Annotated in this window: 115 protein-coding genes (1 of these 115 cut by a window edge); 51 read left to right on the top strand and 64 right to left on the bottom strand. The window is 59.0% G+C overall.

Features of this window, described 5'->3' with window-relative positions; translation table 11 throughout:
* Both GPL81_RS06720 and GPL81_RS06715 read right to left on the bottom strand, forming a co-directional pair.
* Positions 1 to 203: the beginning of a hypothetical protein gene (locus tag GPL81_RS06720; RefSeq protein ID WP_160106023.1), read on the bottom strand. It extends 367 nt beyond the left edge of the window; only the first 203 of its 570 coding nucleotides appear in the window; its start codon is at positions 201 to 203; the stop codon falls past the left edge of the window.
* 66 nt (positions 204 to 269) lie between these two features.
* A complete protein-coding gene (locus tag GPL81_RS06715) occupies positions 270 to 692 on the bottom strand; it encodes a hypothetical protein (protein ID WP_160106021.1) in 423 nt (140 codons plus the stop codon).
* Positions 693 to 933: 241 nt separating this feature from the next.
* Between GPL81_RS06715 and GPL81_RS31355 the strand changes: the two genes are divergently transcribed.
* Positions 934 to 2070: a hypothetical protein gene (locus GPL81_RS31355; RefSeq protein WP_246218903.1), complete on the top strand. Its 1137-nt coding sequence runs from the start codon at positions 934 to 936 to the stop codon at positions 2068 to 2070.
* Between the two features lie 343 nt (positions 2071 to 2413).
* On the opposite strand, the gene GPL81_RS06705 is transcribed toward GPL81_RS31355, so the two are convergent.
* From GPL81_RS06705 to GPL81_RS06695, 3 genes are read right to left on the bottom strand one after another with little or no spacing between them, the layout of a single operon-like run.
* On the bottom strand, positions 2414 to 3319 hold the full coding sequence (locus GPL81_RS06705) for a ParB/RepB/Spo0J family partition protein (RefSeq protein WP_160106019.1): 906 nt from the start codon (positions 3317 to 3319) through the stop codon (positions 2414 to 2416).
* Entirely contained in the window at positions 3319 to 4239 is a 921-nt protein-coding gene (locus tag GPL81_RS06700; protein WP_160106017.1) for a plasmid partitioning protein RepB C-terminal domain-containing protein, read from the bottom strand. Before GPL81_RS06700 ends, GPL81_RS06705 begins: the two co-directional genes overlap by 1 nt.
* A complete protein-coding gene (locus GPL81_RS06695) occupies positions 4236 to 5801 on the bottom strand; it encodes a recombinase family protein (protein ID WP_160106076.1) in 1566 nt (521 codons plus the stop codon). Before GPL81_RS06695 ends, GPL81_RS06700 begins: the two co-directional genes overlap by 4 nt.
* A gap of 106 nt (positions 5802 to 5907) precedes the next feature.
* Here GPL81_RS06695 and GPL81_RS06690 point away from each other — a divergent pair, with 106 nt between their 5' ends.
* The 3 genes from GPL81_RS06690 (at position 5908) to GPL81_RS06680 (ending at position 8072) form a co-directional block, all read left to right on the top strand.
* Positions 5908 to 6258 carry a hypothetical protein gene (locus GPL81_RS06690; RefSeq protein WP_160106015.1) on the top strand — a complete coding sequence of 117 codons (351 nt, stop codon included), beginning with the start codon at positions 5908 to 5910 and terminating at the stop codon, positions 6256 to 6258.
* 342 nt (positions 6259 to 6600) lie between these two features.
* Entirely contained in the window at positions 6601 to 7455 is an 855-nt protein-coding gene (locus GPL81_RS06685; RefSeq protein ID WP_160106013.1) for a hypothetical protein, read from the top strand.
* A gap of 8 nt (positions 7456 to 7463) precedes the next feature.
* A complete protein-coding gene (locus tag GPL81_RS06680) occupies positions 7464 to 8072 on the top strand; it encodes a hypothetical protein (protein WP_160106011.1) in 609 nt (202 codons plus the stop codon).
* Positions 8073 to 8529: 457 nt separating this feature from the next.
* Here GPL81_RS06680 and GPL81_RS06675 read toward each other — a convergent pair whose 3' ends face one another.
* The 4 genes from GPL81_RS06675 to glyQ all read right to left on the bottom strand — a co-directional run bounded on the left by GPL81_RS06675 (position 8530) and on the right by glyQ (position 12920).
* Positions 8530 to 9309 carry a lysophospholipid acyltransferase family protein gene (locus GPL81_RS06675; RefSeq protein ID WP_160106009.1) on the bottom strand — a complete coding sequence of 260 codons (780 nt, stop codon included), beginning with the start codon at positions 9307 to 9309 and terminating at the stop codon, positions 8530 to 8532.
* A 66-nt stretch (positions 9310 to 9375) separates the two neighbouring features.
* Entirely contained in the window at positions 9376 to 9909 is a 534-nt protein-coding gene (gene gmhB, locus GPL81_RS06670; RefSeq protein WP_160106007.1) for a D-glycero-beta-D-manno-heptose 1,7-bisphosphate 7-phosphatase, read from the bottom strand.
* A 6-nt stretch (positions 9910 to 9915) separates the two neighbouring features.
* Positions 9916 to 11970 (bottom strand): glycine--tRNA ligase subunit beta, encoded by a 2055-nt coding sequence (gene glyS / locus GPL81_RS06665; RefSeq protein ID WP_160106005.1) that lies wholly within the window; start codon positions 11968 to 11970, stop codon positions 9916 to 9918.
* The gene (gene glyQ / locus GPL81_RS06660) at positions 11967 to 12920 is read right to left on the bottom strand and encodes a glycine--tRNA ligase subunit alpha (protein ID WP_003213601.1); all 954 of its coding nucleotides are present in this window, start codon (positions 12918 to 12920) and stop codon (positions 11967 to 11969) included. Before glyQ ends, glyS begins: the two co-directional genes overlap by 4 nt.
* 81 nt (positions 12921 to 13001) lie before the next feature.
* Here glyQ and tag point away from each other — a divergent pair, with 81 nt between their 5' ends.
* The 3 genes from tag (at position 13002) to GPL81_RS06645 (ending at position 14806) form a co-directional block, all read left to right on the top strand.
* Complete coding sequence (gene tag, locus GPL81_RS06655; RefSeq protein WP_096514120.1) at positions 13002 to 13559, top strand: DNA-3-methyladenine glycosylase I; 558 nt, start codon at positions 13002 to 13004, stop codon at positions 13557 to 13559.
* Positions 13560 to 13599: 40 nt separating this feature from the next.
* Positions 13600 to 14487: a lysophospholipid acyltransferase gene (locus GPL81_RS06650; protein ID WP_096514119.1), complete on the top strand. Its 888-nt coding sequence runs from the start codon at positions 13600 to 13602 to the stop codon at positions 14485 to 14487.
* Positions 14488 to 14566: 79 nt separating this feature from the next.
* Positions 14567 to 14806, top strand: coding sequence for a PilZ domain-containing protein (locus GPL81_RS06645; protein ID WP_160106003.1), 240 nt, complete (start codon positions 14567 to 14569; stop codon positions 14804 to 14806).
* Here the strand turns inward: GPL81_RS06645 and GPL81_RS06640 are convergent, their stop codons facing one another.
* From GPL81_RS06640 to def, 5 genes are all read right to left on the bottom strand, one after another.
* Complete coding sequence (locus GPL81_RS06640; RefSeq protein ID WP_160106001.1) at positions 14807 to 15121, bottom strand: tetratricopeptide repeat protein; 315 nt, start codon at positions 15119 to 15121, stop codon at positions 14807 to 14809. It abuts the gene before it with no gap.
* A 157-nt stretch (positions 15122 to 15278) separates the two neighbouring features.
* Entirely contained in the window at positions 15279 to 16655 is a 1377-nt protein-coding gene (gene trkA, locus GPL81_RS06635; protein ID WP_121106023.1) for a Trk system potassium transporter TrkA, read from the bottom strand.
* A gap of 22 nt (positions 16656 to 16677) precedes the next feature.
* Positions 16678 to 17988 (bottom strand): 16S rRNA (cytosine(967)-C(5))-methyltransferase RsmB, encoded by a 1311-nt coding sequence (gene rsmB / locus GPL81_RS06630; protein ID WP_160105999.1) that lies wholly within the window; start codon positions 17986 to 17988, stop codon positions 16678 to 16680.
* On the bottom strand, positions 17985 to 18944 hold the full coding sequence (gene fmt, locus GPL81_RS06625) for a methionyl-tRNA formyltransferase (protein WP_160105998.1): 960 nt from the start codon (positions 18942 to 18944) through the stop codon (positions 17985 to 17987). The genes rsmB and fmt overlap by 4 nt, the downstream gene beginning before the upstream one ends.
* A 70-nt stretch (positions 18945 to 19014) precedes the next feature.
* Positions 19015 to 19521: a peptide deformylase gene (def, locus tag GPL81_RS06620; RefSeq protein ID WP_096514113.1), complete on the bottom strand. Its 507-nt coding sequence runs from the start codon at positions 19519 to 19521 to the stop codon at positions 19015 to 19017.
* A gap of 171 nt (positions 19522 to 19692) precedes the next feature.
* On the opposite strand from def, the gene GPL81_RS06615 reads away from it, so the two are divergent.
* The 3 genes from GPL81_RS06615 to tsaC all read left to right on the top strand — a co-directional run bounded on the left by GPL81_RS06615 (position 19693) and on the right by tsaC (position 22518).
* Entirely contained in the window at positions 19693 to 20718 is a 1026-nt protein-coding gene (locus GPL81_RS06615) for a LysM peptidoglycan-binding domain-containing protein (RefSeq protein ID WP_160105996.1), read from the top strand.
* Between the two features lie 81 nt (positions 20719 to 20799).
* Positions 20800 to 21906, top strand: coding sequence for a DNA-processing protein DprA (gene dprA / locus GPL81_RS06610; RefSeq protein ID WP_160105994.1), 1107 nt, complete (start codon positions 20800 to 20802; stop codon positions 21904 to 21906).
* 54 nt (positions 21907 to 21960) lie between these two features.
* Positions 21961 to 22518, top strand: coding sequence for an L-threonylcarbamoyladenylate synthase type 1 TsaC (gene tsaC, locus GPL81_RS06605; protein ID WP_096514110.1), 558 nt, complete (start codon positions 21961 to 21963; stop codon positions 22516 to 22518).
* 112 nt (positions 22519 to 22630) lie between these two features.
* On the opposite strand, the gene GPL81_RS06600 is transcribed toward tsaC, so the two are convergent.
* Positions 22631 to 23608, bottom strand: coding sequence for an NADPH:quinone reductase (locus tag GPL81_RS06600; RefSeq protein ID WP_160105992.1), 978 nt, complete (start codon positions 23606 to 23608; stop codon positions 22631 to 22633).
* Positions 23609 to 23771: 163 nt separating this feature from the next.
* Here GPL81_RS06600 and hemF point away from each other — a divergent pair, with 163 nt between their 5' ends.
* Together hemF and aroE are read left to right on the top strand one after the other, a co-directional pair.
* Complete coding sequence (gene hemF, locus GPL81_RS06595) at positions 23772 to 24686, top strand: oxygen-dependent coproporphyrinogen oxidase (protein WP_160105990.1); 915 nt, start codon at positions 23772 to 23774, stop codon at positions 24684 to 24686.
* Positions 24687 to 24699: 13 nt separating this feature from the next.
* Complete coding sequence (gene aroE / locus GPL81_RS06590; RefSeq protein WP_160105988.1) at positions 24700 to 25521, top strand: shikimate dehydrogenase; 822 nt, start codon at positions 24700 to 24702, stop codon at positions 25519 to 25521.
* 89 nt (positions 25522 to 25610) lie between these two features.
* Here aroE and GPL81_RS06585 read toward each other — a convergent pair whose 3' ends face one another.
* The 3 genes from GPL81_RS06585 to betC form a co-directional block, all read right to left on the bottom strand.
* On the bottom strand, positions 25611 to 27179 hold the full coding sequence (locus GPL81_RS06585; protein ID WP_160105986.1) for a SulP family inorganic anion transporter: 1569 nt from the start codon (positions 27177 to 27179) through the stop codon (positions 25611 to 25613).
* Positions 27180 to 27341: 162 nt separating this feature from the next.
* The gene (gene choX / locus GPL81_RS06580; RefSeq protein ID WP_096514106.1) at positions 27342 to 28262 is read right to left on the bottom strand and encodes a choline ABC transporter substrate-binding protein; all 921 of its coding nucleotides are present in this window, start codon (positions 28260 to 28262) and stop codon (positions 27342 to 27344) included.
* 16 nt (positions 28263 to 28278) lie between these two features.
* Entirely contained in the window at positions 28279 to 29793 is a 1515-nt protein-coding gene (gene betC / locus GPL81_RS06575) for a choline-sulfatase (RefSeq protein WP_160105985.1), read from the bottom strand.
* Between the two features lie 114 nt (positions 29794 to 29907).
* On the opposite strand from betC, the gene GPL81_RS06570 reads away from it, so the two are divergent.
* Positions 29908 to 30858 (top strand): choline sulfate utilization transcriptional regulator, encoded by a 951-nt coding sequence (locus tag GPL81_RS06570; RefSeq protein ID WP_160105983.1) that lies wholly within the window; start codon positions 29908 to 29910, stop codon positions 30856 to 30858.
* On the opposite strand, the gene GPL81_RS06565 is transcribed toward GPL81_RS06570, so the two are convergent.
* Positions 30855 to 31517, bottom strand: a complete 663-nt coding sequence (locus tag GPL81_RS06565) for an NAD(P)-dependent oxidoreductase (protein ID WP_160105981.1) — start codon at positions 31515 to 31517, stop codon at positions 30855 to 30857. The genes GPL81_RS06570 and GPL81_RS06565 overlap by 4 nt on opposite strands.
* A gap of 82 nt (positions 31518 to 31599) precedes the next feature.
* On the opposite strand from GPL81_RS06565, the gene GPL81_RS06560 reads away from it, so the two are divergent.
* The gene (locus tag GPL81_RS06560; RefSeq protein ID WP_160105979.1) at positions 31600 to 31926 is read left to right on the top strand and encodes a DOPA 4,5-dioxygenase family protein; all 327 of its coding nucleotides are present in this window, start codon (positions 31600 to 31602) and stop codon (positions 31924 to 31926) included.
* A 17-nt stretch (positions 31927 to 31943) separates the two neighbouring features.
* Here the strand turns inward: GPL81_RS06560 and GPL81_RS06555 are convergent, their stop codons facing one another.
* Positions 31944 to 32345, bottom strand: a complete 402-nt coding sequence (locus GPL81_RS06555) for a GFA family protein (protein WP_160105977.1) — start codon at positions 32343 to 32345, stop codon at positions 31944 to 31946.
* Between the two features lie 418 nt (positions 32346 to 32763).
* Here GPL81_RS06555 and GPL81_RS06550 point away from each other — a divergent pair, with 418 nt between their 5' ends.
* From GPL81_RS06550 to GPL81_RS06510, 9 genes are all read left to right on the top strand, one after another.
* Entirely contained in the window at positions 32764 to 34071 is a 1308-nt protein-coding gene (locus GPL81_RS06550) for a CitMHS family transporter (RefSeq protein WP_096514100.1), read from the top strand.
* Between the two features lie 85 nt (positions 34072 to 34156).
* Positions 34157 to 34924 (top strand): TerC family protein, encoded by a 768-nt coding sequence (locus GPL81_RS06545; protein WP_160105975.1) that lies wholly within the window; start codon positions 34157 to 34159, stop codon positions 34922 to 34924.
* A 204-nt stretch (positions 34925 to 35128) separates the two neighbouring features.
* Positions 35129 to 36787, top strand: coding sequence for a Na/Pi cotransporter family protein (locus tag GPL81_RS06540; RefSeq protein ID WP_160105973.1), 1659 nt, complete (start codon positions 35129 to 35131; stop codon positions 36785 to 36787).
* A 174-nt stretch (positions 36788 to 36961) separates the two neighbouring features.
* Positions 36962 to 38338 carry a M16 family metallopeptidase gene (locus GPL81_RS06535; RefSeq protein ID WP_160105971.1) on the top strand — a complete coding sequence of 459 codons (1377 nt, stop codon included), beginning with the start codon at positions 36962 to 36964 and terminating at the stop codon, positions 38336 to 38338.
* A gap of 78 nt (positions 38339 to 38416) precedes the next feature.
* Entirely contained in the window at positions 38417 to 39445 is a 1029-nt protein-coding gene (locus GPL81_RS06530; RefSeq protein ID WP_160105969.1) for a DUF5924 family protein, read from the top strand.
* 55 nt (positions 39446 to 39500) lie between these two features.
* Entirely contained in the window at positions 39501 to 40649 is a 1149-nt protein-coding gene (locus GPL81_RS06525; protein ID WP_160105967.1) for an ABC transporter permease, read from the top strand.
* Positions 40646 to 41449, top strand: a complete 804-nt coding sequence (locus GPL81_RS06520; protein WP_160105965.1) for an ABC transporter ATP-binding protein — start codon at positions 40646 to 40648, stop codon at positions 41447 to 41449. The genes GPL81_RS06525 and GPL81_RS06520 overlap by 4 nt, the downstream gene beginning before the upstream one ends.
* A 1-nt stretch (position 41450) precedes the next feature.
* Entirely contained in the window at positions 41451 to 42389 is a 939-nt protein-coding gene (locus GPL81_RS06515) for an MlaD family protein (protein WP_160105963.1), read from the top strand.
* Positions 42386 to 43012: an ABC-type transport auxiliary lipoprotein family protein gene (locus tag GPL81_RS06510; protein ID WP_160105961.1), complete on the top strand. Its 627-nt coding sequence runs from the start codon at positions 42386 to 42388 to the stop codon at positions 43010 to 43012. Before GPL81_RS06515 ends, GPL81_RS06510 begins: the two co-directional genes overlap by 4 nt.
* Positions 43013 to 43143: 131 nt before the next feature.
* Here GPL81_RS06510 and GPL81_RS06505 read toward each other — a convergent pair whose 3' ends face one another.
* From GPL81_RS06505 to GPL81_RS06490, 4 genes are all read right to left on the bottom strand, one after another.
* Entirely contained in the window at positions 43144 to 44373 is a 1230-nt protein-coding gene (locus GPL81_RS06505) for a nucleoside recognition domain-containing protein (RefSeq protein WP_096514091.1), read from the bottom strand.
* Between the two features lie 247 nt (positions 44374 to 44620).
* On the bottom strand, positions 44621 to 45952 hold the full coding sequence (gene gltP, locus GPL81_RS06500; protein ID WP_096514089.1) for a glutamate/aspartate:proton symporter GltP: 1332 nt from the start codon (positions 45950 to 45952) through the stop codon (positions 44621 to 44623).
* An 899-nt stretch (positions 45953 to 46851) separates the two neighbouring features.
* Entirely contained in the window at positions 46852 to 47016 is a 165-nt protein-coding gene (locus tag GPL81_RS06495; RefSeq protein WP_096514087.1) for a DUF1328 domain-containing protein, read from the bottom strand.
* A 69-nt stretch (positions 47017 to 47085) separates the two neighbouring features.
* Positions 47086 to 47370 (bottom strand): hypothetical protein, encoded by a 285-nt coding sequence (locus tag GPL81_RS06490; RefSeq protein ID WP_121106004.1) that lies wholly within the window; start codon positions 47368 to 47370, stop codon positions 47086 to 47088.
* 429 nt (positions 47371 to 47799) lie between these two features.
* On the opposite strand from GPL81_RS06490, the gene algB reads away from it, so the two are divergent.
* Complete coding sequence (gene algB, locus GPL81_RS06485) at positions 47800 to 49146, top strand: sigma-54-dependent response regulator transcription factor AlgB (protein WP_160105959.1); 1347 nt, start codon at positions 47800 to 47802, stop codon at positions 49144 to 49146.
* Positions 49147 to 49156: 10 nt separating this feature from the next.
* Positions 49157 to 50947 carry a KinB sensor domain-containing domain gene (locus GPL81_RS06480; RefSeq protein ID WP_160105957.1) on the top strand — a complete coding sequence of 597 codons (1791 nt, stop codon included), beginning with the start codon at positions 49157 to 49159 and terminating at the stop codon, positions 50945 to 50947.
* 6 nt (positions 50948 to 50953) lie between these two features.
* On the opposite strand, the gene GPL81_RS06475 is transcribed toward GPL81_RS06480, so the two are convergent.
* The 7 genes from GPL81_RS06475 to GPL81_RS06445 all read right to left on the bottom strand — a co-directional run bounded on the left by GPL81_RS06475 (position 50954) and on the right by GPL81_RS06445 (position 58247).
* Positions 50954 to 52567, bottom strand: coding sequence for an EAL domain-containing protein (locus tag GPL81_RS06475; protein ID WP_160105956.1), 1614 nt, complete (start codon positions 52565 to 52567; stop codon positions 50954 to 50956).
* A gap of 77 nt (positions 52568 to 52644) precedes the next feature.
* A complete protein-coding gene (locus GPL81_RS06470; RefSeq protein ID WP_160105954.1) occupies positions 52645 to 53424 on the bottom strand; it encodes an N-acetylmuramoyl-L-alanine amidase in 780 nt (259 codons plus the stop codon).
* 101 nt (positions 53425 to 53525) lie between these two features.
* Entirely contained in the window at positions 53526 to 55550 is a 2025-nt protein-coding gene (locus GPL81_RS06465) for a GGDEF domain-containing protein (protein ID WP_160105952.1), read from the bottom strand.
* Complete coding sequence (locus GPL81_RS06460; protein ID WP_096514080.1) at positions 55547 to 56425, bottom strand: endonuclease/exonuclease/phosphatase family protein; 879 nt, start codon at positions 56423 to 56425, stop codon at positions 55547 to 55549. Before GPL81_RS06460 ends, GPL81_RS06465 begins: the two co-directional genes overlap by 4 nt.
* 14 nt (positions 56426 to 56439) lie before the next feature.
* Positions 56440 to 57081: a thiol:disulfide interchange protein DsbA gene (gene dsbA, locus GPL81_RS06455; RefSeq protein WP_096514079.1), complete on the bottom strand. Its 642-nt coding sequence runs from the start codon at positions 57079 to 57081 to the stop codon at positions 56440 to 56442.
* Positions 57082 to 57281: 200 nt separating this feature from the next.
* The gene (locus GPL81_RS06450; RefSeq protein ID WP_160105950.1) at positions 57282 to 57911 is read right to left on the bottom strand and encodes a c-type cytochrome; all 630 of its coding nucleotides are present in this window, start codon (positions 57909 to 57911) and stop codon (positions 57282 to 57284) included.
* A 45-nt stretch (positions 57912 to 57956) separates the two neighbouring features.
* Complete coding sequence (locus GPL81_RS06445; RefSeq protein WP_110965590.1) at positions 57957 to 58247, bottom strand: c-type cytochrome; 291 nt, start codon at positions 58245 to 58247, stop codon at positions 57957 to 57959.
* 191 nt (positions 58248 to 58438) lie between these two features.
* On the opposite strand from GPL81_RS06445, the gene yihA reads away from it, so the two are divergent.
* Positions 58439 to 59080 (top strand): ribosome biogenesis GTP-binding protein YihA/YsxC, encoded by a 642-nt coding sequence (yihA, locus tag GPL81_RS06440; RefSeq protein WP_160105948.1) that lies wholly within the window; start codon positions 58439 to 58441, stop codon positions 59078 to 59080.
* Positions 59081 to 59477: 397 nt separating this feature from the next.
* Here yihA and polA read toward each other — a convergent pair whose 3' ends face one another.
* Positions 59478 to 62294, bottom strand: a complete 2817-nt coding sequence (gene polA / locus GPL81_RS06435) for a DNA polymerase I (protein ID WP_160105946.1) — start codon at positions 62292 to 62294, stop codon at positions 59478 to 59480.
* A gap of 74 nt (positions 62295 to 62368) precedes the next feature.
* On the opposite strand from polA, the gene GPL81_RS06430 reads away from it, so the two are divergent.
* The gene (locus GPL81_RS06430; RefSeq protein ID WP_096514073.1) at positions 62369 to 62659 is read left to right on the top strand and encodes a DUF2782 domain-containing protein; all 291 of its coding nucleotides are present in this window, start codon (positions 62369 to 62371) and stop codon (positions 62657 to 62659) included.
* Positions 62660 to 62716: 57 nt separating this feature from the next.
* Entirely contained in the window at positions 62717 to 63667 is a 951-nt protein-coding gene (locus GPL81_RS06425) for a homoserine kinase (RefSeq protein ID WP_160105944.1), read from the top strand.
* 92 nt (positions 63668 to 63759) lie between these two features.
* On the opposite strand, the gene znuA is transcribed toward GPL81_RS06425, so the two are convergent.
* Positions 63760 to 64680, bottom strand: a complete 921-nt coding sequence (gene znuA, locus GPL81_RS06420; protein WP_178122574.1) for a zinc ABC transporter substrate-binding protein ZnuA — start codon at positions 64678 to 64680, stop codon at positions 63760 to 63762.
* 66 nt (positions 64681 to 64746) lie between these two features.
* On the opposite strand from znuA, the gene zur reads away from it, so the two are divergent.
* Genes zur through GPL81_RS06400 form a run of 4 tightly spaced genes read left to right on the top strand, consistent with a single transcriptional unit; the run spans position 64747 to position 67552 of the window.
* Positions 64747 to 65229 carry a zinc uptake transcriptional repressor Zur gene (zur, locus tag GPL81_RS06415; protein ID WP_047535811.1) on the top strand — a complete coding sequence of 161 codons (483 nt, stop codon included), beginning with the start codon at positions 64747 to 64749 and terminating at the stop codon, positions 65227 to 65229.
* Positions 65229 to 66014, top strand: coding sequence for a zinc ABC transporter ATP-binding protein ZnuC (gene znuC / locus GPL81_RS06410; RefSeq protein ID WP_160105940.1), 786 nt, complete (start codon positions 65229 to 65231; stop codon positions 66012 to 66014). Before zur ends, znuC begins: the two co-directional genes overlap by 1 nt.
* Complete coding sequence (znuB, locus tag GPL81_RS06405) at positions 66007 to 66795, top strand: zinc ABC transporter permease subunit ZnuB (RefSeq protein WP_160105938.1); 789 nt, start codon at positions 66007 to 66009, stop codon at positions 66793 to 66795. The genes znuC and znuB overlap by 8 nt, the downstream gene beginning before the upstream one ends.
* Positions 66796 to 66832: 37 nt before the next feature.
* Positions 66833 to 67552 (top strand): PA5502 family lipoprotein, encoded by a 720-nt coding sequence (locus tag GPL81_RS06400; protein WP_160105936.1) that lies wholly within the window; start codon positions 66833 to 66835, stop codon positions 67550 to 67552.
* A gap of 121 nt (positions 67553 to 67673) precedes the next feature.
* Here GPL81_RS06400 and katE read toward each other — a convergent pair whose 3' ends face one another.
* Entirely contained in the window at positions 67674 to 69836 is a 2163-nt protein-coding gene (katE, locus tag GPL81_RS06395; RefSeq protein ID WP_281354991.1) for a catalase HPII, read from the bottom strand.
* A gap of 185 nt (positions 69837 to 70021) precedes the next feature.
* On the opposite strand from katE, the gene GPL81_RS06390 reads away from it, so the two are divergent.
* The 3 genes from GPL81_RS06390 to GPL81_RS06380 are packed head-to-tail and all read left to right on the top strand — an operon-like array spanning position 70022 to position 72537.
* The gene (locus GPL81_RS06390) at positions 70022 to 71029 is read left to right on the top strand and encodes a methionine ABC transporter ATP-binding protein (protein ID WP_160105932.1); all 1008 of its coding nucleotides are present in this window, start codon (positions 70022 to 70024) and stop codon (positions 71027 to 71029) included.
* Positions 71029 to 71703: a methionine ABC transporter permease gene (locus GPL81_RS06385; protein WP_095194468.1), complete on the top strand. Its 675-nt coding sequence runs from the start codon at positions 71029 to 71031 to the stop codon at positions 71701 to 71703. The genes GPL81_RS06390 and GPL81_RS06385 overlap by 1 nt, the downstream gene beginning before the upstream one ends.
* A gap of 60 nt (positions 71704 to 71763) precedes the next feature.
* The gene (locus GPL81_RS06380; RefSeq protein ID WP_160105929.1) at positions 71764 to 72537 is read left to right on the top strand and encodes a MetQ/NlpA family ABC transporter substrate-binding protein; all 774 of its coding nucleotides are present in this window, start codon (positions 71764 to 71766) and stop codon (positions 72535 to 72537) included.
* A 178-nt stretch (positions 72538 to 72715) separates the two neighbouring features.
* On the opposite strand, the gene GPL81_RS06375 is transcribed toward GPL81_RS06380, so the two are convergent.
* Genes GPL81_RS06375 through GPL81_RS06355 form a run of 5 tightly spaced genes read right to left on the bottom strand, consistent with a single transcriptional unit; the run spans position 72716 to position 76618 of the window.
* Positions 72716 to 73351, bottom strand: coding sequence for an SCO family protein (locus GPL81_RS06375; protein ID WP_160105926.1), 636 nt, complete (start codon positions 73349 to 73351; stop codon positions 72716 to 72718).
* Positions 73348 to 74247, bottom strand: coding sequence for a heme o synthase (cyoE, locus tag GPL81_RS06370; RefSeq protein WP_121105993.1), 900 nt, complete (start codon positions 74245 to 74247; stop codon positions 73348 to 73350). The genes GPL81_RS06375 and cyoE overlap by 4 nt, the downstream gene beginning before the upstream one ends.
* On the bottom strand, positions 74235 to 75308 hold the full coding sequence (locus tag GPL81_RS06365; protein ID WP_160105925.1) for a COX15/CtaA family protein: 1074 nt from the start codon (positions 75306 to 75308) through the stop codon (positions 74235 to 74237). The genes cyoE and GPL81_RS06365 overlap by 13 nt, the downstream gene beginning before the upstream one ends.
* A gap of 10 nt (positions 75309 to 75318) precedes the next feature.
* Positions 75319 to 75912 carry a hypothetical protein gene (locus tag GPL81_RS06360; RefSeq protein ID WP_160105923.1) on the bottom strand — a complete coding sequence of 198 codons (594 nt, stop codon included), beginning with the start codon at positions 75910 to 75912 and terminating at the stop codon, positions 75319 to 75321.
* Positions 75878 to 76618, bottom strand: a complete 741-nt coding sequence (locus GPL81_RS06355; RefSeq protein WP_160105921.1) for an SURF1 family protein — start codon at positions 76616 to 76618, stop codon at positions 75878 to 75880. The genes GPL81_RS06360 and GPL81_RS06355 overlap by 35 nt, the downstream gene beginning before the upstream one ends.
* A 71-nt stretch (positions 76619 to 76689) precedes the next feature.
* Here GPL81_RS06355 and GPL81_RS06350 point away from each other — a divergent pair, with 71 nt between their 5' ends.
* Entirely contained in the window at positions 76690 to 76893 is a 204-nt protein-coding gene (locus GPL81_RS06350; protein ID WP_096514058.1) for a twin transmembrane helix small protein, read from the top strand.
* A 79-nt stretch (positions 76894 to 76972) separates the two neighbouring features.
* On the opposite strand, the gene GPL81_RS06345 is transcribed toward GPL81_RS06350, so the two are convergent.
* From GPL81_RS06345 to coxB, 4 genes are all read right to left on the bottom strand, one after another.
* Entirely contained in the window at positions 76973 to 77860 is an 888-nt protein-coding gene (locus GPL81_RS06345; RefSeq protein ID WP_160105919.1) for a cytochrome c oxidase subunit 3, read from the bottom strand.
* Between the two features lie 25 nt (positions 77861 to 77885).
* On the bottom strand, positions 77886 to 78437 hold the full coding sequence (locus GPL81_RS06340) for a cytochrome c oxidase assembly protein (protein WP_096514056.1): 552 nt from the start codon (positions 78435 to 78437) through the stop codon (positions 77886 to 77888).
* Positions 78438 to 78566: 129 nt separating this feature from the next.
* The gene (ctaD, locus tag GPL81_RS06335) at positions 78567 to 80159 is read right to left on the bottom strand and encodes a cytochrome c oxidase subunit I (protein ID WP_096514055.1); all 1593 of its coding nucleotides are present in this window, start codon (positions 80157 to 80159) and stop codon (positions 78567 to 78569) included.
* An 82-nt stretch (positions 80160 to 80241) separates the two neighbouring features.
* Entirely contained in the window at positions 80242 to 81369 is a 1128-nt protein-coding gene (coxB, locus tag GPL81_RS06330) for a cytochrome c oxidase subunit II (RefSeq protein WP_096514054.1), read from the bottom strand.
* A 371-nt stretch (positions 81370 to 81740) separates the two neighbouring features.
* On the opposite strand from coxB, the gene GPL81_RS06325 reads away from it, so the two are divergent.
* On the top strand, positions 81741 to 82391 hold the full coding sequence (locus GPL81_RS06325; protein WP_160105917.1) for a hypothetical protein: 651 nt from the start codon (positions 81741 to 81743) through the stop codon (positions 82389 to 82391).
* A gap of 128 nt (positions 82392 to 82519) precedes the next feature.
* Here GPL81_RS06325 and GPL81_RS06320 read toward each other — a convergent pair whose 3' ends face one another.
* The 3 genes from GPL81_RS06320 to GPL81_RS06310 form a co-directional block, all read right to left on the bottom strand.
* The gene (locus GPL81_RS06320) at positions 82520 to 84046 is read right to left on the bottom strand and encodes a SulP family inorganic anion transporter (RefSeq protein WP_160105914.1); all 1527 of its coding nucleotides are present in this window, start codon (positions 84044 to 84046) and stop codon (positions 82520 to 82522) included.
* 90 nt (positions 84047 to 84136) lie between these two features.
* Positions 84137 to 84868, bottom strand: a complete 732-nt coding sequence (locus GPL81_RS06315; protein WP_160105912.1) for a carbonic anhydrase — start codon at positions 84866 to 84868, stop codon at positions 84137 to 84139.
* Between the two features lie 243 nt (positions 84869 to 85111).
* A complete protein-coding gene (locus GPL81_RS06310) occupies positions 85112 to 86170 on the bottom strand; it encodes a PA0069 family radical SAM protein (protein WP_160105909.1) in 1059 nt (352 codons plus the stop codon).
* Positions 86171 to 86400: 230 nt separating this feature from the next.
* On the opposite strand from GPL81_RS06310, the gene GPL81_RS06305 reads away from it, so the two are divergent.
* Both GPL81_RS06305 and GPL81_RS06300 read left to right on the top strand, forming a co-directional pair.
* Positions 86401 to 86706 (top strand): hypothetical protein, encoded by a 306-nt coding sequence (locus GPL81_RS06305; protein ID WP_160105907.1) that lies wholly within the window; start codon positions 86401 to 86403, stop codon positions 86704 to 86706.
* A 223-nt stretch (positions 86707 to 86929) separates the two neighbouring features.
* Entirely contained in the window at positions 86930 to 87574 is a 645-nt protein-coding gene (locus GPL81_RS06300) for a phosphatase domain-containing protein (RefSeq protein ID WP_160105905.1), read from the top strand.
* A 46-nt stretch (positions 87575 to 87620) separates the two neighbouring features.
* On the opposite strand, the gene GPL81_RS06295 is transcribed toward GPL81_RS06300, so the two are convergent.
* Both GPL81_RS06295 and prlC read right to left on the bottom strand, forming a co-directional pair.
* Complete coding sequence (locus GPL81_RS06295; protein WP_096514047.1) at positions 87621 to 87908, bottom strand: YheV family putative zinc ribbon protein; 288 nt, start codon at positions 87906 to 87908, stop codon at positions 87621 to 87623.
* Positions 87905 to 89983, bottom strand: a complete 2079-nt coding sequence (prlC, locus tag GPL81_RS06290) for an oligopeptidase A (protein ID WP_178122573.1) — start codon at positions 89981 to 89983, stop codon at positions 87905 to 87907. The genes GPL81_RS06295 and prlC overlap by 4 nt, the downstream gene beginning before the upstream one ends.
* 62 nt (positions 89984 to 90045) lie before the next feature.
* Here prlC and GPL81_RS06285 point away from each other — a divergent pair, with 62 nt between their 5' ends.
* The 3 genes from GPL81_RS06285 (at position 90046) to GPL81_RS06275 (ending at position 91924) form a co-directional block, all read left to right on the top strand.
* Complete coding sequence (locus GPL81_RS06285; protein WP_160105902.1) at positions 90046 to 90591, top strand: gamma carbonic anhydrase family protein; 546 nt, start codon at positions 90046 to 90048, stop codon at positions 90589 to 90591.
* Between the two features lie 27 nt (positions 90592 to 90618).
* Positions 90619 to 91269, top strand: a complete 651-nt coding sequence (locus GPL81_RS06280; protein WP_160105901.1) for an HAD family hydrolase — start codon at positions 90619 to 90621, stop codon at positions 91267 to 91269.
* Between the two features lie 196 nt (positions 91270 to 91465).
* Complete coding sequence (locus GPL81_RS06275) at positions 91466 to 91924, top strand: REP-associated tyrosine transposase (RefSeq protein ID WP_096514044.1); 459 nt, start codon at positions 91466 to 91468, stop codon at positions 91922 to 91924.
* A 127-nt stretch (positions 91925 to 92051) separates the two neighbouring features.
* Here the strand turns inward: GPL81_RS06275 and GPL81_RS06270 are convergent, their stop codons facing one another.
* Entirely contained in the window at positions 92052 to 93143 is a 1092-nt protein-coding gene (locus tag GPL81_RS06270; protein ID WP_160105900.1) for an aminopeptidase, read from the bottom strand.
* A gap of 60 nt (positions 93144 to 93203) precedes the next feature.
* On the opposite strand from GPL81_RS06270, the gene GPL81_RS06265 reads away from it, so the two are divergent.
* The gene (locus GPL81_RS06265; RefSeq protein WP_160105898.1) at positions 93204 to 93626 is read left to right on the top strand and encodes a PA0061/PA0062 family lipoprotein; all 423 of its coding nucleotides are present in this window, start codon (positions 93204 to 93206) and stop codon (positions 93624 to 93626) included.
* A gap of 40 nt (positions 93627 to 93666) precedes the next feature.
* Positions 93667 to 94092, top strand: coding sequence for a PA0061/PA0062 family lipoprotein (locus GPL81_RS06260; RefSeq protein ID WP_160105896.1), 426 nt, complete (start codon positions 93667 to 93669; stop codon positions 94090 to 94092).
* 6 nt (positions 94093 to 94098) lie between these two features.
* Here the strand turns inward: GPL81_RS06260 and GPL81_RS06255 are convergent, their stop codons facing one another.
* Together GPL81_RS06255 and GPL81_RS06250 are read right to left on the bottom strand one after the other, a co-directional pair.
* Positions 94099 to 94332: a DUF1161 domain-containing protein gene (locus tag GPL81_RS06255; RefSeq protein WP_095194445.1), complete on the bottom strand. Its 234-nt coding sequence runs from the start codon at positions 94330 to 94332 to the stop codon at positions 94099 to 94101.
* A 185-nt stretch (positions 94333 to 94517) separates the two neighbouring features.
* On the bottom strand, positions 94518 to 94949 hold the full coding sequence (locus GPL81_RS06250; protein ID WP_160105894.1) for an OsmC family protein: 432 nt from the start codon (positions 94947 to 94949) through the stop codon (positions 94518 to 94520).
* A 254-nt stretch (positions 94950 to 95203) separates the two neighbouring features.
* Between GPL81_RS06250 and GPL81_RS06245 the strand changes: the two genes are divergently transcribed.
* Positions 95204 to 96205, top strand: coding sequence for an LLM class flavin-dependent oxidoreductase (locus GPL81_RS06245; RefSeq protein ID WP_160105892.1), 1002 nt, complete (start codon positions 95204 to 95206; stop codon positions 96203 to 96205).
* A 109-nt stretch (positions 96206 to 96314) separates the two neighbouring features.
* On the opposite strand, the gene GPL81_RS06240 is transcribed toward GPL81_RS06245, so the two are convergent.
* On the bottom strand, positions 96315 to 96536 hold the full coding sequence (locus GPL81_RS06240) for a DUF1161 domain-containing protein (RefSeq protein WP_160105889.1): 222 nt from the start codon (positions 96534 to 96536) through the stop codon (positions 96315 to 96317).
* A 123-nt stretch (positions 96537 to 96659) separates the two neighbouring features.
* Entirely contained in the window at positions 96660 to 96875 is a 216-nt protein-coding gene (locus tag GPL81_RS06235; RefSeq protein WP_008027736.1) for a dodecin, read from the bottom strand.
* 156 nt (positions 96876 to 97031) lie between these two features.
* Between GPL81_RS06235 and GPL81_RS06230 the strand changes: the two genes are divergently transcribed.
* Positions 97032 to 97358 (top strand): ElaB/YgaM/YqjD family protein, encoded by a 327-nt coding sequence (locus tag GPL81_RS06230; RefSeq protein ID WP_096514037.1) that lies wholly within the window; start codon positions 97032 to 97034, stop codon positions 97356 to 97358.
* Here GPL81_RS06230 and GPL81_RS06225 read toward each other — a convergent pair.
* On the bottom strand, positions 97331 to 98248 hold the full coding sequence (locus GPL81_RS06225; RefSeq protein WP_160105887.1) for a LysR family transcriptional regulator: 918 nt from the start codon (positions 98246 to 98248) through the stop codon (positions 97331 to 97333). The two genes, GPL81_RS06230 and GPL81_RS06225, sit on opposite strands and share 28 nt — an antisense overlap.
* 112 nt (positions 98249 to 98360) lie before the next feature.
* Between GPL81_RS06225 and trpB the strand changes: the two genes are divergently transcribed.
* From trpB to GPL81_RS06210, 3 genes are all read left to right on the top strand, one after another.
* Entirely contained in the window at positions 98361 to 99596 is a 1236-nt protein-coding gene (trpB, locus tag GPL81_RS06220) for a tryptophan synthase subunit beta (RefSeq protein ID WP_160105885.1), read from the top strand.
* Positions 99596 to 100408 (top strand): tryptophan synthase subunit alpha, encoded by an 813-nt coding sequence (gene trpA, locus GPL81_RS06215; RefSeq protein WP_160105883.1) that lies wholly within the window; start codon positions 99596 to 99598, stop codon positions 100406 to 100408. Before trpB ends, trpA begins: the two co-directional genes overlap by 1 nt.
* A 121-nt stretch (positions 100409 to 100529) precedes the next feature.
* Positions 100530 to 100964, top strand: coding sequence for an anti-virulence regulator CigR family protein (locus GPL81_RS06210; protein WP_160105881.1), 435 nt, complete (start codon positions 100530 to 100532; stop codon positions 100962 to 100964).
* A gap of 130 nt (positions 100965 to 101094) precedes the next feature.
* On the opposite strand, the gene GPL81_RS06205 is transcribed toward GPL81_RS06210, so the two are convergent.
* The 10 genes from GPL81_RS06205 to GPL81_RS06160 form a co-directional block, all read right to left on the bottom strand.
* Complete coding sequence (locus GPL81_RS06205; protein WP_160105879.1) at positions 101095 to 103056, bottom strand: DUF7844 domain-containing protein; 1962 nt, start codon at positions 103054 to 103056, stop codon at positions 101095 to 101097.
* Positions 103053 to 103373, bottom strand: a complete 321-nt coding sequence (locus GPL81_RS06200; protein WP_160105877.1) for a DUF2388 domain-containing protein — start codon at positions 103371 to 103373, stop codon at positions 103053 to 103055. Before GPL81_RS06200 ends, GPL81_RS06205 begins: the two co-directional genes overlap by 4 nt.
* A gap of 27 nt (positions 103374 to 103400) precedes the next feature.
* Entirely contained in the window at positions 103401 to 103718 is a 318-nt protein-coding gene (locus GPL81_RS06195; protein ID WP_096514031.1) for a DUF2388 domain-containing protein, read from the bottom strand.
* A 107-nt stretch (positions 103719 to 103825) separates the two neighbouring features.
* Positions 103826 to 104146, bottom strand: a complete 321-nt coding sequence (locus tag GPL81_RS06190) for a DUF2388 domain-containing protein (protein WP_160105875.1) — start codon at positions 104144 to 104146, stop codon at positions 103826 to 103828.
* 339 nt (positions 104147 to 104485) lie between these two features.
* The gene (locus tag GPL81_RS06185) at positions 104486 to 104701 is read right to left on the bottom strand and encodes a DUF1127 domain-containing protein (RefSeq protein ID WP_007947887.1); all 216 of its coding nucleotides are present in this window, start codon (positions 104699 to 104701) and stop codon (positions 104486 to 104488) included.
* Between the two features lie 319 nt (positions 104702 to 105020).
* Positions 105021 to 106514: a succinyl-CoA:acetate CoA-transferase ScpC gene (gene scpC / locus GPL81_RS06180; RefSeq protein ID WP_160105873.1), complete on the bottom strand. Its 1494-nt coding sequence runs from the start codon at positions 106512 to 106514 to the stop codon at positions 105021 to 105023.
* 213 nt (positions 106515 to 106727) lie between these two features.
* On the bottom strand, positions 106728 to 108164 hold the full coding sequence (locus GPL81_RS06175; protein WP_160105872.1) for an NAD(P)(+) transhydrogenase (Re/Si-specific) subunit beta: 1437 nt from the start codon (positions 108162 to 108164) through the stop codon (positions 106728 to 106730).
* Entirely contained in the window at positions 108161 to 108517 is a 357-nt protein-coding gene (locus tag GPL81_RS06170) for an NAD(P) transhydrogenase subunit alpha part 2 (protein ID WP_007992881.1), read from the bottom strand. Before GPL81_RS06170 ends, GPL81_RS06175 begins: the two co-directional genes overlap by 4 nt.
* Positions 108518 to 108528: 11 nt before the next feature.
* Positions 108529 to 109650: a Re/Si-specific NAD(P)(+) transhydrogenase subunit alpha gene (locus GPL81_RS06165; protein ID WP_160105870.1), complete on the bottom strand. Its 1122-nt coding sequence runs from the start codon at positions 109648 to 109650 to the stop codon at positions 108529 to 108531.
* Positions 109651 to 110085: 435 nt separating this feature from the next.
* Positions 110086 to 110985 (bottom strand): LysR family transcriptional regulator, encoded by a 900-nt coding sequence (locus GPL81_RS06160; RefSeq protein ID WP_160106072.1) that lies wholly within the window; start codon positions 110983 to 110985, stop codon positions 110086 to 110088.
* 157 nt (positions 110986 to 111142) lie between these two features.
* Between GPL81_RS06160 and GPL81_RS06155 the strand changes: the two genes are divergently transcribed.
* The gene (locus GPL81_RS06155; RefSeq protein ID WP_077047085.1) at positions 111143 to 112324 is read left to right on the top strand and encodes an acyl-CoA dehydrogenase; all 1182 of its coding nucleotides are present in this window, start codon (positions 111143 to 111145) and stop codon (positions 112322 to 112324) included.
* Between the two features lie 13 nt (positions 112325 to 112337).
* Positions 112338 to 112837, top strand: a 500-nt coding sequence (locus GPL81_RS06150) for a CaiB/BaiF CoA transferase family protein (protein WP_178122572.1), incomplete at its 3' end; no start/stop codon positions are given.

Raw genomic sequence — 112837 nt, 5'->3', positions numbered from 1 at the left:
TCTGCCACGAAGTCGTAGATCACCCACAGGATGCGCCCCATGCGCACTGGAATCAGGTTGGCCACCCGTTGATCATCCGGGTAGCGCGCCTGGGCGCGCTCAATCAGTTGCTTGTAGGTCAGGGTTTGGCGAGCGGTGGCGAGTTCGATGAGCAGTGGGTACAGCAGACGGGCGAGTTGGACATCCAGCAAAGTGCGAGCCATGGAGCATTCCTTTAAGGGCATAACGTGAGGCGCTGCGGTACGGTATGACGTAATCGGGGCCGAGGGTTATTCTAGCGCCAGCTCTATTGTGACTTTACCGTTGTTAGTCTCAAGCTTTACGATAGTGCAGGCGCTGAGGCCGATGCCCAACAGTGCTTCCAGTCCTTCTTTGACGCAGGTCTGGACTGCCAGCGGAGTGACCGCACGCAAGGCATCGGCGGCGTTGCCAGCAGGCCGCACGGCCGCCCCTGCCGGTGCAGTGAGTAGGGTCTGGGCAAAGTTCACCAGGGCTTGGACCCGTGAGGCTTGGCCCGAGTTGTTTTCGCGCCAGCGGCGCACGCCCTGTTCGGTCACGTCGGCCGCTTCACCAATTTTTTTATAGGACAGGTGGGTGTGGGCTTTGATGCTCTCGACCAAGGCGGCGGTGCCGTGGATCAGATCGCCCTCGGTGGTGAGTTGGCTCAGTGCGGCTTGGATGGTGTCGACCATGGTTATGTCCTGTTTGGTAAACGATTGGTATAGTCTGCACGGTACGTCAGCTGTCGGGAGCTGTCAATAGCTGTTTGCCAACACTTTGGTTTACACCTGTACGGTGTTCACCTTCTGCTGCACGAGGTCGCATGGGGTGCTGGCGCGGGATCCGGGGGACTCGATCGTTGGACTCGATGCGCTTTAGGACGCGGAACAGGGGGGAGTCGAACCGCACTGCGCATAATCGAGGATCGGTTAAATGGTGGAACGCTATGATCGGGCAACGCTGCTGGAGGAGGTTTGGTCTGAGCCTGTTCAGGTGGTGGCGCCGCGCTACGGGCTGTCCGACGTGGGGCTGAAAAAGCTCTGCACGCGCCTACAAATCCCCACCCCGCCGCGCGGTCATTGGGCCAAGGTCAAGGCGAGTAAGCGCGTATCCCTGCGCCCCAAGCTGCGCGAATACACCGGCTATCCCGGTTATTTATATCGCCCCGCCGCACCACCTTCTGGTCAGGATCCGGCCGCCGAAGTCGTCGACAGCCGACTTCAGCGCGTGCTGAGCTTTGAGCAGCAGCCGGAAAACCAGATAGTGGTACCCGAGCGTATCAAGGTATGGCATCCGGTGGTGACTGCTGCTCGCGAGGCATTAGGGCGACCATTCATCGATCAGCGCGGCATGCCGCAGACGCGCGGCAACGGGCTGAATATTTCAGTTTCTCCCGCGCAACAGAGTCGCGCACTGAAAGTGGCGGACACGCTGCTCAAAGCCTTGGAGAAGCGAGGCTATACCGTTCAACAAGGGCAGCACCGCGTTGAGATTCTGATGTTTGGCCATGTCCTGCATTTGCGGTTGTTTGAAGCGTCACTGCGCTCCGCATATGAACCCACCGCCAAGGAGCGAGCGGCCCAGGCCAAGGGGGAATGGAGCTACTGGGCGAAATGGCAGTTCACCCCCTCCGGTAGGCTGCAAGTTTTGGTCAATGAAGGTTACGGAGGGAAAATTGTGGACTCAGACAGCCGGCCTGTGGAATTGCAGCTCAATACACTGGTTGGGCTAATGGCCACCCGAGCGGTGGAGTTTTTAGTCCGCAGTGAACGTCAAGCAATTGAAGACGCCGAGCGCCAGCGAGTTCGCGACATCGCGCTGGAACGAAAACGTCGGCAAGACGCGGAAAAACAGCGGCTGGCGAAACTTGAAGTTGATGCGCAGAACTGGCGGCGGGCGCAGGCCATTCGTGAGTACCTCAATGCTTTGGAAGCGAGCGCCGAACGCCATGAGCATTCTATAGAGCAACTCGAACTGCTCCGTTGGGGACGCGCCAAAGCAGACTGGATCGATCCCCTCAAACCAGGCGTGGTGGACGAGTTAGATGAAGAGATTGTGATTCCTCGATAGCTTAGGTGCCGTTCAGTGAAATGAGCCGTGGGCGGTTGAAACCTATGCGGAGGTGAATTGCGTTGTGGTGGGATAAATACATAGCCATACACCTCACAACAAAACTGTAGGTTTGAGGGTGCGACGACCGTTCAACCAGCGCAGCGCTTCATGGGAATCGACAACTGTGCGACAGCCTTCCTTGCGTGTGATCAACCGATCTGGAGTGGTAGACCACTTGGCATTACGAACGGACTTCTCGTTCATCTGCGCCAGAACTGCGATTTCAAAAAGACTGAGGTAGACACATTCGATGGAGGCATAGGACTGTGGGGAGGGGGGCTTAACCAGATGTAGCGCTAAACTACTCACGCTCCAAGTGGCGAGCGTCCGAGCTGACCGCTTCCATGATCGATACCAGTTCTTCGAGCAGCTCAGGGTAAGAGCGGACCATGAATCCAGCAATGGCCTCGTTGCTCAACACGCGAGACATATAGCCTTTCGCAACGACAAGCACCAGCATCGTTTCGCCTAATGTGTCCTCAACTACCTTGTAGTCTTGGTAGAGCTTTTCCATTTCTCGTTCCATCCGAGCGATATCTTCGGCATTGGCATCGCTGGTCACTTTGCTTTTCTTGGCGTTCAGCATTTCGGGGCGTGTTGCTGCGAGCACCATCTGCGCGTAGTTCTGTGTAAAACAGTTCGCCGAAATCATCATTTCGACTGTTTCGATTTGTCGTAATGGCTTCATTTTTCTGAGCACACGGAACACGGATTTGCTCACCATCCGCACCTTGAGCAACTCGATGGCCTCCGGCGCTATGCCATCGAGCAGGTGCTGACGTTCATGGATGCGATCAACATTCACGCCCAGTACGCGCGCGATGCGCGCAGGCTCTAGCCCTTTCTTGACCGCAGTGAGGATCATCTTGTGCTCCTGAACCGGCGTCAGGCGCCCGATCTGGCGGTTGAACGTGAACCCTTCGTCGTCGGTTGAGATCAGGCACAGTGCCTCTTTAGCTCCCAGGGATCGGAGTGCCTCTAGGCGGAAGTGACCATCCAGCAGGATGTACAGCTGCACATTGTTTTCCATCATCTTTTCAGGATGGACCGCTAACGGCTCCACGACCCCCAGCTCGCGGATTGACGATAGAATTGTCAGGTACTTTTTGCTCGTCTGGATTTCCCGGTCGAGTTTGCGTGTTGGAAGGATGTGTTCCAGCGGTACCGACACGATATTCTGCTCAAATGCATGCTTAACATGTGTCATCAGGATGCCTCCCACTGGATGCGGTCCGCGAGCGCTTTCGGCATGTCTTGGATCGTCTCCGTGCGAAGCAGCGTGCAAAAATAATCATCCGCGAGCAGCTTTTTCATGGCAGTGACAAGGATTAGTAATCGCTGCTCACTGATGTCGGCTTTTTTGACCATGACTTTCTGCCGACGAACTTCCTGTTTATAGAGGCCGAGCAGCTTTTGGGGCGTGACAGAGCGGTCGTTCGACTTGTGCATCTGGCCGTACTGGGTACCCATGAATTTTCTGCGATCAATCAGGCGGCGAATCTTGATCAATTGATCGCCTTTTAGGACGCCGCTTTCATAAGCTTCCATCATGGCTAACTGGATCTGGCTGTCGTCTGACCGTGCGATTTCAACGGCCAGTTTGATGGAAAGCCACCCTTTTTCGACCGCCGCAATCAATCGCTCCTCCCCTTGACCCAGGAGCACGAGAATGCCGTTTACATACGCCGGATCAAGGCTGGTTTTGTTAGCTATCTCCTTGATGGAGTAGCCTCGGTCCGCGAGCAGCTGAATCGAGTTCAACAGGTCTCGATTCGAATGCTTACGACGCGCCAAATTTTCAACCAGACCGATAAGAAATCGATCCACCTCATTAGCGTTCACTACGATGCAGGGGATTTGCTGTTCCCCGAGCACTTGAAACGCTTCTAGCCTTCCCTGCCCGCACACTAAGCCATAGCGTGGACCGTCATCGTCCGCTCCATTGGGAATTACGGTAACTGGACGTTTGAGCCCTATGGACGCAATGTTCTCTACCAGTTTCGCAAACACCTGCCTGTTACGCATGCGAGGGTTCAGTACGCGAATACGGTCTATATTCAGCAATTGAATCGGGGATGCGTCGGCGACGTGCAGCGAGGATCGGTCCTCAAAGTCGGAAGTATTCATGCCGCCCTCCTGTAGGGTGACCGGCGGGACAACTCGGCTAGGACATCCAATGTGTCGAAGCGGTAGATGTCGATATTGGATGGGTTCTGCTCTGCCAGGCGTAGGTCGGGCAGGCTCATGTCGATGGAAGGCAAAATGTAATAGTCCAGAGCGTTCTCGCCGCTCGGCTCCATACGTACGGCAATCGTGATGTCGGGATGCAGGCCTAAGTCCAAGCGTACCTTCCAGCGCCTGGAACCGTTGTCGGTAACGTGGCAGCGGCAGAGGACGAGTGAGACCAATAGTTCCTCGTTTACCTCCATAAGGTCTGTGCGAGGATCCACCGTGACTCTTCCCCCTACCGCTTGGATGTTGGCGATGGTTGTTTGGAGCAAAATCGGGTGCATTTGTCTAAGCTGGCGATTCGCCTCGATGTACTGGTAATCCCGTGAGGGTGTATAGCCAATCAGCGAATACGTCCGCAGTAGGCTCCCAAAGCGGTATTGATACGCGCTGCTGGAAGGGCAATCTTCGGTCTCATCGATGATGAGCCCTGATAGAAATCCTTTTCGAGTACAAAGGTTCTTTAGGGCATCCAGCATCTCGGTATCACGCATCCGATAAGAGCGTTTTTGGATGATCTCTTGGGCCGCTTTGAACTGCGACTGAGGAACAATCGGTTCGAATGCCCCATCCGACCGCACCCATTGCTCCGGTAGATTCTTGACCCGTTGCTGTTTGAGCTTGTTGGAATAATGATTCCAGACGTTATTGCCGATGTACTTTTCGTTGATCAACAACTGGTGCACGGTGCCGCGTGTCCAAGGTCTCGCCAGATCAGTTGTCTCGCCTCGCGCGTTTAGTTCGTCCGCGATTTCACGCTCAGTTTTTCGATAATCCACGAACGCACGATAGACCCATTGCACCGTCTGAATTTCATCAGTGGGGCCTGGTACTAGGATCACTCGGTCAGTTTGGATGCTCTTATGCTCTCCCCGCGATAACGTGCCTTTCGGGGTGCCAGCCGCATCGATCAGAGTGCGCCGCAGTCCAAACCCAGCGGGCCCGCCTTGCCGGTAACCCATTTCGATAAGTCGGGATTGGCCCGCGAAAACCTTTACTGACAACTCGCGGCTGTACTCGCCCGCCATCATCCGTTTGACGCTTTTGATGATGTTGGATACGGGGGAGCCGTCATTCTGGAACTGCTCGGCGCAGTATTGGACGGAGACACCAGCTTCGCGACAACGCACTTCGTAGCTGGCGCTCACATCAGGATCTTGAAAACGTCCCCATCGGCTGACGTCATAAACCAAAATGGTGGAAAAGGTAGCGGTGCCTCTTTCGACATCGTCAAAAAGCTGCTTGAGCGCGTCCCTCCCTTCCAGACGAAGTCCGCTTTTGCCGGAATCGGTATATACCTGGGTGATCTCAAGTGAATGCTCAACGGCGTAGAGCTTGATGGTGTCGAGCTGGTTTTCGGTCGAGTATTGTTGGTGCTCAGTCGACATCCGCACGTAAGCAGCGGCAAGCGTCGCGTCTCGAAGTGGATAGCCCCGACTACCGCAGGCCCGGTACGGCATCTTCATCATCCTTTTCATTAGCTTTTCCGGCAAAAAGATTGGTGACATTGATCACCTGGCAGGCACCGGAAGGTCTTAATGACGATAGAAGAGAGGGGGCGGAAAAATGTTGCCGAAAAAGGGTAGTTTTTTTCTCGGTCAGGACCAGTACGCCAAAGGTATCTCTTTGGCGCTACGGGCTGAGCTGGGATCTACTCACCAAGCGGTCAAGGTCTTGATGAGGTGGACGCATGTCAGCGAGAAGACCGCAAAGAATTGGCTGGCAGGCAAAACCGGTCCGAGAGGTGAGCATCTAGCAGCGCTGATCAGCCACTCGGAATTGATGCTGAACGCGTATCTGGTCATGGCAGGACGGCGTCCAGCAACAGTGCTTTTGGCGTTACCGTTATTGAGGAACCACCTTCTGGAGCTTGCAGGAGAAATAGATGCTTGCCTCGCTGACACCCCAAATGCTTAAGTCGTCGTAAAGGCCTACGCTTGATGGCGACTTCGAAGTTTTTTGTTCTTACCTTTAGTTTCATGACTCCGTTATCAGGGGAAATAGCCCTATAGGTTCGGTGCAGGAAATGTGAGGTGTACTTTCGTATGCAATCTGAGTTTTGGTATCAAAAGCGCCTTGTAGGCTATAGTGGCCCGGTGCCTCTGATCGACGTGCTCTCATTATCTGGCAGAAAGGAACTCATCATTGCCTGCCCATATCTCTCGTACCCTGGTTGCCAAAGCTATTAGATACAAAACGACCCGTTCCACTCCGGAAGGTTGGCTTCGCCCGCTAATACAAGACGAGATGCGAAACGTCATGGCCAAGACCAACAATATAGGAATGAGACACTTTCCGGATCCAGGTAACAGAATCGAGAAGGGGCAGTCGTGTTATTTCATCAACTCGATGAAAGATTTGGGACCGGATGGCGTCCTTTTCACTGTTTGTTCCTACCAGCACGGCCACATCCCAGAGTCCATCACACCTGATCTGACGTCCGCTGAGGCGGAAATCAAAATTATTGAGCTTAAAGATGAGGATGGGAAGGCTGGTGAGCTAGTCCACAGCTATCGATGCATCGCGCTCGGAGAGATAATTATCATTGAGTCAGTTATGGGTAGCGGTGGGGCTGCGGGTCTAGAAAAACTTCTTGGCCAGCTCTTCCGGCGCTATCGTGATCAGGCCCATCCTCTGGTCGACTTTTCGGATATTGCATCGACCGATCTGCGAGAATTAATAGATCTACACGGCGGTGTTGAGCGGATCACCGCTCGTTTGGCGGTAGACAGCAAGCATCAAGGAACTCAGTTCGGCGGCCTGCTTGCCAGCTTGTTGCAAAAAATTCCCGGTGCTGCGCAATGCAACGTCAGCTGGGAGAACAAGGATGGAACCTTGGACGAAAATCAGGCGATAGCACTACTGGAGGAAGCTGATGGCCAAGCGTTAGCAGGCGCCACGCTTCACTTTAAGAATGGTGGTAGCGTCAACAACCTGAGCGAATATCGGGAGCGCAAGCCTGTTCAAATCCAATTAACACCTGAAGGCCGTCCTGCCATTACAGAAATCGAAATTGCTTTGAAGACCTATCTCGGTGAGTTACGAGATCCTGGGCATAACGGGCCAGTTAAAACTGATGGTGTTTTGAAGTCTGTGAAATCGTTGGGAGAATGAGGATGAGGGTGCGTGACTGGCTGCTGCCAGACGAGGTCCAGAGTGCCGCGACGGCTGGTGCTGAAATGCTTCGTGTGGTCACCCAAACGTCACATTTTTGGATCAAACAGACGGTAGCGGCTGTCGTCCCGATTTCTGTAGGCGCGGCTTTAGGCTATTGGTTATCTGATGGTGCTGCTACAGGAAACCAGGCAGTTGCAATGAAAGACATCATGACAGGTATCATGACGTTCATTTCTGTGCTCGCTGGTTTCATGGTCACCTTGATGCTGTTCACTGGGAGAAGCGGTGGCTCCAAGTTACTAACAGTCGATCAAGCCCCCTTCTATGTTGAAAAAATTACCTACCTCCTTTTTTCCCAAGCAGTGACCTTGGCGGTCCACATCGCCTGCATCCTTGCTTGCCTAATCTGGCTGATCGTTCAAAGTCACGGTGAGGCGGTAGCTGTTGGGCAATGGCTATTCGTCCTGAGCATTGGATTGCTGATTCTTTCAATGTTTAGAACCCTTCTTCTGCCATTCCAGATTTATGAGGTCCACCATTTCGAATTGACCGCGATGGTGGAGGAGAAAAATGAGGAGTTCCGGAAGGCATTACGCGAGCGACAGGGGCTGTAATCAGTCTCTCGATTGGTTTGCGATTGATGAACCGAAGCGACATTTAATAGTGTCAAAAAACTTGGGTACGACAGTAATTGCTGCTCATTCGCGACATTTGTAATGCCCATGTTTCACGTGGAACCCTGATTCCACGTAGGGTAAGCATGACACTTAATATGCCCATCGACAGTCCGGACCCCCGTCAAACGAAAAGGCCAACGCATCCGCGTTGGCCTTTTTTATTGTGTGCGAAGAATGTCTGGGCACAGTTTCACTTCGCTTTCCAGGGCGATGAAACAGCACAATCGCAGGCATAAAAAAACCGGCTATATCAGCCGGTTTTTTTGCGTCCGAAAAAAACTTATGCACGTTTTTCGGCGTTTTATCTGTTTATGAAATATGTATATAAATCATAGAGTTGCAGTAAAAATACGACGTCTTTACGGAAAACGGTACACAGGTTATCCACAGAAACTCAGACAACCGCCTGATCGTTGGAAACCGGTGCTTGCGGCGCCGGTGGCAGCGAGCCCATTTCCCGTTGCATCTGCTCGTTCCAGGCCTGGACCCGATCGTTCAAATCGGCGATGGCGCGCGGTCCGCTGCCTTCGGCATACATCGGTGCACCGATGATGACGGTAATCACGCCCTGCTTTTTGGCCCAACCCAGCTTTGGCCAGAACTTGCCGGCGTTATGCGCAATCGGCAGTACCGGAAGCTCGGCATTGACAGCCAGCGCAGCACCGCTGCGGGAGAATTTGCCAACGGTGCCGTAAGGAACGCGGGTACCTTCAGGGAAAATCAGCACCCAGACGTTGTCCTTGAGCAGTTCGTCGCCCTTCGACGCGACTTGCTTGAGTGCGGCTTTCGGGTTGTCACGGTCGATGGCGATCGGTCGCAGCATCGCCATGGCCCAACCGAAGAAAGGCACATATAGCAGTTCGCGCTTGAGCACCTGGCTCAGTGGTGAGAAGTAGGCCGACAGGAAGAACGTCTCCCAGGTGCTCTGGTGATTCGAGACAATCACGCAAGGCCGGTCAGGCACGTTCTCCGCGCCCTTCACTTCGTAACGAATACCGAGAAACACCTTGCACAGCCATAAGGCGCAGCGACACCAGTACACATTGATGAAGCGATAGCGCGCCTTGAACGGCAGAAAGGGCGCGATGAAAAAGCTCAGGCTGCACCACAGCAAGGAGCTGGTGCCCAGCAGCAGGTAAAAGAGGAAGGTTCTGATGGCCTGCAGTATCGACATGGCGACGTTTACCGTTACGGGCACTGCCCGACTGTTCAAGCGCACTCCCGAACTGTCGAAAGCGCTCTAATGGTGGATAAGTTCTGCGGCAATCGCCGCCAGATCGTCGAAAATCAAAGTGCCTGCCGGGAGGGTCTTGCCCAAAGTCTTTTCGCCTTTCCCGGTCTTAACTAAAACTGGCTGAGAATCGACGGCTTTGGCGGCTTCCAGGTCACCGAGACTATCGCCGACGAACCATAGATTAGTCAGCGATACGTTGTAATGTGCGGCGATGCTTTTCAACATCCCGGGTTTTGGCTTGCGGCAATCGCAGCCATCGTCCGGCCCGTGCGGGCAATAGACGATCAAGCCGACTTCACCACCCTGCTGCGCCACCAGCCAACGCAAGCGCTCGTGCATGGCATCCAGTGTAGCGATGTCGTAATAGCCGCGAGCGATGCCCGACTGGTTGGTAGCGACCGCTACCGTCCAGCCGGCCTTGCTCAACTGCGCGATGGCTTCGATCGAACCGGGCAGTGGAATCCACTCCTCCACCGACTTGATGTAAGCGTCGGAGTCGTAATTGATCACTCCGTCCCGATCGAGAATCAGCAGTTTCAAACAGTCTTACCCCAGCAACGAAATGTCGGCGACGCCAAGGAACAAGCCACGCAGACGCGCCAGCAGTGCATAGCGGTTGGCGCGGACCTTGGCATCTTCAGCGTTCACCATGACCGCTTCGAAGAACGCATCGACCGGCTCTCGCAAGGCAGCCAGGCGTGCCAGGGATTCGCTGTACTGACGCGCCGCAGCCATAGGCTGAACTGCCTGGTCTGCCTGCTGGATTGCCGAGTACAGGGAGAACTCGTTGGCATTGTCGAAGTACTTGGCTTCCACGACCGTCGGCACGGAGCCTTCGACCTTGCTCAGCAGGTTCGACACACGCTTGTTCACTGCAGCCAGTGCGGCGGCTTCCGGCAATTGGCGGAACGCTTGCACCGCTTGCACGCGCTGGTCGAAGTCCAGGGCGGAGCCCGGCTTCAGCGCGCGAACCGACAGGTAGGTCGCGACATCAACGCCTTCGTCTTCGTAGCGCGCACGCAGACGATCGAAGATGAACTCCAGCACCGCGTCGTTCAGACCGGCCGCCTTGACCTTGGCGCCGAACGCATTCACGGCGAAAGCCACGGCGTCGTTCAGGTCCAGGTCCAGTTGCTTCTCGATCAGGATGCGCAGCACGCCCAGTGCGGCACGGCGCAGGGCGTACGGATCTTTACTGCCGGTAGGCAGCATGCCGATGCCGAAAATGCCGACCAGGGTGTCGAGCTTGTCGGCGATGGCCACCGCGGCGCCGGTCAGGGTGGACGGCAGTTCAGCGCCAGCACCGCGCGGCATGTACTGCTCGTTCAGCGCCAGCGCGACATCTTCCGGCTCGCCGTCATTGAGGGCGTAGTAGTAACCGGCGACACCTTGCATCTCCGGGAACTCGCCGACCATTTCAGTCGCCAGGTCGCACTTGGACAGCAAGCCTGCACGAGCGGCCCAGGAAGCGTTGCCACCAATGCGCGCGGCAATGTAGGCGGCGAGTTTGGAAACGCGCTCGGCCTTGTCATAGACGCTGCCGAGTTTTTCCTGGAACACCACGTTTTGCAGGCGCTGGTTGAAGTCTTCGAGTTTCTGCTTCTTGTCTTGCTTGAAGAAGAATTCGGCGTCGGTCAGACGTGGGCGAACCACTTTCTCGTTACCGGCGATGATCTGTTGCGGGTCTTTGCTCTCGATGTTGGCCACGGTAATGAAGCGTGGTAGCAACTTGCCGTCGACATCCAGCAGGCAGAAATACTTCTGGTTGTCCTGCATGGTGGTGATCAGCGCTTCTTGCGGCACATCGAGGAAGCGCTCTTCGAACGAGCACACCAGCGGCACTGGCCACTCGACCAGCGCGGTCACTTCGTCGAGCAGGTCCGGCGGCACGATAGCGGTGCCTTCCTGGCGGGTCGCCAGCTCTTCGGTGCGCTTGCTGATGATGTCGCGACGCTCGTTGGCATCGGCCAGCACGTAAGCGGCACGCAGGTCGGCCAGGTAGCTGGACGGCGAACCGATGCGCACGTTTTCCGGGTGGTGGAAACGGTGGCCACGGGAGTCGCGGCCGGCCTTCTGGGCGAGGATGGTGCAATCGATGACCTGGTCACCGAGCAGCATCACCAGCCACTGGGTCGGACGAACGAATTCTTCCTTGCGCGCGCCCCAGCGCATGCGCTTTGGAATCGGCAGGTCGTTCAGGGAATCTTCGACGATGGTCGGCAGCAGGCTCGCGGTCGGCTTGCCGGCGATGCTCTGGCTGTAGCGCAGTTTCGGGCCGCTCTGATCGATTTCGCTCAGGTCGACGCCGCACTTCTTGGCAAAGCCCAGTGCTGCTTGAGTCGGGTTGCCTTCGGCATCGAACGCCGCCTGACGCGGCGGGCCGTCGAGGTTGATGCTGCGATCCGGCTGCTGGGTGGCCAGCGCGGTGATCAGCACGGCCAGGCGACGTGGCGCGGCATAAACGGTTTTGGTCTCGTAGTTCAGGCCGGCAGCTTGCAGGCCCTTGTCGATACCGGCGAGGAACGCCTCGGCCAAGGTGTTCAGGGCCTTGGGTGGCAGTTCTTCAGTGCCCAGTTCAACCAGAAAATCCAGAGCACTCATTGTGCAGCCTCCAGCTTGGCCAGTACTTCGTCACGCAGGTCCGGGGTCGCCATCGGGAAGCCCAGCTTGGCACGCGCCAGCAGGTAGGCTTGCGCAACGGAACGCGCCAGGGTGCGAACACGCAGAATGTATTGCTGACGCGCGGTCACGGAAATCGCCCGGCGCGCATCCAGCAGGTTGAAGGTATGGGAGGCCTTCAACACCATTTCGTAGCTCGGCAACGGCAGCGGCTGGTCGAGTTCGATCAGGCGCTTGGCTTCGCTTTCATAGAAATCGAACAGCTCGAACAGTTTTTCGACGTTGGCGTGCTCGAAGTTGTAGGTCGACTGCTCCACTTCGTTCTGGTGGAACACGTCGCCGTAAGTCACCTTGCCGAACGGACCGTCAGCCCAGACCAGGTCGTAGACCGAGTCCACGCCTTGCAGGTACATGGCCAGGCGTTCCAGACCGTAAGTGATCTCGCCAGTCACCGGGTAGCACTCAATGCCGCCCGCTTGCTGGAAGTAAGTAAATTGCGTCACTTCCATGCCGTTGAGCCAGACTTCCCAGCCCAGACCCCAGGCCCCCAGGGTCGGCGATTCCCAGTTGTCTTCGACGAAACGGATGTCATGCACCAATGGGTCCAGGCCCACGTGCTTGAGCGAGCCCAGGTACAGCTCCTGGAAGTTGTCCGGGTTCGGCTTGAGCACGACCTGGAACTGGTAGTAGTGCTGCAGGCGGTTCGGGTTTTCCCCGTAGCGGCCGTCAGTCGGACGGCGGCTTGGCTGCACGTAGGCGGCGTTCCAGGTTTCCGGGCCAATGGCGCGCAGGAATGTAGCGGTGTGGAAAGTGCCGGCGCCTACTTCCATATCGTAGGGCTGAAGTACCACACAACCTTGCTCGGCCCAGTATTGCTGGAGGGCGAGGATCAAGTCTTGGAAGGTACGCACGGCTGGCGTAGGCTGGCTCACGAAATTCACCTGTTTCTTGGGCTGCGATTTAAAGAGCGGGAGTATACCCGATTCATTGCTGCGCACGCCCCCTGGAGCCTTATGCCACGCTGCTTTTGGTGTTCCGAAGATCCGCTGTACATGGCTTATCACGATCAGGAGTGGGGCACGCCGCTACGCGATGCGCAGGGTTTGTTCGAGTTGCTTTTGCTCGAAGGGTTCCAGGCCGGGCTTTCCTGGATCACCGTGCTGCGCAAACGCGAGCACTATCGCCAGGTGATGTACGGCTTCGACGTGCAGCGTGTGGCCCAGATGAGCGACGCGGAAATCGATGAATTGATGCTTGATCCGGGCATCATCCGCAATCGTCTGAAGCTCAATGCGGCGCGGCGCAATGCCCAGGCCTGGCTGGCGCTGGATGAACCGGTGGCATTTCTCTGGTCCTTCGTCGGTGGTGTGCCGAAGATCAATCATTTCAAGGATCGCAGCGAAGTGCCGGCCATCACGCCCGAGGCGGTGGAGATGAGCAAAGGCCTGAAAAAGGCTGGCTTCACCTTCGTGGGGCCGACTATTTGCTACGCGCTGATGCAGGCCTCGGGCATGGTCATGGACCACACGCAGGATTGCGATCGCTACGCGATGCTGGCCAACGGCGGTTAGAATAGCCGCCTCGCGCACAGCACAAGATCAGGAGTGACCTGTGGATAAGTTTAAAGGCGCCTTGCTGGTAGGCGCTCTGCGGCTGTTTGCCCTGCTTCCGTGGCGGGCAGTGCAGTCCGTCGGCTCGGCGATTGGCTGGGTGATGTGGAAAACTCCCAACCGTTCCCGCGATGTGGTGCGGATCAACCTCTCCAAGTGCTTTCCGGACATGGACCCCGCCGAACGCGAGCGTCTGGTCGGCCAGAGCCTGAAAGACATTGGCAAGTCCCTGACCGAAAGCGCTTGCGCCTGGATCTGGCCGGCCCAGCGCTCCATCGACCTGGTGCGCGAGGTCGAAGGCCTCGACGTGTTGAAGGACGCCCTCGCCTCCGGTAAAGGTGTCGTCGGCATCACCAGCCACCTGGGCAACTGGGAAGTGCTCAACCACTTTTATTGCAGCCAGTGCAAACCGATCATTTTCTACCGCCCGCCCAAGCTGAAGGCGGTGGATGAATTACTGCAAAAGCAGCGGGTGCAGTTGGGCAACAAAGTGGCTGCGTCCACCAAGGAAGGCATCCTCAGCGTCATCAAGGAAGTGCGCAAAGGTGGTGCAGTGGGCATTCCCGCTGACCCGGAACCGGCCGAGTCCGCCGGGATCTTCGTGCCGTTCTTCGCCACTCAGGCCCTGACGAGCAAGTTCGTGCCGAACATGCTTGCCGGCGGCAAGGCGGTCGGTGTGTTCCTGCATGCCCTGCGGTTGCCGGACGGTTCGGGCTACAAAGTGATTCTGGAAGCCGCGCCCGAGGCCATGTACAGCACTGATACCGCCACGTCTTGCGCGGCCATGAGCCAAGTGGTCGAGCGTTATGTGCGGGCCTATCCGAGCCAGTACATGTGGAGCATGAAGCGTTTCAAGAAGCGTCCTCCGGGTGAAGAACGCTGGTATTGAGGCGATTGGCATGATCTGTGGATAACCTGATCCTGTAGGAGCGAGGTTATCCACAACCGTTCATTCAAGGGCGCACCAGATGTCCGAACAGCGCAAATCATTTCGCATCAAGATCACTCACGAAAGCGTGGGCGAATGCCTGGGTCAGACGCGCAATCTGACGACCACGGGGGTTTACGTCAAACACCCGGCATTGTCTGCATTACCCACAGGCGCCGTGGTTTACGGGCAGGTCCAGGGCTTACCCACAGGCGCGCCGCGGGTGCGCATGGAAGTGGTGCAGGTAGACGCCGATGGCATTGGGCTTCGCTACCTCTGATCAGTGCGCCTGACGGTCGAGCTTCTTCAGAAACACCGTCATTTCCTTCTCGGCCTGTTTATCGCCATGGGCTTGAGCGGCTTCCAATCCACGCTCCCAGGCCTGGCGCGCAGCCGCGTTATCCGCCAGCGCCAGATGGGCCTTGCCGAGCAGTTTCCAGGCCGCCGAATACTTGGGATCGAGTTCGACGCAGCGCTGGAAATGTTCCACAGCCTTGGCGTTCTCCCCAAGATCCAGATAGCCCTTGCCCAGGCCGAAGCGCAGCAACGGATTATCCACACCCTTGGCGAGCATTTTTTCCAGGGATTCGATCATGGTTTTTCCTTTGAGTGATTTGCGATTTCGAGATTGCCATCGCGGGCAAGCCTTGCTCCCACAGGTTGGGGTCGTTCAACAATTGCATATACGACCCCAACCTGTGGGAGCAAGGCTTGCCCGCGATGAGGCCCGTGCAGGCGCAACATTTTTCGGGTCAGAAAAAGCTCAACCCCACATGAAACAGCTTTTCCACATCGCGAATATGCTTTTTATCCACAAGGAACAGAATCACATGGTCCCCGGTCTGGATCACCGTGTCGTCATGGGCGATGATCACTTCTTCGTCGCGGATGATCGCGCCAATGGTGGTCCCCGGCGGCAGACCGATGTTTTCGATGGCCTTGCCGACGACTTTGCTCGATTTCGCATCGCCGTGGGCAATCGCCTCGATGGCTTCCGCGGCGCCCCGGCGCAGTGAGTGCACGCTGACGATATCGCCGCGCCGCACATGGGCCAGCAAGGTGCCGATGGTTGCCAGTTGCGGACTGATGGCGATGTCGATGTCGCCGCCCTGGATCAGGTCGACGTATGCCGGGTTGTTGATGATGGTCATCACCTTCTTCGCACCCAGGCGCTTGGCCAGCAGCGACGACATGATGTTGGCCTCGTCGTCATTGGTCAGGGCCAGGAAGACGTCCGCGTCGGCGATATTCTCCTCCAGCAGCAGATCGCGGTCCGAGGCGCTGCCTTGCAACACGACGGTGCTGTCGAGGGTGTCCGAAAGGTGGCGGCATCGCGCCGGATTCATCTCGATGATCTTCACCTGGTAACGGCTTTCGATGGCTTCGGCCAGACGTTCACCGATCTGCCCGCCTCCCGCGATGACAATGCGCTTGTATGTTTCGTCGAGACGGCGCATTTCACTCATGACCGCGCGAATATTCGCGCGGGCGGCAATGAAAAACACTTCGTCGTCCGCCTCGATCACCGTATCGCCCTGGGGCAGGATCGGCCGGTCTCGACGGAAAATCGCCGCGACGCGGGTTTCGACGTTCGGCATGTGCTCACGTAATTGCCGCAGTTGCTGGCCCACCAGCGGTCCGCCGTAGTAGGCACGCACAGCTACCAGTTGCGCCTTGCCTTCGGCGAAGTCGATCACCTGCAACGCGCCCGGATGCTGGATCAGGCGCTTGATGTAATGAGTGACCACTTGCTCCGGACTGATGAGTACGTCGACCGGAATCGCTTCGTTATCGAACAGCTCGTCGGCGCGAGTCAGGTACGCGGCTTCGCGCACCCGAGCGATTTTTGTCGGCGTATGGAACAGGGTGTGGGCGACCTGACAGGCCACCATGTTGGTTTCATCACTATTGGTCACGGCGACCAGCATGTCGGCATCATCCGCACCGGCCTGGCGCAGCACACTAGGTATGGAGCCGCGACCCTGGACCGTGCGGATGTCCAGGCGATCACCCAAGTCGCGCAGGCGTTCGCCATCGGTGTCGACCACTGTGATGTCGTTGGCTTCGCTGGCCAGGTGTTCCGCCAGCGAACCGCCGACCTGCCCCGCACCGAGGATGATGATTTTCATCCAGTCACTCCATTGAATCCGGTTAACCGCGCGCGGCGGCGATCTTGATCAGCTTGGCGTAATAGAAGCCGTCATGGCCGCCTTCCTGTGCCAGCAATTGGCGTCCATGGGGCTGCTTGATACCGGCCGCGGTCGCCAGGTCCAGCTCGCGGGCACCCGGTGTGCGGGCGAGGAACGCTTCGATTACCTCGGTGTTCTCGGTCGGCAATGTCGAGCATGTCGCGTAGAGCAAGATGCCGCCGACCTCCAGGGTATTCCACATGGCGTCGAGCAATTCGCCTTGCAGCACCGCCAGTGCGGCAATGTCATCCGGTTGGCGGGTCAGTTTGATGTCCGGATGGCGACGAATTACCCCGGTGGCCGAGCACGGTGCGTCTAGCAGGATGCGCTGGAATGGCTTGCCGTCCCACCAGGCCTGAGTGTCGCGGCCGTCGGCGGCAATCAGTTCGGCACTCAGGCCGAGGCGTTCGAGGTTTTCCCGTACCCGCACCAGACGCTTGGCTTCCAGGTCCACCGCCACCACACCGGCCAATTTTGGCTCGGCTTCGAGGATGTGGCAGGTCTTGCCGCCCGGCGCGCAACAGGCGTCCAGCACCCGTTGGCCCGGCGCCAGGTCGAGCAGATCGGCTGCCAGTTGTGCCGCTTCGTCCTGCACACTGATCCAGCCTTCGGCGAAACCCGGCAGACTGCGTACGTCGGCGGCGGCGTCGAGGATGATGCCGTCGCGGCTGTAAACGCACGGTTGGGCAGTGATGCCGGCCTGGCTCAGCAGCTCCAGATAGGCATCGCGCGTTTGATGGCGGCGGTTGACCCGCAGAATCATTGGCGGGTGCGCGTTGTTCGCCGTGCAAATGGCTTCCCACTGCTCGGGCCAGAAGGCTTTCAGGGATTTTTGCAGCCAGCGCGGGTGGGCGGTGCGTACCACCGGGTCGTGTTCCAGCTCTGCCAGCAGCGCTTCGCTTTCCCGTTGGGCACGGCGCAGCACGGCATTGAGCAAGGCTTTGGCCCAGGGCTTTTTCAGCTTGTCGGCGCAACCGACGGTTTCGCCGATGGCGGCGTGCGCCGGAACGCGGGTATAGAGCAATTGGTAGAGGCCGACCAGCAGCAGCGCTTCGACATCGGCGTCGGCGGCCTTGAACGGCTTCTGCAGCAGTTTGGCCGCCAGCGCCGACAAGCGTGGTTGCCAGCGTGCGGTGCCGAACGCCAGGTCCTGGGTGAAACCGCGGTCGCGGTCCTCTACCTTGTCCAGTTGTGTCGGCAGTGAACTGTTGAGCGAGGCTTTTCCGTTAAGGACAGCAGCCAGTGCCTTGGCGGCGGCCAGACGCGGGTTCATTGAGTGTCCGCCGTTTGACCCATTACGGTACCGGTGGCGAATTTCTCACGACGGCTGTTGAACAAATCGCTGAAGTTCAGCGCCTTGCCGCCGGGCAATTGCAGGCGGGTCAGGCACAGGGCCTGTTCACCGCAGGCGACGAGCAAGCCGTCCTTGCTGGCACCGAGGATTTCCCCCGGTGCGCCGTTGCCTTCAGCCAGGTTCGCAGCCAGGACTTTCAGCGCTTCGCCGTTCAGCGTGCTGTGGGTGATCGGCCACGGGTTGAAGGCCCGTACCAGCCGCTCCAGCTCAATGGCCGGGCGAGTCCAGTCGATGCGGGCTTCGTCCTTGTTCAATTTATGCGCGTAGGTGGCGAGGCTGTCGTCCTGTACTTCGCCTGCGAGCGTTCCGGCGGCGAGGCCGGCAATTGCCTGCACCACCGCCGGCGGACCCATTTGCGCCAGACGGTCGTGGAGACTGCCGCCAGTGTCTTCGGCGCTGATTGGCGTGGTGACTTTCAGCAGCATCGGCCCAGTGTCCAGGCCAGCTTCCATGCGCATCACGGTCACGCCACTTTCGCGGTCGCCCGCTTCGACGGCGCGCTGGATCGGCGCCGCACCGCGCCAGCGTGGCAGCAGGGAGGCGTGGCTGTTGATGCAACCCAGGCGGGGAATATCCAGCACCACCTGCGGCAGGATCAGGCCGTAGGCGACCACCACCATCAGGTCCGGTTTCAGCGCGGCCAGTTCGGCCTGCGCGTCTGCGTTGCGCAGTGTTGGCGGTTGCAGCACCGGGATGCTGTGCTCCAGCGCCAACTGCTTGACCGGGCTCGGCATCAACTTTTGCCCACGACCTGCCGGGCGGTCCGGTTGGGTATAGACGGCGACGATCTCATAAGGGCTATCGAGCAGGGCCTTGAGGTGTTCGGCGGCGAATTCCGGGGTGCCGGCAAAGACAATGCGCAGTGGCTCGGTCATGGGGGGCTCTCTATTGCAAAGCTTCTTGAAAAGAAAAAGGCTTGCCGCGGCAAGCCTTTGAAGAGGGGCATCAGGCGTTCTGGCGATGAAGCTTTTCCAGTTTCTTCTTGATGCGGTCGCGTTTTAGCGTGGACAGGTAATCGACGAACAATTTGCCGTTGAGGTGGTCGCATTCGTGTTGGATGCACACGGCGAGCAGATCCTCGGCGATCAGTTCGTAAGGCTGGCCGTCGCGATCCAGTGCCTTGACCTTGACCCTTTGCGGGCGATCGACGTTTTCGTAGAAGCCCGGTACCGAAAGACAGCCTTCCTGGTACTGGCCCATCTCGTCAGTCAGCGGTTCGAGCTCGGGGTTGATGAACACTCGTGGCTCGGTGCGGTCTTCGGACAGGTCCATTACGACGATGCGTTTGTGTACGTTGACCTGGGTCGCGGCGAGGCCGATGCCCGGCGCCTCATACATTGTTTCAAACATGTCATCGACCAACTGACGCACTTCGTCGTCCACTACGGTCACCGGTTTGGCGATGGTGCGCAGGCGCGAGTCAGGGAATTCGAGGATGTTCAAAATGGCCATAGGCTTGATGACTGCACGTGTGAAGTAAGGTCGGGCCGGTGGCCTGGCGAGTCCGAAGAGGCAGGCTACCGTTGTAAAACGTAGCTCCCTTCTTTTCATAAGCAAGCGGGGAGCGAGCCACTGACGGCTCTGGCGTTTCACGCGAACGTACATAATAAAGGGATTCACCGCATGAGGAAATCACTGATCGCCCTGCTCCTTCTGGTGTCCGCCGGTTTGGCGCACGGGCAAGTGCAACTCAGGGAAGGTTTTCCACAGCAATACACCGTGGTATCGGGGGACACACTCTGGGATATCTCGGGAAAATTCCTCCGTGAACCGTGGCAGTGGCCGCAGCTGTGGCAAGCCAATCCGCAAATCGAAAATCCCAACCTCATCTATCCTGGCGATACGCTTTCGCTGGTCTACGTCAACGGTCAGCCACGCCTGACCCTCAATCGCGGCGCTTCCCGGGGCACCCTCAAACTCTCGCCGCGGGTGCGCAGCAGCCCGGTGGCCGATGCGATTCCGAGCATTCCACTGAAATCGATCAACAGTTTTCTGCTGAGCAATCGCATCGTCGACAAGGCCGAGGATTTCGACAAGGCGCCTTACATCGTGGCCGGTGATGCCGAGCGCGTGCTCAGCGGTACGGGTGACCGAATCTTCGCCCGCGGCCACTTCGATCCGGCGCAAACGGTGTACGGCATCTTCCGTCAGGGCAAGGTCTACACCGATCCACAGACCCGGGAGTTTCTCGGAATCAACGCCGACGACATCGGCGGCGGCGAGATCGTCGCCACTGAAGGCGACGTGGCTACGCTGGCATTGCAGCGCACGACCCAGGAAGTGCGCCTTGGTGACCGGTTGTTCAGCGGCGAAGAACGCTCGATCAACTCAACGTTCATGCCCAGCTCACCGAAAAACCAGATCGACGGATTGATCATCGATGTGCCCCGCGGGGTGACCCAGATCGGCGCACTGGACGTGGTCACGCTGAACAAGGGCCAGCGTGACGGCCTGGCCGAAGGCAATGTGCTGGTGGTGATGAAGACCGGCGAAACCGTGCGCGACCGGATCACTGGCCAGCCGCTGAAAATTCCTGATGAGCGTGCCGGTCTGCTGATGGTTTTTCGCACCTACGACAAGCTCAGCTACGGACTGGTGCTCAACGCCTCGCGCTCGCTGGCGGTGATGGACAAGGTGCGAAACCCGTAAGTGTGCTTCACAAGTTACCAACAGAGTTATCCACAGCTTATTCCCGCTTGGGCGGGTGCTTATAACGATCAAGGATGATCCATGTCGCAATCTGCATTTACATCCGTTTCCCCGGCGGAACTGGAAGCTCGTTTACGCCTGCATCGTTTGCCGGAACTCGGTGCGGCGCGGTTCAAGAAGTTGCTGGAGGCCTTCGGTTCGGCGTCAAAAGCCATCAGTGCGCCGGCCAGTGCATGGCGTGCGCTGGGTTTGCCGCTGGCCTGTGCCGAGGCTCGGCGCTGCGCTGATGTTCGTGATGGTGCGAGCCACGCACTGGCTTGGCTAGAGCGTCCGGCCCAGCATCTATTGATGTGGGACCAACCTGACTACCCGGCGCTGCTGGCGGAAATCAGCGATGCTCCACCATTGCTGTTCGTCGCAGGCAACCGCGAAATTCTGGAAAAGCCGCAACTGGCGATGGTGGGTAGTAGACGTGCATCAAGGCCGGGCATGGACACCGCCGCCGCGTTTTCCCGCAGCCTGGCCAGCGCTGGCTTTGTCATCACCAGCGGTCTCGCGCTGGGAATCGACGCCGCTGCGCATCAGGCGGCATTGGACGTTGGCGGGCAAACGATCGGTGTGCTTGGCACGGGGCTGGAAAATTTTTATCCACAGCGCAATCGACGGCTGGCCGATACGATGATCGCCTCGGGCAGCACAGTGCTTTCCGAGTTCCCGCTGGACGCTGGCCCGACTGCCAGCAACTTCCCGCGGCGCAATCGAATCATCAGTGGTTTATCCCTCGGCGTTCTGGTGGTCGAAGCCAGCGTCGCCAGCGGTTCATTGATCACCGCGAGGCTGGCGGCGGAACAAGGACGTGAGGTGTACGCGATTCCGGGGTCGATCCATCACCCCGGCGCCAAGGGTTGCCATCAGTTGATTCGTGACGGTGCGGTGCTGGTGGAAACCATCGAGCATATCCTCGAAGCCTTGCGCGGCTGGCAACAACTGCCTTTATCCACAGGCACGCCAGCGACCGCTGCGCCCCATCCCTTGTTGTCGTTGCTCCACGCCGCACCGCACACCAGTGAAGCGCTGGCCGATGCCAGCGGCTGGACGTTGCCCAAAGTGCTGGTGGCGCTGACCGAGCTGGAAATGGAGGGTTGCGCAGTCTGCGAAAACGGGCGCTGGTTTGCGCGGGTGAGCTAGGTTTTATAAGGAAGATCGGTAAACTGCACAGAGCCTTATTCTGGAGCATTTTTCATGGTCAACAGTTGGCGTGTGCAACAAGCCGCACGAGCCGTTCGCGCAGGGGCGGTCATTGCCTACCCAACCGAAGCCGTCTGGGGTCTGGGTTGCGACCCGTGGGACGAAGAAGCGGTGGATCGATTGCTACTGATCAAGGGCCGGTCTGTGGATAAGGGCTTGATTCTGGTCGCCGACAACATTCGCCAGTTCGACTTCCTGTTCGAAGACTTTCCCGAGCTGTGGATGGATCGCATGGCCAGCACCTGGCCTGGGCCGAACACCTGGCTGGTGCCGCATCAGAATCTGTTGCCCCAATGGATTACCGGTGTGCATGAAACGGTGGCCCTGCGGGTCAGCGATCACCCGCAAGTGCGGGATTTGTGCGCCCTTGTCGGCCCCCTGGTGTCGACATCCGCCAATCCGCAGGGACGGCCGGCGGCGCGCACGCGGATTCGCGTCGAGCAGTATTTCCGTGGGCAGGTCGATTTGGTGTTGGGCGGGAATCTCGGTGGGCGCAAGAACCCGAGCGTGATTCGTGATCTGGCAACCGGGCATGTTGTGCGCCCGGATTGAGACCGAGCAGACCCAATCGCGGGCAAGCCCGCTCCCACAGGTTATGTGTCGTTCACAAAATACTGTGGGAGCGGGCTTGCCCGCGATGAGGCCCTGGCAGGCGCTGAAAATTTTAAGGCAACAACACCACTGAACCCGTCGTACGCCGCGCCGACAATTCAGTCTGCGCCTTCGCCGCATCCGCCAGTGGATAACGCTGGCTGATGCCCACCTTCAGCTTGCCGCTGATGATCATCTCGAACAGCTCATCGGCCATGCGCTGCAGGTTTTGCGCATTGTTGGCGTAGGTCCCCAGGGTTGGCCGGGTGACGTACAGCGAACCCTTCGCCGCCAGAATCCCCAGGTTCACGCCATCCACCGCGCCGGAGGCATTGCCAAAGCTCACCACCAGTCCCCGTGGCGCCACGCTGTCGAGGGACGTCAGCCAGGTGTCCTTGCCGACGCCGTCGTACACCACCGACACTTTTTTGCCGTCAGTCAATTCCAGTACGCGTTGTGCGACGTTTTCATGGCTGTAGTCGATGGTCGCCCAGGCACCATTGGTCTTGGCCAGTGCGGCTTTCTCTGCCGAACTCACCGTACCGATCAACTTGACGCCCAAAGCTTTGGCCCATTGGCAGGCCAAAGAGCCCACACCGCCGGCCGCGGCGTGGAACAGGACGGTTTCGCCACCCTTTAGCTCATAGGTCTGACGCAGCAGGTACTGCACGGTCAGGCCTTTGAGCATGACCCCGGCAGCCGTTTCGAAGCTGATGGCGTCCGGTAGTTTGACCAGATTGGCTTCGGGCAAGACGTGAACGTCGCTGTAGGCGCCCAACGGGCCGCTGCCGTAAGCCACGCGATCACCGACCTTGAACCGGGTGACTTCGCTACCGACCGCCTCGACCACGCCTGCACCTTCGGAACCCAACCCCGATGGCAAGGCTGGCGGTGGATAGAGGCCGCTGCGGTAATAGGTGTCGATGAAGTTCAGGCCAACGGCCTTGTTGGTCACGCGGACTTGCTGCGGGCCGGGCTCGGCGGGTTGGTAGTCCACATACTCGAGCACTTCGGGGCCGCCGTGGGCGCGGAACTGGATACGCTTTGCCATTTGCCTTCTCCTTGGGTCGTCAATGCGAAGCTCCCTATCGGACTCCTAAGCTTGATCTTCGTCAACTGCGACGAGCGTATCGGCGGTGGTATGCTACGCGCCCATTTGCGCAGGCCGGCTCCAATGGAGCGCCGCGTAGCTTTGCCCGATTCAAGGTGATGCCATGACTACCCGCACAGAGGCCGTAAAAGCCTACCTGCTCGACCTGCAAGACCGTATTTGCGCCGCTCTGGAAGCCGAAGACGGCGGCACGCGCTTCGTCGAAGATGCCTGGACCCGGCCTGCCGGCGGTGGCGGGCGGACGCGGGTCATCGAAAACGGTACGGTCATCGAAAAGGGCGGCGTCAACTTTTCCCACGTGTTCGGTAGCGGTCTGCCACCGTCCGCCAGTGCCCATCGGCCGGAACTGGCCGGGCGTGGTTTCGAAGCCCTGGGCGTGTCGCTGGTGATTCACCCGCACAACCCCCACGTACCGACTTCCCACGCCAATGTGCGTTTTTTCATCGCCGAGAAGGAAGGCGAAGAGCCAGTCTGGTGGTTCGGCGGTGGTTTCGACCTGACGCCCTACTACGGCAACATCGATGACTGCGTGCACTGGCACCGCGTGGCCGAGCAGGCCTGTGCGCCGTTCGGTCCGGACGTCTACCCGCGTTACAAGGCGTGGTGCGACAGCTATTTCCACATCAAGCATCGTCACGAGCCGCGGGGCATCGGCGGCCTGTTTTTCGATGACCTGAACGAGTGGGATTTCGACACCAGTTTTGCGTTCATGCGCGCCATTGGTGATGCGTATATCGATGCTTATCTGCCGATCGTGCAGCGCCGCAAGAACGATGCGTTCACCGCCGGGCAGCGGGAATTCCAGGAGTACCGCCGTGGGCGATATGTCGAGTTCAACCTGGTGTATGACCGCGGCACCTTGTTCGGCCTGCAATCGGGTGGGCGTACCGAGTCGATCCTCATGTCCCTGCCACCGCAAGTACGCTGGGGTTACGATTGGAAAGCCGAGCCTGGCAGCGAAGAGGCACGCCTGACCGAGTACTTCCTGCAAGATCGCGATTGGTTGGCCGAGGCCTGAACGAGGAATGTTGATGGACCGTTATGTCGTTTTCGGTAATCCGATTGGCCACAGCAAGTCGCCACTGATTCATCGGCTGTTCGCCGAGCAGACCGCGCAGAAGCTCGACTACAGCACCTCGCTGGCGCCCCTCGACGATTTTTCCGGCTGCGCCCGGGCATTTTTCCTCGAGGGCCGCGGAGCAAATGTGACGGTCCCGTTCAAGGAAGAAGCCTATCGCCTGGCGGATCACCTGACCCCCCGTGCGCAACGGGCCGGTGCGGTGAATACCCTGATCAAGACGGACGACGGCAGCCTGCTGGGTGACAACACCGACGGCGCCGGCCTGGTGCGGGATCTGACGGTCAACGCCGGGTTCAGTCTCAAGGGCAAACGCATCCTGCTGCTCGGTGCCGGCGGCGCGGTACGCGGTGCACTGGAGCCTTTGCTGGCCGAGCAGCCGGCGTCGGTGATCATCGCAAACCGCACCGTGGACAAGGCCGAGTTGCTGGCGGAATTGTTCTGCGATCTGGGACCGGTTTCGGCCAGCGGTTACGACTGGTTGCAGGAATCGGTAGACCTGATCATCAATGCCACGTCCGCGAGCCTGACCGGCGATGTGCCGCCGATTGCCGCCAGCCTGATCGAGCCGGGCAAAACGGTGTGCTACGACATGATGTATGGCAAGGAACCGACCTCGTTCTGCCGGTGGGCCAGCGAAAACGGCGCGGCAGTGGCAATGGACGGTCTGGGGATGCTCGCTGAACAAGCGGCGGAAGCGTTCTTCCTGTGGCGTGGAGTGCGCCCGGATACGGCGCCAGTGTTGGCCGAGCTGCGCCGACAACTGGCCGTATAAAACGCGCCCTGTGGGAGCAAGGCTTGCCCGCGATGGCGATCTCAAGAACGCCATCGCGGGCAAGCCTTGCTCCCACAGGGTTCAGTGTTTCAATCTTCGAATTGGATCGGGCACTTCTCCGCCCCTTCGAGCTTCCTCAACTCCTCCACCACCTGCGGCCGTGCCCGGCGCAGGGTCAGGCTGCGGTCCTGGCGCAGCAGCCGCCGCGCTTCCTGATGCAGCATTTCCACCCCTGAATAATCGATGAAATTGATCTGTTGCGCCTCGATCACCACGCGCGCGCCGTGCATCCGTTGCAGGCGTACCTGCAGGTAGTGACTTGCGCCGAAAAAGATCGAACCGCCCACCCGCAAAATGTCTTCATCGCCGTCGCGCACATGTTGTACCCGCGGTTGTGAAGTCCGCTTGAGGTAAAAGAACAGGGAGGCCAGCACCCCGGCATAGATTGCCGTCTGCAGTTCCAGCAACAGGGTGGCGACACAAGTGAGGGCCATGACCACGAACTCGGCGCGACTGACCCGCAGCAGCGCGCGAATGCCACGATGGTCCACCAGGCCCCAGGCGATCAGCAGAATGCTGCCGGCCATGGCCGGAATCGGGATGTGCGCGATCAGATTTGCACCGAAGATCGCGAACAGCGCCACCCACAGCGCCGAAAAAATACCCGCCAAGGGTGAGCAGGCTCCGGCTTCGTAACTCAGGCCCGAGCGGGTGAAAGAACCGGCAGACAGCGATCCGGAAAAAAATGCACCGACGATGTTGGATAAACCCTGGGCGCGAACTTCCTGATTGGCGTCGAGCAACTGCTGCGAACGTGCCGACAGCGAGCGGGCGATCGACAGGCTGGTGACCAGCCCGAGCATGCCCACGGCCACGGCACTCGGCAGCAGACGCAGGATCAGGTCAAGGTCCAGCGGCAGCGGGCTGAAGGGCGGCAACTTTCCGGTGAATGCGCTGACCAGCTCCACATGGCCGAACATCGATGGCCAGAGCCAGACCAGCAACGCGCCCAGCACGAGGGTGATCAACAGTGTCGGCCAGCGCGGCAACCACAGCTTCAGGATGACGCCCACCACCACGGTCGCCAGCCCCAGCATGAGCGATGGCTTATCGATTTCGTCGAGGTGTCTGAACAGCAGAATGAAGCTGTCCAGTGCAGTGGCCTGGCTGGGCAAGTCCAGCCCCAGCAGATTGGGCAACTGGCCGATGGCAATGACTACCGCGGCACCGAGGGTAAAACCGAGCACCACTGAATGAGAAACGAAATTCACCAGCGCCCCAAAGCGCAGCAGGCCCAGCAGCCACTGGAAAATCCCGGCCAGCAACGTCAGCAACAGGATCAAGGTCACGTAGTCCTGTGTCGCCGGAACGGCCAGAGGACTGACGCTGGCGTACAGGACAATGGAGATCGCTGCCGTAGGACCGCAGATCAAATGCCACGACGAACCCCACAGACAAGCGATCAATACCGGGATGATCGCCGCGTACAAGCCGTATTCCGGTGGGAGACCGGCGATCAGGGCGTAGGCAATGGATTGCGGCAACGCGAGAATCGCGCCGCTGAGGCCGACGATCAGGTCACGGCCGACGCTGGCGCGGGTTTGCCGGGGCAACCAGGTGAGGAAGGGGAAGAGTGAATGGCGGCTGGGAAGTGCCATGAAGCCTCTCGGTTGGGGTTTTCCACAAGGGTAACAGGACCTGTAGGAGCCGGCTTGCTGGCGATGGCGGCGCATTGGTCGACATTTATTGCGCCTAATACAAAGCTATCGCCAGCAAGCCGGCTCCTACAGGGTTTCTCCTGAGCCCTTTCGCACAAAGTTTTAAAGCTTGGCTTTCACCGCCGGCAACGCATCTTTGCCATCCACGGTTTTCACGCCATCGAGCCATTTATCCAACACGGCCGGATTGGCCTTGATCCACGCCTTGGCCGCGTCGGTATTGCTGACTTTCTTGTTCACCACCTCGGCCATGATGCTGTTTTCCATTTCCTGAGTGAAATTCAGGTTGGTCAGCAGTTTGCCAACGTTCGGGCAGGCCTGTGCATAACCTTTGCGGGTCAGGGTATGAACGCTGCCGGTGTCGCCGAAGTATTGCTCGCCGCCCTTGAGGTAATGCATTTTCAGCTGCACGTTCATCGGGTGTGGGGTCCAGCCGAGGAAGGTCACGAATTTCTGTTTCTTCACTGCGCGGGATACTTCGGCGAGCATCGCCTGCTCACTGGACTCGACTAGTTTCCACTGGCCCATGTCGAAATCGTTTTTCTTGATGATCTCTTGCAGGGAAATGTTGGCCGGTGCGCCGGAGCCGATGCCGTAGATCTTCCGGTCAAATTTGTCCGCGTATTTGTTCAGGTCGGAAAAGTTATGCACACCCGCGTCCCAGACGTAGTCAGGAACGGCGAGGGTGAATTCGGTGCCGTCGAGGTTTTTCGCCAGTTGAGTGACGTCGCCCGTGGCCACGAACTTGTCGTAGAAGCCCTGCTGCGCCGGCATCCAGTTACCCAGGAACACATCGACCTGGCCATCCTTGAGCCCGCCAAAGGTAATCGGCACCGCGAGGGTATCGACCTTGGCCTTGTAGCCCATGCCGTCCAACAGAAAGCCGGTGATGGCGTTGGTCGCGGCGATGTCGCTCCAGCCAGGGTCGGCCATCTTCACTGTCTCGCAGCTTTGATCGGCGTATGCCGATGCGCTGCCCAGAGCCAGAAGCCCGACCGTCAGTACTGTGGATAACCTTTGCATGGACTTCCCCTTAACATTATTGGTTTTGGCAGGGTTGTGGATAACGTGCTTTACGCTCCAGATCATCAAGGTCGATGTGGTTGCGCATGTATTGCTGGCTGGCGTCCACCAGCGGCTGGTGATCCCAGCTCTTGAGCTTGCCGATGGTCAGGGCGTCGGCGACGAAGCGCCGGCGCCGCTGGCTCGCGAGCACCTGTTGGTGTATCGCCGGAATATCCCATTTTGCCCGTGCTTCGGCGAGAAAGTCGTCGAACAGCTGGCGATATTGCGGTGATTGGCTGAGTTCTTCCAATTCGTGCAGATCATTGTGCACGTCGAAGAGCAGGCAGGGATCCTCTTCGCTGTAGATGAATTTGTAGTTGCCACGGCGAATCATCATCAGCGGGCCGATGGTGCCTTCGGCCATGTATTCGCCAAACACTTCGTCGTGACCGCCCTGCCCTTGCAGGTGCGCAACCAGTGAGCGGCCATCCAGCGGCAAGCCCGGTTCCAGTGAGCCGCCTGCCAGCTCCACAAAGGTGGGCAGCAGGTCGGCGGTGGACACCGAGGCGCTGACCCGTCCGGGAGCGAATTGCCCCGGCGCACTTATCAACAGGGGCACCCGCGCGGCCATTTCATACCAGTGCATTTTGTACCAGAGGCCACGCTCGCCCAACATGTCGCCATGGTCGCCGGAGAACACGATGATGGTGTTATCGATCAACCCGGTATCTTCGAGCGTTTGCAGGAGTTTGCCGACGTTGCTATCGATATAGCTGCAAGCACCGAAATAGGCGCGGCGAGCATCGCGGATCTTATCCACAGGCAGCGGCTTTTCCCACAGGTCATAGACCTTGAGCAAACGCTGGGAATGCGGATCGAGATCGTGCTGCTCTGGTGTTGCAGGCAATGGGATGTCGGCGTCGTTGTACAGATCCCAAAAAGCCTTGGGAATCGTGTAAGGGTCGTGTGGATGAGTCATCGAGACCGTCAGGCAGAACGGCTGATCGCCCTCCTCTCGAATGTGATCGAACAAATATTGCTGGGCCTTGAACACCACTTCTTCGTCGAAATCCAGCTGATTGGTGCGTACACAAGGCCCGGCTTGCAGCACTGACGACATGTTGTGGTACCAGGTCGGACGCACATCCGGTTCATCCCAGTTCACCGCCCAACCATAGTCAGCGGGATAGATATCGCTGGTCAGGCGTTCTTCATAACCGTGCAATTGGTCCGGACCGCAGAAATGCATCTTGCCCGATAGCGCGGTGCGGTAGCCGAGGCGACGCAGGTAGTGGGCATAGGTGGGGACATCGGCTGGGAAATCAGCCGCGTTGTCGTAGGCGCCGATCTTGCTCGGCAGTTGACCGCTGACCAGGGTAAAGCGCGACGGCGCGCATAAGGGACTGTTGCAATACGCGGAATCGAACACCACGCCTTGGGCGGCAAGGCGGCTCAAGTTGGGCAGTTTGACGGGCGAAGGGCCGTAGAACGGCAACATTGGCGCGGCCATTTGATCGGCCATGATGAAAAGAATGTTCTTGCGCTTCATGTGATCGCGGCATTCCATAGTCGATGTTTATGCGAGAGTGCTGTGATCGAGAATGAAACCCCCACACTTTGCGGTAAAGCCCATGCGTGGCAATGACTAGGATAAGCACAGCTTATGTATGACGCCCTCGGTGACCTGTCCCTGGATCTGCTCCGCGCTTTCGAAGCGGCCGCGCGACAACGCAGCTTCACCGCAGCGGCGGTTGAGCTGGGCACCACGCAACCGGCCATCAGCCAGCAGATCAAACGCCTGGAGGAACAACTGGCAATCCGATTGTTCGATCGCATCTACCGCGGCATCGAATTGACCGAGGCCGGAATTATTCTTTTTGAGCAGGTTCAGCTCGGTTTACAGCAAATTGATGCCGGATTGAGTGCGATCAGTGCCCAGCAACAACATGAGGTGCTGCAGGTCGCCACCGATTTTGCTTTTGCCGCGTATTGGTTGATGCCGCGTCTGCACCGCTTTCACGCGGCCAATCCGCAGGTGGATGTCAGCTTGGTAACCAGTGAGCGCAGCCACAACATGCTGCGTACCGATATCGATGTGGCCGTGTTGTTCGGCGATGGTCGCTTCAAACAAGGCGAAAGCCATTGGTTGTTCAGCGAAGAAGTGTTTCCGGTCTGCAGCCCGCAACTATTGAATGATCGTCCCCTGCCCTTGCCCGCTCAGGCACTGCTGGAGTTTCCGCTGCTGCATTTGCGCGGTGAGCACAGCAGCAACTGGTTTGACTGGAGTGGCGTGTTTCGCGAGTTGGGCATTACCTCGCCGCCCGCCCCCGGGCAGTTGCGCTTCGACAATTACACGCTGCTGATTCAGGCGGCGATTGGTGGTCAGGGCGTGGCCATCGGTTGGCGGCATCTTGTGGATAACTTGCTGGCGCAGGGATTGTTGTGCCGGCCGATTGCCGAAACGGTGATGTCCAGGCTGGGATATTACGTAGTATTGCCGCAGCGCAAGCGGCGCGGGGCGTTGATTCAGCAGTTTGTCGATTGGCTGATGGCCGAGCAGGCCAGCAGTGCGCAATCGCTCAATGGTCTGACGCTGCCATCTATTGCGGTTTAACCATCAGTCGCGACAAAACTGACGTGCTCACCGATGTGCAGGTTCAAATGCAATTCATCGGCAATTCCCGTAGCCGTGCGCCTCAGGCGTTCCAGCGGTTCGGTCAGACCGGGCTCCAGGGTGCTGCTGACCTGGCTGAAATGTTCGATGGTCAACCCGGGCACTCCGCGCGGAGCATTCACCAGTGTCCACTTCAAGGCGCTGCTTTGCAGGGCCTCGCGGATTTCCTCGGCAGCGTGACGTTGCAGTGGATCGAAAGTGTCGGGATCGTCCAGTACGTCGAAGTCCCCCACCAGAAACAACCGGGCAATGCCCGCCGCCTGCATGCCATCGATCAATGCATCCGCCGCCAATACCTGCTCCACCGGCCCCGGCACGATGTTCTTTTCCACGTGCTCACTGTTGTACGGCAACCCCGGTGCGTCCAATAGACAAATGACCGCCGAACTGCCGGCCACACTTTGCTTCACCCGTTCAGCCTCGAACAAATCACCGGTCTTGGTGCGCAAACCCGGACGCGCCGCGAGCGCCGTCAGGTCATCGAGAATGGCGATCACTTCATGTTGGCGCCTCAGCATTTCCACCATCAGCGCACTGCCCAGGCTACTCATGGCACCATAAAGCACCACTTTTACTACCGGGGTTTCGGCATTCTTCATGGCTGCGCTCCCTGTTTTTCACCCATATGGCGTCTGACCTTTAGGTAACACCGAGGGTTCGAACCGATTCAGAGGCTTTCAGATGCGAACGATCAAGGGTTACCACGCCCATGTCTATTTCAACCCCAGCACTGTCGAGCAAGCACGCGCCTTGTGCGAGCAGGCAGCGCAGTTGTTTGCGCTGAAGATGGGCCGCATGCACGAGCGCCCGGTCGGTCCGCATCCGGACTGGAGTTGCCAGTTGGCATTCGGACCGGAGTTGATCGGCGACGTGCTGCCGTGGCTGGCGCTCAACCGCAAGGGGCTCGTGGTGTTTCTGCACCCGGACACCGGCGATGACTTGCTGGACCACAGCGAACACGCGATCTGGATGGGTGCGATTCGCCCGCTGGATCTGTCTATTTTTTGATCATATTCATTATAAACCTAGAGGGTTTCTTCCGGCTCGCCGGGTAAATGCTCATCCAGGTGCAGCCACGGCAAGCGGCTGTCGGTCCAGATGTGCCGCTCGGCCGGGGCCTGCTCCGGATGGTCGAGAGTAGCGATGGTCACGTCGATGCTCTCGGGGCTGAGGTGTGTGGTGAGCGCCAGTTGCGCCCCGCAGTTACCGCAGAAATAGCGCACGCTGGTCGATGAAGAGTCATACAGCGCCGGTGTCCCGGCCAGCCATTGGAAAGCCGACGCGGGCACGGTGATCCAGGTGGTCACGATGCCGCCGCTGACCCGTCGGCAAATCGAGCAGTGGCAGTGGGCGATATCGCGTAATGGACCGCTGAATTGATAACGCAGTTGTCCGCAGTGGCAGCCGCCTGTATGAATTTTGGTCATGCTGTTCCTCCTGATGTGTATTGACGGACGCCTTCGCGAGCAGGCTCGCTCCCACAGGGGATCTGCGTCGTACACAAAATCATTGTGGGAGCGAGCCTGCTCGCGAAGAACTCGACTCGGTCTACCTCCCTGCCCCAGTCCGACGACCGGTCGTACTTCCGGTCAACGCTTTCATCGCCGAAAGCTGGCTGAAAGCTTCCCCGATTAGGATCGCCCCCACTGCCGGCAATAGACCGGTTGGCCAATGCGAGTGTTCGATTGCTCGCCAGGTCCATTTAACAACAACAATGGTGATCCTGATGTCCTTTACTACCCGCCGCTTCGCTGTCACTCCGTCCGTACGCCTCGTGCTTCCCGTTTTGCGCTGATCACACCTGGTCCGCTCATTCCCTAGCCGCGCCACGCCTGGAGTATTCCCATGCTGACTTTCCTTGGCTTCGCCATGGTCATCACCTTCATGTTCCTGATCATGACCAAGCGCCTGTCCGCGCTGATCGCCCTGATCATCATTCCGATCGTCTTCGCCCTGTTCGGTGGCTTCGCCCCGAAAATCGGCCCGATGATGCTCGAAGGCATCACCAAGCTCGCCCCGACCGGCGTGATGCTGATGTTCGCCATTCTGTACTTCGCCCTGATGATCGACTCCGGCCTGTTCGACCCGGCCGTGCGCAAGATCCTGAAGATGGTCAAGGGTGACCCGCTGAAAGTTTCGGTCGGCACCGCTGTACTGGCGCTCGTCGTCTCCCTCGATGGTGACGGCGCGACCACTTACATGATCTGCGTGGCCGCCATGTTGCCGCTCTACAGCCGCATTGGCATGAGCCCGCGAATCATGGCCGGTCTGATCATCCTCGCCGGCGGCGTCATGAACATGACCCCATGGGGTGGCCCGACCGCCCGTGCGGCCAGTGCGCTGCACGTGGACCCGTCGGCGATCTTCGTTCCGATGATCCCGGCGATGGCTGCCGGCGTCGTGGCCATCCTGGCCATCGCTTACTTCTACGGCAAACGTGAACGTGCGCGTCTGGGTGAGTTGCACCTGATCGGTGATGAAATCGATCACAGCGAAATCAGCGTTTCGCAGTTCCCGGATGCCCGTCGTCCCAGCCTGATCTGGTTTAACGGTGCCCTGACCCTGGCGCTGATGTGCACCCTGGTCGCCGGCCTGCTGCCGCTGCCAGTGCTGTTCATGGTGGCCTTCAGTATCGCGATGATCGTCAACTATCCGTGCCTGCAAGCACAGAAGGATCGCGTCGCGGCCCACGCCGGTAGCGTGCTGGCCGTGGTGGGGCTGATCTTTGCCGCCGGTATCTTCACCGGTATCCTGTCGGGCACCGGTATGGTCGATGCCATGTCGAAAAGCCTGTTGTCGGTGATCCCGGATTTCCTCGGCCCGTACCTGGCCGTGATCACGGCGCTGGTGAGCATGCCGTTCACCTTCTTCATGTCGAACGATGCATTTTATTACGGCGTGTTACCGGTACTTGCCGAAGCCGCCAGTCACTACGGTATAACCGCTGTGGAAATGGCACGTGCCTCGATCGTCGGTCAGCCCGTCCACTTGTTGAGCCCGCTGGTACCTTCGACTTACCTGTTGGTGGCCCTGGCCGGGATCGATTTTGGTGATCACCAGCGGTTCACCCTGAAGTGGGCAGTGCTGGTGTGCATGTGCATACTGGTTGCCGCGTTGCTGATGGGGATTTTTCCGCTGTTCAGCACTCTATAAGCCCAAGACTCACCACCTGGGGTCCAGGCTTCGCTGTTTGAAGTCCGGGCCCCTTGTGGTTTAACACTCGCTCAAAGGAATACACATGGAATGGCTGACCAACCCTGAAATCTGGGTTGCCTTCTTCACCCTGACCGCCCTGGAAATCGTCCTGGGTATCGATAACATCATCATGATTTCGATTCTGGTCAGCCGCATGCCCAAACACATGCAGGCGCGCACCCGGATCTTCGGTCTGGCGCTGGCCATGGTCACGCGGATTCTGTTGCTGTTGTCGATCACCTGGGTCATGCGTCTGACTGCCGACCTGTTCGTAGTGTTCGGCCAGGGTATTTCCGGGCGTGACCTGATCCTGTTCTTCGGTGGTCTGTTCTTGCTGTGGAAGAGCTCGCAAGAGATGTACCACGCGCTGGAAGGTGAAGACGAAACCAACGAAGAACCAGGTGGCAAGGGCGGTAATTTCCTCTACACCATCATCCAGATCGCAATCATCGACATCGTGTTCTCCCTGGACTCGGTGATCACCGCAGTCGGCATGGTGTCCCACGTACCGGTCATGGTCGCGGCGATCATCGTGGCGGTGCTGGTGATGATGTGGGCTTCCGGTACTATCAGCGAGTTCATCGACAAGCACCCGTCGCTGAAAATGCTGGCTCTGGCGTTCCTGCTGATCGTCGGTACCGTGCTGATTGCCGAATCCTTCGACGTGCATGTGCCAAAAGGCTACGTCTACTTCGCCATGGCGTTCTCGCTGGCGGTTGAAGCGATCAACATCAAGATGCGTACCGCGATTGCGAAAAAGAAGAAGCAGCAGGATCCGGTGAAACTGCGCAAGGACATTCCGGGGCAGTAATTCAGGATGTGAGAAAGGGGCCTTCGGGCCCCTTTTTCATGCCTGCATGAAGCTGTTTTCATGACAGTTTTATTTCAATCACTTGTTTAGCTATGCGATGCTGGCGCCCAGACTGTTAGCCAACTACAGCTTAAGTACAAAACGTAGAACGTCGCGGTACCGCCAACTTGCCCCTTTGGGGCGCTACCAGCTCAGGGGGCCGTCATGCTCACCCTGCTCAATTTGCTCTCAGCCGTGGCCTTGCTGATCTGGGGCACGCACATCGTCCGAACCGGCATCCTGCGGGTCTACGGCTCCAACCTGCGCCATGTCATTGGCCGAAACATGTCCAAGCGCTGGCTGGCCTTCATCTCGGGGATCGTGGTCACCGCCATGGTGCAGAGCAGCAATGCCACGGCCATGCTCGTCACCTCGTTCGTCGGTCAGGGCCTGATGGCGCTGACTCCTGCACTGGCGACGATGCTCGGGGCCGATGTCGGTACGGCGCTGATGGCGCGGGTGCTGACCTTCGACCTGTCCTGGCTGTCGCCGTTGCTGATCTTTATCGGGGTGATTTTCTTCCTGTCGCGCAAACAGACCCGATTGGGCCAGCTGGGCCGGGTTGCAATCGGTCTGGGGTTGATCATTCTGGCGCTGCAGCTGATCGTCGAAGCTGCTGCGCCGATCACCCATGCCAAAGGGGTAAAGGTGATCTTTGCCTCCCTGACTGGCGACATCCTGCTCGATGCCCTGATGGGTGCACTGTTCGCCATGATTTCCTACTCCAGCCTGGCGGCGGTGCTGCTGACCGCGACCCTGGCCGGTGCCAAGGTGATCGGCCTGCCGGTGGCCCTCGGCCTGGTCATCGGCGCCAATATCGGCAGCGGTGTGCTCGCGTTCCTCAGCACCAGCATGCAGAACGCCGCCGGGCGTCAGGTGGCGCTGGGCAGCCTGTTGTACAAACTGATCGGCCTGTTGCTGATCATTCCGGTGCTCAACCCCTTGGTGCACTGGATCGACAGCCTCGACTTCAGTCCTCAGGAAATGGTCATCGGCTTCCACCTGCTCTACAACACCACACGCTGCCTGATCCTGTTGCCCAGCGTCGGGCCGATGGCCAGGTTCTGCGCCTGGGTGCTCCCGGAGCGACCGCAAGTCAATGGCATGGCCAAACCGCGTCACCTTGATCCGAGCGCGCTGGTAACCCCCAGCCTGGCGCTGGCTAACGCAGCTCGGGAAACCCTTCGCATGGGCGATCTGGTCGACAGCATGCTCGAGGCCATGCTCGATGTGCTGCGTGGCAAGCAAACCGCCGTCACCCAGGAAGTGCGTCGCCTGACTGATGATGTGGAATCGCTCTATAGCGCGATCAAACTCTATCTGGCGCAAATGCCCCGTGAGGACCTCAGCGACCAGGACAGCCGGCGCTGGGCGGAAATCATCGAACTGGCGATCAACCTGAAATTGGCCAGCGACCTGATCGAACGCATGTTGCGCAAGGTCCAGCAGCAGAAAACCGCGCAGCGACGGTCGTTTTCCGAGGTTGGCCTTGAAGAATTGGCGGGGCTGCACGCTCAGCTGATTTCCAATCTGCGCCTGGGGTTGTCGGTGTTTCTGAGCGCCGATAAGGAAAGTGCCCGCCAGTTATTGCGTGAGAAACGTCGCTTTCGTGCACAGGAGCGCCGCCTGGCCCACGCTCATGTCAGCCGTTTGCAACGTAAGATTGTGCAGAGTATCGAGACCAGTTCGCTGCACCTGGAACTGATCGCCGACATGAAGCGTCTGAACTCGCTGTTTTGCAGCAGTGCTTATGTGGTGTTGGAAACGTCCGACACGGGTGCACTGGCTGCCGACGATTTGGCGGACACCACGCATTCGCCTTGAACGTCTGGCAGTGTGGTCAGTCAGTTACATTGGTTCAACCTCAATGCCGTCATCGCGGGCAAGCCCGCTCCCACAGGTCCGAGTACACCAAAGATTTATCGTGGGAGCGGGCTTGCCCGCGATAGCGGCCTGAAGGACGACACGGATCTCCGATTGGTTGCCTGGAAGCTTGTTATGCGTTGTCTGTTGTTCGTCTGCCTGTTGCTGGGTTCAATACCGTCATTCGCCCTGGATCGCTTCCAGGTCGAGGGCTACACCCTGCGTAACGGTTTGCAATTGCTGCTCAAGCCCGGCACGGAACGGGGGCACGTGGCGATTCGGCTGGTGGTGGGCGTCGGTATCGATGATTTCAGCTGCGCCGAGAAAGAGTTGCCGCACCTGCTCGAACACTTGCTGTTCAGTGGCATCGACGCCAGTGGCGAAGGCGGTCTGGAGGAGCGCATGCAAGCGCTTGGGGGCGAATGGAACGCTTTCACCAGCAACGCTGATACCACCTTCGTGATCGAAGCCCCGGCCAAAAACCAGCGCAAGGTCCTTGACCTGCTGTTGGCGTTGCTGACCCAGACCCGATTCGATGACAACGCCATCAACGCCGCCAAGCAAGTGGTCGAGCGCGAAGACGGCGGCCATTACTCGCATTTGCAGCGCTGGCTGGATCGCCAGGATCTGGGGCATACCGCCAGTAAGCAGCTGGCCGTCGAACTAGGCCTCAAATGCCCGGAACGCGCGGAAGTCGATCAACTGACCCGCGAACAACTGGAGAAGTTGCGCAAGGATTGGTACGCGCCCAACAACATGACACTGATCGTGGTCGGTGATCTTGACCGTTTGCTACCGGCTTATCTGGATCGAACCTACGGCGCGCTGAAGCCGATCGAGCCGACGGGCCATCCGGCACTGCCACAAATCCAGGCCAGTGCCGCCCATGAGCGCAACCTGACTCGTGGCTTTGTCGGCGGTGGGGCCAAGCTGCACTGGCTGGTACCGGAACCGGTGCTGGAAGATCAGCACGACGAAACCTTCGACTTGCTCAAGGACTATCTGGATTGGGCGCTGTATCGCCAGTTGCGCCTGGCGCACGGCTTGTCCTACGGACCATGGGCCGAGCGTGAGGTGTTCGGTGGTGTGGGCTTCATGAGCCTGAATGCCGACCTGGAGCGCGACGACGTCGACGAGGCGCTAAAGGTACTGGATGAATTGAAAGCCGGCTTGCTCAAGGACGGCCTGAATGCCGAGACCTTCAACCGCCTCAAACAAGCCGCCATCGCCCGCCAGGCCTGGGCGGTGCAAGGCAATAGCGCACTGGCCGATTACTACTGGAGCGCCATCGGGGACTACGAGGATGGCCGCTTCGCCGACCCGGCCCGGGAACTGCAAGGGGTGACTCTGGCGGAAGCGAACAAGGCGATGCGCGAACTGCTCTTGCAACCGGGGTATGTGCGGATCGAAAAGCCTTTGCTGAGTGATGATCAGGTACTGTGGGCGATTGCCGGGGTGCTGGGGTTGTTGGCGCTCGGTCTCGTGGGTTGGCGCCTTCATCGCAGCCGATAACCGATGCGGCCCTCGCCACACCGCCCCGCCAGCGTTACCCTGTCGAGGATTTTTCCTACGACTATTGTGAACCGCCGAATGCCGACCCTGACCCTTTTCGTACAGCGCATCCTCGAACTGATGAAGCGCTACCCCGGGGTCATTGCGCTCGGTGGTTTTATCTCCGGGGTCGGCAGTTTCATCCTGGTGGATCGGCAGCAGGGGCTGGCAAGCTGGATCACCACCATCATGCTGATCAGTTGGGTCTGGCTGATGCTGGAAAACAGCCTGACCAGGCTGTTCGCCCGGATCTTCAAGCGGGAAATTCCCGAGCCATTGCTGCGTTATGCAACGCAGATGATTCATCAGGAAAGCCTGTTCTTCGTCCTGCCGTTCTTTTTCATCACCACCACCTGGAACAGCGGCCAACTGTTTTTCACCGGGCTGTTGGGCATCGCGGCGCTGGTTTCCATCATCGATCCGCTCTACTACAAGTGGTTGGCGCCGCGGCGCTGGGCGTTCCTGGCGTTGCATACGCTGACGCTGTTCGCCGCCCTGCTCACCGCGTTACCGGTGATCATGCACCTCACCACTTCGCAAAGTTTCAAATGGGCGCTGGGCATCGCTGTGGTGCTGTCATTCCCGAGCCTGGCGTCGATTTTCCCGATCCGCACGGTACGCAACGCACTGGCGATCCTGAGTATCACCCTCGGTATCGGCGGCGTGGGTTGGGTACTGCGCTCGTGGGTGCCGCCGGCGACACTGTGGATGACCGACGTGGCCATCAGCACGCAAATGCAGGACCGCACGCCCGGCAAGAGCCTGGATGAAGTCAGTGCCGAGCAGATCCGTGGAGACGGGTTATACGCCTATACCGCCATCAACGCCCCGCGTGGCCTCGACGAGCGGATTTATCACGTCTGGCAGTTCAACGGCAAAGAGGTCGATCGCATCGCGCTGGATATCCATGGCGGGCGCAAGGAAGGTTATCGCGCCTGGACTCACAAACAGAACTTCCCCGGCAACCCGGCGGGCAACTGGCAAGTCCGGGTGCTGACCGAAGACGGGCAGTTGATCGGCGTGCTGCGCTTCACGATCACCGACAGCACACCGATCAAAGAAAAGTAAGACGGTTCGTGCTATTACGTAGGTCTGCGTAACTAGCCGAAAAAGCACGGAGTTTATGACCAGTAGCACAGTGGCCGGCAATGCCCGACTGGACACCTCGCACACCCCGCCTCAGATACAGGTGACGGGGGACTGGACGCTCGCCCATTACGCCGACCTCAAGCGCCTGAGCAAAAAGCTCGAAGGCCAATACGACGACAGCACCCGTATCGACCTCAACGGGCTCGGTGCCCTGGACACTGCAGGTGCGTCGCTGTTGGTCGAGCTGCTGGGTTCCGAGCGCCTGAGCCGTTCTGCCGAACACCCCGACTGCACGATCTCTTCCGCCGACCGCGCCCTGTTGCAAACGATCTATCGCTCCCTGACGGATTTCTGCGTACCCATCAAGGAGCCGGAAACCAGCGTCGGCATTCAATTGCTGACTCGCATCGGCCGCGCCGTGGACACGGTCTGGCAGGACACCTTGCAATTGCTGGGTTTCGTCGGCCTGATTCTGGAAACCATCCTGCGCGGTCTGTTTCGCCCGAAATGCTGGCGGGTCACGCCGATGGTTGCGCACATCGAACAGACCGGCCTCGACGCGGCGCCCATCGTCGCCCTGCTGACGTTTCTGGTGGGCGCCGTGGTGGCGTTTCTAGGCGCGACGGTATTGGCCAACTTTGGTGCCACGGTGTTTACCGTGCATCTGGTGGCATTCTCCTTCCTGCGTGAGTTCGCGGTATTGCTGACGGCGATCCTGATGGCCGGACGAACCGCCAGTGCCTTCACCGCGCAGATTGGTTCGATGAAAGCCAACGAAGAAATCGACGCGATCCGCACCCTGGGTCTCGATCCCATGGAGCTGCTGGTGGTGCCCCGGGTCCTGGCCCTGTTGGTCGCGTTGCCGATGCTGACGTTTCTGGCGATGGTGTCGGGGATTGTCGGTGGTGCCTTGGTCTGTGCGGTGTCGCTGGATATTTCCCCGGCGATGTTCCTGTCGTTGCTGCAATCGAACATCGGCGTTCAGCACTTTCTGGTGGGGATGATCAAAGCGCCGGTTTTTGCCTTCCTGATTGCTGCCATCGGTTGCCTCGAAGGCTTCAAGGTCAGTGGCAGCGCCGAGTCTGTCGGTGCGCACACCACCTCCGCCGTGGTGCAGTCGATTTTCGTGGTGATCGTGCTCGACGCCGTGGCCGCGCTGTTTTTCATGGAGATCAGTTGGTGAGCCGTATTCCCCGAGCGCCCGCCGAGGCGGTGATCGAAGTCCGCGGGCTATGCAATCGCTTTGGCCGGCAGAGCGTGCATGAGAACCTCGACCTGGACTTGTACAAGGGCGAAATCCTCGCGGTGGTCGGTGGCTCCGGTAGTGGCAAGTCGGTGCTGTTGCGCAGTATTGTCGGCCTGCGCCAGCCCAGCGAAGGCGTGGTGAAGGTCTTCGGTAAAAACCTGCCGAGTTTGTCCGAGCGCGAACGCTCGTTGGTGGAACGGCGCTTCGGCGTGCTGTTTCAAAAAGGCGCCCTGTTCTCTTCGTTGACTGTGACCGAGAACGTCGCCCTGCCCCTTATCGAACACGCCGGTTTGAGTCGTGACGACGCTGAGCATCTGGCGGCGGTGAAAATGGCCCTGGCCGGCTTGCCACTGTCGGCGGCGGACAAATACCCCGCGTCCCTGTCCGGCGGCATGATCAAGCGAGCCGCACTGGCACGGGCCTTGGCGCTGGACCCGGACATCCTGTTCCTCGACGAACCCACCGCCGGCCTCGATCCGATCGGTGCCGCCGCCTTCGATCAACTGATCCTGACCCTGCGCGATGCCTTGGGCCTGAGCGTTTTCCTGGTGACCCACGACCTCGACACCCTCTACACCATTACGGATCGGGTGGCGGTGTTGGCGCAGAAGAAAGTGCTGGTGGCCGATGCCATCGATGTCGTCTCGGAAACCGATGACGCGTGGATTCACGAATACTTCCATGGCCCTCGCGGCCGCGCGGCGCTGACAGCCGCCCAACAGCTCAACGAGGTCTGACGTGGAAACCCGAGCCCATCATGTGTTGATTGGCCTGTTCACCGTTATTGTGGTGGCAGGTGCCCTGCTCTTCGGCCTGTGGCTGGCCAAGTCCAGTGTCGACACCGAGTTCAAGGATTACGAAGTGGTGTTCAACGAAGCGGTCAGCGGCCTCTCCAACGGCAGCTCCGTGCAATACAGCGGGATCAAGGTTGGCGATGTAGTGTTGCTGCGCCTGGACCCGGAAGATCCGCGTCGGGTGCTGGCGCGGATTCGCCTGGCCGGTGATACACCGGTCAAGGAGGATACCCAGGCCAAACTGGCGCTGACCGGCGTCACCGGTACGTCGATCATCCAGCTCAGTGGCGGCACACCGCAGAGCCCGGCGCTCAAGGGTAAGGACGGCAAGCTGCCGGTGATCGTTGCCATGCCCTCGCCCATCGCTCGTTTGATCAACGACAGCAATGATTTGTTGTCCGGGGTAAACACGCTGATGCAAAACGCCAACCTGTTGTTTTCGACGCAAAACATCGAACACATCAGCAAAACCCTTGAGCATCTGGAGCAAACCACGGGGGTCATTGCCGATCAGCGTGGGGATATCCGTCAGGCGATCCAGCAACTGGCGGTGGTGGGCAAACAAGCCGGTACCATGATGGAGCAGACCTCGGCGCTGATGCGTAACGCCAACGGCTTGCTCAACGATCAGGGCAAGCAGATGTTCGGCAGTGCCCAGCAGGCGATGAAGTCCCTGGAGCAGAGCAGTGCGACGATCAATCAGTTGCTCACTACCAATCAGGATTCGCTCAACAGTGGCATGCAAGGCATCAATGGCCTGGCTCCGGCGGTGCGGGAGTTGCGTGAAACCCTGACTTCGTTGCGGGCGATCTCCAAACGCCTGGAAGCCGACCCCAGCGGTTACCTGCTGGGCAGTGACAAGCACAAGGAATTCACCCCATGAAGCTGCCCCGCCTTGCCCTCCTCGCCAGCTTCACGCTGCTCGGCGCCTGCTCGATCCTGCCCGAACCCGAGCCGTTCGACCTGTATCGATTGCCCTCGGCGCAGAGCGCCATAGCCGCCAGCCATGGCACGCCGCAACGCTGGTCTTTGCGTTTGAACAAACCCCAGGCCAGCGAGGCGTTGAACAAGCCGAACATTGCCGTCATCTCCCAGGGTGACGTGATCAGCAGCTACAAGGGCTCGCGTTGGAGTGACCCGGCACCCGTCCTGCTGCGTAATCGTCTGCTGGATGGTTTCCAGCGCGATGGTCGGGTGACGTTGCTCAGTACCGACGACAGCAACTTCCAGGCAGACCTGGAGCTGGGCGGCAGCTTGCAGGCGTTCCAGACCGAGTACCAGGGCACCAGCGCTGGCGTGGTGGTGCGCCTGGATGCGGTGTTGGTACGTGGCTATGACCAGCGAATCCTCGCCAGTAAACGCTTTGAAGTGCGCCAGCCGCTGAGCGACGTGAAGGTCCCGGCGGTGGTGGCCGGGTTTGGCCAGGCCAATGATCAACTGACGGCGCAGGTGGTGACCTGGGCGGTGGAGCAAGGACAGAAACTCGCGCCGCCACCAAGACCCTGAAGCCCTGCACATTTCCCTGTAGGAGCGAGCTTGCTCGCGATGGTCGTTAACGATAACGCGTAAAACCAGATGGTCAGCGGCGCCCTTGCGTTTTTCGCGAGCAGGCTCGCTCCTACAGGAGTCGTTTTCGTTTAGCCGAAGAACCAGTAGCAGACGCCTATCGCGCCCAACACACCCGCCAGTTCCGCCAGCAACGCACACCCCACCGCATGCCGCGCGCGCTGGATGCCCACCGCGCCGAAATACACCGCCAGTACATAGAACGTGGTTTCGGTACTGCCTTGAATCGTCGCCGCTACCAGCGCCGGAAAGCTGTCCACGCCGGACGTTTTCATGGTTTCGATCAGCATCGCCCGGGCGGCGCTGCCGGAGAAAGGCTTGACCATCGCTGTCGGCAGCGCATCGACAAAGCGTGTATCCCAACCGGCCCATTCCACCAGGTGACGAATCCCGTCCAGGCCGAAATCCAGTGCCCCGGAGGCCCGCAGTACGCCGACGGCGCAAAGCATCGCCACCAGATACGGCAGCAGGTTCTTCGCCACGTCGAAACCTTCCTTGGCACCTTCGACGAATGCCTCGTAAACCTTCACCTTGCGCAGTGCACCAATCACCAGAAACAGCATGATCAAGCCAAATAGCGTCAAGTTGCCGAGAATCGACGACAAACCGGCCAGCGCGCTGGCCGAGAGCGTTGCCAGCAGCGCCATGAAACCACCGAGGGCGAGGGCACCGGGAATCAAATAGGCCAGTACCACCGGGTCCCAGACGCGCAGGCGTTGCATGACGGCTACGGACAGGAAGCCCACGATGGTCGAACAGCTGGTGGCCAGCAGGATTGGCAGGAACACCAGGGTCGGGTCGGGCGCGCCTTGTTGGGCGCGGTACATGAAGATCGTGACCGGCAGCAGGGTCAGGGATGAAGCGTTGAGCACCAGGAACAGGATCTGCGCATTACTGGCGATGGTGTCGCTGGGGTTGAGCTCCTGCAGGGCTTTCATGGCCTTCAGGCCGATGGGCGTGGCGGCGTTGTCCAGGCCCAGGCCATTGGCGGCGAAGTTCAGGGTGATCAGGCCGATGGCCGGGTGGCCGGGCGGCACTTCCGGCATCAACCGAAGAAACAACGGCCCAAGCGCTTTTGCCAGCCACTCGACGATCCCGGCTTTCTCGGCGATCCGCAGAAAACCCAGCCAGAGGGTGAGGGTGCCGAACAGCAGGACCATGACTTCGACCGACAACTTGGCCATGGCGAAAATGCTTTCCACCATCGCTGCGAAGATCCCGGCGTTGCCACCGATCAGCCATTGCGCCAGCGCCGACACGGCGGCCACGATGAAGAAGCCAAGCCACAGGCCATTAAGCATCAGTCAAATCCCCCAAAAGATGGGCGAATGATAGCGGGGTGGCCAGAAACGACAAACCCCGGATTTCTCCGGGGTTTGGTTGGCGTGTGTGTGGAGGGCAATTGGGATTTTGGGGTATGACCCAAAACCCCTGTGGGAGTGAGCCTGCTCGCGATGAGGGCGGCACATTCAACATCTATGTTGTTTGATACACCGCTATCGCGAGCAGGCTCGCTCCCACAGAAAAGCCAATTCCCACAAGCCTTGATTAGTTGCTGGAAGTCTCGCCAGCCGGCAGCTTCTCTTTGCTGCGCCAGTGCGGCAGGGAATTCCAGTAGCGCTGGCCCTTGGCCTCGTCGTACATGCCTTCCCAGCGGGAGACGACCAGCACGGCCAGGGCGTTGCCGATTACGTTCAGCGCGGTACGGGCCATGTCCATGACGCGGTCGACACCGGCGATGAACGCCAGGCCTTCCAGTGGAATACCCACGCTACCCAGGGTGGCCAGCAGCACCACGAAGGACACGCCCGGCACACCGGCGATGCCTTTGGAAGTGACCATCAGGGTCAGGACCAGCAGCAGTTGCTGGCTGATCGACAGGTCGATGCCGTACAGCTGGGCGATAAAGATGGCTGCGATGCTTTGGTACAGGGTCGAACCGTCGAGGTTGAACGAGTAACCGGTCGGCACCACGAAGCTGCAAATGGCTTTCGGCGCACCGTAGGCTTCCATCTTCTCGATCACGCGTGGCAACACGGTTTCGGAGGAGGCGGTGGAGTAGGCCAACACCAGCTCATCCTTGAAGATGCGCATCAGTTTGATCACCGAGAAGCCGAACAGGCGGGCGATCAGGCCCAGTACCACGAACGCGAAGAAGGCAATGGCGAAGTAAACCAGGATTACCAGTTTCGCCAGCGGCAGCAGCGAGGCGAAGCCGAAGTTGGCCACGGTCACCGCGATCAGTGCGAATACGCCAATCGGGGCGTAGTTCATGATCATGTGAGTGACCTTGAACATGCTTTCCGATACACCCTGGAACATCGTCACCAGCGGATCGCGCAACTCGGGCTTGAGGCTCGACAGGCCGAGACCGAACAGCACGGAGAAGAAGATGATCGGCAGCATTTCGCCGCGGGCCATGGCCGCGAAGATGTTGGACGGGATCAGGTTGAGGATGGTTTCGATGAACGCGTGTTCATGCTGAACCTCGGCCGCCGTTGCCTGGTACTTGGAGATGTCCACGGTACCCAGGGTGCTCATGTCGATGCCGGCACCCGGATGGAACAGGTTGGCCAGCAGCAGGCCGACGACGATGGCGATGGTGGTGACGATTTCAAAGTAGACGATGGTTTTCAGGCCAATGCTACCCAGCTTCTTCGCATCGCCAACGCCGGCAATACCGACAACCAGCGAGGAAATCACGATCGGGATCACGATCATCTTGATCAGACGGATAAAGATATCGCCTGCCGGTTGCAGGATATTGCTGATCCACCAGGCTTTCTCGGCACTGAAATGGTTGAGCAGCGCACCGATTGCAATCCCCAATACCAGACCGATGAGGATCTGCCAGGCGAGGCTAAGCTTTGCCTTCTTCATATCTTTACCCTTACTTCAGTTTGACTCGGGCAGATGCGAGAACTGGAGCGCTTGTGGCGCAAAAGTCGTGTGCATCTGCCCCCGTATAAGGAGCCCCGGAGCGTTTGTTGATAGCTCTCTGGCAGGCGAAAAAAGGCGCAACTATTCCGATGCAAGGAAGCGACGTCTAATGCCGTAAACGCCTACCCTATGCCGAATCGGCATGAGGTTTTTTAACTAAAACCGACGTCGCAAACGGTTCGAATATGACATTTCGGCAGGCATAAGTGCCGTGTACCGGCCATCACAGCGCAGATTGAGTGTTTTTTGATCAGTCGGATTCGACGGGAATTTCAGGAAAATCACGCCGCGTACGGGAAGAATTCCCGGCAAAAGACGGGCAATTTTTCTCGATATACGGTCGCTGGCGAGTCACCGGGAAAAGCACTTTCCCGGAAAAGGCGGCCGGTTTATCGAGAGGAGGGGACGAATAGGATGGATCGCTCTAATTCAACGGTTTGCATATAGAAGCCCTTCGCAAGTTCGTCGGGTCATGTTTGACCGGCGAACTTGCGACGTAGCTTTCCTGACCCGGCCCTTGCGCAGGCACTCCCTGTACCCGTAGGTCACTCCGCCCCTGAAACAGGCAGAACGTCCCGACCCCTTGGTCATGCGCCGACCTTCCTCGGGTGGGCGCAGGGGAAAGAAGCGATGGCTCCTTTCGTGTATCTGAAATCAGTACCAGTTCCGGTCCGTCTTTAACTTCTCCATCAACAATTCCTGCAGACCCTGGTCCGGTTTGCCGAGGAATCGGTCGTGTGACTGCCCGTCAATGGCGGCAATCGCCACGGCGCCTGCATTTGGGGCAGCACCGCCCAACAGTCGGGCGGCTGCCAGAGTCTTTACCTGAACGCTTATGTTCAGCTTCGGCCGCGACGGCCAAAGAAGAAGGAAGCAATGAACATCACCAGGAACACGACAAAGAGAATCTTGGCGATACCCGTGGCGGTGCCCGCGATACCACCGAAGCCCAGTACGGCGGCGACAATGGCAATGATCAAGAATGTGATTGCCCAGCTCAACATGGTGATTCTCCTTACGCTTGTGATCAGAGGTGCGATTCCCGGCGCATTGAGCGCGCCAAGTGTGTGTACTTAGAACACCCAGCGCTCCTGACGAGGCATTTCATTTGCCTGGTGTTGGTCGACGTCCATCATTCGCATCGAAGTGTTGTCGGCCATGCCGCTGCCGGCGGCGCTAAAGTGGGTTTGGGTCGGGTGCTGAAACGACACGCTAGGCCCTTCTTGCTGCTGACTCTGCTCCCAGCGCATGAACTGTTGGCCGCCGATCAACGTGATCAACAGTGCCAGTACGGCAAACAAACCTTGGCGCAGAAGCAGTGGCGAGAGATGCAATGGGGTGGCACGTTGGCGATTCATCCTGAAGCTCCTCCCACACGGGGTAATCGGTTTGAGGGCGTTTTTTATTGCCCTGCGATATTTGGGTCGTTGCAGTCGCCATGCCAGATTTTTTTCATAATAAAATCTATAAAAATCAATTGGTTATAGGTGGGCCTCAAGGGCCCTCGGACGCATCCTGCACGATGAGCCATGAGGCAGTCGTGCGTAATGCACGATCAGCGAGGCATGCAGTGCAATATTTTTGAATTGAGAGGAGGGCGTAGCTGTCAGAAAGGGACGTGCTCGTCGTGTGAAAAGCAGCTATCTATAAAAGGCATAAAAAATCAGGGGAAAACCGGCGTCAGGGAGATCACTACCTGCCATGACGGGAATGGATCAGAATGAACCATGCAACTTGCCCGATTTTTCCGAGACTAACCAAGATCATTCATTAGGGAGCGTAGGAAAATGGAATCCGCCACTGAGCATCAAGGCCGCATTCTTCTGGTGGATGATGAGTCCGCCATCCTGCGTACCTTCCGTTATTGCCTCGAAGATGAAGGCTACAGCGTGGCAACCGCCAACAGCGCTGCCCAGGCCGATGCGTTGCTGCAACGTCAGGTGTTCGACCTGTGCTTCCTCGATTTACGCCTGGGTGAGGACAACGGTCTCGATGTGTTGGCTCAGATGCGCATTCAAGCGCCCTGGATGCGCGTAGTGATCGTCACCGCGCACTCGGCGGTGGACACTGCCGTCGATGCCATACAGGCCGGTGCTGCCGATTATCTGGTCAAGCCGTGCAGCCCCGATCAGTTGCGTCTGGCCACTGCCAAGCAGTTGGAAGTGCGGCAATTGTCGGCGCGCCTGGAAGCCCTGGAAGGCGAAGTGCGCAAACCCCAGGATGGCCTGGACTCCCATAGTCCGGCCATGAAGGTGGTGCTCGAGACGGCCCGCCAGGTCGCCAGCACCGATGCCAATATCTTGATACTCGGCGAGTCCGGCACCGGTAAAGGCGAGCTGTCACAGGCGATTCACGGCTGGAGCAAGCGGGCGAAGAAGTCCTGCATTACCATCAACTGCCCGTCGCTGACCGCCGAACTCATGGAAAGTGAACTGTTCGGCCACAGTCGCGGAGCGTTCACCGGAGCCAGTGAAAGCACCTTGGGTCGTGTCAATCAGGCTGATGGCGGCACACTGTTTCTCGATGAAATCGGCGATTTTCCCTTGGTTTTGCAACCCAAGTTGCTGCGTTTCATTCAGGATAAAGAATACGAACGCGTGGGGGACCCGGTCACCCGTCGCGCCGATGTGCGCATCCTCGCGGCCACTAACCAGAACCTCGAAGACATGGTCCGCGATGGCCGTTTTCGTGAAGACCTGCTCTATCGCCTGAACGTCATCACCTTGCACCTGCCGCCGCTACGCGAGCGCAGGGAAGACATTCTCACCCTTGCCGACCGCTTTCTGGCGCGCTTTGTCAAAGAATATGCACGCCCGGCCCGGGGGTTCAGCGACGAGGCCCGCGAAGCGCTGTTGGGTTATCGCTGGCCGGGGAACATTCGCGAACTGCGCAACGTGGTGGAGCGTGCGAGCATTATTTGCCCGCAGGAGCGGGTCGAGATCAACCACTTGGGCATGGCCGAGACGCCGGTCAACAATGCGCCGCGCATTGGCGCGGCCTTGAGCCTGGATGAGCTGGAAAAAGCCCATATCGGCGCTGTCCTCGCCACCGCAGGCACTCTGGATCAAGCCGCCAAGACCCTGGGTATCGACGCTTCGACACTGTACCGCAAACGCAAACAGTACAACTTGTGAGCCGCCACCGATGAAACTGGCGATGAAGTTGCGGTCCCGGTTGTTCCTGAGCATTTCCGCGCTGATCACCGTTGCGCTGCTGGGGTTGATGCTCGGGCTGATCAGCGTGATGCAAATGGCCGGGAGCCAGGAAGCGCTGGTGCGCAACAACTTCGTCACCCTGGATATAGGGCTCAAGCTGCGTCAAACGCTGGGTGATCAGTTGATCATCATGCTCAGCGAGCAGCGTGATGCTTCCGCCTTCGAAGCCTCCAAGCAGCGTTACTTTCAATTACTGGAGGAAGGCATTGCCCAGGAGCCGGCGGGCGAGGGCAGCGAATACGGTTTCAAAAAAGCCAAGGCCGACTATCTGAGCTTTATCAAGGCGTATGAAGTTTCGCCTGACACGACGCATGTGCTGAGCGGCAACGATGAACTCACCGAAAAATTCAACGCGCTGCGCAATGGATTGATTGCCGAACACAAGCGCGCGCTGGATAGCATCAGCGATACCGAGCGCCAGGCCCGCGAACATGCATTGCTGATTGCCGGGCTGTTGGGCCTGGTCGGGCTGGCCGTGCTGATCATCGGCTTCGTGACCGCCCATGCCATCGCCCGGCGTATCGGCGAGCCTATCGAGGCTCTGGTACAGGCGGCAGACAATATCGGCCAGGGCAATTTCGACGTCACCCTGCCGGTCTCCTCGGCGGTTGAGCTGAACCAGTTGACCAAGCGCTTCGGGATCATGGCCGAAGCGCTGCGTGAGCATCAAGCCACCAATGTCGATGAACTGCTTGCCGGTCAGCAGCGTTTGCAGGCGGTACTCGACAGTATTGACGACGGCTTGCTGATGATCGATCGCCAGGGTCGTCTGGAACACCTCAACCCGGTGGCGCAGCGCCAGTTGGGCTGGGATGACGACCGGGTCGGCCTGGGGCTGGGCGTGGCACTGCAACGTCCCGAGCTCGATGAACAGCTGCAATTGGTACTGCGTGGCGGCACGCTGGAGCGAGCCCCGGAGGACTTGAGCATCGAGGTCGATGGCGAGACGCGGTTACTCACCTTTAGCCTGACGCCGGTCATCCATACCCAGGGGCATATTCTCGGCGCGGTGATGGTGTTGCATGACGTTACCGAACAGCGGGCATTCGAACGGGTGCGCAGCGAGTTCGTGTTGCGCGCCTCTCACGAGCTACGCACACCGGTTACCGGCATGCACATGGCGTTCGGCCTGTTCCGCGAGCGCGCGCACTTTGCCCCGGATACCCGCGAAGCCGATCTGCTGGATACGGTGAACGAAGAAATGCAGCGCCTGATGCAGTTGATCAACGACCTGCTGAATTTCTCGCGTTATCAGAACGGATTGCAGAAACTCACACTGGCGCCGTGTTCCATCGAAGACTTGCTGGAGCAGGCGCAGATTCGCTTCACCAGCGGTGCCGAGGAAAAGGGCATCGAGCTGTTGGTGGAAGTGCAGGGGCCATTGCCGCGCCTGCAGGCCGATCAGCCGCAATTGGACCGGGTGCTCGACAATCTGCTCGACAATGCGCTGCGTCACACCGCCTCGGGTGGCCTCATACGTTTGCAGGCCCGGCGTCATGGCGAGCGGGTGATCATCAGTGTTGAGGATAACGGGGAAGGCATTGCCTATGGGCAACAGGGAAGGATCTTCGAGCCCTTTGTGCAGGTCGGTCGCAAAAAAGGCGGGGCCGGGCTTGGCCTGGCGCTGTGCAAGGAAATCGTGCAACTGCACGGCGGGCGGATGGGGGTTTATTCGCGGCCGGGGCAGGGCACGCAGTTCTACATGGCATTGACGGTGTAACGCGCATTACGCTTCGTCATCCAGGCGTCGACTGGTCCGCCGGCGGCCACGAGTAATCAGCTCGATCAACTGCACAGCACTCAACGCATGGGCGAACAACCAGCCTTGACCGAACTTCACACCTTCACTGCTGAGGAGCGCCGCCTGGGCTTCATGTTCGATGCCTTCGGCGATGACGGTCAGGTGCAGTGATTGCGCCATGTGGATGATGTGCGGGGCCACTCCGCTACTGGCCGCGTCATGGCCCAGTGCATCAATGAAGGCCTTGTCAATCTTCAGGCAATCTATCGGCAGGGTTTGCAGATAGGCGAGGCTGCAATAGCCAGTGCCAAAGTCATCGATCAGCACCTGATGCCCGACATCGCGCAAGGCTTGCAGGTTTTCCCGGGCAACCACCACATCGATCAGTCCTCGTTCGGTGACCTCAAAAGCAATCTGTTTGGCGGCGACCCGGTGCAGGGTCAGCAGGCGCGCCATGACCTGGCCAATACGCGGCACCATCACGTCACAGGCCGCCAGGTTGACCGAGATGTACAGCTGCGGATTGGCCCGCAGCAATTGCCCCAGCTGCTCTAGCAAACGTTGCAGGACGAAGTCGGTCATCTGGCGGATCTGCCCGGTGTTTTCCGCCATCGGAATGAACAGGTCAGGGCTGGTCAGGGTTCCGTCCGGCCGACGCCAGCGCAGCAAGGCCTCGGCGCCGACGCAATTGCGGCTGTCGAGGTCGAAAATGGGTTGATACAGCACCTGCAATTCGCCCCGGCGTATGGCGCCCGTCAATTCGGCATCCAGAGACTGGCGCTGGCGAACCAATAGAAACACCAGAAAACCCACGCATATGGCCAACCCCAGGCAGACCGGCAACAACCACCACCACACTGGCGGTATGTGGGCCCCGCCCCGCGGGCTGATCAACACCAGCTGGTATTCCGGGTTGTCGGTGGGCATGCGGTAAATCAGGCGCGAATGCGTGACTTGCAGCGCATCACGGCTTTTCGGCGGCCAATGCTCAATCGGTGGCCAGGCCTGGGATACACCCAGCACCGGAATCGCCCGAGTGCCATGGTCGAGTACCACCAGCAGGCTGCTGCCCGGAGACAGGTCGACCATATCGGTCAAATGCCCCCGCGATGTCGCGACCCGGAAATTGCCGCGCCCGAGCATCAGCGCCGCCCGGTTTTCATCGGGTTCGGTGGTGGTGTTCAGCCAGTAGCTGTAGGTGGGGCCTTTGATGTCCGGTGGTCGTGTCAGCGACAAACCTTCCTGGCGCGGGCGATTGGTGCATACCCGCGAGCCGTCCATGTAGGCGGCTTCGTAAACGAAGCGGTAATTGAAACTGACCTGCTGCAGCGTCGCGACCATTTCGTCATTGCAGCTGCGTAGCGGCTGGGCTTCCAGGTCGTCGAGGCTTTCGCGCAATTGCCCGAACAATTGTTCCAGGCGGGCGAGGAAGCGTTCGCCCTGGGCGTTCATTTCCTGGCTTTCGTTCTGCTCGACCTGATGCAGGGCGATGAACAGGCTGCCGGTCATCAGTAGCGTTGCGCTCAGGACAGCCGCCAGCATCGCCAAAAACCATGGGCGATAGAACCAACTACGGAGCGTCTCTCGAGCAGCAGCCATTATGGAAATATCCGACGAATTACCAATGAGTTATAGCTGCTGATTGGAAAAACGCGCTGACCGTCGGGCGGGCGTCATTATTTTGTCTGATTCAACACCTGTAGCAACGCCGCCGTTTGTGCATCCGGCGTACCGTCGAAACGGGCCGGACGGAAATGCATCTGGAAGGCGGCGATCACATGGCGGGTGGCGACATCCAGTTCGCCGGTCTGGGGAGTTTCATAGCCGACGCGGGCCAGTTGTGCCTGGTACCAGCTGATGCTTGGCAGCTGTGTTTCGAACCCTGCCTGCTGTCGCGCCACGGCCTGTTCGTTCGGCCAGATACCGATACCTTCCGCAGCCAGGCGTTTCCAGGGAAACAGCGGCCCAGGATCGAGCTTGCGCAGCGGTGCGATGTCGCTGTGGCCGACGAAGCTGCGAGGACTGATGGCGTAGCGTTTGCTGATGTCCTTGAGCAGGACAATCAGCGACTGGACCTGCGCTTCGCTGTAGGGATACCAGAGGCGCCCGGTCGGTGTGTCCTTGAAGCCCGGGTTGACGATTTCGATGCCTATGGAACTGGAGTTCAGCCAGGTCCGGCCTTGCCATTGGCTTTCCCCGGCGTGCCAGGCCCGCAGGTTCTCATCCATCAATTTGTAGATAGTCGCTTTCTTGTCGTCGCCGATCAGGTAATGACTGCTGACTTCGCCACGGGTCAGCAGTTGCAGCGAGCGCTCCATTGAGGCGTTGGTGTAGTGCATCACCACGAACTGGATACGGCTGTCGTGATTGGCTGAAGGATGACTGGTGTCGTAGCGGGGGCCGCTGGCACAACCGGCCAGGAGCAGAAGCGACACAATGAGAGCGAGAAATTTCATGGCGGGAGGCGATACACGCAAGACAGTAATGCAACAGTGTAACGTACTGCCTTGCGTACGGAGGGCAATCGCGAAGTTTTAAACAAAATGGAACAATTGCCTCAGCCCAGCTCCACCCGGTTTCGGCCGGCATTCTTTGCACGATAGAGCGCCTGATCGGCTCTTTTGAGTACCAAATCGCTATGCTCGCCAGGTTTGAACGCTGTCAGGCCCATGGAAATAGTGATCGTTACCCGTTCACCCTTGAAGTGGAACGGGCAGGCCTCGATCGAAGCGCGCAGATGTTCCAGCAATTTCATACCCGCTGCCGGCACTGTCGAAGGCAGCAACAGGACAAACTCTTCGCCGCCAAACCGGGCAATGAAATCCGTCCCGCGCAGACGCTTGCTCAGCACAGTGGCAATGATTTTCAGCACTTTGTCACCCGCCAGGTGACCGTAGTTATCATTGATACGCTTGAAGTGATCGAGGTCGAGCATGGCCAGCATCAATGTGTTGCCGTGTTGTTGCCATTGGCTGATTTCATGGTCGAGCCGTTCGCTCCAGGCTGCGCGATTGGGCAGGCCGGTCAATGGGTCGATCAAGGCTTTCTGGCGCTGTTCCTCAAGGTGTTCTCGAAAGCCAAGGGCTTCCTGTTCCATGTGCGCCACCCGCTCGGCCAGGCTGTGCAGGCGGGCCGCAACCTCTTGCTCACGCTCGTCGCGCTGCTTGCGATGCTGGTCCATGGTGCCGAGCAGGCCTTCGAGGTGGTTTTCCAGAACGTGCTTGAGATCCTCCAGGTCAGCCGCTTCGTGCATGCTGGTCTGCAAGCCGTCGACCTGTTCGCGGATCTGCGTGTCCATGGCCTCTGCGGCGGAACGGCTGTCGGCATGCCCGGCGCTGGCGGCTTGCAGATTGCTCTGGAACGACTCGAGACGCTCATTGAGGCGCAGCAGGTAGGCTTCGAATTCATGTTGGCCGCTGTCCGAAATCGCCAGCATCAAGGTAGCCAGATCGTCGAGAATCGGCAGTAATTCGTACCAATTCAAGCCGTTTTTCAGCCGATCGCGCATTGATTCGGCTTGCGGGCGGTGACGCTCGGGGAGCGTCAGGTCGTCAAGCAGACCTAGCAATGTGTCTTCGATGTGCCTGGCCACCGAGCTGTAGGAGGGTTCGGGGGAATCCGGCAGCGCGTAAAGCAGTTCGTCCCCTGACAGGTCCTGCTCACCGGAAGCCAAGGCTGAAGGCCGTGGCAGGGTATCGGGAAGCGCAGCGGGTGTCAGTTCGTCGGGATTGATTGCCGGCTCGAATTGGGGCGCTGGTGCCTCGGCAAGTACTGACGCCCCGTCAGGCTGATCAACATGAGCGGGTGCCGCGGGGAGTGGCGCAGACTCTCGCTGCGGATTGAGGGGCTCGGGTGTATTGGATGATACCTGGACGGCGTGTGGCTGGGCGGCCACGACGCTCGGATCTGAAGTTTCGACGTGCGGTTCATCGACAACCGATGCGGGTTCGGCGGCTGCGGACGGTGCCGCGGCCATTGGCGCCGGGATCGTTTCCGCAGACTTTTCGACAGGGTCATGCCCGGCGACAGGCATGAGCGGCGTAGCGACATCCTCGGCGTCCCGATGACCGAACAGCCGTTGCAACAAGCCAGGGCGACCGGGTTCAGCAGGACTCTCCACCTGACTCAAGGCTTTACCTTGCAAGCCGCTCAGTTCACTGAGCAGCAACGGAATCTCGCGAGCCTGGCTGACACGGCTATCCAGCTGTTTGGCGAAACTCTTCAGCGGTCGACTGACTTCCCGAGGCAGCGGCAATGTTTGCAGCTGAGTGACCAGTGCGGTCAGTGCCGCGCTGGTCTGGTTCACTCGGGTTTCCCGGCGTTGCTCGGAGTCGAGCACGGCTTTTTCCAGGCGCGGGATCAGGGCGGCCAGACCGGCGTCCATGTCATCGGTACGCACGACTTCACGCATTTCCTTCATGCACTGGTCGACGGCGCGGTCGGTACCTTCTGCCGCCAGGGTGCTGCGTACCAGTCCGCGACGCAGCAAGTCGAGGCGGGCATCCCAACGACGTTCGAGCTTTTCCTGTTGTTCGATGCTTTTGAGGTACTTCTCTTTCCAGCGCTGTGCTTCGTCGCTCATTCAGGGGTTCCGCGAAGGGCAGGACTCAGCGCGGGCAATGCATCGGCCGTGAGCGAACCCGGCAGACGAATCTCTACCGCGACCGGCAGGTGATCGGAAATGGGTTGAGCCAATACCTCGACCTTTTCGAGGGTCAGGGTCGGGCTTAGCAGAATATGGTCCAGGCAGCGTTGCGGGCGCCAACTGGGGAATGTCGCTTCCAGTTGCGGCGCGAGCAGGCCGAGGTCACGCAATGGCGAGTGCTGCAGCAGGTCACTGGCGTGGGTATTCATGTCACCCATCAGGACCTGGTGTTTGTAACCGCCAATGACTTCGCGGATGTAGGCCAGTTGCATACTACGGGCTCGCGCACCCAGTGCCAGGTGCATCATGACCACTACCAGTGCTTCCGGACCTTCGCCGAAGCGCACCAGAATCGCCCCACGACCCTTGGGCCCCGGCAGCGGATGATCTTCGATCGCCCACGGGCGCAGGCGACTGAGCACACCATTGCTGTGCTGGCCGAGGCGTCCGAGATTGCGATTGAGTTGTTGATACCAGTAGGGGAAGGCGCCGAGCTGTGCCAGGTGTTCGACTTGATTGACGTAGCCTGAGCGCAGGCTGCCGCCATCGGCTTCCTGCAAGGCGACCAGATCGAAGTCACCCAGCAGGTTGCCGATTTTCTGCAGATTGTCGGCGCGTCCGGTGTGCGGCAACAGGTGTTGCCAGCCCCGGGTCAGGTAATGCCGATAGCGCTCGGTACTGATGCCGACCTGGATATTGAAACTGAGCAGGCGCAAACGGCTGTCTGCGGGCAAGCCCGTCGATTCCAGGTGATGCTCGTTGACCCGCGGATCATGCAGGCCAACGACGCGTTCGGTTCCCCAGCGGCGCATGGCGGGTACTGCCCTTAGTTGGCGGCAGCCTTGTTAGCCGCTCGCTCTTTGTCGATCAGTTTGTCGGCCAGTTGCAGCGCTTGTTCGGCGCCGCCGGCGGAGCCTACGTCAAAGCGGTACTTGCCGTTGACGATCATGGTTGGAACGCCAGAGATTTCATACTTTTTGGCCAGTTCACGAGCCTTGACGATCTGGCCCTTGATAGCGAAAGAGTCGAAAGTCGCGAGGAACTTGTCCTTGTCCACGCCTTGGGTGGCGAGGAAGTCGGCCATGTCATTCTTGTCGGTCAGTTTCTTGTGCTCTTTCTGAATCGCGTTGAACACCGCTGCGTGAACGTTGTGCTCCACGCCCATGGCTTCAAGGGTCAGGAACATTTGCCCGTGGGCATCCCATGGGCCGCCAAACATGGCAGGAATACGCACGAAATTCACATCGGAAGGCAGCTTCTCGACCCAGGGATTGATCACCGGCTCGAACGCGTAGCAGTGCGGGCAGCCGTACCAGAACAGCTCCACCACTTCGATCTTGCCAGGAACGGCGACTGGAACCGGGTTGCTCAGTTCGACGTAAGGGGCGGCGGGGGCTTCGGCGGCCTGGGCAGTCATGCCGAACAGGCTGGCAGCGACGAGTGCGGCGCTGATGATCAGATTACGCATGCTTTACTCCTGGACAAATTTTTTCGCCTCGCGTGACCTGTATTCAGACAGGTCATGGCGGGCCTGAGTTCTGTAGTGTAACGGCAGCGGCCACAAAAAAGGGCGGCCAAAGCCACCCTTTTTATACTTGCTGCGACGGATTAATCGAGCGTTAACGTTGCAGGCGCTGGATGCCTGGCGCATCGCCCGATTCGTCAGGCTTAGTGCAGACCCTGGATGTAGCTGGACACGGCGGCGATGTCTTCGTCGCTCAGTTTCTTGGCGATGGTCTGCATCGGTTTGGTATCGCCGTCGTTGGCCCGGCCACCTTCTTCCTTGCGGAATTCGGTCAGTTGCTTGGCAATATATTGAGCGTGTTGGCCACCCAGGTGCGGGAAGCCGGCGGCCGCGTTGCCCGCGCCGTTTGGCGAGTGGCAACCGGTGCAGGATGGCAGGCCCTTGTTCAGATCGCCGCCACGGAACAGGGCTTCACCACGAGCCACGACTTTCGGGTCGGCGGCGCCGACGCTGCCTTTCTGGCTGGCGAAGTAGGCGGCGATGTCCGCCAGGTCCTGATCGCTCAGGTTGGTCAGCAGGCCGGTCATTTCCAGAACGGTGCGCTTGCCTGACTTGATGTCGTGAAGCTGCTTGGTCAGGTAGCGTTCACCTTGCCCCGCCAGTTTTGGAAAGTTTGGCGCCATGCTGTTGCCATCCGGGCCATGACAGGCGCCACATACGGCGGCTTTTGCCTGGCCTGCGGCGGCGTCACCAGGTTTTACTGGCTCACCTGCAGCATGGGCAATGCCGGAGATTCCCACGGTCAACAGCAGACTCACGATCAATTTGTTCATCAGCTAATCCAACTACGGCTAAGGGTTAAGAGTTATGGACCGGGTTTACTCGCTCATCCACTGGATGATGGCTCGGTAATCCTCGGCACTGCAGTCCATGCACAAACCACGCGGCGGCATCGCCTTGAAACCCTGGGTCACGTGTTGCACCAGCGTCTCCATACCTTTCGCCAACCTCGGCGTCCAAGCTTCCTGATCGCCTCTTTTGGGCGCCATGGGTAGTTGGCCGGAATGACAGGCGCCACAAACACGGTTGTACACAGCTTCCGGATCCTGTGTAGCCTGAGCGCTGTAAAGCGGCATCAAGACACCGGCAACTAGCAGCCATTTCGTCATAAAACGACCTTTTCAGGGTTGAGAGCGTGCTGCGTTCTAGTGCGCAATCAAGGTCTGTCGCTCTCGTGAACTTCATCCTACGCTGGGACAAAGCGCACACAAAATCTGCGGCATTATATACTGGCGTCACTGAAACGGAAGCGACACTGCTTGCCGCGCCCATTCCCGGCGCCACCCACATCGGAAATCCCATGCAACTCAAGAATCCCATCCTCGGTCTGTGCCAACAGTCCACCTTCATGCTCAGCGCCGCCAAAGTCGACCAATGTCCGGACGACGAAGGATTTGAAGTCGCCTTCGCCGGGCGTTCCAACGCCGGCAAGTCCAGTGCGCTCAACACCCTGACCCATGCCAGCCTGGCGCGTACCTCGAAAACACCGGGACGCACACAGCTGTTGAACTTCTTCAAGCTAGACGATGAACGCCGTCTGGTCGACCTGCCGGGTTACGGTTACGCGAAAGTACCCATCCCGCTCAAGCAACACTGGCAGCGTCACCTTGAGGCTTATTTGGGTGGTCGCGAGAGTTTGAAAGGCCTGATCCTCATGATGGATATTCGCCATCCGATGACAGACTTCGACCTGCTGATGCTCGATTGGGCCGTTGCTGCCGGCATGCCAATGCACATTCTGCTGACCAAAGCGGACAAATTGACCTACGGCGCAGCCAAGAACACGCTGCTCAAGGTGCAGTCGGAAATTCGCAAGGGTTGGGGTGACAGCGTGACGATTCAGCTGTTTTCGGCGCCGAAACGCATGGGCCTGGAAGATGCCTATACTGTACTGGCTGGCTGGATGGAGCTGGCGGACAAGGGCGCCGAGGTTGCCGGATAAAAAACTGGCTGTGATGCGTTCAGGTAAGGCAAAAGCTTTGCCTGAGCGCGCCACAGCCAGTTTTCAGGCAAAAAAAACCCCGGACTTCTATGGGGAGGGGGAAGTTCCGGGGTTCAAGTTCTAGACCGCTAGGGCGGGGTCCAGATATCTGCCAACACTTAACACAACATAGGAGCATCGAAGGGCTTCACCAGCCATTCAGTAACTCTGAGTAGCAAATCTTCAGATTAGTTCATAATTTTTTCAAATACGTTTGGAATAACCCTAAGCGCGTTCTGAACTAAGAGCTCTGCGCCCACTGCCACGACGCTATCTGTAGGAGCTTGCTCGCGATGATGTATCGGGCGCAGCGATCAGCCTGACACTCTTTCGCGAGCAAGCTCGCTCCTACAGGGAGTCAGTGAGCCTCATCCCAGTTATTGCCTACACCCACTTCGACGAGCAACGGAACATCCAGTTTCGCCGCGCCACTCATGTGGATGCGAATTTCATCTCGGACCTGCTCGACCAGGTCTTCGCGCACCTCAAGCACCAGTTCATCGTGCACCTGCAGGATGACTTTGGCGTCTAGGCCCGACACTGCCAGCCAGTTGTCCACCGCCACCATGGCTTTCTTGATGATGTCGGCCGCGGTGCCCTGCATCGGCGCATTGATCGCCGTGCGCTCGGCGGCGGCGCGCTCTTGCGGCTTGTTGGAATTGATCTCCGGCAGATATAACCGACGCCCAAAGAACGTTTCCACGAAACCCTGATCCGCCGCCTGGGCGCGGGTGCGGTCCATGTACTCACGCACGCCCGGATAGCGGGCGAAGTACGTATCGATGTAAGCCTTGGCGGTCTTGGTATCGACACCAATGTCTTTGCCGAGTTTCTGGGCACCCATGCCGTAGATCAGGCCGAAGTTGATCGCCTTGGCACTGCGGCGCTGGTCGGAGGTCACGTCTGCCAATTCGACTTTGAATACCTCGGCGGCGGTGGCGGTGTGCACGTCCAGATTGTGGCGGAAGGCGTTCATCAGGCCTTCGTCACGGGACAGGTGCGCCATGATCCTCAGTTCGATCTGCGAGTAGTCCGCCGCCAGCAATTTGTACCCGGTCGGGGCCACGAAGGCCTGGCGGATGCGACGCCCTTCTGCGGTGCGCACCGGGATGTTCTGCAGGTTCGGGTCACTGGAGGACAGACGCCCGGTGGACGCTACCGCCTGGTGATACGAAGTGTGGATGCGCCCGGTGCGCGGGTTGATCTGCTCCGGCAGACGGTCGGTGTAGGTGCTTTTCAGCTTGCTCATGGAACGGTATTCCATCAGCACCTTGGGCAGCCGGTAGTCGTCCTCGGCCAGCTTGGCCAACACCTCTTCGGCGGTGGACGGCTGGCCCTTGGCGGTTTTCTTCAGCACCGGCAGGCCGAGCTTCTCGTAGAGGATTACGCCAAGCTGCTTTGGCGACCCCAGATTGAACTCCTCGCCGGCAATCTCGAAGGCTTCACGCTCCAGCGCCACCATCTTGTCGCCCAGCTCGATGCTTTGCACACCCAACAGCGCGGCATCGACGAAAGCTCCCTGGCGTTCGATACGCGCCAGCACGGGCACCAGCGGGATTTCGATGTCGGTCAACACACTGGCCAGGCTTGGGATGGCGGTGAGCTTCTCGAACAGCGCCTGGTGCAGACGCAGGGTCACGTCGGCATCTTCGGCGGTATAAGGGCCGGCCTGCTCCAGGGCGATTTGATCGAAGGTCAGCTGCTTCGCGCCTTTGCCGGCGATGTCCTGGAAACTCACCGTGGTGTGATCCAGGTACTTCAACGCCAGGCTGTCCATGTCGTGGCGGGTGGCCGTGGAGTTGAGCACGTAGGATTCGAGCATGGTGTCGAACGCGATGCCGCGTACTGTGATGCCGTTGGCCTGATCGCCACCGATGGCGCAGTTGGCCAGGATGTTCATGTCGAACTTGGCGTGCTGACCGACCTTGAGTTTGTTCGGGTCTTCCAGAATCGGCTTGAGGGCGCGCAGGACCGTGTCGCGATCCAGTTGCTCGGGCACGCCGATGTAGGAATGGGTCAACGGGATGTAAGCGGCTTCGTTGGCCTGCACCGCAAACGACAGGCCCACCAGTTGCGCCTGTTGCGCGTCGATGCCGGTGGTTTCGGTGTCGAAGGCGAACAGCGAGGCGTTATTGAGCTTCTCCAGCCAGGCGTCGAACCGCGCCTGATCGAGGATGGTCTCGTAGCGGGTTTCAGACGTTGCCACCGGCGCTTCGGTCTCAGCGATGGCTTCGGCGGCGCTGAAGAGGTCGACGACTGGCTCAGGCTCGGCGGCAGTGCTCAGTTCAATGCGCTTGGCATCCCGTTGCAGATCGTTCAACCAGCTCTTGAATTCCAACAGGTTGTAGAGCTCGGTAAGCTTGACCGGATCTTCCGGGCCCATTTGCAGGTCATCGAGGCCGATGTCCAGCGGCACATCGACTTTGATTGTCGCCAGTTGATAGGAGAGGAACGCCATCTCCTTGTGTTCTTCAAGCTTGGCCGGCAGCGTCTTTGCACCGCGGATCGGCAGGGTCGGAACAATATCGAGTTGCGCGTAGAGCTCGGTCAGGCCGCCATTCACGCCGACCAGCAGCCCGGAAGCGGTTTTCGGGCCGATGCCCGGAACGCCTGGAATGTTGTCGGAAGAATCGCCCATGAGTGCCAGATAATCGATGATCTGTTCCGGAGCGACGCCGAATTTCTCCTTCACGCCCTCCACGTCCATGCTGCTACCGGTCATGGTATTGACCAAGGTAATGTGGCCGTCGACCAGTTGCGCCATATCCTTGTCGCCGGTGGAGATGACCACTGGACGATTGGCGGCGGCGCTGCTGCGGGCCAGGGTGCCGATCACGTCATCGGCTTCGACGCCTTCGACGCACAGCAGCGGGAAGCCCAGGGCGATCACGCTCTGATGCAGCGGCTCGATCTGCACGCGCATGTCATCGGGCATGCTCGGGCGATTGGCCTTGTATTCGGCGTACATTTCATCGCGAAATGTCCCACCCTTGGCGTCGAACACCACGGCGAACGGGCTGTCCGGGTACTGCTTGCGCAGACTCTTGAGCATGTTCAACACGCCCTTGACCGCGCCGGTCGGCAAGCCTTTTGAGGTGGTCAGCGGTGGCAGCGCGTGAAAGGCGCGGTACAGGTAAGACGAACCGTCCACCAGGACGAGGGGGGCTTGGCTCATGAGCAGGATCAACCTTTTCGGCGGGTCCGGCGCTAGAATAGCGGGACCGTTGACGACAAAGGGACAAGGTTATCATGCGCACACTAAATCGCCTGTTGCTGGCTGGGTTGTTTGCAACCGCACCGTTGGCCGTGATGGCGGCGAACGATGCGCCATCGCCTGAACCGGATGTAACCATTCGCACGGAAGGCGATAACACCATCAAGGAATACCGCCAGAATGGCTTTCTGTACGCCATTCAAGTAACGCCGAAAGGCGGAAAACCGTACTTTCTGGTGCGCGCCGATGGATCGGACGGTAACTTCATCCGCTCGGATCAGCCGGATATGCTGATTCCGTCGTGGAAGATTTTTGAGTGGAAATAGTTTCTTAATTTCAATCGGCGCTGGCTCGACAGCGGCGCCCGTACTGGCAGTTTAAACATGTCTGTGTTCACCCCCCTGGCTCGGCCCGAGCTGGAAACTTTTCTCGCCCCTTATGGCCTCGGCCGCCTGCTTGATTTCCAGGGGATTGCCGCCGGTAGTGAAAACACCAATTTCTTTATCAGCCTGGAGCAGGGCGAATTTGTCCTGACACTGGTCGAGCGTGGCCCGGTCCAGGAGATGCCGTTCTTCATCGAATTGCTCGACGTGCTGCACGAAGCCGATCTGCCAGTGCCCTACGCCCTGCGCACCACTGATGGCATCGCGTTGCGTGAGCTGGCGGGCAAGCCTGCGTTGCTGCAACCGCGCCTGGCCGGCAAGCACATCAAGCAAGCCAATGCTCAGCATTGCGCGCAGGTGGGCGAGTTGCTTGCTCACCTGCACCTCGCGACCCAAGCCAACATGATCAAGCGCAAAACCGATCGTGGCCTGGACTGGATGCTGGAGGAGGGCACGCAGTTTCTGTCGCACCTGAATGCCGAGCAGAAGGATCTGCTGGAACGGGCGCTGGATGAAATCACGCAGCAGAAAGAGAAAATTCTGGCGCTGCCGCGGGCCAACATCCATGCCGATCTGTTCCGCGATAACGCGATGTTCGAAGGCACACACCTGACGGGTCTGATCGATTTCTACAACGCCTGCTCGGGGCCGATGCTCTATGACGTGGCGATTGCCTTGAATGACTGGTGTTCGGACGATGAAGGGCTGATCGACGGACCTCGGGCGCGGGCGTTGCTCGGTTCTTACGCAGCGCTGCGTCCATTCACGGCCGCCGAAGCCGAGCTGTGGCCGACCATGTTGCGGGTGGCCTGTGTGCGCTTCTGGTTATCGCGGTTGATCGCGGCAGAGTCATTCGCCGGGCAGGATGTGTTGATTCACGATCCGATGGAGTTTCAGCAGCGGTTGGCGCAGCGGCAGACGGTCAATACGCCGCTACCGTTCGCCCTCTAAAAAGCATCGCGGGCTAGCCCGCTCCCACAAAGATCACCGCGAACCTGTGGGAGCGGGCTTGCCCGCGATTGGGGGCGCCGCCGATACTGCGGTTACAACGACTCCAGGCACCCCGCCAAATCATTCCCCAACTTCTCCAGCACCTGCTCATACCCCTGAGCGGTTGCCGGCGTGTACCCACCCAGCGCATCCAGTTCCGCCAGTTTCACAGGCAGGCCGGCCACCAAGGTTTCCGCCAGACGCGGGCGCAGCGGAGGTTCGCTGAACACACAGGTCTTTCCGACTTCCTGCAACCGCGCGCGCATCGCTGCGACATGCTGGGCGCCGGGTTGCACCTCGGCTGCGACGCTGAACACCCCCGCGTGCTTGAGACCGTAGGCGTCTTCGAAGTAGTCGAAGGCTTCGTGGAACACAAAGTAAGGTTTGCCTTCAACACCGGCCAGGCGCTTCTTCAGCCGCAGGTCGAGGGCATCGAGGCGCTCATCAAAGGCCTTGAGGTTGCTCTCATACCGTGCCGCGTTGGCAGGATCGGCCGCGCTGAGGTCGGCGGCCATTTTCGTGGCGATGACGCGTGCGTTGACCGGCGACAGCCACAAATGCGCATCCAGGCTGCCCGGGCGGTGGTCGTGGTCGTGCTCGTCGGCTTCTTCGGCGTGGGAGTGACTGTCCTCGGCGAAACGGCGCAGCTTCATACCGGGCAAATCCTGCACGGCGACGCTGGGCAGCGTACGACCATTCAACACCCGAGGCAGGAAACCTTCCATGTCCGGTCCGATCCAGTAAACCAGATCCACGGACTGCACCTTCCGTACGTCGGAAGGGCGCAAGGCATAGTTATGCGGTGACGCGCCAGGTGGCAGCAAGACTTCCGGAATCGCTACGCCGTCCTGCACCGCAGCGGCGATCAGCTGTAGCGGCTTGATGCTGGTGAGGACCTTGACCTCGGCTTGCGCCTGACCGATCAGCAAAAAACTTGCGAAAAATGCGACAAAGATAGAAAAAAGTCGGGACACGATGACCACTCGAAGAGGCGAGAACGGGTAACATAATAACGTCTCTCACAATAATCGTCGCCGCTCATGCCTAAAACACCGATTGCCAGCCGTCCCCACGACCACTCTCATTGCGTGCACAGCGCATTGTCTGAGGCCGATGCCCTGTGCGCGCGTCAGGGTTTGCGCCTGACTGCATTGCGGCGGCGGGTGCTGGAACTGGTGTGGCAAAGCCACAAGCCGCTGGGTGCCTACGACATTCTCGCGGTGCTCAGCGAGCAGGATGGTCGCCGTGCGGCGCCGCCGACCGTGTATCGCGCGCTCGACTTCCTGCTGGAAAACGGCCTCGTACACCGCATCTCTTCGCTCAACGCCTTCATCGGCTGCAATCACCCGGAACACGCGCACCAGGGGCAGTTCCTGATCTGCCGCGACTGCCACGCTGCCATTGAGCTCGAGCAAAAATCCATCAGCGACGCGATCATTGCCAGTGCCCAGGATGTCGGGTTCGTCGTTGAAGGCCAGACCGTCGAAGTGATCGGTCTCTGCTCGGGTTGCCAGGGGGCTTGATGAGCAACGCACTGATCCGCCTCGAGCAGGTTGCTGTCACGTTTGCCGGGCAAAGTGTGCTGGATAACATCGAGCTGAGCGTCGAGCCCGGTCAGATTGTTACCCTGATCGGCCCCAACGGCGCCGGCAAGACCACGTTGGTGCGCGCCGTGCTGGGGCTGTTGAAGCCCGACAGTGGCAGTGTCTGGCGCAAACCGAAATTGCGGGTCGGCTACATGCCGCAAAAACTGCATGTCGATCCGACCTTGCCACTCTCGGTCCTGCGTTTCTTGCGCCTGGTGCCAGGGGTGGACCGTGCGATGGCCTTGGCCGCGCTCAAGGAAGTCGGCGCCGAACAGGTGATCGACAGCCCCGTGCAAAGCGTCTCCGGCGGTGAGATGCAGCGCGTCCTGCTGGCCCGTGCGCTATTGCGCGAACCGGAGTTGCTGGTGCTCGACGAGCCGGTGCAAGGCGTCGACGTGGCCGGCCAGGCTGAACTCTATAGCCTGATCACCCGCCTGCGTGACCGTCACGGCTGCGGCGTGCTGATGGTCTCCCACGATCTGCATCTGGTGATGAGCACCACCGATCAGGTGGTTTGCCTCAATCGCCACGTCTGCTGCTCCGGCCACCCCGAGCAGGTCAGCGGCGATCCGGCTTTCGTCGAGCTGTTCGGAAAAAACGCACAAAGCCTGGCGATCTATCACCACCATCACGACCATGCCCACGATTTGCACGGTTCGGTGGTCAAGGCGCCCGCATCGGGCCATACCCATGTACACGGAGATAGCTGCAAGCATGGCTGATTTTCTGCTCTACGCCCTGCTTGCAGGTCTGGCCCTGGCAGTGGTCGCGGGTCCGTTGGGTTCTTTCGTGGTCTGGCGGCGCATGGCCTATTTTGGCGACACCCTGTCCCACGCGGCGTTGCTCGGGGTTGCGTTGGGCTTCCTGCTGGATGTCAGCCCCACCGTTGCGGTCACCGTAGGCTGTTTGCTGCTGGCGGTGATGCTGGTGACGTTGCAACAGCGTCAACCGCTGGCGTCCGACACGCTTTTGGGAATTCTCGCACCGAGCACCCTCTCTCTGGGCTTGGTCGTACTAAGCTTCATGCACGAAGTGCGGATCGACCTGATGGCCTATCTGTTCGGTGACCTGTTGGCGATCAGCCCTGTCGATCTGGCCTGGATTCTGGGTGGCAGTGCGGCAGTGCTGGCGTTGCTGGTGACGTTGTGGCGTCCACTGTTGGCAATCACCGTGCATGAGGAGTTGGCCAGGGTCGAAGGCTTGCCCGTGGCGGGGTTGCGCATGGCGTTGATGCTGCTGATCGCCGTGGTGATTGCCGTGGCGATGAAAATCGTCGGTGTATTGCTGATTACTTCGTTGTTGATCATTCCGGCGGCTGCGGCACAACGACACGCCCGCTCCCCGGAACAGATGGCACTGGGTGCGAGCCTTCTGGGCATACTCGCCGTATGCGGCGGGCTGGCGCTGTCCTGGTTCAAGGACACTCCGGCCGGCCCGTCGATTGTAGTGACGGCCGCCGCGCTGTTTCTGCTGAGTTTTGTTCTGCCCCGCCGAGGGGTGTAGACTTGCTCGTTTTTTGCGCATATAGAGAGTCGCAGGAATGAAGTCGTTCCCCTCCCGTTATCTGCTCCTTGTCGCATTTTCTTTGCTGCTGGGCGCTTGCCAAAGCACGCCACCGGCAGCCACCGAGGCCCCGGATGCACGGGCCACGGCTATCGCACAGCTTGAGCAAAGCCTGGCCAGCAGCGAACTGGCCACCGCCGAAGATCAACTGGCCGCTTTGCAGGCTCAATCGCCCAACGATCAATCCCTGGAGCAATACCAGCGGCAATTGGCCGAAGCCTATCTGATGCGCAGCCAGATCGTGCTGCAAAAAGGTGATGTAAACGCCGCTGCCACCGCACTGGCGCGAGCCCGTGCCTTGATGCCCAAGGCGCCGGCGCTGACCGGCGGGGTCAACGGTGCCATCGCTCAAGCCCGTAAGGCTGAACTGGATAAGGCCGAAGCGGACCTCAAGTCTGCGGAAGCCAAGCGCAAAGCCAAGGTCATTGACCCGGAGGCTGAAAGCACCACAGTGAAACTGAAAATCACCGATATGGGGAAAGTGCGTCGTCAATTGGATGCCATCGCCGCCGATGTGGTGAATTTTCAGTGCGACGTGAGCATCCAGGTGCCGCGTACCGATGATTATCCTTGGTTGGCGAACCTGCTGACCAAGCGGGTGAACAAGCTTGATCCACAGTTTGATCTGAAGCTGGATCGGCAGATTAATCGCAGCGTTCCGGCACAGATGGTTTTGAGTCCGCGCAAACAGCCTTAAAAGCATCGCGGGCAAGCCATGCTCCCACAGGTTTTGAGTCGCCCACCTGATTGATGAACGACCCATACCCTGTGGGAGCAAGGCTTGCCCGCGATGGCGTCCTCTGAATCAACACAAAAACCTAAGCCGGAATGGCTTTGGCCTTCGGCTCCCTCTCCCAAACCCGATGCTGCCCAATCGCCGCAAAAAATGCCTTGAACGGCTTGGCGTCTGTCCCCACGACCAACCCTGGATCAACCTCCAGCTTCAACACATCCAGCAACTGCTTCGCCTCGCCATGCAACGCAATGGCTTTCAGGTGTTTGTAAGCCTCCAGCAAGTAATGCAACGCCACGCCATCAGTGCTCAGCGCCTTGATCGACGCCGCGCCACCGGGCACGAACACCGCATCGAACGCCACTGACGGCAAGCCTTCCATCGACGCGTCCACCGGCAATGACTTGCCTTCGGCGGTCTTCACCGGGGCCGAGGTCGGGCCGAGCAATTTGGCGTGTGCACCTTCAGCCTTCAGCGCTTTCTTGAGCGCATCAATCGCTGCACCATCGACCCCATTGGCCGCCAGAATCGCCACTTTGCGGGTCTTGATATCGGCGGGCAGCAAGTTGGCCTGGCTCAACGCCGGCGAATGCTCCAGCGACGTTTTGGGTACATCCACCGTCCCGGCTTTCGGCGCCGGCAGGCCCAGGTTCTGTGCGACCCGCCTGGCCAGTTCCAGATCAATGTTGGCCAGAATCTCGTTCACCTGGCGTTCGCGGATGAATTCACGTTCCACCTTGCCCAGCTCAAAGCTGTACGCCGAGATGATGTGTTCCTGCTCGTGCTTGCTCATGCTGTGGAAAAACAGCCGCGCCTGGGAGAAGTGGTCGCTGAACGACTCGCTGCGCTGGCGGATTTTGTTGGCGTCGATGCGCTCCGGATAACTCTCGAAACCGCCATCCTGTGCAGCCGGCGGGGTTTCCTTCGGCCAGCCGCCGTCGATGGAGTTGGGCTCGTAAGCCGCGCGTCCCTTGTCGATGGTGGTGCGGTGCAGCGCGTCCCGCTGGCCATTGTTCAGAGGGGAAATCGTACGGTTGATGGGAATCTCGTGAAAGTTCGGTCCACCGAGTCGGCTGATCTGCGTATCGGTGTAGGAAAACAACCGGCCTTGCAGCAGCGGGTCGTTGGAGAAGTCGATCCCCGGCACGATATGCCCCGGGCAGAACGCAACCTGCTCGGTTTCGGCAAAGAAGTTGTCCGGGTTGCGGTCGAGCACCATTTTGCCCAGCGGCGTAATCGGCACGATTTCTTCGGGGATGATCTTGGTCGGGTCGAGTATGTCGAAATCGAAGGCGTGTTCGTTTTCTTCCTCGATGACCTGAACACCCAATTCCCATTCCGGGTAGTCCCCCATCTCGATGGCTTCCCAGAGGTCGCGTCGGTGGTAGTCGGTGTCTTTTCCCGCGAGTTTTTGCGCTTCATCCCACACCAGCGAACAGGTGCCGGCAGTGGGGCGCCAGTGGAATTTGACGAAGCGCGATTTGCCTTCGGCATTGATCATGCGAAAGGTATGCACGCCGAAACCCTGCATGCTGCGCAGGCTTTTGGGGATCGCCCGGTCGGACATGGCCCAGATCACCATGTGCGCCGATTCCGGTTGTAGTGAAACAAAGTCCCAGAAAGTGTCATGGGCCGAGCCACCGGTGGGTATTTCATTGTGGGGCTCGGGTTTGACCGCGTGTACGAAGTCAGGGAACTTGATGGCGTCCTGAATGAAAAACACCGGCATGTTGTTGCCCACCAGGTCGTAGATGCCTTCGTCAGTGAAGAACTTCACGGCGAAACCCCTGACATCACGCACCGTATCGCCTGACCCGCGAGGGCCTTGCACCGTGGAAAAGCGCACGAACACGGGCGTCTTTTTGCCGGGATCCTGCAGGAAACCGGCCTTGGTCAAGGCACTGTGATTCTCATAACTCTGGAAATAGCCATGGGCACCCGTCCCGCGGGCGTGGACGATGCGTTCGGGAATGCGCTCATGGTCAAAATGCGTGATCTTTTCACGCATGATGAAGTCTTCCAGCAGTGACGGCCCACGGGCGCCGGCTTTCAAGGTGTTCTGATTGTCGGCCACCTTCACGCCTTGATTGGTGCGCAGCGCTTCACCTGTGGCGTCGGAGCGGAATTTTTCCAGGCTATCGAGCTTGGCGTTGGTGTTGCTGCGGTCCAGGGTATCGGTCCCGGCCAGTGCGCTCTTGGTGACGGCAGGTTTCTTGGTGCTCATCAGGCATGACTCCTCGGCTGTTATCGAGTTGCCTAAGTAGTGACTGATGACGTTTTTAGCCGTTCCTTTTATCTGACCTTTGATCGCGTTATTGCCAAATCGCTGGTTGAATACGAAATAAATGCTAAGAACCTCTATACGGACAGGCTAAAATGCGCGCCCCGGCTAACCGCTGATCCTTTTTCAACGCGCCCCACAAGGTTCGCTACGTGATCGAGTTTCAAAACGTCCATAAAACCTACCGCGTCGCCGGTAGGGATATCCCCGCCCTGCACCCGACCAATCTGACGATTGAAAACGGCCAGGTCTTTGGCCTGATCGGCCATTCCGGTGCGGGAAAAAGTACCCTGCTGCGTCTGATCAATCGCCTGGAAAATTCCAGTGGCGGCAAGATCATCGTCGATGGCGAGGAAGTCACAGCGCTCGACGCCAACGGGCTGCGCCGTTTCCGTCAGCAGGTAGGCATGATTTTCCAGCACTTCAACCTGCTGGCCTCCAAGACCGTGGCCGATAACGTCGCGCTGCCGCTGACGCTGGCAGGTGAATTGTCCCGCAGCGACATCGACCGGCGCGTCGCCGAGTTGCTCGCCCGAGTTGGTTTGTCCGATCACGCCAACAAGTACCCGGCGCAGTTGTCTGGCGGCCAGAAGCAGCGTGTCGGCATCGCCCGCGCCCTGGCCACCAAGCCGAAAATCCTGCTGTGCGACGAAGCCACCAGTGCACTGGACCCGCAGACCACGGCGTCGGTCCTGCAATTGCTGGCCGAGATCAATCGCGAGTTGAAGTTGACCATCGTGCTGATCACCCATGAAATGGACGTGATTCGCCGGGTTTGCGACCAGGTCGGGGTGATGGACGCAGGCGTGATCGTCGAGCAAGGTTCGGTGGCCGAGGTGTTCCTGCATCCAAAACACCCCACCACCAAGCGCTTCGTACAGGAAGACGAGCAGATCGATGAAAGTGAACAGCGCGATGACTTCGCTCACGTGCCGGGTCGCATCGTGCGTCTGACCTTCCAGGGCGAAGCGACCTACGCACCATTGCTGGGCACCGTCGCCCGCGAAACCGGCGTGGACTACAGCATCCTCGCCGGTCGTATCGATCGCATCAAAGACATCCCTTACGGGCAACTGACCCTGGCCGTGACTGGCGGTGACATGGAGGCGGCGTTCGCCCGCTTCACCGCAGCGGACGTCCACATGGAGGTGCTGCGTTAATGGAAGCCCTGACAAGTTTCTTCGCCAATATCGACTGGTTCGAAATCTGGCTGGCCACCGGCGATACCCTGCTGATGCTAGGTGGTTCGCTGTTGTTCACCGTGTTGCTGGGCCTGCCGCTGGGCGTGTTGCTGTTCCTCTGCAGTCCGCGACAGTTGCTGGAAGCCAAAGGCGTCTACGCGATGTTGTCGTTGGTGGTGAACATCCTGCGTTCGCTGCCGTTCATCATTTTGTTGATCGTGATGATCCCGTTCACGGTGTTGATCACCGGCACCTCGCTGGGTGTCGCCGGTGCGATCCCGCCACTGGTGGTAGGCGCCACGCCGTTCTTTGCGCGGCTGGTGGAAACCGCGTTGCGTGAAGTGGATCGCGGCATCATCGAAGCAACCCAGTCGATGGGCGCGACCACGCGGCAGATCATCACCAACGCATTGTTGCCTGAAGCCCGTCCGGGCATCTTCGCGGCGATTACGGTGACAGCTATTACACTGGTTTCCTACACGGCAATGGCTGGTGTGGTGGGCGCCGGTGGTCTGGGTGACCTGGCGATCCGTTTCGGTTACCAGCGTTTCCAAACCGATGTGATGGTGGTCACGGTGGTATTGCTGCTGGTGCTGGTGCAGGTTTTGCAAACCGTCGGCGACAAATTGGTCGTCCACTTTTCCCGTAAGTAAGACATGAGCCGGCCATTCGCTGGCAGGCGCCCAACGGGCGCCTCACATGGAGTTAGCTGAATGAAAAAACTACTCGTCGCCTTCGCTGCCGTTGCAGCCTTTTCCGCCCACGCTGCCGACACTTTGACGGTCGCCGCCACACCGGTGCCGCACGCGGAAATCCTCGAGTTCGTTAAACCGGCGCTGGCCAAGGAAGGCGTGGACCTGAAGGTCAAGGTCTTCACCGATTACATCCAGCCGAACGTGCAAGTGGCGGAAAAACGTCTGGACGCCAACTTCTTCCAGCACCAGCCATACCTCGATGAATTCAACAAGGCCAAGGGCACCAACCTGGTGTCGGTTGCCGGCGTACACCTGGAGCCGCTGGGCGCTTACTCCAGCAAGTACAAGACACTGGATGAACTGCCAAGCACCGCCACTGTGGTTATCCCGAACGATGCCACCAACGGCGGCCGCGCGCTGTTGCTGCTGAACAAGGCAGGCGTGATCAAGTTGAAGGATTCGAACAACATCCTGTTGACCGTCAAAGACATCACCGAGAACCCGAAGAACCTGAAATTCCGTGAACTGGAAGCCGCGACCATCCCGCGCGTGCTGACCCAGGTCGACCTGGCGCTGATCAACACCAACTATGCGCTGGAAGCCAAGCTCGATCCGGCCAAGGACGCGCTGGTCATCGAAGGCAGCGACTCGCCTTACGTGAACATCCTCGTTGCCCGTCCTGACGACAAGGACAGCGACGCGATGAAGAAACTGGTGGCTGCCCTGCACAGCCCGGAAGTGAAAGCCTTCATCATCGAGAAGTACAAAGGCGCGGTCGTGCCGGCGTTCTGATCTGAAGCAATGAAAAAAGGGGCGCATTGAATGCGCCCCTTTTTTTGCTTGAAATACGGACCCCCTGTAGGAGCGAGCTTGCTCGCGAAAAACACAAGGGCGCCACTGGGTATCTGGTTTTACGCGTTATCGTTCACGACCATCGCGAGCAAGCTCGCTCCTACAGGGGGCGCGGGTCTTACTTTCGGTTAAGCATCACCGGCAACTGCGCCACCAGTTTCTGGTTGTTCAAAGGCGCTCGAATAAACCCGCGCTGCGTACCGTCCGGGCCGATGACCGCGAGGTTGCCGCTGTGGTCGACGGTGTAGTTCGGCTTGCTGGTGTCCGCCGGAATGAACGGGATGCTCACGGCGTTGGCGACTTTTTGCAGTTCCTGGGTCGACGTCGCGGTCAGGCCGATGAACTGCGGATCGAAGTAACCCAGGTACTGCTTGAGCTGCTTGGGCGTATCGCGGTTCGGGTCGACGCTGACCAGAATGATCTGCAACTTGGCCACAGCCTCCGGCGGCAGTTCGCTCTTGATCTGGCGCAGCTGGGCGAGGGTGGTCGGGCAGATGTCCGGGCAGAAGGTGTAGCCGAAGAACAGCACGCTCCACTTGCCCTTGAGCTCGTTGATCGCCACCGGTTTACCGTCCTGGTCTGTCATCGTGACATCCGGCAGATTGCGGCTTTGCGGTAGCAGGATAATGCCGGCATCGATCAGCGCCGTCGGGTCGCCCTGGCCTTTGCCGGAGAGCACTTTGTTGATGGTCAGGCCCAGGACCAGCGCGATCAGGGCGACAAGGATGAAGACGGTTTTCTGGGTTCGGGTCATAGGTTCAACAATAAGTAGTGGTCTACGAGCAGGGCGATGAACAGCAGGAACAAGTAGTAGATAGAGTACTTGAAGGTGTTGATCGCCGCGTGCGGCCGAGTGCCACGGTACAGCACCACGGCCCATTGCAGAAACCTCGCGCCCAGGCCGATGGCGCAAATCAGGTAGAGCGGGCCGCTCATGTGGATCACGTAGGGCATCAGGCTGACAGCCAGCAGCGCGCCGGTATAAAGCAGGATATGCACCTTGGTGTATTGCTCGCCATGGGTCACCGGCAGCATCGGGATGTCGGCCTTGGCGTACTCCTCCTTGCGGTGGATGGCCAGCGCCCAGAAGTGCGGCGGCGTCCAGGCGAAGATGATCAGCACCAGCAACAGCGGTTCGGCGCTGACGTGTCCGGTGGCCGCGGTCCAGCCGAGCAGGGGCGGGGCTGCTCCGGCCAGTCCGCCGATCACGATGTTCTGTGGTGTCGCACGTTTGAGGAAACCGGTGTAGACCACCGCATAACCGAGCAGCGAGGCGAGGGTCAGCCATGCGGTCAGCGGATTGGTGAAGGCCAGCAGCAAGGCCTGGCCGAGCAGCGCCAGTATCAAGGCAAAGGTCAGCGCGGCGGCAGGCGAGACCCGGCCCTCGGCCAATGGGCGCTTGTGGGTTCGGGCCATGACGGCGTCGATCCGCCGATCCACCACATGGTTCACCGCCGCCGCGCCGCCCGCACACAATGCAATCCCCAGGTTGCCGAACACCAGTACGGTCCATGGCACGCCGGCGCGAGTGGCGAGGAACATCCCGACCAGCGAGGTGATGAGCATCAGCACCACCACCTTGGGTTTGGTCAGCTCCAGATAGTCACGCCAGATCGCCTGGCTGTGACGCTCGCCAATCAGAATCGCCATGGCATTTCTCCTTTTATTGTTATGGGCCCGGCTGAATGTTTACGCGGGCTGAAGCGCCAGCGAGTCGGCTGCTTGACCCGAACCAGACTGGTTCGCGCGTGATAGTTGACCAGCACCATCGTCAGCAGCAGCGCCGCGCCCCCGGCGTTGTGCGCCACGGCCACCGGCAACGGCAGATGAAACAGCACGTTGCTGATGCCCAGCGTAATTTGCGCCGCGAGGGCGATCAGCACCAACCCGGCGAGCCGCGTCATGCCGACGACTTTCAGTTGCCAGGCCAGGCCGAGCAATACCAGGGTCACCAGCAGTGCGCCGATACGGTGAGTCAGGTGAATCGCGGTGCGGGCATCGCTGTCCAGCTGCCCCCCGAGGTAGTTCGGACCGATGTGCTGGGTCAGGTGAAAACCATTAGCGAAATCCGCCGGTGGCAGCCATTGGCCATGGCACGTCGGGAAGTCGATACAGGCCACGGCGGCATAGTTGGAACTGACCCAGCCGCCGAGGGCGATCTGCAAAATCACCAGCAACAGGCCGGCGGTCGCCCAGTGTTGCAAGCGACGTGGCACCGTCAGCGCCGGCAATACGCCGGACAGGCGCAAGGTCAGCAGAAACAATAGACTCAAGGTGGCGAATCCGCCGAGCAAATGCCCGGTCACCACCTGCGGCCAGAGCTTGAGCGTGACCGTCCACATACCGAAGGCAGCCTGGGCGAACACCACCGCCAACAGAAACAACGGCAGCTTCACCGGTTGCCCCGGATGCTTGCGATGGACCCAGGCGCGACCGGCCAATATCGAGATAAGCAAGCCAAGGGTGCCGGCGAAGTAGCGATGAACCATCTCGTTCCAGCCCTTATGGGCTTCCACCGGGGCATCCGGGAAATGCAGTTCGGCATGGGCCAGCTGGGCTTCGCTTTTCGGCACGCTGATAAAGCCATAACAGCCGGGCCAGTCCGGGCATCCGAGACCGGCGTGGGTCAGGCGGGTGTAGGCGCCGAGCAACACCACCATCAGTGCCAGGAAGGTGGCAAACAGCGCGAGGCGAAATCCAGGTTTGGCCATGACGATGCCCTTATCCGATGTTCGACAGTTTCAGCAGGTGGCGCAGGTCGTTGAGCAGGTCCTTGCCTTTGACAGACGGGTCGTAGCGCAGCACCAGATTGCCGTGGGGGTCGATGATCCACAGGTGCGCGGTGTCATTGCCCTGGGCGCCTTTGGTATAGATCTGCGCGTCCAGGGAATAGCGTTGCAACTGCGGGTACTCGTGTTGAAGTTTAGTCTCGTAATCACTGCTCAGCGGTTGTGTCACCGCGAGTGCGTGACTGGCGCGACCGGCATCGCGACCGAGGCCGATCTGGATTTGTCGGGCCAGATAAACCAGTTGCTGGCAGTCCACCGAACACTCCTTGGGGGCCGTTACCAGCAACTGCCAGCGGTCTTCCTGCGCCTGCACGCCAAGATCGGCGCGGGTCTGGCCGTTGCCGATCAGTTCGCCGTGATAACTGCGGCCTTCCGGCACCCAGAACTGCAATTTGTACATGCCGGTGGCGAGGATCATCGGTCCGACTACCCCGAGCAAAATCAGAAGCAGCTGCAAACGTCCTTTGCGCCGGTTCACCGGCGTTTTTGCCTCAGACATGCTGGGTGGATTCATGGCCGCTCCCATGGTGTTTCTCCTTTGCGTTGTGCCATCCGAGATAAAGATAAAGGCCGAGCAGGGCGATCGACATGGCGAACCACTGCACGGCATAAGCGATGTGTTTTTCCGGGCCCATGGCAACCACCGGCCAATCGGCCTGGTAAGTCGCAGGTCCGGTTTCTGCGCGTAATTCGTAGGCAAAGCCCTCGCGGTGCAGGGCAGTCCAGAGTGCATTCGGCTCAACCGCCGTCAGCAGTTTTGGCCAGGTGCTGGTGCTTGGGTCGGCGTGGAGCTGGAAAGCCGCACCGGGTGGAACGTAGATCCAGGCGTCGAGGCTCTGGGGCTCAGCCGGTGTTGAAAATTGTGGAGGTGTACGGCGGTCCGGCCATGGCAGCCAGCCCCGGTTGACCAGCAGCCACAGTCCGGTCGCCTGATCCTGAAACGGTTGCAGTAACTCGACCCCGACCTTGCCGCCACGCTGGCGGTTGTCCAGCAACAGACTGTGGGCGGCATCGAATTGGCCGTGCAGGCGCACCCGGCGAAACGCCGGGTCTATCGTGTGTTGCAGTTCGGTGCTGGCCATCGATTCGGCAACCCGACGCTCCGTCCAGGTTTGCAGCAGCGCGCTTTTCTCCGCGCCCCGGTTCAATTGCCAGAACCCGAGCGACACCAGCAGCGGCAGCAGGATCGCGACCACCAGTGTTGGCACAACGCCCGGCCGGAATCGCTTCATGGCGTCGCCAGAAAGTCGGTCAGCGCGCTAGCTATACTCAAGTGCATCGCTTGTCTCCCCGGAGTCTTACCATGCTCAAAGCAGCTATCGTCCTGATGCTGATTGCCACGGTTGTCAGCCTGTTCAGCGGCCTGTTTTTTCTGGTCAAGGACGACAGCAGCTCGAACCGCCTCGTCATTGCCTTGAGTGTTCGTGTTGCCTTGGCCGCCTGCACCGTCGGCTTGATTGCCTGGGGTTTCTTCAGCGGCCAGCTTGTCTCTCATGCGCCGTGGTAGCTGTAGGAGCTAGCTTGCTCGCGATGGTGGGTCAGACACATCGGAGTCGACTGACACTCCATCGCGAGCAGGCTCGCTCCTACAGGACGTAAACGAAAACGAACAACCCGATCCACACCACGTCCACGAAGTGCCAATACCAGCTTGCCGCCTCGAAGCCGAACTGATGCTCATTGTCAAAGTGCCCGCGCAAGATGCGCATCAGCATCACGAACAGGATGATGGTGCCGATGGTCACGTGCGCACCGTGGAACCCGGTGAGCATGAAGAACGTGGCGCCGTAGATGCCCGAGCCCAGGGTCAGGCCCAGTTCGTGGTAGGCGTGGATATACTCTTCGGCCTGGAAACTGAGGAAACCGCATCCCAACAACACAGTGATCGCCAGCCAGAGTTTCAGCGCGCCGCGATGTCCCTTTTTCAAGGCGTGGTGGGCGATGGTGATGGTGACGCTGGAGCTCACCAGCAACACGGTATTGAGCAGCGGCAGCCCCCAGGGACTGATGACTTCCTTGGGGGGCGGGAACAGCTTGGAATCCGGGTTGTTCAGCAGCGGCCAGGTCCACTCGAAGGCAGGCCACAGCATGTGGGCGATGCCTTTGGTGCCTTCGCCACCGAGGGCGGGACCGGACACGTGGCGTACATAAAACAGCGCGCCGAAGAAGGCGATGAAGAACATGACCTCCGAAAAGATGAACCAGCTCATGCCCCAGCGAAACGAGCGATCCATCTGGGCGCTGTACAACCCGCTGCGACTTTCCTTGATCACCGTGCCGAACCAGCCAAACAGCATGTAGGCCAACAGCAGGCCACCGACGAAAAAGATCAGCGGGCCGTGGGATTCCGGCCGCGCTGCTTTCAGGTCGTTGAACCAGGTGCCCAGGCCGAACACGGTGGTGACCATGCCGATCGTGGCGATGATCGGCCATTTGCTCTGGGCCGGAACGTAATAATGTTCATGAGTTGCCATTTATTGTTCTCCTTATCGGGCACGCTCAACCGCCAGTGTTTACAGCGACCGGTGGATGTCGGGCGGTGATATCGAACAGCGTGTAGGACAGCGTCAGGTGCTTCACATCCTTGGGCATGTCACGGTCAACGATGAAACGTACCGGCATCTCGATCCGTTGACCGGGCTGCAGCACTTGCTGGGTAAAGCAGAAACATTCGGTCTTGTGGAAGTACGCCGCCGCCGCGCTCGGCGCGATGCTCGGCACGGCCTGGGCGCTCATCGGGCGGTCGGTGGGGTTGTGCGCAATGAAGATCATCTCGCTCACCGCCCCCGGGTTGGCCGTGAGCTCATCGCTCTTGGGGTAGAAATCCCAGGGCATATCGACAGAGTTGGTCGTCAGAAACTGCACGCGAACCTGCCGCGAGGCATCGACTGTCTGCTCACCCTCGTACTGCCCGGCGGTTTTGCCGTTGATACCGAACGCCTTGCACATCACGTCGTAGATCGGAACCAGGGCAAATCCGAAGACAAACATCGCCACCACCACGATCAATAAACGTGTGACCAATTTCTTCATCGAAATCGAGTCAGCCATGATTTCCAGCCTCTATCGAGACCCCTGTGGGAGCGGGCTTGCCCGCGATAACGGTATATCTGGCACACCGCATCAACTTCATCGCAGGCAAGCCCGCTCCCACAGGAATTCCCACCAGGCCTAAGGTGATCATTTCACTTCCGGCGGCGTGGTGAAGGTGTGATACGGCGCCGGTGACGGAATGCTCCACTCCAGGCCTTCAGCCCCGTCCCACGGTTTGGCCGGTGCTGGCGGGCCGCCGCGGATAGTCTTGATCACGATGAACAGAAAGAAGATCTGAGTGGCGCCGAACATGAACGCGCCAATCGACGACACCATATTGAAGTCGGCGAATTGCAGGTTGTAGTCCGGTATCCGCCGCGGCATGCCCGCCAGCCCCACAAAGTGCATCGGGAAGAAGGCCATGTTCATGCCGATGAACGACAGCCAGAAATGCAGCTTGCCGAGGGTTTCGTCGTACATGTGGCCGGTCCATTTCGGTAGCCAGAAGTAGGCCGAGGCGAAAATCCCGAAGATCGCTCCCGGCACCAGCACGTAGTGGAAATGCGCGACGACGAAGTAGGTGTCCTGGTACTGGAAGTCCGCCGGGGCAATGGCCAGCATCAGCCCGGAGAAACCGCCGATGGAGAAGAGGATGACGAACGCCACGGCGAACAGCATCGGTGTTTCGAAGGTCAACGAACCCTGCCACATGGTGCTGGCCCAGTTGAACACCTTGACCCCGGTGGGCACCGCGATCAGCAGGGTGGCGTACATGAAGAACAGTTCGCCCACCAGCGGAATGCCGACCACGAACATGTGGTGCGCCCAGACGATGAAGGACAGAAAGGCAATAGATGCCGTGGCGTAGACCATCGAGGTGTAGCCAAACAGCGGCTTGCGTGAAAAGGCCGGAATGATCGAGCTGACGGCACCGAAGGCCGGCAGGATCATGATGTACACCTCGGGGTGGCCGAAGAACCAGAACACATGCTGGAACAGCACCGGGTCACCGCCACCGGCGGCACTGAAGAAGCTGGTGCCGAAGTGGATGTCCATCAGCATCATCGTTACGCAACCGGCCAGCACCGGCATCACCGCAATCAGCAGGAACGCGGTGATCAGCCAGGTCCAGACGAACAGCGGCATTTTCATCAACGTCATGCCGGGGGCGCGCAGGTTGAGGATGGTAGCGATCACGTTGATCGCGCCCATGATCGAACTGATCCCCATCAAGTGGATGGCGAAGATGAAGAACGTCACGCTTTCCGGCGCATAGGTCGTTGATAGCGGCGCGTAGAACGTCCAGCCGAAGTTCGGACCGCCACCTGGGGTGAACAGGGTCGATACCAGCAAAATGAACGCCGCCGGCAGCAGCCAGAAGCTGAAGTTGTTCATTCGCGGCAGGGCCATGTCCGGTGCGCCGATCATCAGCGGAACCATCCAGTTGGCGAGACCAACGAAGGCCGGCATCACCGCACCGAACACCATCACCAGACCGTGCATGGTGGTCATCTGATTGAAGAATTCCGGCTGGACGATCTGCAACCCAGGCTGGAACAGTTCGGCGCGAATCACCATCGCGAACGTACCGCCCAAGAGGAACATGGAGAACGCAAACCACAGGTACAGCGTGCCGATATCCTTGTGGTTGGTGGTCAGCACCCAGCGCATCAGACCCTTGGCAGGGCCGTGGGCGTGCTCGGTGTGGGTATGGACAGGGTCATCGATTACAGCAGTCATGTTCTGTCTCCTGCAAACAGACGGGCTGGGCAGGCCGGGGCGCATTGCCCCGACCGGTTCCTGGTGTGCGCAATGGACCGGGTCATTTGCTTTCCGCCTGTTTCAACTCCAGCACTTCTTTTGGCGTGACCATGTCGCCCTTGTTATTGCCCCAGGCGTTACGTTCGTAGGTCACGACCGCCGCGATATCGACTTCCGAGAGCTGCTTGCCGAACGCCGCCATGGCGGTGCCGGGCTTGCCGTGGAAGACCAGGCTCAGGTGCGCCTCTTTCGGCCCGGTGGCGATTTTCGAGCCTTTGAGAGCCGGGAACATCGGCGGCAGGCCCTGGCCTTCGGCCTGGTGACAGGCCACGCAGGTGGTGTGATAAATCTTGTCGCCGCGCTCCTTGAGCTCGTCGAGGGTCCATTCCTTGCTGGTCAGCTCCTTGAGTTGAGCGGCTTCGGCCTTGCGCTCACCCAGCCATTTTTCGTAGTCAGGCTTGTCCTTGACCTCGACCACGATCGGCATGAATCCGTGATCCTTGCCGCACAATTCGGCGCACTGGCCACGGTAGATGCCGGGCTTGTCGATGCGGGTCCAGGCTTCGTTGACGAACCCCGGGATTGCATCGCGCTTGACCGCGAAGGCCGGCACCCACCAGGAATGGATCACGTCGGCGGAGGTCACGAGGAAGCGCACCTTGGCGCCGATCGGCAACACCAAAGGCTTGTCGACCTCGAGCAAATAGTGCTCGCCCTTGGTTTCCTTGTTGTGGATCTGGTCGGCGGGCGTGGTCAGGTTGCTGAAGAATTCGACGTCCTGGCCCAGGTACTTGTAATGCCACTTCCACTGATAGCCGGTGATCTGGATATCGATATCCGGCTCACTGGCGTCGTACATCTTGATCAGGGTGGCTGTCGCGGGAACTGCCATGACCACCAGAATCACAAAGGGCACGATGGTCCAGAGGATTTCGACGGTGGTGCTTTCATGAAATTTTGCCGCCACCTGCCCCGTCGAGCGGCGGTGAAGGATCATCGACCAGAACATGGCGCCAAAGACGATGATGCCGATCACTACACAGATCCAGAAAATGGTCATGTGCAGGTCAAACACAGCGTGACTGATTTCAGTCGCTCCAGGCGCCATATTCACAGTCCAGGCCGCTTGCGCCTGACTGAAAATCGACCACAACAGGAGGCCCATCCAGACATGTGGATGTCGCATCATTGCGGGTTCCCCTTATCGTTCTTGTTATCCCGCCGGCTTTCACCTGCGGCAAGGGAGCGGCTGCATCAGACTACGAACTTGAATCGCCGGGCCTTGCTGCAGTTGCAGTCGGGCGTCATCAGCTAACTCCATTCATGAGCGAGTATAGACAGCGGCTCTCACCTCGCAATGTGAAGGCGTAAATCATCTGAAACAGCATTAACTTGCGTTGCAGGTCACGAATGGAGAAGGATGCAGACGAGTGGTGGCAAACCGATATAACGGAGGCGTCTCAAGGATGAAATAATTATGACAAATGCGTCTTAGCATTTTTCGTATGCCAGCTAAGTTATGTCTTCCCTATTTCATTGCCTTTGTTTCCTGGAGTTTTCATGAACACCGCCGCATTGCGCGAGCAGATCCAAAAAGCCCAACAACACGAGGCCGAGACCGGCCTGCTGACTCGTCAGCTGGAAAGCAAGCTGCCTCATTTACACCCGGCGATCCAATTGCCGGAGACTGACGCCAACGGCGTGCTGACGCGTTTTGTCGCTGCCTATATTGATGAAGTACCTGATCTGCTGGATGCAGCCAATGAAGTTGCCAGGGAAGCGGGCATTGAGTCACAGATCAAACCGGTGCTGAAAATCGCCGAGCAGTACTTCCTCCAGCCGCCGGCGATCATGGCCGGTCACGTCGGACTCGACAGCCTGCTGGATGAAGCCTACCTGGCGCACCGCTTTGTCGAAGAGGTCAACGACCTGTACATCAAGCATTTCGGCCAGCCACTGATCCCCTTGGACATGACGGTCGCCAATCTGATTGCTCACCAGTTGATCGGTGAGGAATTTGCCAACCAACTGGATGAGGCAGTGCATCACGCCGTGGACGAGATGCTTGATGACGACAGCTTTGCGCTGGAGTCGGTTGAAGCCTACCGCGAGAAACTCAGCAGCCCGGACACCGGCGCCGCGTGGAAACGCTGGCCGTGCATGTCCCGCCGCCTGGGCGTGGGCCTGGAGCTGGATCAGACCGTGGCTTGATCCACCTCCGCCCTTCACTGGAGGAGCGAGCTTGCTCGCGATGGTCGACAACGATTACGCGGGTATCCTGACACCCCGCGGTGCTCTTTCGTCCATCGCGAGCAAGCTCGCTCCTACAGATGGTTTATTTAGCCAGCCGCGCGGATGCCGGTATTGGTCCGCACCCGCCCCTCCAGCCTGCGTTTCAATCCGCGCGACTCAATCAACAATTTCGAACCCTTGGCCGCATTCGCCCGCCCCCATTCCTCCAGCAACTCCAGACACGAGTGATCGATGTAGCTCAGGTGATTGAGCGGCACATGCACCGTTGTGCCTGGCGCAATGCTGTCGAGCAGCCGTGTCAGGGCCGGCACTTTGAGGAACGTCGCCGCGCCCACCAGGCGCAACTCCATTTCGCCGTCCCGGGGCAGGTCGATCAGGCTGATTTTCAGTCGTGAAGCCTTCAATGCGAGCTTCACCAGTGTCAGGCCGAAACCGATCAGTACACCGGTCAGCAGGTCGGTGAAGATGATCGCCAATGCCGTCGCGGCATAGGTGAACATCGGCATTCGGCCATAGCGCCCCAGACCGCGGAAAGCCTTGAGGTCCACCAGTTTGAAACCGGTATACACCAACACACCCGCCAGGCTCGCCACGGGAATGCTTTGCAGCACGCTCGACAACAGCAACACGAACGCCAGCAGCCACAGCCCGTGGAAAATCGTCGAGTAGCGGGTGGTGGCCCCGGCCTGGACGTTGGCCGAACTGCGCACGATGACCCCGGTCATTGGCAACGCGCCAAGCAATCCGCAAAGCATGTTGCCGACGCCTTGAGCTGACAGTTCACGGTCGAAGTTCGAACGCTGGCCGCTGTGCATGCGATCCACAGCCGCGGCGGACAGCAAGGTTTCGGCGCTGGCGATGAAGGCCACGGCGAAGGCGGCGATCAATAGGGTGGGATCGGCCAGATTGAGCAGGTCCGCCGGTTTGAGCCAGTCGATGGCTTCGGCCAGGTTGGCTGGAACTTCAACCCGTTTGACCGGCAATGCCAGCAGCAGACTGACGATCGTTGCCATACCGACCCCGAGCAACGCCCCGGGAATAAAACGCAGTGAGTGCGGACGGAGTTTTTCCCACAGCCACATCACGGCGATGGTCGAAAGTCCGAGCAGTCCAGCCTGCCAGCCGAACGATGGCAGTGCCTGGGCCACCGCGTTGGGGAATGCCGTGAGGTTATCCAGACCGGAGGGTTTGGGTGTGGCGTCGAGCATCACATGCACTTGCGAAAGCACGATCAGTACGCCAATCCCGGCGAGCATGCCGTACACCACCGCAGGCGCAGTGACCCTGAACCAGCAACCCAGCTTCAAGCGCCCGGCCAGCAGCTGCAGAAACCCCGCCAACAGCAGGATGGGGCCGAGCATGACCACCCCGTGCTGGCGCACCAGTTCGAACACCAGAACAGCCAGGCCTGCCGCGGGACCGCTGACTTGCAACGGAGAGCCTGCCAACCAACCCACGATCAGGCCGCCGACGATCCCGGTGATCAGGCCTTTGGCAGGGGGCAGCCCCGAAGCGATGGCTATGCCCATGCACAGGGGCAGGGCGACCAGAAACACAACCACCGAAGCCAATAACTCCCGTGGCAGAACAGCTTTGAGTTGAGCAGCACGCATGATGAATCTCCCGAAGTTTTCTTCAGGCATGGCAAGGCCGGACCGCTGAAGCAGCGGCCGGCGTCAAACCACACAGTTTTTTAGGAGGATTTAGAAGCGCGCTTTTGGCGTCGCCATCGGAATCGGCAGGCTGCCATCAAGCGGCAGGAATCGACCCTGATCCGCGTCGTAGGCTTTGATCTTGCTGGTTTCGATGTCGTAGACCCAGCCATGGATGAACAAGTGACCGTTCGCGATGCGCGAGGCTACCGAGGGGTGGGTACGCAAGTGTTGCAATTGAGCGATGACATTTTCCTCGGTGAGGACATGCATCGTCTCGTTTTCGTCGGCGCAGTTGCAGTTGTCGTGCACCATGGTTTTCGCCACTTCCGCATGCTGCAGCCAGGCTTTGACCGTGGGCATTTTTTCCAGGGTGTGGGGGTTGAGCACCGCCCGCATCGCGCCGCAATCGGAGTGGCCGCAAATGATGATGTGCTGCACGCCCAGCGCCAGCACCGCGTACTCGATGGCGGTGGAAACGCCGCCGTTCATCTGCCCGTATGGCGGGACGACATTGCCGACGTTACGGGTGACGAACAGATCGCCAGGAGAGCTATGGGTAATGAGTTCGGGGACGATGCGCGAGTCAGCGCAAGTAATGAACATTGCCCGTGGCGTTTGAGCCGTGGCGAGTTTCTTGAAGAGTTCTTCCTGTTGCGGAAAGATCTCCTGATGAAAATGCAAAAAGCCGTCAACGATATGCTTCAACGCTGCATCGGCGGTTTCCACGCCAGGTTGCGCAGAAGCCGACGCAGCCAACGGCTGTTTATCCTTGTCACTCATGATTCATCCTCTTTGGCGAACGCTGGGAGTTATCCCGTGTTGTCCGGTGTGAAGCCAGTGGCTGGTTAAAAAACATCCAGGTCAAAAGGCCTGACCCATCAGTCACTCGATGAACAAGGTAGCGGCCGAATCTTAACTCAAACTGAATCAAGCGCTCTAGAACGTATGTTCCAGGTCGCGGGAAACGTGACCAGGCTAAAATTTGCCCACGTTTTCCAGTACTCAACGATAGGCTAATTGTCCTCAAATCAACGACATTTGGCGACCCGGCGGACAAAAGGCTTCGCAATCCAGATTAAAGCCTTCCCGATGATTGAGCCCCAGGCGCTTGAGGGTTTTGGCAAAGCGTTGTGCCAGCAGGTCGGCAAAGGGGCCTTCGCCACGCATCCGCGCCCCAAAGCGGCTGTCGTACAGCTCGCCACCACGGCTCTGGCGAATCAGGCTCAATACATGGGCGGCCCGTTGCGGATAGTGGGCGTCCAACCATTCCGAGAACAGCGGTGCCACTTCCAGCGGCAAGCGCAACATCATGTAGGCTGCGCTTTGCGCACCGGCCGCGTGGGCCTCGGTGAGCAGGTTTTCGAGCTCGCTGTCGTTGATCATCGGAATCATCGGTGAACACAGCACCCCGACCGGAATCCCCGCGTCGCGCATGACCCTGATTGCCCGTAACCTGGCCTTGGGCGCTGCAGCGCGGGGTTCGAGGATGCGTTTGAGCTCATCGTCCAGGGTGGTCAGGCTGATCATCACTGCCACCAATCTCTGCCGGGCCAGCTCGGTCAGCAGGTCCAGATCACGAAGAATCAACGAACCCTTGGTGACGATGGTCACCGGATGACGGTAACGCAGCAGCACTTCGAGGGTTTGCCGGGTGATTTTGTATTCGCGTTCGATCGGTTGATAGGGATCGGTATTGGAACCGAGGTTGATCGGCGCGCATTGATAGCCGCGCTTCGAAAGCTGTTCTTCCAGCACCTCCACGGCGTTGGTCTTGGCAATCAGCTTCGTTTCGAAATCCAGCCCGGGTGACATGTCCCAATAGGCGTGGCTGGGGCGCGCATAACAATAGATGCAACCATGCTCACAACCACGGTAGGGGTTGATCGAGCGATCGAAGGGCAGGTCCGGCGAATTGTTGCGGGTGATGATCGTCTTCGCCGTCTCGATGCGCACCTCGGTGCCTTGGGTCATCGGTACTTCCTGGTACCAACCGTCGTCCTCGGCGACCGAGCGATTGGGGGAGAAGCGATTGTGCGGATTGGTCGCGGTGCCGCGTCCGCGGGGTGGCAAGGGAGTGCTCATGATCAACGCTCATTGCTGTATGTGCATACAGTATCCGAGGTTTGGCAAAGCGGCCAGTGCCGTTCGGCATATTTAGCCCTTATCCGCATTGATATTCGTGATCGTTGAATTAATCAGTTCAACTTTGGTAATTCGAGGAAATACATGTCGAATAGCTTGAGTGTGTAAGTGCTCAGTATATTCATTGCTCACACAGTGTTTGTTGATTACTTAATAAATGGAGTTATTGAATGTCGACTTTTAATCAACGTGGTATTTTTTTGCAATTGTTGACTCCCAGTCCGGTCAACCCTCGGGAAGCGCGGGTTTCGATGCAGCTTGCCCGCAAGGAGTCAGGCTGGGATCCGGTAAACCAGGAGCAGACAGAGGCTTTGGTGGACTCCCTCTGCATCGAGGCTGTATCCAGTGATGGCGGGAAGTCCTTTCGTATTAATACTGTTCGTCAGGATGTGGACGGTGACGGCGATATTGATAAGGATGACGAGGTAAAACTCTTGGCACTGGCCAAGGCTTATTCCAATATCTTGAATCCTTGATTTGTCTTGCTAAACCCATATGGAAAACTCATATGGGTTTAGTTCATTAGTTGCGCGTAATATCAATGAGGTCTTTAGGGTGGGTTGATTATCCGAAGCACTTTTGATCAGCGACATTAAAATGATGACTTCACAATTCTTTGACAGTCGGCTCACGGGCCTTTGACCGCTTGGGGCTAAATATGGGTGTCATCATCCTGCTACTCCTGACGGTCATCCATTCATGTCCCTGATGCGCCTTATCCCTGCGATGTGCCTGTCGCTGGTCGCCTGCTTCAACCTGACACCAGTATTCGCCGACGACTCTGCCTCGCCTCGTCCATCGGAATGGGCGCAACCGGTCGAGACACAATACAACCTCTTCCAGATGTCGCCGACGCTTTACCGTAGCGCTCTTCCCGACAAGGGAGCGCTGCCGTTACTGGAAAAACTCAAGGTCGCAACGGTGATCAGCTTTCTGCCTGAACCGGATTCACGCTGGTTGAGCACACCCGGTATCGAACAGGTGCAGTTACCCTATCGCACCAATCATGTAGACGACGCCGATGTACTTAAGGCGCTGCGTGCCATTCAAACTGCCGAAGCCAAAGGCCCGGTATTGATGCACTGCAAGCACGGCTCGGACCGGACCGGGCTGATGGCGGCCATGTATCGGGTGGTGGTGCAGGGGTGGAGCAAGGAAGACGCGTTGAGCGAAATGACTCAGGGTGGCTTCGGTGACAGCACCCACTTCAAGGACGGCGTTCGCTACATGATGAAAGCGGATGTCGACAAACTTCGCACCGCGTTGGCCAATGGCGATTGCAGCACGAGCCCATTCGCGGCGTGTTCGATGAAGAGCTGGTTCCAGTCGGCCCACCTCCAGTAATAGCCCCTTCCACTGCATTGCGCAGTGGAAGGGGTGTCTTTGTTACTCAGTGCTGCTCGTCAGGCTTTTTCTTCAGTTTTGGATTCGGAAAAAACTGCACGGCTTGAACTTTGACATCCGTGGATTTCACCACGGGTGTATTGACCCGTGTGCCCAATTCCTTGGGCACCGACAGACCTTGTTCATTCAGCGTATCGGAGTAACCGCAGGCCACGCACTCGCGATGTGGCACGTTGTCTTCGCTCCACATCATCAACTTGTCCGGCTCGCTGCAGGCCGGGCAAACCGCGCCGGCGATAAAGCGTCGTTTGGTAATCACAGGTCCCTCACTCATGCTGCCGCGCCTTCACTCAGGCCACTATGGCGCAAGAGTGCGTCAATCGATGGCTCACGGCCACGGAAGTCGACGAACAACACCATCGGTTCCTGAGAACCGCCGCGCGCCAGGATCGCCTCGCGGAACGCGCGACCTGTAGCTGCGTTGAGCACGCCTTCTTCTTCGAACTTCGAGAAGGCATCGGCCGACAGCACCTCTGCCCATTTGTAGCTGTAGTAACCCGCGGCGTAACCACCGGCAAAGATGTGGGCGAAGCTGTTGGGGAAGCGGTTATAGGCCGGCGGACGCATCACCGAAACTTCGTCACGTACACCTTCAAGCACTTGCAGCACGCTGCGACCGTCACCGTGAGTGGCGTGCAGTTCGAAGTCGAACAGCGAGAATTCCAGTTGGCGCACCATCATCAGTCCGGACTGGAAGTTTTTCGCCGCGAGCATTTTTTGCAGCAGGTCCTGAGGCAGTGGCTCGCCGGTTTCGTAATGGCCGGAGATCAGTGCCAGGCCTTCCGGTTCCCAGCACCAGTTCTCCATGAACTGACTCGGCAACTCGACCGCATCCCAGGCCACGCCGTTGATGCCGGATACACCGGCATGTTCGACACGGGTCAGCAGGTGATGCAGGCCATGACCGAATTCGTGGAACAGGGTGGTGACTTCATCGTGGGTCAGCAACGCAGGTTTGCCGCTGTCGGCCGGGGTAAAGTTGCACACCAGGTTGGCTACGGGGCTTTGCAGCACACCCTCTGCAGTGCGGCGACGGTCGCGGGCACCGTCCATCCAGGCACCGCCACGTTTGTTGGCGCGGGCATACAGGTCGAAGAAGAAGCGGCCGACGTGCTGGCCGTTTTCCTTGATTTCGAACAGGCGAACATCCGGGTGCCAGGTGTCGAAACCTTTTTGCTCGGCGATCTCGATGCCGTAGAGGCGTTGCACGATGGCGAACAGGCCGCTCAGCACTTTATCGATCGGGAAGTAGGCACGCAGGGCTTCCTGGGCAACGCTGTAGCGCTGCTCGCGGAGTTTTTCGCCGTAGAAACCACTGTCCCAGCTTTGCAGATCAGGGCAACCTTGTTCGGCGGCGTAAGCCTTGAGCTGTTGCAGATCTTGAGCGGCGAATGGTTTGCTGCGCTTGGCCAGATCGCGCAGGAAGCTCAGCACCTGATCGCTGGATTCGGCCATTTTGGTGGCCAGGCTCAGCTCGGAGAAACTGGCGAAGCCCAGCAATTTGGCAAGCTCCTGACGCAGGTCGAGGATTTCTTCCATGACCGGGCCGTTGTCGTTAAGACCGGCATTCGGGCCTTGATCCGACGCACGGGTGCAGTAGGCGGCGTAGACTTCCTCGCGCAAGGCACGATCCTGGGCGTAGGTCATCACCGCGTAGTAGCTCGGGAACTCCAGGGTGATCAGCCAGCCGTCGAGGTTCTTGGCCTGGGCCGCGGCAGCCATTTGCGCCTTGGCCGAATCGGTCAGGCCGGCGAGGGCGGCTTCGTCGGTGATGTGTTTGGTCCAGGCTTGAGTGGCATCGAGCAACTGGTTGGAGAAGCGGCTGCCCAGTTCGGACAACTTGCTCTGCACCTCGGCATAACGCTTCTGCTCGGCTTCCGGCAGGTCGATACCCGACAGGCGGAAATCGCGCAGGGCGTGTTCCAGGATAGTTTTCTGCGCCACGTCGAAACCGGCGGCTTCCGGGCTGCTGGCCAGGGCTTCATAGGCCTGGAACAGTTCACGGTTCTGGCCCATTTCAGTGGAGTAGGCGCTCAACGCCGGCAGGCAGGACTCATACGCTTCGCGCAGTTCGGCGCTGTTGCACACGGCATTCAAGTGGCTGACCGGGCTCCAGGCCGCGCCCAGACGGTCATTGAGTTCATCCATCGCCAGCACCAGGCCGGCCCAGCTCGGCTGTTTGCCCTGGGTCTTCAGGATCTCGATAATGGCGGCGCGGTTGTCAGCCAGGATCTGTTCGATGGCCGGTTGCACGTGTTCGGCGCGGATCGCGGAGAACGGCGGCAGGTCGTAGGACTGCAAAAGAGGGTTGTTCACGCTCACGGTTGGCACCTTGGCTGGAAGAATCATGCAGCCATCTTAATTACAATCGGCACTCACCGCAGCTATCAGCGACAGAGAGAGAACCTATCGTGTCCCTTCGCAAGTACCAGAACCACACGCCGTCGCTCGGCAAAGGCGCTTTTGTCGACAGATCGGCAGTGGTGATCGGCAATGTTGAAATCGGCGAAGACAGCTCGGTATGGCCATTGACGGTGATCCGTGGCGACATGCACCGTATCCGCATCGGTGCACGCACCAGCGTGCAGGATGGTTGCGTGCTGCATATCACCCACGCCGGGCCGTTCAACCCCGACGGTTTCCCGTTGCTGATTGGTGATGATGTGACCATCGCCCACAAGGTCATGTTGCATGGGTGCACTGTCGGTAGTCGGGTTTTGATCGGCATGGGCAGTATCGTCATGGACGGTGCGGTGGTCGCCGATAATGTGATCATCGGTGCCGGCAGCCTGGTGCCACCGGGCAAGCGCCTGGAAAGTGGTTTCCTGTATGTGGGCAGTCCGGTGAAACAGATCCGGCCTCTGACTGACAAGGAACAAGCCTTTTTCACCTACAGCGCGGCGAACTACGTGAAGCTCAAGGATCTGCATCTGGCCGAAGGCTACGATCGGATCTGAACTGTTGCACTCTGCCCAGGAATTTTCATGCATTACCAAACGATTTTGTTCGACCTCGATGGCACCCTGACCGATCCTCGCGAAGGCATCACGCGTTCGATTCAGTTTGCCTTGAGCAAGCTCGGCATCGACGAACCCGACCTGACCAAACTCGAGCATTTTATCGGCCCGCCGTTGTTGCAGGCATTCATGCAGTTCTATGACTTCGACGAAGCCAAGGCCTGGGAAGCGGTGAATTTCTACCGCGAACGCTTCAAGGTCACCGGGCTCTATGAAAACCGCGTGTTCGATGGCGTCACGCCGCTGTTGGAAACCCTTGGCAGACAGGGTCGACAGCTGTATATCGCGACCTCAAAACCGTGGATCTTCGCCCGGGAAATCGCCCGTCATTTCGACTTCGCCAAACACTTCAAAGTGATCTACGGCAGCGAACTGGACGGCACCCGCACCAACAAAGTCGAACTGATCGCCCACTTGATGGCCGAAGAGGGCCTCGACCCGACCAACACCCTGATGATCGGCGATCGCAAGCACGACCTGATCGGTGCCCGTAGCAACGGGCTGGACGCGGCAGCGGTGGGCTACGGGTTTGGCAGTCGCGAAGAGTTGAGCGCCGAAGCCCCGGCCTGGCATTTCGAAACACTTGAGGAGATGCATCAGGCGTTTTTGCGGGGTTAGTTGCATCGCTTTCGCGGGCAATCATCGCTCCCAAGGGTTTGTGTCGTTCGAAGCATTGCGTACAAACGGAGCCCTGTGGGAGCAAGGCTTGCCCGCGATGACGTCAGCTCAGACACATCCCGATCAATTGATTAGCTCCGACCCTCCTTCAACAATCTAGCCTGATGACTCAGGCCAAGATCAAGGAGGATCACTCATGCCAAGCCAGCATCAATCCCATCGTTTGCGTTCGGGTCGCTACTCGGAGGAGGGGCAGATCTATTTGCTGACGGTTGTCGTAAACAACCGCCAGCCCGTCCTTTCCGGCTTTGAGGCGGGCCGATTGGTTGTCGACGCATTTCGCAAAGCGCAACAAGAGCAATCTGCCAACTCGTTAGCCTTCGTCGTCATGCCAGATCATTTTCATTGGCTGATCGAACTGAAAAGCATGCCATTGCGCACTTTAATGGGGCGCACGAAGTCGCGGACAACGGTCGCGCTCAACCGCTTGTTACAGAGAGAAGGTTCATTGTGGCAGTCGGGATTTCATGACCGCGCCATTCGAAAAGAAGAGGATCTACAGGCAGTAGCTCGTTACATCGTCGCCAATCCATTGCGTGCGGGATTAGTCGATAAAGTTGGAGATTATCCGCTGTGGGATGCGATCTGGTTGTGATCAGACATTAAATAAACCTTACGGGCGCCATCGCGGGCAAGCCGTGCTCCCACGGATCTGTGTCGTTCGAAGCATTGCGTACAAACGGAGCCCTGTGGGAGCAAGGCTTGCCCGCGATGGCGTATGCTCAGGCGCCGGAAATGCTGGATTCCACCAACACTTTCAACGCCGCCTTACGCTCCTCAACCGGCAACGCCCCCACCCTCTCGACCTGCGCGTAAAACCTCACCCAATCCCCTCCCACCTGTTTAAACAGCGCCGAAAACGCCGGCACCCACTGGTCATAAAGCCCGAATGGCAGCAGCCGCGCATTGTTCATCGGTGCATTGATCCAGGCGTCGTAACCTTTGTCTCCCGCCCATTGGTTGTCACGCAAATGTCGGTACTCGACGCGCAGACGCTCGAATTCCGCAGCCTTGCGCTGGCGCATTTGCTCGGGCGGCAGTGGCAGGGTGTAAAGCTTTTCGAGGCGGGCACGGGTGTTCAGCACCAGTTGAATGAACTGATCCCGTTGTTGCGCCTGCTTCCCGTTGTCTGGCGGCAGGCTCCGGTAAGCACGCCATTGGCGGGTGCCTTCCTGCTCGACGAAGGTGGCGAATGATTCGTTGAACTCAGTGTCGTCCTTCACATACACACGCTGATGCGCCAGTTCATGAAAAATCAGCGTGGCCAGGCGTTCATCGCCCCAGCCCATCATCGAGCTGATGATCGGATCGCTGAACCAGCCCAGCGTCGAATAGGCCTCGACACCACCGATTGACACGTCCATGCCCTGCAGACGTTGCAGCGCCGCCTCACCGCGAGCTGCACTCTGGCTGTAGTAACCGCGATACGCCACACAGCCCGCGACAGGGAAGCAATGGTTCTGTGGCTTCAAGGAAAACTCCGGCGTGACAAACACGTTCCAGACGACATAGGACCGGCCGATGTCTGCGTACAACCGGTAACTTTGATTGTCCGGCAAATGCAGCTGTAGGCTGGCAAACGACCGGGCCTTTTGTGATTGGGCCAGGTGCGCTCGCAGTTTCTGATCGCGGTTGGGGTCGGCAATGACACTGGAAACCGGTTCCCGCGCACGCAGCAATTGCCATTGGCCACTGGCCAATTGGCTGTAGTAGCCGACGCTGGAACAACCGTTGAGCAACAAAAGCAGCACACCCGGAAACAAAATGCGTAAAACGCGATCAAGTAACCCAAGGCTTGGACACGGCCTGATCAAAATAAAAAATTCCCTGGAAAGTCTGTTCGCAAGACTATCCCGCCTGACTGGAGCTCCGCTATGCGCAAGTTGATGCTGACGGGAGGCCTGCTATTGCTGGCCGGTTGTGCTGGTTTCGGAATACCTCGCCATGATCCGACGCAGGCATGGATCGCACTGGAGTCGCATCAGGAAGACACCGCCCTGCAAGCACTAAAGGTGGATAACCAGGCGACCGACGACAAACGCTATTTTCAGGTGCAGCCCGGCAGTCATGAGTTGACGGTTCGCTACCAGTTCCCGGTCCAGGCCACCGATATCGGTCCGGGCGCCGGACCGCTGTGGCGCGATTGCCAGATGAATGTGAAATTCAGCGGTTTCAACGCCGGGGAGCGTTATGAGTTGCACGCCGGGAATATCGGGTTTCGGCCATGGGCCAAACTTTACGATCAGCAGCGAAAAGTGATTGGCAAAGGCACACCGGCGGGCTGCCAACACACCTGATCGGCGCTATTCTGAATACCCTTACCTTGGGACATTCATCATGCGCAGGTTGATGCTGTTAATGGTCGCTAGTGCAATTGTGGGCTGTTCGACCCCCCCGCTGCCGGCGGCCAATCCACAAATGGCGTGGGTCGACTTCTCTACGCCATTTCCCAACGATAAATTGCTCATGGCCGAGCGACTGGATAATCAGCGCTTGCGCGACGGGCGGTTTTTCCAGGTCAGTCCCGGTCGCCACGAATTGACTGTTCGCTTCGATTTCGAGGTGCCCAGCGGAGGAGGCATGGACATGTTCGGCGGTGGCAGGGAACGGCTGTGTTACTTGATCATCAAGTACGATCATTTCGAAGCCGGTCAGCGTTATCTGCTGCAAGCCCGCTCCATGGCGTTCACCCCGGAAGCCCGCCTGTATAACGCCAAACGTGAAATCGTCGCCGAAGATAGTCAGGCCAACTGTATTAATTAAAGCCTGTCAGCGGTCGTTCTTTTGGTAGATGATTTTTTTGGTGCCGTTTTCGCACGAGCCCACGACCATGTTCTGATCATGCACTTCGTCATTGGTGACGATTTCCAGGGTGTAGGACGTGACCCCTCGGGCCTGGATCTTGGCTTCGATTTCGGCCTTGAGTTCTTCACAGGGTTTCGGTGCCGCCAAGGCCGAGGTGGCCAGTGCGCAACAGATAACCGTCAAGGCAAAACGTTTCATGGTTGAAGCTCCGTTGAGGCAGCACGCAGGAATCTGCGTTTTGGCTGCTGTCATTTATTCGACCACAGTTTTATGAGCCTTGTTTTGTTTCAAGGCAAAAAAGATCGCAGCCTTCGGCGGCTCCTACATCGAAATTCGATCCCATGCAGGAGCTGCCGAAGGCTGCGATCTTTTGATTTCAACGCTTAATTGATCAACGTCGCATTCAGACTGATTTTCGCATTTAGCACTTTGGAAACCGGGCAGCCTTCTTTGGCCTTATTGCTCAGTTCCTCGAATTGCGCCTGGCTGGCGCCGGGGATTTTCGCCTTGAGGATCAGTTTCACCGCCGTGATCGCAAAACCGCCCTCCACCTGGTCCAGGGTCACTTCTGCCTGGGTATCGATGCTGTCGGCCTTGAGGCCGGCATCACCGAGAATCATGGAAAAGGCCATGGAGAAACAACCGGCATGGGCCGCGCCGATCAGCTCCTCCGGATTGGTGCCCTTGCCGCCTTCGAAACGTGCCTTGAAGCCGTAGGGTGCCTCCCTGAGTACGCCGGTTTCTGTGGAAATCGAGCCGATGCCGGTTTTCAGATCACCTTCCCAATGAGCCGATGCCTTTTTAATGATAGCCATGCCTGTCTCCTCAAGATTCGGCGCGAAGCGTTGCGCCTATGGGGTTTCGGTTGCTCGTTTTGGTATCTAGGGTTCTGAGGATAGTCCGGGACGCAAAGTTCACTTCATCCGATTGACCTACGTTTTTAGTAGGAAATTTTCCCGGTGCTATTGAAACTCGGGTATATGCCCACATTGCATGAAACACGCTTTTGGATTCGGCAGGTTTTCGTTCGCAAGAAAAAACCTGCGCCCTCAATTGGAGAAGCAGGTTCATGAAACGACTGTCCGATATCAAGTTCTCGACCCTAGATCTGGTGCCTGTGCGGGAAAATGGCAGCGCGGCTCAATCGCTGCGCAACTCGCTGGACCTGGCGCAGCACGTCGAGAAATTCGGCTACAACCGGTTTTGGGTCGCTGAACACCACAACATGGACGGCATCGCCAGTTCCGCGACTTCGGTACTGCTGGGCTACCTGGCGGGTGGCACGTCGACCATTCGCGTGGGTTCGGGTGGGGTGATGTTGCCCAATCACGCGCCGCTGGTGATCGCCGAGCAGTTCGGTACCCTTGAAAGCCTGTACCCAGGGCGCATCGACCTGGGACTCGGTCGCGCCCCGGGGTCCGATCAGATGACGGCCCGTGCGCTGCGCCGCGAGCGCTCCGGCAGCGCCGACGACTTCCCGGAAGATGTGGCCGAACTGGTGCGTTATCTCGGCCCGCGCACGCCGGAGCAGCGCGTCATCGCGATGCCGGGCACCGGTACCAATGTGCCGATCTGGCTGCTGGGTTCAAGCTTGTTCAGTGCGCAACTGGCAGGTGAACGGGGTTTGCCCTACGCCTTCGCTTCACATTTCGCACCGCGCTTCATGCACGAGGCGATTCGCGTCTACCGCAATCACTTCAAGCCTTCGGCGGTGCTGGACAAGCCCTACGTAATGCTCGGTGTGCCACTGGTGGCCGCCGACACCGATGAGCGGGCCGACTATCTGGCGACTTCAGTGTTCCAGCGCATACTCGCGCTGATGCGCGGCCAAAGCCTGGTGCAGCGCCCGCCGGTGAAATCCATGGATGGGCTGTGGCTGCCCCATGAGAGGGAGGCTGTCATGGACTTCCTGGGGCTGGCGATGATCGGCGGCCCGCAGAAAATTCGAGCCAAACTGGACGTGCTGATCGAGCAGACTCAGGCTGATGAGCTGATATTTACCTGCGACCTTTACGAGCATGCTGATCGTCTGCATTCCTACGAGCTGCTGGCGCAGGTCATGAAAGGCTGACATTTGTGCACGGTGTTTTTCTGTAGGAGCTGGCTTGCCAGCGAAGGCGGCGCATCTGAAGCACCGCGTTGTTTTTTTCGCCAGCAAGCCAGCTCCTACGGTCCTTAAATTACCGCTTATAGACGATTTCCTTGGTGCCCTTCTCACAGGTGCCGACGACCTTTCCGCCAGCCGCAGAGCCTTTATCGACAATTTCCAGCGAATAACCGGACACGCCTTTGGCATCAAGCTTTGCTGCAATCTCGGCTTTCAGTTCTTCGCAGGATTTGACATCAGCCAAGGCTGTCCCCACCAGACTCAACAAACCTGCCGCCAAAATAAACTTCTTCATCAGTCGCATTCTCTGGTCGGATCAAAAAGGAGCACCCAGCTTTTGGCCAGATTTAGTTATGTAGCGCCTTGCCATTCCCTATGGCACTCGGCCAGCGCGTATTCCAAGAAGGCTAGACTATTGTCAGCTGCTGGCAATCCGGAATCCGACCTTTAGCGTTACCTGAAAGTGCGCAGCCTTGCCGTCCTTGATGTGCCCGCGGGTTTCGGTCACTTCAAACCACTCCATGTACTTGAGACTTTTACTGGCCTCGGCCAGTGCGTTGTTGATCGCGTCTTCGATGCTGCTGGTGGACGAGCCAACCAGTTCGACTTTCTTGTAGGTGTGATGGTCAGTCATGGCGTTCTCCTTAGGGTGTGAAATACAGCCTAGCAGTGATTTTCGTCTTACTTCTGTCGGTCGGTCCGACAGGCAAGTTCACATTTACTGCACTTTCTCGACCCCTTGAAGTCCCAACCAACACACGCCACTCATCAACAATGCAGGAGAGCCACCATGGCTAACAGCTCGTTACGTAAAGCCTCATTGCAAAGCATGGAAGCGGAGATCGAGAGTCTGCTCAAATCCTTGGAAAGCCTGAAGGACGACGCCTCGGACGAGTCGCGTAAAACCCTCAAGGTGCTCAAGGGCAACGCCGAGAACGCGCTGAGACATTCGCGTCATCTGCTCTCCGATGCGTATGAGGAGGTTAAAGTGAAAACCCGTGAGACCGGGATTGCCACCCGGGACTACGCCCAGGAACACCCTTGGACGACAGCCGGTGTCGCCGTGGGTGCATTGGGTCTGCTGGCTGCCTACTTGCTGATCAAGCGCGGTGACTGATCCGTCTGGCGCAGCTCGTTCTTGAGCCATTGCGCCAGTTGTAGGGCGCGCCCGTCCGCGGCGCGCTTGGGCAGCCACAGCGCCAGTTGCGCCGGGGTTTCGCTGAAGCCCCAAGGCGCAACGAGTCGCCCCGCCTTCAAGTCTTCGGCCACTAGCGGCTCGGGGGCAATCGCCACGCCCAGCCCGGCCACGGCGGCCTCCAGCAAGTAATACAAATGTTCGAAACCCTGACCGTACTTCAGCGCATTGGCGTCGAGGCCGATTTGCTGCGCCCAGCTGGGCCAGGCTTGCGGCCGCGAGGTGGTATGCAGCACTGATTCATTGAGCAGGGCTGTGGCCGGCGCGGCTTTGAGCTTATCGAAGCCGACGAATCGAGGACTCATTACCGGGCCGATCCGCTCACTGGCGAGCTCGAACACTTGCATATCCGCCGGCCAGGGCGGCTCGGCAAACACCAGCAAGGCATCCAGGCCGGGGCGACGGGGATCGAGATCGCCTTCGCCGGCGGATAGGTGCAGGCGCAGGTCCGGCAGATCGGCGTTCAGCCGTCCCAGGCGCGGAATGAACCAGCGTGCCAGCAGGCTTCCCGAGCAGCCGAGCACAAAAGGCGCATCGGCGGTGCTCTGGGTGAGTTCGGCACATACGGTGCGCAGGCGCTCGAAGGCTTCAGCGCTGGCATCGCGTAAACGAATGCCGGCATCTGTGAGTTTCAGGCCGCGACCATCCTTGGTGAACAGACTCACCCCGAGGTGTTCTTCCAGCACCTTAAGCTGCCGGCTGACCGCGCCATGGGTAACGTGCAGCTGTTCCGCCGCCTGACTGACGCTGTTCAGGCGGGCGGTGGCTTCAAAGGCGCGCAGGGCATTCAGAGGTGGCAGGTCGTGGCTCATGGTATCTGTGAGTTTTCCTGACAGGTGGTGGCGATCTTATCGGTTTTCAGGGCGCAGTGTGAGAGGTAGAGTTAAGCCCATTGTCATATCACGCATTCAATTGGAGCGCCCCATGACCCAGACTAATCTGCGCAACGGCCCTGACGCCAACGGCCTGTTTGGCGCGTTCGGCGGCCGTTACGTCGCTGAAACCCTGATGCCGCTGGTCCTCGATCTGGCTCGCGAATACGAGGCGGCAAAGGACGATCCTGCATTCAAGGAAGAATTGGCCTACTTCCAGCGCGACTACGTCGGTCGTCCGAGCCCGCTTTATTTCGCCGAGCGCCTGACCGAGTTCTGTGGCGGTGCGAAGATTTATCTCAAGCGTGAAGAGCTGAACCACACCGGCGCGCACAAGATCAACAACTGCATCGGCCAGATCCTGCTGGCGCGGCGCATGGGCAAGAAGCGCATCATCGCCGAGACCGGCGCCGGCATGCACGGTGTGGCGACCGCTACCGTGGCCGCGCGTTTTGGCCTGGACTGCGTCATCTACATGGGCACAACCGACATCGAACGTCAGCAGGCCAACGTGTTCCGCATGAAGCTGTTGGGCGCCGAAGTGATTCCGGTCGTGGCCGGCACCGGCACCCTCAAGGACGCGATGAACGAAGCCTTGCGTGACTGGGTGACCAACGTCGACAACACGTTCTATCTGATTGGCACCGTGGCCGGTCCGCACCCTTATCCAGCGATGGTCCGCGACTTCCAGGCTGTCATCGGCAAGGAAACCCGCGACCAGTTGCAAGCTCAGGAAGGCCGTCTGCCGGACAGCCTGGTGGCCTGTATCGGTGGCGGTTCCAACGCCATGGGCCTGTTCCACCCGTTCCTCGACGACAAGAGCGTGGAAATCATCGGCGTTGAAGCGGCCGGCTACGGCATCGAAACCGGCAAACACGCGGCCAGCCTGAACGGCGGCGTACCGGGTGTGCTGCACGGCAACCGCACCTTCCTGTTGCAGGACGAAGATGGCCAGATCATCGACGCCCACTCGATCTCCGCAGGTCTGGATTACCCGGGTATCGGCCCGGAACACGCCTGGTTGCATGACATCGGTCGTGTTCAGTACACCTCGGTGACTGACGACGAAGCGCTTGCCGCCTTCCACCAGTGCTGCCGCCTGGAAGGGATTATTCCGGCGCTGGAAAGCGCCCACGCCTTGGCTGAAGTGTTCAAGCGCGCACCGACGCTGCCGAAGGATCACCTGATGGTGGTCAACCTGTCCGGCCGTGGCGATAAAGACATGCAGACCGTGATGCACCACATGGAAAACTCTCAACAAGTGCAGCCACAGCAGGAGAAACACTGATGAGCCGCCTGCAAACGCGTTTTGCCGAACTCAAGGAACAGAACCGTGCCGCCCTGGTGACCTTCGTCACCGCTGGCGACCCGGGCTACGACACGTCCCTGGCGATCCTCAAAGGTTTGCCGGCCGCTGGCGCCGACGTGATCGAACTGGGCATGCCCTTCACCGATCCAATGGCCGACGGCCCGGCGATCCAGCTCGCCAACATTCGCGCCCTGGCTGCCAAGCAGAACCTGGCGAAAACCCTGGAAATGGTGCGTGAGTTCCGCAAGGACAACAACGAAACGCCGCTGGTGCTGATGGGCTACTTCAACCCGATCCACAAATACGGCGTACCGCGTTTCATCACCGATGCGAAAGAGGCCGGTGTCGATGGCCTGATCGTGGTGGACATGCCACCCGAGCACAACGGCGAACTGTGTGATCCGGCGCAGGCTGCCGGTCTGGACTTCATCCGCCTGACCACCCCGACCACCGACGATGTACGTTTGCCGACGGTACTCAACGGCAGCTCCGGCTTTGTGTACTACGTGTCCGTTGCCGGTGTGACCGGTGCCGGCGCGGCAACACTGGAGCACGTTGAAGAGGCGGTCGCTCGCCTGCGTCGCCATACCGATCTGCCGATCAGCATTGGGTTTGGTATTCGCACGCCGGAGCAAGCGGCGTCTATCGCACGTCTGGCCGATGGTGTGGTGGTGGGTTCGGCACTGATCGATCACATCGCCGATGCCTCGACACCGGATCAGGCGATCGATGGCGTGTTGAGTCTTTGCTCGGCATTGGCCGACGGCGTGCGTAAGGCTCGCGTGAGCTGAAGGTAAAGTTCCTGATACAGAGGAATTAGAGCCTTCCGACACAGACTAATCAGCAAGACCGAGGGCTTCAGGACTACGTTCTGAAGCCCTTTTTGCTGTGTGTGTTGTGAGGAAAACCTTGATGAAAATATCGAAGCGTCTGATTGCCGGCCTGGGCGTTCTGATGCTCAGCGCTACACCGTTTTTGCCTGTCAGCGCAGATCAGCACGATGATCACGGTCGTTACGATAATCATGGTGACTACCATGGCGATGAACATCACGACCATGACAACCATCGTGGTGGGCCTCCACCACGGGACTTCGGTCCGGTTCGCCAGACGATCCACGACAATCACGGCTACTTCGTTCGGGGCGCACCGCCACCACCCGGTGTCTACCTGGTGCGTGGTCGGCCGCTGCCCCGTGGCTATTACGGTGAGCGGCTGGATAATCGAGCATTGAGCCGGCTGCCGTATTACCCGGGTTACGAATGGCGCCGTGCCGGCGCAGACGTGGTACTGATTGCTGCGGGCACCGGGATTGTCTACGAGGTTCTGCAGGGGGTTCTGTACTGACGGATCATATTGGACCGAACCCTGAGCCCCTGTAGGAGCGAGCTTGCTCGCGATGGCGTTGTATCAGTCAACCCGGATGTTAAAGCTGATGGCCCTTTCGCGAGCAAGCTCGCTCCTACAGGTCGTGGGGTCAAGGTAGCTCTATCCCGCCCGACGCTTTGTGCAGTTTGCGCAAGTGCTCGCCAATCTGTTTGACGTTGGCCTCGTTGGCGGCCATTTCGGCGGCACGGCTCGGTTCCAGCAAGGCTCTCACTTCTTTATCCAGGGCCCCGGACAGCGCCAGGAGCTGCTTCTGGCGCTGGCTGCTTTCCGCTTCCAGATGCTGCCACTCGCTCGGTTGCGGCAAGCCATAACCGTTGGTGCCCAGCAGTTCCGCCGGCCGGCTGAGGAAGCCACTGTTGGCGAGAATGTCCTTGAGTGTCTCGTTGGCCTTGTCCATGCCGCCATTCTTCAGCTCTCGGGCGCCCAGATAACGCTGCTTCACTTCATCCTGGGCCAATAGCAACTGTCGACGGAAACTCGCTTGCTCCAGCAGAAGCAACGCTGCACTGGTGCGTAGATCGGCCTGCTCGAACCATTGCCGACGTTCCTGGGCTTTCAAGTCCAGCCAGTCTTCGACGGTTTCCTGTTTGATCGGCAATTGCTTTTTCAGTATTTCGAACATGGCCTGATAGCGATCGCGGAAGGAGTCGAAGCGATAACCGAGGCGCAAGGCCTCTCGCGGATCGTTCAGTACGCTGGTGTCCGCCAGCCCACGGCCCTTCAGCACCTCCAGCAAACCGTTGGGCATGATGTTGTCGAGTCCCACCAGTTGCGGGTTGTTGGTACCGCCGCGCAGTAATTTCAGTTCTTCCACTGCGCAGTTGTTGGACAGGAAGAAGTAGTTGCCGTCGTAGCTCCAGTGCATCTCGGCGGCGCGTTCCACCACGTCTTCAATTTCTTTGCGTGACAGGTTCAGGGGCACGGAGGCCAGGCTGCGCAGTTCGGTCTTGGTGTATTCGTCGATGACCTGGGACAGCGGCAGGATAAACAGCCGCGACGGGTATTTACCGACCAGGCCATCCCAGCTCGACAGCTGTACGTCGCCGACGAAGGCACGGTAGGAAAGCACCAGATGCTGGTCCAGGTCCAGTCGACAATCCGGACCGCGTGGTCGCCCCGGTGCACAAATCACCAGGCGCAACATGCTGTGGCCCCAGCGACTGAACAGGTTCTGGTTGGCCTCGGCCAGCAGATAGTCAACGGCATAGACCCGCTCCGGATCGACCTGGCCCAAAGGTGTCTTGGCGAAGTCGTTGCCGGCATTGAGGAAAGCGAAGGTTTTGCCGCAGGCGTCTTTGGCGACGGGTGCCCAGCCGAAATGTTCCTTGTAGTAGCGGTACAGCGCCGGGCGGCGGCAGGCGTAGCTCGGGTCGAGGAGGAAATACTCCATATTGACCGCGACGAATTCCTTTGGGCTGCTGGTCTCGTAGATATCCGGACTGCGGGCAGTCTGGCGGTTGTGCTGTTCGCGTTCGCCGCGACGGCCCACGTATTGCTGCCAGCCGGCGAGGTCGAGCAGACGTGGGTCGTCGCTGAGGGTAAAGCGCCGATCGGACTGGCCGCGACATTGGTCGGGAATGCCAACCAGCCCTGAGCTGTTGCTGCGCTGGGTGCAGCGTTGGATCAGTTTGCGTTCTGCATCCGGCCACAAGCGCGCCCGATCGTAGATGTGTGTCAGTTCGTGCAACACCGTGGCCAGCAGTTCCAGGCGCACGGTGCCATGGGGGCGATGGGTTTTCCGGGTCGCGGCGCTGCCATCGGTGAGGCCGGCCAGCAGGTTGCGGTTGAGATCGAGCTCGGACACCGGTGACGCCTGGCCGTAGGCGTCGTGCGGCATGTCATCGGTCCAGCCGACGTCGATGCGCCGGTCCAGTTGCTCGATAAAGCGTGGCGGCAGTGCCTGCATGGCTTCATCGAGCAACACCTGGCTGGCTTGTTGTTGCGCGGGAGTTAGACCTTCGGTCTTGAGATGTAACTGAAGGCCTGCGTGGGCCGTGTTGCCAAGCAGCAACAGGGCCCCGGCCAGCAGCCAGGCGCCTGGACGCCTCACAGTGCGAGGATGGCTTCGGCGAGATCCTGATCACTGGCGTCACGGGCTTCCGGTACTCGGGTGCGCAGCAAGTCGAAAGCGGATTCCAGGTGAGCGCCACGAATATCGCCATTGCTGGCAACGAAACTGGCGGCGTCCTCCTGGGCTTCGCGCACGATTTTCGAATCGCGAATGGACGTGGTGGTGTCGGAGGTGAAATCGAGGGTGCGCTGGGTAGCACGGATCAGCATGTTACTGGTGGCAACCAGAGTATGTGCCTGGGCCACATCGGCTAACAGCAACAGGCCTAAGGTGGCAGCAATCAGCGGGTTACGCATGGAACGACTCCAGAAAAGCAGGGATAACTATTGGACGAGAATTGCTTGTGCCAGTTCAAGGTCGCTGGCATGAAGTTTTGCCTGGGTCCGGCGCAGATAACGCAGGGCCGACTCCAGTCGTGCGCCTCTCAGTTGGCCGTCACTGGCAATGAATGCCGCTGCATCATCCTGGGCGGCGAACAGCAGTTTATGGTCGAAGGGCGCGCTGGTCACCAAACTTGTGGCGTAACCGCTGGCAACGATGCCTTGGGTGGACAGGTTGAAGGCGTCATAAGCGTGGGCTGATCCACAGTAACCAAGGGTAAGCAGGACGGGAGCGATCAACAGATTTGAAGGAAAACGCATGAGACTCGACAGTTGAAAGTAAGCCCCAAGGCTAACGCAAGGTCCGACCTGGATCCAGCCACGAAACGCTGGGGCACGTCGGGCGCGCCCCTTGTCCGTGCAGCCGTTTAGATGGTCAGGATCGCTTGCGCCAGTTGTGCGTCGCTTGCGTTCAGTTGAGGTGCCCGGTGGCGAATGTGGTCGAGGGCGCTTTCGAGTTTCACGCCGCGGATGGAACCTTCGCTGGCGACGAAGCTGGCAGCGTCGTCACGGGCCGCGAGCACGATTTTGTCATCCTTGAACGACGACGAGACGACGTCGGTGGTCGCATCGGACGTGGCTTTGAGCGCGTTGACCACAGCGTCGGTGGTCACGATGAAGCTGGTTGCGCTGGCATTGGCAGCCACGGCAAACAGGGCAGCAGCACTGAGCAGACGAAGACGGGACATGGGTAACTCCTTTGGGTAAAACCGATTGAAAGGTGGCGCAGTGTCGAATGAGTCAAACGTTAGACACTCAATATTCGCCACGTTCTGAATGGATAGTAGGCCGGTGCGTATTACCGCGACAATCTGATCGTGTGAAGGATCATCTGGTGAAGCTTTTAACGAGTATGAGCCTATCGGTATAACTGTATAGGTCTGATTCATATTTTATCAAACTGTACTGATGCCACCTTTTTCTACCCCTTAAACGACAAAACCCGCCGTGGTTTCCCACGACGGGTCTTGTTTGTTCAATTCGGGTTGCTGGCGGCGGACCTTAAGGTCAAAGCCAGCGACGCTAACTTAGCGCCAGAACGGCTTGCTCAGCTCTTCGTAGCGTTGTGCTTCGCTAATCCCGGCGTCAGCCAGCAGACGCGAATCCAGACGAGCCAGTTGGTGGCGGCTGGAGATGCGGCGCTGCCACAGCATCAGGTTGGCGATAACGCGCAGAGGCATGGAAGCCTGGGTTTTTGCAGCGGTGTCTTCGAAGAACAGATCGGAACTGAGTGTACGTTCCATGGTTTTCATCCTTCCGCTTGTGGCGGGATTAGGTAGTGGTTTAACTGGTGCCCATGATCCTCTTGTTTGCCTAGTCTCTGTAGATACAGTTCATCTGTATTGTGAGGGCTCAGTTAACTGTTTATAGGGGGTGTACTGGTCAAAATTGAGGCAACTGTACCTATCTGCACCGTTGTAGTGCAATTTTGCGGATTTGATGTCGGTGTGTGGGGTGTTTCGGTAGGAAATGACCGGTACAGCAGTACAGTTTTTGACGGGATATGGCTTGGCAGCAGCAGGCTGACGAAACTGTGTTTTCGTCAGCTGCTATCTGTATCGATTACGAGGTGAGCATTCGCCCGGTTTCTTCCAGCTTGATGTGCCAACTCAGGGCATCGCGCAGGATGTGCGGCGTGTGTCCACCGAGGGCGCAGGCGGCAGTGAAGTAATCATTCAGTGCCTGGCGGTAGTCCGGGTGTACGCACTTGTCGATGATGATTCGGGCACGCTCCCGAGGCGCGAGGCCTCGCAAGTCTGCCAGGCCCACTTCGGTCACGAGGATGTCGACGTCATGTTCGGTATGGTCAACGTGGCTGACCATCGGTACCACGCTGGAGATCGCGCCGCCCTTGGCGATCGACTTGGTCACGAACACGGACAGGTGCGCGTTGCGCGCGAAGTCGCCCGAGCCACCGATACCGTTCATCATCCGCGTGCCGCAGACGTGAGTGGAGTTGACGTTGCCATAGATGTCGAACTCCAGCGCCGTGTTGATACCGATGATGCCCAGGCGACGCACGACTTCAGGGTGGTTGGAAATCTCCTGCGGGCGCAGGACCAGTTTGTCCTTGTAGCGCTCCAGGTTGCCGAACACGTCAGCATTGCGCCGGCTCGACAGGGTGATCGAACTGCCCGAAGCAAAGCTCAGCTTCCCGGCATCGATCAGGTCGAAGGTCGAGTCCTGCAGCACCTCGGAGTACATCGTCAGGTCTTCGAACGGCGAGTCGATCAGGCCACACATCACCGAGTTGGCGATGGTACCGATGCCGGCTTGCAACGGGCCGAGCTTGTTGGTCATGCGCCCGGCGGCCACTTCCTGTTTGAAGAAGTCGATCAGGTGGTCGGCAATGGCTTGGGTCTCGGCGTCCGGTGCCAGCACAGTAGAAGGTGAGTCAGCCTGGTTGGTGACCACGATGGCGACGATTTTTTCCGCTGGGATCGGGATGGCGGTGCTGCCAATGCGGTCGTCGACCTTGACCAATGGAATCGGGGTGCGGGTCGGGCGATAGGTCGGAATATAGATGTCGTGCAGGCCCTCGAGGTTCGGGTTGTGCGCCATGTTGATTTCGACAATCACATGCTTGGCGAAGATCGCGAAGCTGGCCGAGTTGCCCACCGAGGTGGTCGGCACGATATGGCCTTGCTCGGTGATGGCGACGGCTTCAATCACGGCAATGTCCGGCAACTTCAGTTGCTGGTTGCGCAATTGCTCCACGGTTTCCGACAAGTGCTGGTCGATGAACATGACTTCACCGGCGTTGATCGCCTTGCGCAGCGTGCTGTCGACCTGAAACGGCATGCGTCGCGACAGCACGCCGGCTTCGGTCAATTGCTTGTCCAGGTCATTGCCCAGGCTGGCGCCGGTCATGAGGCTGATCTTCAGTGGCGTGACCTTGGCGCGCTCGGCCAGCGCTTGAGGGACGGCCTTGGCTTCCCCGGCGCGTGTAAAGCCACTCATGCCGACGGTCATGCCGTCTTCAATCAGAGCGGCAGCGTCGGCAGCGCTCATCACTTTGTCCAACAACGAAGGCAGGCGAATACGGTCACGGTACATGGGTTTTTATCTCGGGCAACAGGTAGCAGGACGTGCAGTCTAGTGAATTGCGCCGACTTCTGTCCCGCTACCAAGGTCGCAATCGAGGCGTCTATTCCGGGCCTTTTAAGCAAAACACCGTTACCGGATCGGTAACAAAAGAATAGTTTGTCTGACGATTTGCGCAAACAAAAACGCCCTGACAAGTCAGGGCGTTCTGTGTGCCGTGCGGGGTTACTCGACAGCCTTGACCATGTCTTCGATGACCTTTTTAGCGTCACCGAACACCATCATGGTTTTGTCCAGGTAGAACAGTTCGTTGTCCAGGCCGGCATAGCCGCTGGCCATCGAACGCTTGTTGACGATGATGGTCTTGGCCTTGAACGCTTCGAGAATCGGCATGCCGGCAATCGGCGATTTCGGATCGTTCTTGGCGGCCGGGTTGACCACGTCGTTGGCGCCCAGCACCAGCACCACGTCGGCCTGGCCGAACTCGGAGTTGATGTCGTCCATCTCGAACACCTGGTCGTACGGCACTTCAGCCTCGGCCAGCAGTACGTTCATGTGCCCTGGCATACGACCGGCGACCGGGTGGATCGCGTACTTCACGGTCACACCGCGATGGGTCAGCTTCTCGGTCAATTCCTTCAGCGCATGTTGCGCCCGTGCTACCGCCAGGCCGTAACCCGGAACGATGATCACGGTGTCAGCGTTGGTCAGCAGGAAAGTCGCGTCGTCAGCCGAACCGGATTTCACTGGGCGGGCTTCTTTCGAGCCTGCAGGGCCGCCTGCGTCAGCCGTATTGCCGAAACCACCGAGCAATACGTTAAAGAAGGAGCGGTTCATCGCCTTGCACATGATGTACGAGAGAATCGCACCGGACGAACCCACCAGAGAGCCAGCGATGATCAGCATCGAGTTGTTCAGCGAGAAGCCGATACCCGCCGCTGCCCAGCCGGAATAGCTGTTGAGCATCGACACGACGACCGGCATGTCGGCACCACCAATCGGGATGATGATCAGCACGCCGAGCACGAAGGCCAGCGCCAGCATCACGCCGAAAGCGGTGTAGTCGCCGGTGAGCATGAAGGTCACGCCCAGTGCCAGCGTGGCCAGGCCCAGCAGCAGGTTGAGCTTGTGCTGGCCGGAGAACTGTACCGGTGCGCCCTGGAACAAGCGGAACTTGTACTTGCCCGCCAGTTTGCCGAAGGCAATGACGGAACCGGAGAAGGTGATTGCACCGATGGCGGCGCCGAGGAAGAGTTCCAGGCGGTTACCGGCCGGGATCGCGTCACCGAGTTGCTGGACGATGCCCAGCGACTGTGGCTCGACCACGGCGGCCACAGCGATGAATACCGCTGCCAGGCCGATCATGCTGTGCATGAAGGCGACCAGCTCAGGCATTTTGGTCATTTCAACGCGTTTTGCCATGATCGAGCCAGCAGTGCCGCCGATCAACAGGCCGACGATCACGTAGACGATACCGTCATGGGCCAGCTCGGCACCGAGTTTGTAGATCAGGCCGACGGTGGTGAGGATCGCCAGGCCCATACCGAGCATGCCGAACAGGTTGCCGCGACGTGACGTGGTTGGGTGCGAGAGGCCCTTGAGCGCCTGGATGAAGCAGACCGAGGCGATCAAATACAGGGATGTAACCAGATTCATGCTCATGCTTGCTGCACCTCAGCCTTGACTGCTTCGGCCTTGGCTGCCGGAGCTTTTGCTGGAGCCGCTTTCTTCTTGAACATTTCCAGCATGCGCCGGGTGACCAGGAAACCACCAAACACGTTGACGGCGGCCAGGGCCACGGCCAGGGTGCCCATGGTCTTGCCCAGCGGGGTTACGGTGAGGGCGGCGGCGAGCATGGCGCCGACGATTACGATGGCCGAGATGGCGTTGGTGACTGCCATCAGTGGTGTGTGCAGTGCAGGGGTCACGTTCCAGACCACGTGGTAGCCGACATAGATAGCCAGTACGAAGATGATCAGGTTGTAGATACCGTGAGAGATCAGCATGTCTTCCATTGTTTTTATCCTCAGCCGTTCTTGCGCACGATCTGGCCTTCGCGGCACATCAGGCACGCGGCGACGATATCGTCTTCAAGGTTGATCACCAGTTGTCCTTCTTTATCGAACAACAGTTTCATGAAGTCCAGCAGGTTGCGGGCATACAGTGCGGAGGCATCGGCTGCGACCGCGGCCGCCAGATTGGTCGGGCCGACGATGGTCACGCCGTTTTCGACAACCACCTGATCCGCCACGGTCAGCGGGCAGTTACCGCCCTGGGCTGCCGCGAGGTCGATGACCACCGATCCTGGCTTCATTTGCGCCACGGTTTCCGCGCTCAATAGCGTCGGCGCCTTGCGGCCCGGAATCAGTGCGGTAGTGATGACGATGTCAGCCTGCTTGGCACGTTCGTGCACGGCCACGGCCTGGCGCTGCATCCAGCTGGCAGGCATGGGGCGTGCGTAACCGCCGACACCGACCGCGCATTCACGCTCTTCATCGGTTTCGTAAGGCACATCGACGAACTTGGCGCCGAGGGATTCGATCTGCTCTTTAACCGCAGGGCGTACGTCGGACGCTTCGATCACCGCTCCCAGACGTTTCGCCGTGGCGATCGCCTGCAACCCGGCAACACCGGCGCCGAGAATCAGTACGCGCGCCGCTTTAACGGTGCCCGCAGCGGTCATCAGCATCGGCATGAAGCGCGGATAGTGGTGAGCCGCCAGCAACACAGCCTTATAGCCGGCGATGTTGGCCTGCGAGGACAGCACGTCCAGGCTCTGGGCACGGGAGGTGCGCGGCGCGGCTTCCAGCGCAAACGCGGTAATGCCGCACTCGGCCAGTTTGGCGATGGTTTCATTGCTGAACGGGTTGAGCATGCCCACCACAATCGTGCCGCGCTTGATCAGCGCGAGCTCGCTGTTGCTGGGTGCGACCACTTTGAGAATCAGCTCGGCGCCAAACGCATCACTGGCGCTGCCAATGGTTGCGCCTGCCGCTTCATAGGCACTGTCGATAACGCTGGCATTGATGCCGGCGCCGCTCTGAACAGTGACCTTATGGCCCTGGCCGATCAGCTTCTTAATGGTTTCGGGGGTAGCAGCAACCCGCGTTTCACCCGTCTGGGTTTCGAGAGGAACACCAATGTGCACGTCAAATCTCCTGCGTGATCTTATTAAGTAAACCCATGCACTACGGATGGTGCGGCTGGGGCGGCCGATCAGCACGGCCCCGCCAAATCAAGGCGGGGCGCGGCATTTTGCAGGCGAACTTTGTGCCCTTCAAGAGATTATGACGCGTGACGGAAAATTAACTACAAGTCACCCCGTGACCGAATGTCGCATCAATTCGGTTCAATCCCTTGTACAGCGTGCCTTTCAGACGATTTTGCCAAAATTCAGCAATTTTCACATCGGCCATATGAATGATGCTTTATTGCTACGAGATAGCGGCGCAAAGCCATGTGTTCAGGCGCTTGTGGAACGTTTGTACTGCTTTCTCGTACAGTCTTCGAATATGCGACAAATACTTATATCTGTAGGGTTTTTATTTTGCTGACTACGAGGTCAGCTAATGCTCGTAAGCCTTTATCCTTCTAGGCTGTAGCTGTGCGCCTGATTGACCAGCCAATCCCGAAAAGCCCGTAAAGACGCCGATTCGACCTTTCGCTCAGGAATCATCAGGTAGTAAGCCTTGATGCTGGAGAGTGCCTGAGGGTTGGCGATCACCAATCGTTTCTCGGCCAGTTCGCGCTGAATCAGAAACGGTGGAATCAAGGCGATGCCCATGTCGTGCATGGCCGCCTGGGCCAGCATGGAGAATAGCTCGTAGCGCGGTCCTGTCATGTCGCGAGGGACATTCAGTCGCTGAGAGTTAAACCAATGTCGCCAGGCATAGGGACGAGTGGTCTGCTGTAGCAGGGGTAACTCGGCGATTTCGCCGGCTGTCAGGAGGGTCTTTTTTCCCAGCAGGTTGGGACTGCACACGGGCAGCGGGTGTTCGCCCATCAATCGGTGGGATTCTGTGCCGGACCAGTCCGCATCGCCGAAGTAAATCGCCGCATCGAAGTCGGTATCGGCAAACAGGAACGGGCGCGTGCGGTTCGTCAGATTGACCGTCACCTCCGGGTGTTTTTGCTGGAAGTCCTTGAGTCGAGGCAACAGCCATTGAGTGCCGAAGGTCGGTACCACGGCCAGTTCGATCACGTTGGTTCCTTGTTGCCCCATCACGGACAGGGTGTCCCGCTCTACAGCGTCGAGTTGAGTGGCAACCCGACGGCTGTAGGAAAGTCCGGCTTCTGTCAGCTTCACTCCGCGCCGCGAGCGTCGGAACAATTCAACATTGAGGAACTCCTCAAGGCTGGCGATCTGTCGGCAAATCGCACCTTGGGTAAGCGACAACTCTTGTGCTGCCTTGGTAAAGCTCTCGTGTCGTGCGGCCGCCTCGAAGCTGATCAGGGCGGTTGTACTGGGTATCTTCCTGCGCATGTACGTCAACCTCACTAATACATCGCATTAATTGCGTTGTGCGACGTTTCGAAGTGAGAAATTAGCACAACAGTATGCGAAATCCTCGTTTGCCGGGACGACGAACCCGGCCTAGGATCAGTCCACGTTATTTGACCTGTTTCGAGAGGACACACTCATGGCCGGTAAAGCTAGCTTCAACTGGATCGATCCCCTGCTGCTGGATCAACAGCTCACCGAAGAGGAGCGCATGATCCGTGATACTGCTGCGCAGTTCGCCCAGCAGAGCCTTGCGCCGCGAATTCTCGAAGCGTTCCGTCATGAAAAAACCGATCCGGCCATCTTCCGCGAAATGGGCGAAGTGGGCCTGCTGGGTGCAACCATTCCCGAGCAGTACGGTGGCAGCGGCCTGAACTACGTCAGCTACGGCCTGATTGCCCGTGAAGTCGAGCGTATCGATTCCGGCTACCGCTCGATGATGAGTGTGCAGTCCTCGCTGGTAATGGTGCCGATCAATGAGTTCGGCACTGAAGCGCAGAAACAGAAGTACCTGCCAAAACTGGCGTCGGGTGAATGGATCGGCTGCTTTGGTCTTACCGAGCCTAACCACGGTTCCGACCCGGGCGCGATGATTACCCGTGCACGCAAAGTCGAAGGCGGCTACAGCCTGACCGGTAGCAAGATGTGGATCACCAACAGCCCGATCGCCGATGTGTTTGTGGTGTGGGGCAAGGACGACGCGGGCGACATCCGTGGCTTCGTTCTGGAAAAAGGCTGGAAAGGCCTGAGTGCTCCGGCGATTCACGGCAAGGTCGGCCTGCGGGCATCGATCACCGGCGAGATCGTCATGGACAACGTCTTTGTTCCGGAAGAGAACATCTTCCCGGATGTCCGCGGTCTGAAAGGTCCTTTCACCTGCCTCAACTCCGCGCGTTACGGCATTTCCTGGGGCGCTTTGGGTGCCGCAGAGTTCTGCTGGCACACCGCTCGCCAGTACACCCTGGATCGTCAGCAGTTCGGTCGTCCGTTGGCCGCCACTCAGTTGATCCAGAAGAAGCTGGCCGACATGCAGACCGAAATCACCATGGCGTTGCAAGGCTGCCTGCGTCTGGGGCGCATGAAGGATGAAGGTACCGCGGCGGTGGAAATCACTTCGATGATGAAGCGCAACTCCTGCGGCAAGTCCCTGGACATCGCGCGCATGGCCCGTGACATGTTGGGCGGCAACGGTATCTCCGACGAATTCGGTGTTGCTCGCCACCTGGTCAACCTGGAAGTGGTCAATACCTATGAAGGTACTCACGACGTGCATGCGCTGATCCTTGGTCGTGCGCAAACCGGCATCCAGGCGTTCTATTAATAGGAGAACGTCCATGGGCGCGCTTTCGCATCTACGGGTACTGGATTTATCGCGGGTGCTGGCCGGGCCTTGGTCCGGGCAAATCCTTGCCGACCTTGGCGCCGAGGTGATCAAGGTCGAGCGTCCGGGCAATGGCGATGACACGCGCGCCTGGGGTCCACCTTTCCTTAAAGACGCCTATGGCGAGAACACCAGCGAGGCCGCCTATTACTTGTCGGCCAACCGCAACAAGCAATCGGTGACCATCGACTTCACGCGCCCTGAGGGGCAGAAGTTGGTGCGTGATCTGGCGGCCAAGTCGGACATCCTGATCGAAAACTTCAAGGTCGGTGGCCTGGCCGCTTACGGGCTGGACTACGAATCGCTGAAGGCGATCAACCCGGACCTGATCTATTGCTCGATCACCGGGTTCGGTCAAACCGGTCCTTATGCCAAGCGCGCGGGTTATGACTTCATGATCCAGGGCTTGGGCGGCCTCATGAGCCTGACGGGGCGGCCTGAAGGGGATGAGGG

Origin of the sequence: Pseudomonas izuensis (genome assembly GCF_009861505.1) — a bacterium.
Lineage (GTDB): Bacteria > Pseudomonadota > Gammaproteobacteria > Pseudomonadales > Pseudomonadaceae > Aquipseudomonas > Aquipseudomonas izuensis.
This window is presented reverse-complemented; position numbering and strand designations above follow the sequence as displayed.

Coding starts and splice junctions, on each gene's coding strand:
- GPL81_RS06715 (WP_160106021.1), bottom strand. CDS start 692: ATGGTCGACACCATCCAAGCCGCACTGAGCCAACTCACCACCGAGGGC.
- GPL81_RS31355 (WP_246218903.1), top strand. CDS start 934: ATGGTGGAACGCTATGATCGGGCAACGCTGCTGGAGGAGGTTTGGTCT.
- GPL81_RS06705 (WP_160106019.1), bottom strand. CDS start 3,319: ATGACACATGTTAAGCATGCATTTGAGCAGAATATCGTGTCGGTACCG.
- GPL81_RS06700 (WP_160106017.1), bottom strand. CDS start 4,239: ATGAATACTTCCGACTTTGAGGACCGATCCTCGCTGCACGTCGCCGAC.
- GPL81_RS06695 (WP_160106076.1), bottom strand. CDS start 5,801: ATGCCGTACCGGGCCTGCGGTAGTCGGGGCTATCCACTTCGAGACGCG.
- GPL81_RS06690 (WP_160106015.1), top strand. CDS start 5,908: ATGTTGCCGAAAAAGGGTAGTTTTTTTCTCGGTCAGGACCAGTACGCC.
- GPL81_RS06685 (WP_160106013.1), top strand. CDS start 6,601: ATGGCCAAGACCAACAATATAGGAATGAGACACTTTCCGGATCCAGGT.
- GPL81_RS06675 (WP_160106009.1), bottom strand. CDS start 9,309: ATGTCGATACTGCAGGCCATCAGAACCTTCCTCTTTTACCTGCTGCTG.
- glyS (WP_160106005.1), bottom strand. CDS start 11,970: ATGAGTGCTCTGGATTTTCTGGTTGAACTGGGCACTGAAGAACTGCCA.
- tag (WP_096514120.1), top strand. CDS start 13,002: ATGCCACGCTGCTTTTGGTGTTCCGAAGATCCGCTGTACATGGCTTAT.
- GPL81_RS06645 (WP_160106003.1), top strand. CDS start 14,567: ATGTCCGAACAGCGCAAATCATTTCGCATCAAGATCACTCACGAAAGC.
- GPL81_RS06640 (WP_160106001.1), bottom strand. CDS start 15,121: ATGATCGAATCCCTGGAAAAAATGCTCGCCAAGGGTGTGGATAATCCG.
- trkA (WP_121106023.1), bottom strand. CDS start 16,655: ATGAAAATCATCATCCTCGGTGCGGGGCAGGTCGGCGGTTCGCTGGCG.
- rsmB (WP_160105999.1), bottom strand. CDS start 17,988: ATGAACCCGCGTCTGGCCGCCGCCAAGGCACTGGCTGCTGTCCTTAAC.
- fmt (WP_160105998.1), bottom strand. CDS start 18,944: ATGACCGAGCCACTGCGCATTGTCTTTGCCGGCACCCCGGAATTCGCC.
- def (WP_096514113.1), bottom strand. CDS start 19,521: ATGGCCATTTTGAACATCCTCGAATTCCCTGACTCGCGCCTGCGCACC.
- GPL81_RS06615 (WP_160105996.1), top strand. CDS start 19,693: ATGAGGAAATCACTGATCGCCCTGCTCCTTCTGGTGTCCGCCGGTTTG.
- dprA (WP_160105994.1), top strand. CDS start 20,800: ATGTCGCAATCTGCATTTACATCCGTTTCCCCGGCGGAACTGGAAGCT.
- tsaC (WP_096514110.1), top strand. CDS start 21,961: ATGGTCAACAGTTGGCGTGTGCAACAAGCCGCACGAGCCGTTCGCGCA.
- GPL81_RS06600 (WP_160105992.1), bottom strand. CDS start 23,608: ATGGCAAAGCGTATCCAGTTCCGCGCCCACGGCGGCCCCGAAGTGCTC.
- hemF (WP_160105990.1), top strand. CDS start 23,772: ATGACTACCCGCACAGAGGCCGTAAAAGCCTACCTGCTCGACCTGCAA.
- aroE (WP_160105988.1), top strand. CDS start 24,700: ATGGACCGTTATGTCGTTTTCGGTAATCCGATTGGCCACAGCAAGTCG.
- GPL81_RS06585 (WP_160105986.1), bottom strand. CDS start 27,179: ATGGCACTTCCCAGCCGCCATTCACTCTTCCCCTTCCTCACCTGGTTG.
- choX (WP_096514106.1), bottom strand. CDS start 28,262: ATGCAAAGGTTATCCACAGTACTGACGGTCGGGCTTCTGGCTCTGGGC.
- betC (WP_160105985.1), bottom strand. CDS start 29,793: ATGAAGCGCAAGAACATTCTTTTCATCATGGCCGATCAAATGGCCGCG.
- GPL81_RS06570 (WP_160105983.1), top strand. CDS start 29,908: ATGTATGACGCCCTCGGTGACCTGTCCCTGGATCTGCTCCGCGCTTTC.
- GPL81_RS06565 (WP_160105981.1), bottom strand. CDS start 31,517: ATGAAGAATGCCGAAACCCCGGTAGTAAAAGTGGTGCTTTATGGTGCC.
- GPL81_RS06560 (WP_160105979.1), top strand. CDS start 31,600: ATGCGAACGATCAAGGGTTACCACGCCCATGTCTATTTCAACCCCAGC.
- GPL81_RS06555 (WP_160105977.1), bottom strand. CDS start 32,345: ATGACCAAAATTCATACAGGCGGCTGCCACTGCGGACAACTGCGTTAT.
- GPL81_RS06550 (WP_096514100.1), top strand. CDS start 32,764: ATGCTGACTTTCCTTGGCTTCGCCATGGTCATCACCTTCATGTTCCTG.
- GPL81_RS06545 (WP_160105975.1), top strand. CDS start 34,157: ATGGAATGGCTGACCAACCCTGAAATCTGGGTTGCCTTCTTCACCCTG.
- GPL81_RS06540 (WP_160105973.1), top strand. CDS start 35,129: ATGCTCACCCTGCTCAATTTGCTCTCAGCCGTGGCCTTGCTGATCTGG.
- GPL81_RS06535 (WP_160105971.1), top strand. CDS start 36,962: ATGCGTTGTCTGTTGTTCGTCTGCCTGTTGCTGGGTTCAATACCGTCA.
- GPL81_RS06530 (WP_160105969.1), top strand. CDS start 38,417: ATGCCGACCCTGACCCTTTTCGTACAGCGCATCCTCGAACTGATGAAG.
- GPL81_RS06525 (WP_160105967.1), top strand. CDS start 39,501: ATGACCAGTAGCACAGTGGCCGGCAATGCCCGACTGGACACCTCGCAC.
- GPL81_RS06510 (WP_160105961.1), top strand. CDS start 42,386: ATGAAGCTGCCCCGCCTTGCCCTCCTCGCCAGCTTCACGCTGCTCGGC.
- GPL81_RS06505 (WP_096514091.1), bottom strand. CDS start 44,373: ATGCTTAATGGCCTGTGGCTTGGCTTCTTCATCGTGGCCGCCGTGTCG.
- gltP (WP_096514089.1), bottom strand. CDS start 45,952: ATGAAGAAGGCAAAGCTTAGCCTCGCCTGGCAGATCCTCATCGGTCTG.
- GPL81_RS06495 (WP_096514087.1), bottom strand. CDS start 47,016: ATGTTGAGCTGGGCAATCACATTCTTGATCATTGCCATTGTCGCCGCC.
- GPL81_RS06490 (WP_121106004.1), bottom strand. CDS start 47,370: ATGAATCGCCAACGTGCCACCCCATTGCATCTCTCGCCACTGCTTCTG.
- algB (WP_160105959.1), top strand. CDS start 47,800: ATGGAATCCGCCACTGAGCATCAAGGCCGCATTCTTCTGGTGGATGAT.
- GPL81_RS06480 (WP_160105957.1), top strand. CDS start 49,157: ATGAAACTGGCGATGAAGTTGCGGTCCCGGTTGTTCCTGAGCATTTCC.
- GPL81_RS06475 (WP_160105956.1), bottom strand. CDS start 52,567: ATGGCTGCTGCTCGAGAGACGCTCCGTAGTTGGTTCTATCGCCCATGG.
- GPL81_RS06470 (WP_160105954.1), bottom strand. CDS start 53,424: ATGAAATTTCTCGCTCTCATTGTGTCGCTTCTGCTCCTGGCCGGTTGT.
- GPL81_RS06465 (WP_160105952.1), bottom strand. CDS start 55,550: ATGAGCGACGAAGCACAGCGCTGGAAAGAGAAGTACCTCAAAAGCATC.
- GPL81_RS06460 (WP_096514080.1), bottom strand. CDS start 56,425: ATGCGCCGCTGGGGAACCGAACGCGTCGTTGGCCTGCATGATCCGCGG.
- dsbA (WP_096514079.1), bottom strand. CDS start 57,081: ATGCGTAATCTGATCATCAGCGCCGCACTCGTCGCTGCCAGCCTGTTC.
- GPL81_RS06450 (WP_160105950.1), bottom strand. CDS start 57,911: ATGAACAAATTGATCGTGAGTCTGCTGTTGACCGTGGGAATCTCCGGC.
- GPL81_RS06445 (WP_110965590.1), bottom strand. CDS start 58,247: ATGACGAAATGGCTGCTAGTTGCCGGTGTCTTGATGCCGCTTTACAGC.
- yihA (WP_160105948.1), top strand. CDS start 58,439: ATGCAACTCAAGAATCCCATCCTCGGTCTGTGCCAACAGTCCACCTTC.
- polA (WP_160105946.1), bottom strand. CDS start 62,294: ATGAGCCAAGCCCCCCTCGTCCTGGTGGACGGTTCGTCTTACCTGTAC.
- GPL81_RS06430 (WP_096514073.1), top strand. CDS start 62,369: ATGCGCACACTAAATCGCCTGTTGCTGGCTGGGTTGTTTGCAACCGCA.
- GPL81_RS06425 (WP_160105944.1), top strand. CDS start 62,717: ATGTCTGTGTTCACCCCCCTGGCTCGGCCCGAGCTGGAAACTTTTCTC.
- zur (WP_047535811.1), top strand. CDS start 64,747: ATGCCTAAAACACCGATTGCCAGCCGTCCCCACGACCACTCTCATTGC.
- znuC (WP_160105940.1), top strand. CDS start 65,229: ATGAGCAACGCACTGATCCGCCTCGAGCAGGTTGCTGTCACGTTTGCC.
- znuB (WP_160105938.1), top strand. CDS start 66,007: ATGGCTGATTTTCTGCTCTACGCCCTGCTTGCAGGTCTGGCCCTGGCA.
- GPL81_RS06400 (WP_160105936.1), top strand. CDS start 66,833: ATGAAGTCGTTCCCCTCCCGTTATCTGCTCCTTGTCGCATTTTCTTTG.
- GPL81_RS06385 (WP_095194468.1), top strand. CDS start 71,029: ATGGAAGCCCTGACAAGTTTCTTCGCCAATATCGACTGGTTCGAAATC.
- GPL81_RS06380 (WP_160105929.1), top strand. CDS start 71,764: ATGAAAAAACTACTCGTCGCCTTCGCTGCCGTTGCAGCCTTTTCCGCC.
- GPL81_RS06375 (WP_160105926.1), bottom strand. CDS start 73,351: ATGACCCGAACCCAGAAAACCGTCTTCATCCTTGTCGCCCTGATCGCG.
- cyoE (WP_121105993.1), bottom strand. CDS start 74,247: ATGGCGATTCTGATTGGCGAGCGTCACAGCCAGGCGATCTGGCGTGAC.
- GPL81_RS06365 (WP_160105925.1), bottom strand. CDS start 75,308: ATGGCCAAACCTGGATTTCGCCTCGCGCTGTTTGCCACCTTCCTGGCA.
- GPL81_RS06360 (WP_160105923.1), bottom strand. CDS start 75,912: ATGGGAGCGGCCATGAATCCACCCAGCATGTCTGAGGCAAAAACGCCG.
- GPL81_RS06355 (WP_160105921.1), bottom strand. CDS start 76,618: ATGAAGCGATTCCGGCCGGGCGTTGTGCCAACACTGGTGGTCGCGATC.
- GPL81_RS06350 (WP_096514058.1), top strand. CDS start 76,690: ATGCTCAAAGCAGCTATCGTCCTGATGCTGATTGCCACGGTTGTCAGC.
- GPL81_RS06345 (WP_160105919.1), bottom strand. CDS start 77,860: ATGGCAACTCATGAACATTATTACGTTCCGGCCCAGAGCAAATGGCCG.
- GPL81_RS06340 (WP_096514056.1), bottom strand. CDS start 78,437: ATGGCTGACTCGATTTCGATGAAGAAATTGGTCACACGTTTATTGATC.
- ctaD (WP_096514055.1), bottom strand. CDS start 80,159: ATGACTGCTGTAATCGATGACCCTGTCCATACCCACACCGAGCACGCC.
- coxB (WP_096514054.1), bottom strand. CDS start 81,369: ATGATGCGACATCCACATGTCTGGATGGGCCTCCTGTTGTGGTCGATT.
- GPL81_RS06325 (WP_160105917.1), top strand. CDS start 81,741: ATGAACACCGCCGCATTGCGCGAGCAGATCCAAAAAGCCCAACAACAC.
- GPL81_RS06320 (WP_160105914.1), bottom strand. CDS start 84,046: ATGCGTGCTGCTCAACTCAAAGCTGTTCTGCCACGGGAGTTATTGGCT.
- GPL81_RS06315 (WP_160105912.1), bottom strand. CDS start 84,868: ATGAGTGACAAGGATAAACAGCCGTTGGCTGCGTCGGCTTCTGCGCAA.
- GPL81_RS06310 (WP_160105909.1), bottom strand. CDS start 86,170: ATGAGCACTCCCTTGCCACCCCGCGGACGCGGCACCGCGACCAATCCG.
- GPL81_RS06305 (WP_160105907.1), top strand. CDS start 86,401: ATGTCGACTTTTAATCAACGTGGTATTTTTTTGCAATTGTTGACTCCC.
- GPL81_RS06300 (WP_160105905.1), top strand. CDS start 86,930: ATGTCCCTGATGCGCCTTATCCCTGCGATGTGCCTGTCGCTGGTCGCC.
- GPL81_RS06295 (WP_096514047.1), bottom strand. CDS start 87,908: ATGAGTGAGGGACCTGTGATTACCAAACGACGCTTTATCGCCGGCGCG.
- prlC (WP_178122573.1), bottom strand. CDS start 89,983: ATGATTCTTCCAGCCAAGGTGCCAACCGTGAGCGTGAACAACCCTCTT.
- GPL81_RS06280 (WP_160105901.1), top strand. CDS start 90,619: ATGCATTACCAAACGATTTTGTTCGACCTCGATGGCACCCTGACCGAT.
- GPL81_RS06275 (WP_096514044.1), top strand. CDS start 91,466: ATGCCAAGCCAGCATCAATCCCATCGTTTGCGTTCGGGTCGCTACTCG.
- GPL81_RS06265 (WP_160105898.1), top strand. CDS start 93,204: ATGCGCAAGTTGATGCTGACGGGAGGCCTGCTATTGCTGGCCGGTTGT.
- GPL81_RS06260 (WP_160105896.1), top strand. CDS start 93,667: ATGCGCAGGTTGATGCTGTTAATGGTCGCTAGTGCAATTGTGGGCTGT.
- GPL81_RS06255 (WP_095194445.1), bottom strand. CDS start 94,332: ATGAAACGTTTTGCCTTGACGGTTATCTGTTGCGCACTGGCCACCTCG.
- GPL81_RS06250 (WP_160105894.1), bottom strand. CDS start 94,949: ATGGCTATCATTAAAAAGGCATCGGCTCATTGGGAAGGTGATCTGAAA.
- GPL81_RS06245 (WP_160105892.1), top strand. CDS start 95,204: ATGAAACGACTGTCCGATATCAAGTTCTCGACCCTAGATCTGGTGCCT.
- GPL81_RS06240 (WP_160105889.1), bottom strand. CDS start 96,536: ATGAAGAAGTTTATTTTGGCGGCAGGTTTGTTGAGTCTGGTGGGGACA.
- GPL81_RS06235 (WP_008027736.1), bottom strand. CDS start 96,875: ATGACTGACCATCACACCTACAAGAAAGTCGAACTGGTTGGCTCGTCC.
- GPL81_RS06230 (WP_096514037.1), top strand. CDS start 97,032: ATGGCTAACAGCTCGTTACGTAAAGCCTCATTGCAAAGCATGGAAGCG.
- GPL81_RS06225 (WP_160105887.1), bottom strand. CDS start 98,248: ATGAGCCACGACCTGCCACCTCTGAATGCCCTGCGCGCCTTTGAAGCC.
- trpB (WP_160105885.1), top strand. CDS start 98,361: ATGACCCAGACTAATCTGCGCAACGGCCCTGACGCCAACGGCCTGTTT.
- trpA (WP_160105883.1), top strand. CDS start 99,596: ATGAGCCGCCTGCAAACGCGTTTTGCCGAACTCAAGGAACAGAACCGT.
- GPL81_RS06210 (WP_160105881.1), top strand. CDS start 100,530: ATGAAAATATCGAAGCGTCTGATTGCCGGCCTGGGCGTTCTGATGCTC.
- GPL81_RS06200 (WP_160105877.1), bottom strand. CDS start 103,373: ATGCGTAACCCGCTGATTGCTGCCACCTTAGGCCTGTTGCTGTTAGCC.
- GPL81_RS06195 (WP_096514031.1), bottom strand. CDS start 103,718: ATGCGTTTTCCTTCAAATCTGTTGATCGCTCCCGTCCTGCTTACCCTT.
- GPL81_RS06190 (WP_160105875.1), bottom strand. CDS start 104,146: ATGTCCCGTCTTCGTCTGCTCAGTGCTGCTGCCCTGTTTGCCGTGGCT.
- GPL81_RS06185 (WP_007947887.1), bottom strand. CDS start 104,701: ATGGAACGTACACTCAGTTCCGATCTGTTCTTCGAAGACACCGCTGCA.
- scpC (WP_160105873.1), bottom strand. CDS start 106,514: ATGTACCGTGACCGTATTCGCCTGCCTTCGTTGTTGGACAAAGTGATG.
- GPL81_RS06175 (WP_160105872.1), bottom strand. CDS start 108,164: ATGAGCATGAATCTGGTTACATCCCTGTATTTGATCGCCTCGGTCTGC.
- GPL81_RS06170 (WP_007992881.1), bottom strand. CDS start 108,517: ATGGAAGACATGCTGATCTCTCACGGTATCTACAACCTGATCATCTTC.
- GPL81_RS06160 (WP_160106072.1), bottom strand. CDS start 110,985: ATGCGCAGGAAGATACCCAGTACAACCGCCCTGATCAGCTTCGAGGCG.
- GPL81_RS06155 (WP_077047085.1), top strand. CDS start 111,143: ATGGCCGGTAAAGCTAGCTTCAACTGGATCGATCCCCTGCTGCTGGAT.